Origin of the sequence: Klebsiella sp. CN_Kp091, from assembly GCF_040065095.1 — a bacterium.
GTDB lineage: Bacteria > Pseudomonadota > Gammaproteobacteria > Enterobacterales > Enterobacteriaceae > Klebsiella > Klebsiella aerogenes.
In genome coordinates, this window is sequence record NZ_JBEAIO010000035.1 from 1 (window position 1) to 86,754 (window position 86,754).

91 protein-coding genes, 1 tRNA gene, 1 other RNA gene, 1 pseudogene and 1 other annotated feature are annotated in these 86,754 nt (G+C 54.8%); of the genes and pseudogenes, 46 read left to right on the forward strand and 48 right to left on the reverse strand.

Annotation, left to right across the window (positions count from 1 at the left end; all coding sequences use genetic code 11):
• Positions 1-243 precede the first annotated feature (243 nt).
• The 7 genes from ABLV17_RS13635 (at position 244) to ABLV17_RS13665 (ending at position 5,164) form a co-directional block, all read left to right on the forward strand.
• Positions 244-320 (forward strand) — tRNA-Arg (locus ABLV17_RS13635).
• Between the two features lie 294 nt (positions 321-614).
• Complete coding sequence (locus tag ABLV17_RS13640) at positions 615-929, forward strand: BON domain-containing protein (RefSeq protein ID WP_015370060.1); 315 nt, start codon at positions 615-617, stop codon at positions 927-929.
• A 125-nt stretch (positions 930-1,054) separates the two neighbouring features.
• Positions 1,055-1,621: a fructose-1-phosphate/6-phosphogluconate phosphatase gene (gene yqaB, locus ABLV17_RS13645; RefSeq protein ID WP_045395223.1), complete on the forward strand. Its 567-nt coding sequence runs from the start codon at positions 1,055-1,057 to the stop codon at positions 1,619-1,621.
• Positions 1,618-2,046, forward strand: a complete 429-nt coding sequence (locus tag ABLV17_RS13650; RefSeq protein WP_047044328.1) for a YqaA family protein — start codon at positions 1,618-1,620, stop codon at positions 2,044-2,046. Before yqaB ends, ABLV17_RS13650 begins: the two co-directional genes overlap by 4 nt.
• Before the next feature lie 66 nt (positions 2,047-2,112).
• A complete protein-coding gene (gshA, locus tag ABLV17_RS13655; protein ID WP_308957887.1) occupies positions 2,113-3,669 on the forward strand; it encodes a glutamate--cysteine ligase in 1,557 nt (518 codons plus the stop codon).
• 163 nt (positions 3,670-3,832) lie between these two features.
• Positions 3,833-4,348 (forward strand): S-ribosylhomocysteine lyase, encoded by a 516-nt coding sequence (gene luxS / locus ABLV17_RS13660; RefSeq protein ID WP_015370064.1) that lies wholly within the window; start codon positions 3,833-3,835, stop codon positions 4,346-4,348.
• Positions 4,349-4,396: 48 nt separating this feature from the next.
• Entirely contained in the window at positions 4,397-5,164 is a 768-nt protein-coding gene (locus ABLV17_RS13665) for a helix-turn-helix transcriptional regulator (protein WP_015370065.1), read from the forward strand.
• Here ABLV17_RS13665 and leuA read toward each other — a convergent pair.
• From leuA to ABLV17_RS13725, 12 genes are all read right to left on the reverse strand, one after another.
• Complete coding sequence (gene leuA, locus ABLV17_RS13670; protein WP_308957885.1) at positions 5,161-6,819, reverse strand: 2-isopropylmalate synthase; 1,659 nt, start codon at positions 6,817-6,819, stop codon at positions 5,161-5,163. The two genes, ABLV17_RS13665 and leuA, sit on opposite strands and share 4 nt — an antisense overlap.
• 137 nt (positions 6,820-6,956) lie before the next feature.
• The gene (gene emrB, locus ABLV17_RS13675; RefSeq protein WP_045395214.1) at positions 6,957-8,495 is read right to left on the reverse strand and encodes a multidrug efflux MFS transporter permease subunit EmrB; all 1,539 of its coding nucleotides are present in this window, start codon (positions 8,493-8,495) and stop codon (positions 6,957-6,959) included.
• A gap of 15 nt (positions 8,496-8,510) precedes the next feature.
• On the reverse strand, positions 8,511-9,683 hold the full coding sequence (emrA, locus tag ABLV17_RS13680; protein WP_308957883.1) for a multidrug efflux MFS transporter periplasmic adaptor subunit EmrA: 1,173 nt from the start codon (positions 9,681-9,683) through the stop codon (positions 8,511-8,513).
• 131 nt (positions 9,684-9,814) lie between these two features.
• On the reverse strand, positions 9,815-10,345 hold the full coding sequence (gene mprA / locus ABLV17_RS13685; protein WP_015370069.1) for a transcriptional repressor MprA: 531 nt from the start codon (positions 10,343-10,345) through the stop codon (positions 9,815-9,817).
• A 444-nt stretch (positions 10,346-10,789) separates the two neighbouring features.
• Positions 10,790-11,785, reverse strand: coding sequence for a glycine betaine/L-proline ABC transporter substrate-binding protein ProX (proX, locus tag ABLV17_RS13690; RefSeq protein WP_087858681.1), 996 nt, complete (start codon positions 11,783-11,785; stop codon positions 10,790-10,792).
• A gap of 14 nt (positions 11,786-11,799) precedes the next feature.
• Positions 11,800-12,864: a glycine betaine/L-proline ABC transporter permease ProW gene (proW, locus tag ABLV17_RS13695; RefSeq protein ID WP_087858680.1), complete on the reverse strand. Its 1,065-nt coding sequence runs from the start codon at positions 12,862-12,864 to the stop codon at positions 11,800-11,802.
• Positions 12,857-14,059 (reverse strand): glycine betaine/L-proline ABC transporter ATP-binding protein ProV, encoded by a 1,203-nt coding sequence (gene proV / locus ABLV17_RS13700; protein WP_213793440.1) that lies wholly within the window; start codon positions 14,057-14,059, stop codon positions 12,857-12,859. The genes proW and proV overlap by 8 nt, the downstream gene beginning before the upstream one ends.
• A gap of 345 nt (positions 14,060-14,404) precedes the next feature.
• Positions 14,405-15,367 (reverse strand): class 1b ribonucleoside-diphosphate reductase subunit beta, encoded by a 963-nt coding sequence (gene nrdF / locus ABLV17_RS13705; protein WP_213317211.1) that lies wholly within the window; start codon positions 15,365-15,367, stop codon positions 14,405-14,407.
• 10 nt (positions 15,368-15,377) lie between these two features.
• Positions 15,378-17,522 carry a class 1b ribonucleoside-diphosphate reductase subunit alpha gene (gene nrdE / locus ABLV17_RS13710; protein WP_348854331.1) on the reverse strand — a complete coding sequence of 715 codons (2,145 nt, stop codon included), beginning with the start codon at positions 17,520-17,522 and terminating at the stop codon, positions 15,378-15,380.
• Positions 17,495-17,905: a class Ib ribonucleoside-diphosphate reductase assembly flavoprotein NrdI gene (nrdI, locus tag ABLV17_RS13715; RefSeq protein WP_015370076.1), complete on the reverse strand. Its 411-nt coding sequence runs from the start codon at positions 17,903-17,905 to the stop codon at positions 17,495-17,497. The genes nrdE and nrdI overlap by 28 nt, the downstream gene beginning before the upstream one ends.
• A complete protein-coding gene (gene nrdH / locus ABLV17_RS13720) occupies positions 17,902-18,147 on the reverse strand; it encodes a glutaredoxin-like protein NrdH (RefSeq protein WP_308957880.1) in 246 nt (81 codons plus the stop codon). The genes nrdI and nrdH overlap by 4 nt, the downstream gene beginning before the upstream one ends.
• Before the next feature lie 183 nt (positions 18,148-18,330).
• The gene (locus ABLV17_RS13725) at positions 18,331-18,762 is read right to left on the reverse strand and encodes a carboxymuconolactone decarboxylase family protein (protein ID WP_308957879.1); all 432 of its coding nucleotides are present in this window, start codon (positions 18,760-18,762) and stop codon (positions 18,331-18,333) included.
• Positions 18,763-18,852: 90 nt separating this feature from the next.
• Between ABLV17_RS13725 and ABLV17_RS13730 the strand changes: the two genes are divergently transcribed.
• Entirely contained in the window at positions 18,853-20,211 is a 1,359-nt protein-coding gene (locus ABLV17_RS13730; RefSeq protein WP_308957878.1) for a PLP-dependent aminotransferase family protein, read from the forward strand.
• 76 nt (positions 20,212-20,287) lie between these two features.
• Here ABLV17_RS13730 and ABLV17_RS13735 read toward each other — a convergent pair whose 3' ends face one another.
• Positions 20,288-20,635, reverse strand: coding sequence for a DUF883 family protein (locus ABLV17_RS13735; RefSeq protein WP_015370080.1), 348 nt, complete (start codon positions 20,633-20,635; stop codon positions 20,288-20,290).
• Between the two features lie 149 nt (positions 20,636-20,784).
• On the opposite strand from ABLV17_RS13735, the gene ABLV17_RS13740 reads away from it, so the two are divergent.
• On the forward strand, positions 20,785-21,147 hold the full coding sequence (locus ABLV17_RS13740) for a DUF2002 family protein (RefSeq protein WP_015370081.1): 363 nt from the start codon (positions 20,785-20,787) through the stop codon (positions 21,145-21,147).
• Between the two features lie 64 nt (positions 21,148-21,211).
• On the opposite strand, the gene alaE is transcribed toward ABLV17_RS13740, so the two are convergent.
• Positions 21,212-21,661: an L-alanine exporter AlaE gene (alaE, locus tag ABLV17_RS13745; RefSeq protein ID WP_015370082.1), complete on the reverse strand. Its 450-nt coding sequence runs from the start codon at positions 21,659-21,661 to the stop codon at positions 21,212-21,214.
• Positions 21,662-22,364: 703 nt separating this feature from the next.
• On the opposite strand from alaE, the gene stpA reads away from it, so the two are divergent.
• Entirely contained in the window at positions 22,365-22,766 is a 402-nt protein-coding gene (gene stpA, locus ABLV17_RS13750; protein ID WP_213793435.1) for a DNA-binding protein StpA, read from the forward strand.
• A 40-nt stretch (positions 22,767-22,806) separates the two neighbouring features.
• Here stpA and ABLV17_RS13755 read toward each other — a convergent pair whose 3' ends face one another.
• Positions 22,807-22,986: a hypothetical protein gene (locus tag ABLV17_RS13755; protein WP_087858676.1), complete on the reverse strand. Its 180-nt coding sequence runs from the start codon at positions 22,984-22,986 to the stop codon at positions 22,807-22,809.
• A gap of 208 nt (positions 22,987-23,194) precedes the next feature.
• On the opposite strand from ABLV17_RS13755, the gene lpxO reads away from it, so the two are divergent.
• Entirely contained in the window at positions 23,195-24,097 is a 903-nt protein-coding gene (gene lpxO, locus ABLV17_RS13760) for a lipid A hydroxylase LpxO (protein WP_045395192.1), read from the forward strand.
• Here the strand turns inward: lpxO and ABLV17_RS13765 are convergent.
• The 3 genes from ABLV17_RS13765 to ABLV17_RS13775 form a co-directional block, all read right to left on the reverse strand.
• Entirely contained in the window at positions 24,094-24,615 is a 522-nt protein-coding gene (locus ABLV17_RS13765) for a rhodanese family protein (protein WP_271032909.1), read from the reverse strand. The two genes, lpxO and ABLV17_RS13765, sit on opposite strands and share 4 nt — an antisense overlap.
• A 9-nt stretch (positions 24,616-24,624) precedes the next feature.
• Complete coding sequence (locus tag ABLV17_RS13770) at positions 24,625-24,924, reverse strand: metalloregulator ArsR/SmtB family transcription factor (RefSeq protein ID WP_015370089.1); 300 nt, start codon at positions 24,922-24,924, stop codon at positions 24,625-24,627.
• Positions 24,925-25,002: 78 nt separating this feature from the next.
• On the reverse strand, positions 25,003-25,608 hold the full coding sequence (locus ABLV17_RS13775; protein ID WP_087858673.1) for an NAD(P)H-dependent oxidoreductase: 606 nt from the start codon (positions 25,606-25,608) through the stop codon (positions 25,003-25,005).
• 102 nt (positions 25,609-25,710) lie between these two features.
• On the opposite strand from ABLV17_RS13775, the gene ABLV17_RS13780 reads away from it, so the two are divergent.
• Positions 25,711-26,649, forward strand: a complete 939-nt coding sequence (locus ABLV17_RS13780; protein ID WP_271032910.1) for a LysR family transcriptional regulator — start codon at positions 25,711-25,713, stop codon at positions 26,647-26,649.
• A 59-nt stretch (positions 26,650-26,708) separates the two neighbouring features.
• Positions 26,709-27,305 carry an undecaprenyl-diphosphatase gene (locus ABLV17_RS13785; RefSeq protein WP_271032911.1) on the forward strand — a complete coding sequence of 199 codons (597 nt, stop codon included), beginning with the start codon at positions 26,709-26,711 and terminating at the stop codon, positions 27,303-27,305.
• Here the strand turns inward: ABLV17_RS13785 and ABLV17_RS13790 are convergent, their stop codons facing one another.
• Entirely contained in the window at positions 27,306-29,087 is a 1,782-nt protein-coding gene (locus ABLV17_RS13790) for a sigma-54-dependent Fis family transcriptional regulator (RefSeq protein ID WP_271032912.1), read from the reverse strand.
• 265 nt (positions 29,088-29,352) lie between these two features.
• Between ABLV17_RS13790 and ABLV17_RS13795 the strand changes: the two genes are divergently transcribed.
• Positions 29,353-30,873, forward strand: a complete 1,521-nt coding sequence (locus ABLV17_RS13795; protein WP_015703226.1) for an aldehyde dehydrogenase family protein — start codon at positions 29,353-29,355, stop codon at positions 30,871-30,873.
• 322 nt (positions 30,874-31,195) lie between these two features.
• Here the strand turns inward: ABLV17_RS13795 and ABLV17_RS13800 are convergent, their stop codons facing one another.
• Genes ABLV17_RS13800 through ABLV17_RS13830 form a run of 7 tightly spaced genes read right to left on the reverse strand, consistent with a single transcriptional unit; the run spans position 31,196 to position 38,114 of the window.
• Positions 31,196-32,140 (reverse strand): ABC transporter ATP-binding protein, encoded by a 945-nt coding sequence (locus ABLV17_RS13800; RefSeq protein WP_015370095.1) that lies wholly within the window; start codon positions 32,138-32,140, stop codon positions 31,196-31,198.
• Positions 32,133-33,122: an ABC transporter ATP-binding protein gene (locus ABLV17_RS13805; RefSeq protein WP_213793429.1), complete on the reverse strand. Its 990-nt coding sequence runs from the start codon at positions 33,120-33,122 to the stop codon at positions 32,133-32,135. The genes ABLV17_RS13800 and ABLV17_RS13805 overlap by 8 nt, the downstream gene beginning before the upstream one ends.
• Positions 33,122-34,012 (reverse strand): D,D-dipeptide ABC transporter permease, encoded by an 891-nt coding sequence (gene ddpC / locus ABLV17_RS13810; protein WP_213317242.1) that lies wholly within the window; start codon positions 34,010-34,012, stop codon positions 33,122-33,124. Before ddpC ends, ABLV17_RS13805 begins: the two co-directional genes overlap by 1 nt.
• 3 nt (positions 34,013-34,015) lie before the next feature.
• Positions 34,016-35,035, reverse strand: coding sequence for an ABC transporter permease (locus ABLV17_RS13815; protein ID WP_015370098.1), 1,020 nt, complete (start codon positions 35,033-35,035; stop codon positions 34,016-34,018).
• Positions 35,036-35,095: 60 nt separating this feature from the next.
• Positions 35,096-36,658, reverse strand: coding sequence for an ABC transporter substrate-binding protein (locus ABLV17_RS13820; protein WP_113374610.1), 1,563 nt, complete (start codon positions 36,656-36,658; stop codon positions 35,096-35,098).
• Positions 36,655-37,236 carry a D-alanyl-D-alanine dipeptidase gene (ddpX, locus tag ABLV17_RS13825; RefSeq protein ID WP_308957877.1) on the reverse strand — a complete coding sequence of 194 codons (582 nt, stop codon included), beginning with the start codon at positions 37,234-37,236 and terminating at the stop codon, positions 36,655-36,657. Before ddpX ends, ABLV17_RS13820 begins: the two co-directional genes overlap by 4 nt.
• Positions 37,237-37,247: 11 nt before the next feature.
• Complete coding sequence (locus tag ABLV17_RS13830) at positions 37,248-38,114, reverse strand: MurR/RpiR family transcriptional regulator (RefSeq protein ID WP_015370101.1); 867 nt, start codon at positions 38,112-38,114, stop codon at positions 37,248-37,250.
• Between the two features lie 321 nt (positions 38,115-38,435).
• On the opposite strand from ABLV17_RS13830, the gene ABLV17_RS13835 reads away from it, so the two are divergent.
• On the forward strand, positions 38,436-39,197 hold the full coding sequence (locus ABLV17_RS13835; protein ID WP_308957875.1) for a transporter substrate-binding domain-containing protein: 762 nt from the start codon (positions 38,436-38,438) through the stop codon (positions 39,195-39,197).
• A 50-nt stretch (positions 39,198-39,247) separates the two neighbouring features.
• On the opposite strand, the gene ABLV17_RS13840 is transcribed toward ABLV17_RS13835, so the two are convergent.
• Positions 39,248-39,856: a transporter gene (locus ABLV17_RS13840; RefSeq protein ID WP_308957874.1), complete on the reverse strand. Its 609-nt coding sequence runs from the start codon at positions 39,854-39,856 to the stop codon at positions 39,248-39,250.
• A gap of 331 nt (positions 39,857-40,187) precedes the next feature.
• Positions 40,188-40,982, reverse strand: coding sequence for an SDR family oxidoreductase (locus ABLV17_RS13845; protein WP_113374605.1), 795 nt, complete (start codon positions 40,980-40,982; stop codon positions 40,188-40,190).
• A gap of 343 nt (positions 40,983-41,325) precedes the next feature.
• Between ABLV17_RS13845 and ABLV17_RS13850 the strand changes: the two genes are divergently transcribed.
• A complete protein-coding gene (locus ABLV17_RS13850) occupies positions 41,326-42,138 on the forward strand; it encodes a DUF4225 domain-containing protein (RefSeq protein WP_271032916.1) in 813 nt (270 codons plus the stop codon).
• A 7-nt stretch (positions 42,139-42,145) separates the two neighbouring features.
• Here ABLV17_RS13850 and ABLV17_RS13855 read toward each other — a convergent pair whose 3' ends face one another.
• The gene (locus ABLV17_RS13855; RefSeq protein ID WP_271032917.1) at positions 42,146-42,472 is read right to left on the reverse strand and encodes a hypothetical protein; all 327 of its coding nucleotides are present in this window, start codon (positions 42,470-42,472) and stop codon (positions 42,146-42,148) included.
• 295 nt (positions 42,473-42,767) lie between these two features.
• Here ABLV17_RS13855 and ABLV17_RS13860 point away from each other — a divergent pair, with 295 nt between their 5' ends.
• Positions 42,768-43,658: an MBL fold metallo-hydrolase gene (locus ABLV17_RS13860; RefSeq protein ID WP_271032934.1), complete on the forward strand. Its 891-nt coding sequence runs from the start codon at positions 42,768-42,770 to the stop codon at positions 43,656-43,658.
• Here ABLV17_RS13860 and ABLV17_RS13865 read toward each other — a convergent pair.
• On the reverse strand, positions 43,606-44,493 hold the full coding sequence (locus tag ABLV17_RS13865; RefSeq protein ID WP_271032918.1) for a LysR family transcriptional regulator: 888 nt from the start codon (positions 44,491-44,493) through the stop codon (positions 43,606-43,608). The two genes, ABLV17_RS13860 and ABLV17_RS13865, sit on opposite strands and share 53 nt — an antisense overlap.
• Before the next feature lie 229 nt (positions 44,494-44,722).
• Here ABLV17_RS13865 and ABLV17_RS13870 point away from each other — a divergent pair, with 229 nt between their 5' ends.
• The 12 genes from ABLV17_RS13870 to torA all read left to right on the forward strand — a co-directional run bounded on the left by ABLV17_RS13870 (position 44,723) and on the right by torA (position 56,794).
• A complete protein-coding gene (locus ABLV17_RS13870) occupies positions 44,723-46,105 on the forward strand; it encodes an MFS transporter (protein WP_271032919.1) in 1,383 nt (460 codons plus the stop codon).
• Between the two features lie 184 nt (positions 46,106-46,289).
• Entirely contained in the window at positions 46,290-46,913 is a 624-nt protein-coding gene (gene ccmA, locus ABLV17_RS13875) for a cytochrome c biogenesis heme-transporting ATPase CcmA (RefSeq protein WP_213317226.1), read from the forward strand.
• Positions 46,910-47,569, forward strand: a complete 660-nt coding sequence (ccmB, locus tag ABLV17_RS13880) for a heme exporter protein CcmB (protein ID WP_015370111.1) — start codon at positions 46,910-46,912, stop codon at positions 47,567-47,569. Before ccmA ends, ccmB begins: the two co-directional genes overlap by 4 nt.
• A 33-nt stretch (positions 47,570-47,602) precedes the next feature.
• A complete protein-coding gene (locus ABLV17_RS13885) occupies positions 47,603-48,349 on the forward strand; it encodes a heme ABC transporter permease (RefSeq protein WP_087858648.1) in 747 nt (248 codons plus the stop codon).
• Positions 48,346-48,570 (forward strand): heme exporter protein CcmD, encoded by a 225-nt coding sequence (ccmD, locus tag ABLV17_RS13890; protein WP_087858647.1) that lies wholly within the window; start codon positions 48,346-48,348, stop codon positions 48,568-48,570. Before ABLV17_RS13885 ends, ccmD begins: the two co-directional genes overlap by 4 nt.
• A complete protein-coding gene (ccmE, locus tag ABLV17_RS13895; RefSeq protein WP_015703212.1) occupies positions 48,567-49,043 on the forward strand; it encodes a cytochrome c maturation protein CcmE in 477 nt (158 codons plus the stop codon). Before ccmD ends, ccmE begins: the two co-directional genes overlap by 4 nt.
• Positions 49,040-50,992 (forward strand): heme lyase CcmF/NrfE family subunit, encoded by a 1,953-nt coding sequence (locus tag ABLV17_RS13900; RefSeq protein WP_348854332.1) that lies wholly within the window; start codon positions 49,040-49,042, stop codon positions 50,990-50,992. The genes ccmE and ABLV17_RS13900 overlap by 4 nt, the downstream gene beginning before the upstream one ends.
• The gene (locus ABLV17_RS13905; RefSeq protein ID WP_015370115.1) at positions 50,992-51,549 is read left to right on the forward strand and encodes a DsbE family thiol:disulfide interchange protein; all 558 of its coding nucleotides are present in this window, start codon (positions 50,992-50,994) and stop codon (positions 51,547-51,549) included. The genes ABLV17_RS13900 and ABLV17_RS13905 overlap by 1 nt, the downstream gene beginning before the upstream one ends.
• Entirely contained in the window at positions 51,546-52,013 is a 468-nt protein-coding gene (locus tag ABLV17_RS13910) for a cytochrome c-type biogenesis protein (RefSeq protein ID WP_015370116.1), read from the forward strand. The genes ABLV17_RS13905 and ABLV17_RS13910 overlap by 4 nt, the downstream gene beginning before the upstream one ends.
• Entirely contained in the window at positions 52,010-52,876 is an 867-nt protein-coding gene (ccmI, locus tag ABLV17_RS13915) for a c-type cytochrome biogenesis protein CcmI (RefSeq protein ID WP_316423517.1), read from the forward strand. Before ABLV17_RS13910 ends, ccmI begins: the two co-directional genes overlap by 4 nt.
• Before the next feature lie 225 nt (positions 52,877-53,101).
• Positions 53,102-54,265, forward strand: a complete 1,164-nt coding sequence (locus tag ABLV17_RS13920; RefSeq protein ID WP_006798114.1) for a NapC/NirT family cytochrome c — start codon at positions 53,102-53,104, stop codon at positions 54,263-54,265.
• Positions 54,266-54,271: 6 nt separating this feature from the next.
• On the forward strand, positions 54,272-56,794 hold the full coding sequence (gene torA / locus ABLV17_RS13925; protein WP_348854333.1) for a trimethylamine-N-oxide reductase TorA: 2,523 nt from the start codon (positions 54,272-54,274) through the stop codon (positions 56,792-56,794).
• 180 nt (positions 56,795-56,974) lie between these two features.
• On the opposite strand, the gene ABLV17_RS13930 is transcribed toward torA, so the two are convergent.
• Together ABLV17_RS13930 and ABLV17_RS13935 are read right to left on the reverse strand one after the other, a co-directional pair.
• Positions 56,975-57,361, reverse strand: a complete 387-nt coding sequence (locus ABLV17_RS13930) for a hypothetical protein (protein WP_271032922.1) — start codon at positions 57,359-57,361, stop codon at positions 56,975-56,977.
• Position 57,362: 1 nt separating this feature from the next.
• Positions 57,363-58,121 (reverse strand): hypothetical protein, encoded by a 759-nt coding sequence (locus ABLV17_RS13935; RefSeq protein ID WP_058675793.1) that lies wholly within the window; start codon positions 58,119-58,121, stop codon positions 57,363-57,365.
• Positions 58,122-58,573: 452 nt separating this feature from the next.
• Here ABLV17_RS13935 and ABLV17_RS13940 point away from each other — a divergent pair, with 452 nt between their 5' ends.
• The gene (locus ABLV17_RS13940; protein WP_271032923.1) at positions 58,574-59,374 is read left to right on the forward strand and encodes a nucleotidyltransferase domain-containing protein; all 801 of its coding nucleotides are present in this window, start codon (positions 58,574-58,576) and stop codon (positions 59,372-59,374) included.
• A gap of 157 nt (positions 59,375-59,531) precedes the next feature.
• On the opposite strand, the pseudogene ABLV17_RS13945 reads toward ABLV17_RS13940, so the two are convergent.
• From ABLV17_RS13945 to smpB, 3 genes and pseudogenes are all read right to left on the reverse strand, one after another.
• Positions 59,532-59,633, reverse strand: a pseudogene (locus ABLV17_RS13945) (preprotein translocase); the annotation flags it as partial.
• Positions 59,634-59,825: 192 nt separating this feature from the next.
• Positions 59,826-60,188, reverse strand: a transfer-messenger RNA (tmRNA) gene (gene ssrA / locus ABLV17_RS13950).
• Positions 60,189-60,332: 144 nt separating this feature from the next.
• Positions 60,333-60,815: an SsrA-binding protein SmpB gene (gene smpB / locus ABLV17_RS13955; protein ID WP_015370247.1), complete on the reverse strand. Its 483-nt coding sequence runs from the start codon at positions 60,813-60,815 to the stop codon at positions 60,333-60,335.
• Between the two features lie 153 nt (positions 60,816-60,968).
• Here smpB and ABLV17_RS13960 point away from each other — a divergent pair, with 153 nt between their 5' ends.
• Positions 60,969-61,406: a type II toxin-antitoxin system RatA family toxin gene (locus ABLV17_RS13960; protein ID WP_015370248.1), complete on the forward strand. Its 438-nt coding sequence runs from the start codon at positions 60,969-60,971 to the stop codon at positions 61,404-61,406.
• The gene (locus ABLV17_RS13965; RefSeq protein WP_015370249.1) at positions 61,396-61,686 is read left to right on the forward strand and encodes an RnfH family protein; all 291 of its coding nucleotides are present in this window, start codon (positions 61,396-61,398) and stop codon (positions 61,684-61,686) included. The genes ABLV17_RS13960 and ABLV17_RS13965 overlap by 11 nt, the downstream gene beginning before the upstream one ends.
• Positions 61,687-61,749: 63 nt before the next feature.
• On the opposite strand, the gene bamE is transcribed toward ABLV17_RS13965, so the two are convergent.
• The 3 genes from bamE to nadK form a co-directional block, all read right to left on the reverse strand.
• A complete protein-coding gene (bamE, locus tag ABLV17_RS13970) occupies positions 61,750-62,088 on the reverse strand; it encodes an outer membrane protein assembly factor BamE (RefSeq protein WP_020078157.1) in 339 nt (112 codons plus the stop codon).
• A gap of 147 nt (positions 62,089-62,235) precedes the next feature.
• Entirely contained in the window at positions 62,236-63,897 is a 1,662-nt protein-coding gene (gene recN, locus ABLV17_RS13975) for a DNA repair protein RecN (protein WP_271032924.1), read from the reverse strand.
• A gap of 86 nt (positions 63,898-63,983) precedes the next feature.
• Positions 63,984-64,862, reverse strand: coding sequence for an NAD(+) kinase (gene nadK / locus ABLV17_RS13980; protein WP_015370252.1), 879 nt, complete (start codon positions 64,860-64,862; stop codon positions 63,984-63,986).
• A 123-nt stretch (positions 64,863-64,985) separates the two neighbouring features.
• Here nadK and grpE point away from each other — a divergent pair, with 123 nt between their 5' ends.
• Positions 64,986-65,576, forward strand: coding sequence for a nucleotide exchange factor GrpE (grpE, locus tag ABLV17_RS13985; RefSeq protein WP_015370253.1), 591 nt, complete (start codon positions 64,986-64,988; stop codon positions 65,574-65,576).
• Between the two features lie 103 nt (positions 65,577-65,679).
• Here the strand turns inward: grpE and ABLV17_RS13990 are convergent, their stop codons facing one another.
• Positions 65,680-66,966, reverse strand: a complete 1,287-nt coding sequence (locus ABLV17_RS13990; protein WP_026612238.1) for an HlyC/CorC family transporter — start codon at positions 66,964-66,966, stop codon at positions 65,680-65,682.
• Between the two features lie 17 nt (positions 66,967-66,983).
• A complete protein-coding gene (locus ABLV17_RS13995) occupies positions 66,984-67,775 on the reverse strand; it encodes an inner membrane protein YpjD (protein WP_015703199.1) in 792 nt (263 codons plus the stop codon).
• 166 nt (positions 67,776-67,941) lie between these two features.
• Between ABLV17_RS13995 and ffh the strand changes: the two genes are divergently transcribed.
• The 7 genes from ffh to ABLV17_RS14030 all read left to right on the forward strand — a co-directional run bounded on the left by ffh (position 67,942) and on the right by ABLV17_RS14030 (position 73,543).
• Positions 67,942-69,306, forward strand: a complete 1,365-nt coding sequence (ffh, locus tag ABLV17_RS14000) for a signal recognition particle protein (protein ID WP_020078159.1) — start codon at positions 67,942-67,944, stop codon at positions 69,304-69,306.
• 238 nt (positions 69,307-69,544) lie between these two features.
• Positions 69,545-69,793 carry a 30S ribosomal protein S16 gene (gene rpsP / locus ABLV17_RS14005; protein WP_015370257.1) on the forward strand — a complete coding sequence of 83 codons (249 nt, stop codon included), beginning with the start codon at positions 69,545-69,547 and terminating at the stop codon, positions 69,791-69,793.
• 18 nt (positions 69,794-69,811) lie between these two features.
• Positions 69,812-70,360, forward strand: coding sequence for a ribosome maturation factor RimM (gene rimM, locus ABLV17_RS14010; protein ID WP_015703198.1), 549 nt, complete (start codon positions 69,812-69,814; stop codon positions 70,358-70,360).
• 31 nt (positions 70,361-70,391) lie between these two features.
• The gene (trmD, locus tag ABLV17_RS14015; protein ID WP_008806092.1) at positions 70,392-71,159 is read left to right on the forward strand and encodes a tRNA (guanosine(37)-N1)-methyltransferase TrmD; all 768 of its coding nucleotides are present in this window, start codon (positions 70,392-70,394) and stop codon (positions 71,157-71,159) included.
• 39 nt (positions 71,160-71,198) lie between these two features.
• The gene (gene rplS / locus ABLV17_RS14020) at positions 71,199-71,546 is read left to right on the forward strand and encodes a 50S ribosomal protein L19 (RefSeq protein WP_002914145.1); all 348 of its coding nucleotides are present in this window, start codon (positions 71,199-71,201) and stop codon (positions 71,544-71,546) included.
• Positions 71,547-71,666: 120 nt separating this feature from the next.
• On the forward strand, positions 71,667-72,116 hold the full coding sequence (locus tag ABLV17_RS14025; RefSeq protein ID WP_271032925.1) for a DUF2946 domain-containing protein: 450 nt from the start codon (positions 71,667-71,669) through the stop codon (positions 72,114-72,116).
• A gap of 56 nt (positions 72,117-72,172) precedes the next feature.
• Positions 72,173-73,543 (forward strand): PepSY-associated TM helix domain-containing protein, encoded by a 1,371-nt coding sequence (locus ABLV17_RS14030; RefSeq protein WP_271032926.1) that lies wholly within the window; start codon positions 72,173-72,175, stop codon positions 73,541-73,543.
• Between the two features lie 5 nt (positions 73,544-73,548).
• Here the strand turns inward: ABLV17_RS14030 and ABLV17_RS14035 are convergent, their stop codons facing one another.
• The 3 genes from ABLV17_RS14035 to ABLV17_RS14045 are packed head-to-tail and all read right to left on the reverse strand — an operon-like array spanning position 73,549 to position 75,766.
• Positions 73,549-74,028 (reverse strand): OmpA family protein, encoded by a 480-nt coding sequence (locus tag ABLV17_RS14035; RefSeq protein ID WP_047066771.1) that lies wholly within the window; start codon positions 74,026-74,028, stop codon positions 73,549-73,551.
• 12 nt (positions 74,029-74,040) lie between these two features.
• On the reverse strand, positions 74,041-75,264 hold the full coding sequence (dgcN, locus tag ABLV17_RS14040; protein ID WP_348854334.1) for a diguanylate cyclase DgcN: 1,224 nt from the start codon (positions 75,262-75,264) through the stop codon (positions 74,041-74,043).
• Complete coding sequence (locus tag ABLV17_RS14045; RefSeq protein ID WP_026612240.1) at positions 75,257-75,766, reverse strand: YfiR family protein; 510 nt, start codon at positions 75,764-75,766, stop codon at positions 75,257-75,259. The genes dgcN and ABLV17_RS14045 overlap by 8 nt, the downstream gene beginning before the upstream one ends.
• 343 nt (positions 75,767-76,109) lie before the next feature.
• Between ABLV17_RS14045 and aroF the strand changes: the two genes are divergently transcribed.
• From aroF to ABLV17_RS14060, 3 genes are all read left to right on the forward strand, one after another.
• Positions 76,110-77,180: a 3-deoxy-7-phosphoheptulonate synthase AroF gene (aroF, locus tag ABLV17_RS14050; RefSeq protein WP_271032928.1), complete on the forward strand. Its 1,071-nt coding sequence runs from the start codon at positions 76,110-76,112 to the stop codon at positions 77,178-77,180.
• Positions 77,181-77,189: 9 nt separating this feature from the next.
• A complete protein-coding gene (tyrA, locus tag ABLV17_RS14055; RefSeq protein ID WP_015703194.1) occupies positions 77,190-78,311 on the forward strand; it encodes a bifunctional chorismate mutase/prephenate dehydrogenase in 1,122 nt (373 codons plus the stop codon).
• 68 nt (positions 78,312-78,379) lie between these two features.
• Positions 78,380-79,252: an SMP-30/gluconolactonase/LRE family protein gene (locus ABLV17_RS14060; protein ID WP_308957865.1), complete on the forward strand. Its 873-nt coding sequence runs from the start codon at positions 78,380-78,382 to the stop codon at positions 79,250-79,252.
• On the opposite strand, the gene pheA is transcribed toward ABLV17_RS14060, so the two are convergent.
• From pheA to bamD, 4 genes are all read right to left on the reverse strand, one after another.
• Positions 79,249-80,409 (reverse strand): bifunctional chorismate mutase/prephenate dehydratase, encoded by a 1,161-nt coding sequence (pheA, locus tag ABLV17_RS14065; protein WP_271032931.1) that lies wholly within the window; start codon positions 80,407-80,409, stop codon positions 79,249-79,251. The two genes, ABLV17_RS14060 and pheA, sit on opposite strands and share 4 nt — an antisense overlap.
• A gap of 25 nt (positions 80,410-80,434) precedes the next feature.
• Positions 80,435-80,559, reverse strand: a sequence feature (Phe leader region).
• Complete coding sequence (pheL, locus tag ABLV17_RS14070) at positions 80,511-80,558, reverse strand: pheA operon leader peptide PheL (protein ID WP_100279143.1); 48 nt, start codon at positions 80,556-80,558, stop codon at positions 80,511-80,513. (Overlaps the previous feature by 48 nt.)
• Before the next feature lie 113 nt (positions 80,560-80,672).
• Positions 80,673-81,008, reverse strand: coding sequence for a ribosome-associated translation inhibitor RaiA (gene raiA, locus ABLV17_RS14075; protein WP_002914111.1), 336 nt, complete (start codon positions 81,006-81,008; stop codon positions 80,673-80,675).
• Between the two features lie 271 nt (positions 81,009-81,279).
• Positions 81,280-82,017, reverse strand: a complete 738-nt coding sequence (gene bamD / locus ABLV17_RS14080; RefSeq protein WP_015370268.1) for an outer membrane protein assembly factor BamD — start codon at positions 82,015-82,017, stop codon at positions 81,280-81,282.
• Between the two features lie 131 nt (positions 82,018-82,148).
• On the opposite strand from bamD, the gene rluD reads away from it, so the two are divergent.
• The 3 genes from rluD to clpB all read left to right on the forward strand — a co-directional run bounded on the left by rluD (position 82,149) and on the right by clpB (position 86,560).
• The gene (rluD, locus tag ABLV17_RS14085; RefSeq protein WP_213317995.1) at positions 82,149-83,129 is read left to right on the forward strand and encodes a 23S rRNA pseudouridine(1911/1915/1917) synthase RluD; all 981 of its coding nucleotides are present in this window, start codon (positions 82,149-82,151) and stop codon (positions 83,127-83,129) included.
• Complete coding sequence (yfiH, locus tag ABLV17_RS14090) at positions 83,126-83,857, forward strand: purine nucleoside phosphorylase YfiH (RefSeq protein ID WP_271032932.1); 732 nt, start codon at positions 83,126-83,128, stop codon at positions 83,855-83,857. The genes rluD and yfiH overlap by 4 nt, the downstream gene beginning before the upstream one ends.
• Positions 83,858-83,986: 129 nt before the next feature.
• Positions 83,987-86,560 (forward strand): ATP-dependent chaperone ClpB, encoded by a 2,574-nt coding sequence (gene clpB, locus ABLV17_RS14095; RefSeq protein ID WP_015703191.1) that lies wholly within the window; start codon positions 83,987-83,989, stop codon positions 86,558-86,560.
• Between the two features lies 1 nt (position 86,561).
• Here clpB and ABLV17_RS14100 read toward each other — a convergent pair.
• The coding region (locus ABLV17_RS14100; protein ID WP_348854336.1) for a hypothetical protein at positions 86,562-86,754 on the reverse strand (193 nt) is incomplete at its 5' end.

An 86,754-nucleotide genomic window follows, 5' to 3' on the forward strand; every position in this document is an offset into this window, starting at 1 on the left:
AGTACTCGGCTACGAACCGAGCGGTCGGAGGTTCGAATCCTCCCGGATGCACCATATTCTCCTTAGCAACAGCGACGATGTTGTTTAATGGCCTGCGAAATTATCGCAAGCACCAGGGAGGATAACGTTGCGTAAGCAACGGCCCGAAGGGCGAGGCGCAGCCGAGTAATCCTCCCGGATGCACCATCTTCTCGCCACGAGATTTGCAACAGAATAACCTCGCAGTTAAATAGCTTTCCCGATGCATCCGTAGCTCAGCTGGATAGAGTACTCGGCTACGAACCGAGCGGTCGGAGGTTCGAATCCTCCCGGATGCACCATATTCTCCTCAGTAACAGCAATCTCAATGTTGCATGGTATGCGAAATTATCGCGAGTACCAGGGAGGATAACGTTGCGTTAGCAACGGCCCGTAGGGCGAGGCGCAGCCGAGTCATCCTCCCGGATGCACCATCTTCTCTTCAATAAAACTCTCCAATTTTCATCCCATCAGTACGACGCATTTTATCTCCTCGATAATCAACACATTTCTTATTGGCAAGTCGCTCTTTCCACTATAATTTATCCCTGTAGATCTACCTGAACCGGGTGTGATGAATGCAAGGAGAGAAATCAATGAAATGGTTCAAAGCAATACCTGCCTTTTGCGCAACGCTTCTGGTCGCCGTATCTCTGGCCGGCTGTGCCGGATCGTCCACCAAAGAAAGCACCGGCGGTTATATTGACGATACCGTGGTAACCACCAAGGTAAAAAGCGCGCTGTTTAACGAAAAAGATATCAAATCCTCAGAAATTAGCGTGCAGACCTTTAAAGGCCGCGTACAGCTGAGCGGTTTTGTATCGTCGGCTGAGAGCGCTAAACGCGCGGTAGAGGTCACCCGTCGCGTGCAGGGCGTGCGCGTGGTTGAGAACGACCTGCGAATCAAATAATACGGTTTTCGCTATCCCGAGTTGATTAAGGCGCCTGCAGGCGCCTTTGCTGTCTCTGGCCCCCCGCGACAAAACCCGCCTTTTGCGATACAGTAACGTTTCCTTATCCGGTTTGTGAGAACACGATGTACCAACGTTACGCAGGACTGATTTTCGATATGGATGGCACCATCCTCGATACCGAGCCGACGCATCGTAAGGCATGGCGTGAAGTATTGGGCCGTTACGGTATGCGTTTCGATGAGCAGGCCGTGGTCGCGCTCAACGGTTCTCCAACCTGGCGTATTGCCCAGGCGATCATTGAGCTGAATCAGGCTGATTTAGATCCGCATCGTCTGGCGCAGGAAAAAACCGTCGCCGTCAAAGCGATGCTATTGGATAGCGTACGCCCGTTACCGCTGATAGACGTGGTAAAAGAGTGGCATGGCCGTCGACCTATGTCGGTCGGCACCGGTAGCGAAAGCGCTGTCGCCGAAGCGCTACTGGCGCATCTTGGCCTGCGTCACTATTTCTCCGCGGTGGTGGCTGCCGATCACGTGACGCAGCATAAACCCGCGCCCGATACCTTCCTGCTGTGCGCGGAGCGCATGGGCGTCGCGCCGGAAACCTGCGTAGTCTTTGAAGATGCCGACTTCGGTCTCGAAGCGGCGAAGCGCGCGGGTATGGATGCTGTGGATGTGCGTCTGTTGTGAGCGACGCGCTGTCGCTCCTGTCGCTCTTTGCCAGCAGCTTTTTAAGCGCCACTTTACTGCCCGGCAACTCGGAAGTGGTGCTGGTTGCTATGCTTCTTACGGGGGCAAGTCAACCGTGGCTGCTGGTATTAATAGCAACAATCGGCAATAGCCTTGGAGGGGTAACTAACGTTATTCTGGGGCGCCTGTTCCCGCTGCGCAAGCAATCGCGCTGGCAGGAGAGGGCAACCGGCTGGCTTAAACGCTATGGCGCGGTGACATTATTATTGAGCTGGGCGCCTGTTATAGGCGATTTGCTGTGTTTACTGGCGGGATGGATGCGCATTTCCTGGGGACCAGTGCTCTTTTTTTTATGCCTTGGTAAGGCGTTGCGTTATATCGTCATTGCGGCGGCAACCCTTCAGGGCATGACGTGGTGGCACTAATTGGACTGATTGTTCAACCATTACAATTATGCTAATTCAAACGATTTCGACAGGCGGGAGGTCAAATTGATCCCGGATGTATCACAGGCGCTGGCCTGGCTGGAAAAAAATCCGCAGGCGCTGCAAGGCATTAAACGTGGGCTTGAGCGCGAAACGCTGCGCGTTAACGCCGACGGCACGCTGGCCACGACCGGCCATCCTTTAGCTTTAGGTTCGGCGCTGACCCATAAATGGATTACCACTGATTTTGCCGAAGCCCTGTTGGAGTTTATTACTCCAGTGGATGGCGATGTCGATCATATGCTGACTTTCCTGCGCGATGTGCATCGCTTCACCGCCCGCCAGCTCGGCGACGAGCGGATGTGGCCGCTGAGCATGCCGTGCTATATCGCGCCGGGTCAGGATATTGAACTGGCGCAATACGGCACCTCTAACGTTGGCCGGCTGAAAACGTTGTATCGCGAAGGACTGAAAAATCGCTACGGCGCGCTGATGCAAACCATTTCTGGCGTGCACTATAACTTTTCGCTGCCGATGGCGTTCTGGCAGGCCAAGTGCGGCGTGGAAGACGCGGAAAGCGGCAAAGAGGCGATCTCGGCCGGTTATTTCCGCTCGATTCGTAACTACTACCGTTTCGGTTGGGTGATCCCGTACCTGTTCGGCGCGTCGCCAGCGATTTGCTCCTCGTTCCTGCAGGGTAAACCGACGACTCTGCCGTTTGAGAAGGCCGGAAACGGCATGTATTACCTGCCATACGCCACTTCTCTGCGTCTTAGCGACCTCGGTTATACCAATAAGTCGCAAAGCAATCTCGGAATTACGTTTAACGATCTGCACGAGTATGTGGCAGGATTGAAGCGGGCGATTAAAACGCCATCGGAAGAGTACGCTAAAATCGGGCTTGAGAAAGACGGCAAACATCTGCAGATCAACAGCAATATTCTGCAGATTGAAAACGAGCTGTACGCGCCGATTCGCCCGAAACGCGTGACCCGTAGCGGTGAAACGCCGTCCGATGCGCTGCTGCGCGGCGGCATTGAGTATATCGAAGTGCGTTCGCTGGATATCAACCCATTCTCGCCGATCGGCGTGGATGAGCAGCAGGTGCGCTTCCTCGATCTGTTTATGGTCTGGTGCGTGCTGGCCGATGCGCCGGAAATGAGCAGCAGCGAACTGCTGTGTACCCGTACTAACTGGAACCGGGTGATTCTTGAGGGCCGTAAACCGGGCCTGACGTTGGGGATTGGCTGTGAAAGCGCGCAGTTCCCGCTGGCGCAGGTGGGTAAAGATCTGTTCCGTGATTTACGTCGCGTGGCGCAAACGCTGGACAGCATCCACGGCGGCGAGGCGTATCAACAGGTGTGCGATGAGCTGCAGGCCTGCTTCGACGATCCGGAATTAACGTTCTCAGCGCGCATTCTGCGTTCTATGATTGAAGAAGGGATTGGCGGTACCGGGCGTAAGCTGGCTGATGAGTATCGTACGATGCTGCGCGATGAACCGCTGGAAATTTTAAGCGAAGAAGATTTTATCGCCGAACGTGATGCGTCGGTCGCGCGACAGAAGAAAGTGGAAGCGGAAGATAGCGAGCCGTTCGAGGCACTTTTAGCACGACACGCGTAGTAAAAAGCGCTACAAAAGAAAAAGGCCACATCACTGTGGCCAAACTTTCATCTCTGATTCAGGGATGATGATGATAATAAATGCGCGTCTTTCATATACTCAGACTCGCTGTTGAACGAAGAGTTCATTTTATTTTAAAAAAAATCACTATCGGAGGTGAAGAATGCCGTTGTTAGATAGTTTCACAGTCGACCATACCCGAATGGAAGCGCCTGCGGTGCGCGTCGCGAAGAAAATGAACACGCCGCACGGCGATCAAATCACCGTTTTCGATCTGCGATTCTGCGTACCGAACCAGGAAGTGATGCCGGAGCGCGGTATTCATACACTGGAGCACCTGTTTGCTGGTTTCATGCGCGATCACCTGAACGGTAATGGCGTGGAAATTATCGACATTTCTCCGATGGGCTGCCGTACCGGTTTCTACATGAGCCTGATTGGTACGCCGGAAGAGCAACGCGTGGCCGATGCCTGGAAAGCGGCGATGGCTGACGTGCTGAAAGTCAAAGATCAGAATCAGATCCCTGAGCTGAACGTCTACCAGTGCGGAACCTACACCATGCACTCGCTGGAGGAAGCGCAGGATATCGCCCGCCACATCATTGAGCGTGATGTTCGCATCAACAGCAACGATGAACTGGCGCTGCCGAAAGAAAAACTGCAAGAACTGCACATCTAGTGCGCTTGTGTCGGCCCGGCCATCGCGTCGGGCCGCTCTCCGCTTATCATGTCGACAACGCTCTCCTTTTCCTTCCAGCACCGCGCGCTGGTGCCATTTGCCCATGATTACGCCCACGGCGATAGCGAACCAATGCATTGCCACGACTGCGCTCAGTTATTGCATATTCTCAGCGGCGTGGTTCGGGTGGAAACGCCGGTCGGATTCTGGGTCGTGCCGCCGGGGCGCGGCGTCTGGCTACCGGCACATACGCCGCACGCGTTGCGCATAACCGGCAATGTGGCCGCACGGACGCTATTTATCGATCCGCTGGCCCGTGCCGATCTGCCCTCTACCTGCCAGATCGTACAGATCTCACCGCTGCTGCGTGAGCTTATCGTCGCGTCGCTGGCGCTGGAAGAGCGCTATTTCCCCGGCACCCGCGATGAACGTATCTATGAGCTGATGCTGGATGAGATTCGCGGGATGTCGGTATTACCTTTCGGTTTGCCGGAACCGCATAGCGATAGCCTGCGTCGGTTATGCCAGCGGGTGCGCGAAGCGCCCGGTGAACCGTGGGGCAGCCGTGAGGCGGCGCAAGCAGGCGGAATGAGCGAGCGTACGCTGAACCGCCATTTTCAACAGCAGACCAGCCTGACGTGGAGCGAATGGGTGCGCCGGGCGAAGCTGATGGAGGCGCTGGTTCGCCTGGCGCAGGGGCAGTCGGTACTACGGGTAGCGCTGGATCTGGGTTACGGCAGTCACAGCGCTTTTAGCGCCATGTTCCGCCGGGTCATGGGGACCGCGCCCAGCGACTATTTTCGCCCGTTGGATTAATCCCTGGCGTGAACGGCATTACACAACGCCTGTAACGAGGCGCGGGCAACGTCATTATCAATGCCTACGCCCCATCGACTTTCGCCATTGGCAAAGACGCAGCGAATATAGGCAACGGAGCGGCTGTCGCTGCGCGCCCCAAGGGTATGCTCGTGGTAATCCTTGATAACGAAATGACGTTTTAACAGTGCGCTCAGGCCGTTGGCGGCGGCGGATAACAAACCGTTCCCGCGTCCGTTCAAGCGGCGGGTTTCGCCATTCATCCGCAGCGCAGCCTGTAACGTCAGTTCGCCATCCTGCTGGCCGTCGCTCTGATAGTCGAGTAACGCCAGCGTCGGCTGCGCCAGCAGGCCGTAACGGCTGCGAAACAGCTGCCATAATGCGTTATGGGTCATTTCTTTACCATGGCTATCCGTTTCTTGCTGAACGTACTGGCTGAAGTCCTGCTGCAATGCCCGCGGCAGCTTAAGACCGTGGTTCTGCTCAATCAGCCATGCGCTACCGCTTTTACCTGACTGGCTGTTAACGCGGATCACCGCTTCATAACTGCAGCCGATATCCTGTGGGTCGATAGGTAAATACGGCATTTGCCAGCGATCTCCCGGTTTACGGGCATCAAACCCTTTTTTAATGGCATCCTGATGTGAACCCGAAAAGGCGGTGTAGGCCAGACTGCCTGCCCATGGATGACGCGGATGTACCGGGAGCTGGTTGCAGCTCTCGACGATCTCTACCACCCGATTCATCTGCATAAAGCGCAACTGCGGATCCACGCCCTGGCTATAGAGATTCATCGCCAGCGTGACCAGACAGACGTTGCCGGTGCGCTCGCCATTGCCGAACAGACAGCCTTCCACGCGATCGGCGCCGGCCATCACCGCCAGTTCGGCGCTGGCGACGCCGGTACCGCGATCGTTATGCGGATGCACGCTGATACACACATCCTGGCGGCGCGAGAAGTGGCGGCAAAAATATTCAATCCGATCGGCGTAGACGTTCGGAGTGTTGACTTCGACCGTTGCCGGAAGATTAATAATCATTGGCCGTTCGCCGCAGGGCTGCCAGATTTCCGCCACCGCTTCGCAGATTTCAAGGGCGAATTCCGGCTCGGTAAAACAGAAGGTTTCCGGTGAATATTCATATTGCCAACAGGTGTCTGGCTGCTGCTCGCAATGCTGACGAATAAGCCGGGTGGCGCGGGTGGCGAGCTCGATCACTTCGGCCTTTTCCATACCGAAAACCAGCTCGCGAAACAGCGGCGCGGTGGCATTGTAGAGATGGACGGTCGCCTGTCTGGCGCCGCGCAGTGCTTCAAAGGTTCGTGCTATGAGTTCTTCCCGCGCCTGAGTCAGTACCTGAATGGTGACATCTTCAGGGATGCGCTGCTCGTCAATCAGCTGGCGCACAAAGTTGAAGTCGGTTTGCGAGGCGGAGGGGAAGGCGACCTCTATTTCTTTAAAACCGCACTCCAGCAACAGCTCCCAGAACTGCAGCTTGCGTGCGGCATCCATCGGTTCGGCCAGCGCCTGGTTGCCGTCGCGCAAATCGGTGGAAAGCCAGCGCGGCGTGGTAGTGATTTGCCGCTCGGGCCACTGGCGATCGGGCAGGGCGATAGGCGGATAAGGGCTGTATTTTTCGCAAGGATTGGTCAGCATGATGTTCTCCTGTAGTCGGAGCTTTATCCTGCATGACATAACGAATCGGCGGCTTTAGCGAAATGGACAGAAGCTAGCGCGAAATGGACAAAGTCGGGGCAATAAAAAAGGGACCCGTAGGTCCCTTTTGTTGATACTTAGTGCGCGCCTCCGCCACCGCCGCCGGCGCTGAACGGCGGTCTGGCGAACCAGACCAGGCTTAGCAGCAGGATAAAGATCCCCGCCGAGACCCAGAAGATTTCGTTGGCGGAGATAATCAACCCCTGGTTGGTTATCTGCTGGGCAATCCAGCCGGAAGCCTGCTGCTGGGTCATTCCCATGCCCTGTAGTTGATCGTACATCTGCTGGGCGTTGGGGTTGAACGGCGTCACCGACTCGGTGAGCTGCGCATGGTGCAGCGCCTCGCGGTTGGTCCACATGGTGGTGGTAATTGAGGTACCGATGGAGCCGGCAAGGGTTCGCGTAAAGTTCGACAAGCTCGACGCCGCCGCCAGCCGCTCCGGCGGCAGGCCAGAGAGGGTGATGGTGGTCAGCGGCATGAAGAAACAGGCCACCGCAAAGCCCTGGATAAACTGCGGCCAGGCCGATGCGCCAAAGTCCATTCCCGGTTCAAAGGTCCACGCGCGCCAGTAGAAGCACACCGCATACATAATAAAGCTGAAGGTCACCAGCCGCCGCATATCGAGCTTATGGGCAAAGCGGCCGATAATCGGCGACAGAATGACCGGGATCACCCCGACCGGCGCCGAAGCCAAACCGGCCCAGGTGGCGGTGTAGCCGTATACCTCCTGCAGAAGCTGCGGCAGCAATACAATGGCGCCGAAGTAGAGCATATAGGCCAGGCTGATACACAAACAGCCGATGGTAAAGTTACGCGACTTAAACAGCGACAGGTCGACTATCGGGTTATCGTCGGTCAACTCCCAGACGATAAGGAAACTTATCGCCACCACCGCCACGATGGTCAGGATGATAATCTCGTTGGAAGCGAACCAGTCGAGCTCTTTACCGCGATCGAGCATAACCTGCAGGCTGCCGATCCCGATAATCAGCAGCGCCAGCCCGACGCCGTCGATACGCCGCTGTTCGGTGCGGGTTTCGCGGCCGCGCAGGGTTTGCAGCGTCATGAGAACCACCGCCACGCCAATCGGCACGTTGATGAAGAAGATCCAGCCCCAGTGGTAGTTATCGCTGATATAGCCGCCGAGAATTGGGCCGCAAATCGGCGCGACGATGACCGTCATCGACCACAGCGCCAGCGCGATTGAGCGCTTCGCTGGCGGGTAGTTGCTGAGTAGCAGACTCTGCGATAGCGGGATCAGCGGACCGGCGACGATCCCCTGAATCACGCGGAAGAAAATCAGCATCGTCAGGCTATTCGACACCCCGCAGGCCCAGGAGGCGATGGCGAATGCCACCGTCGACCAGACGAAGAGTTTCACTTCGCCGACGCGCTTCGCCAGCCAGCCGGTAATCGGGATGGAGATAGCATTCGCCACCCCAAACGAGGTGATGACCCAGGTTCCCTGACTCAGCGACGAGCCAAGGTTACCGGCAATGGTAGGAATAGCCACGTTGGCGATAGTGGAGTCCAGCACCTGCATGAAAGTCGCCAGCGACAGCGCAATGGTCATGATGACCAGTTGCGCGCCTTCGAGCGGTTTTTGCTGTTGCATTACGCTCACCCCGAATTATCCGGCGTTGGCCTGGATGATACCGTCGATCAGTTTATTTACCGGCTCAAGGCCGATTTCACGGGCATTACTTTCATAGACCGGCGAGCTACGTACCTGGCTTGCCAGCATCTCGCCTTCGCGATTGCTGGTGTCTACTTCAACCAGCGTCGACAGGCCGATGCGCAGCGGATGTTGCGCCAGCTGTTTAGCATCTATCTCGATACGAACCGGCAGACGCTGGACGACTTTGATCCAGTTACCGGTGGCGTTTTGTGCCGGCAGCAGGGAGAAGGCGCTGCCGGTACCCATATCCAGGCCGACCACTTTACCGGTGTACTTCACGTCATCGCCGTAGATATCGCTGACGATGGTCGCCGGCTGGCCGATACGCATATGGGCAAGCTGGGTCTCTTTAAAGTTGGCGTCAACCCACAGGTTGGTGGCCGGAACCACCGCCATCAGCGGGGTAGTGGTGCCAATCTGCGCGCCAGGCTGCACCGAGCGGCGGGAAACGTAGCCGCTAATCGGGCTGACGATTTGCGTACGCTGCAGCGCCAGCCAGGCGTTGCGGACTTCGGTCGCCGCCTGCAGCACCGCAGGCTGCTGTTCCAGTTTGGAGCCCAGTACGATCGCCTGGTTGGCGTTGTACTGCTGAATAGCGACGTCGAGTTCGGCCTGCGCGCTGGCGACGGTGTCACGAGCGTGCTGCAGCTCTTCGCGACCAATCAGGTTCGCGGCGCCCAGCGGGATGCGGCGATTAAGGTCTGCCTGCGCCTGGGCGAGGGCGGTTTTTTTGACGTCAATATTCGCCTGCAGCTGCTTGCTGTTGATCATCTGCTGGCGAGTCTGACGCACGCTTGCCGCCAGCTGGGTTTTGGCTTTTTCAAACGCCTGTTGGGCGTCGGTCTGGTCGAGGGTGACCAGCGGATCGCCTTGTTGCACAAAGTCGGTGTTGTCGGCCCAGACCTTGGTGACGCTACCAGAAACCTGAGCCATGATCTGTACCTGGTTCCCTGCCACATAAGCGTCATCGGTCTCTTCATAATGACGCAGGACTAAAAACCAATAAATGCCGTAGGCTACGGCCACAATAACAAAGAGCAAGGTCAGGAGCAGAAGGGCGCCTTTGCGTTTCCCTTTCTTGCTGCCTGATTGCTGCGGAGTTTGGCTCGCCGCATTTTCGCTCATCTGATTCTCCACAATTTTACATTCTTATTATTTCACATCGGCTGAGCCGACCTGTTTACCAGAAAGGCCAGCAGAAGATCTGCTGGCCTGACCGTGTTCCTTGCAACTCAAAATATTGTGCGGCTCCGTGCTTAGCGCAGGGATCCCGCCAGCGCGCCGTCTTCTTCCATTTGGTCGAGGCGGCCAAGCAGTTTACGGGTGATGTGCTCCAGCTGGTCTTTTTCCGCGGTGCTTAAAGAAGACCACAGCTGATGTAGACAGTTGTGCTGCGGAGGTAATACCTCGCGCAAGAATTGATGACCTTTGTCGGTCAGTTGCAGGTGCAGGCAGCGACGATCGTTGTCGCTTTCACGACGTTCGATCCAGCCGCGTTTTTCCAGTTCGTCGGCGATGCGGGTGGCATTAGTGCGTGACGAACCCAGCGCGCAGCTCAGCTCGGAAGGTTGAATGCTGTGATTTTCCTGAGACTCAAGCGTTATCAGCGCCATAAATAATGTCTCGTTAATCCCTTGCGCTTTCAGCATTTTGTTACGGTTTTCCAGCAGCTTACCCTGCATGTGCATACAGAGACGGGTGAGGAGAATCTCCTGGAAAGGGAAATCTTCATGGCGGCTGGCGCGGAATTTGAGCATCTGCTCAATGGGAGTAAACGAACTATCCATTTGGGTATAACCTCATTAATTACAGCCGATATAATAACTATTGTGACAAATAAAGCAAATGAATTATTGGTCACTATTAATACTTAAAATCTCCGGCGAGTCGCCGATTTTCCATGCCAAACCATAGGCTAAAGCGCTGAGTTGCGTAGGGATAATAATGCTGTTCGTCGCCTGTAAGCTCAACCTGAACGCGGCGCAACCTACCCGTGTTGGTAGCCAATGGCGCTGACGTCGGGGAGCAGGCGTTTCCATATCGGTGACTTATTGATAACGCTGGTGAAAATTACGCCTGGAAAGATTTGTTCACCTTAGCAGACGGCGTGACGGCTTCACAATCGCTAAAATGGGAAATCAGAAAATCCCTTTTTAGGCATATCTGTTTCGTATTGGTTCTGGGGAAGGGCGGTCCCCACGACGGTAAACGCCGTGGGGAGAGGGGAGAAATTACTTTTGCGCCGCCAGCGCTTCTTTCACCCAGCCGTCGAACAGCTGCTGGTGGGCTTTAATCCAACCATCAACGTGGCCGTTGATGTCGGCTTCTGAGGCATGGCCGGCATGCATCATCGCGTTTTCGGCGTTGATATCGGCAATCGGCAGCTTCATCAGGCTAAATAGCTTCGCCGCCGCCGGGTTCTTCTCAGCCCAGGCTTTGTTGGCGACGATGTGCATGGTGTTCACCGGGAAGCCATAGTTGACGCCGTTCGGCAGCTTGGTGTCGATATCTTTCTGTTCTCCCGGCAGAGAGGAGAACGGCACCTGCAGCCAGACCACATCTTTACCCGGTTTCAGCACGTCGCTGACCCAGTACGGCGTCCAGGTATAATAAAGAACCGGTTTGCCTTCTTTATAACGGGCGATGGTATCGGCCATCATCGCTGCGTAGTTGCCCTGGTTATGGACCACTTTATTGTTCAACCCATAGGCATCAATCTGATGGTTGATGACCGCTTCGCAGCCCCAGCCGGGGGTACAGCCGGTGAGATCGGCTTTGCCATCGCCGTTGGTATCAAACAGTTTGGCGATCTTCGGATCTTTCAACTGGTCGATGGACTTAATGTGGTACTGCTCGGCGGTTTTCTTGTCGATCAGATAGCCCTGCGCCGCGCCGGTGACGAAGGTTCCTTCACGGTAGAATTTTTTATCGCCGCCCGCCGCCGCGTACATATCATCGTGCAGCGGTTGCCAGTTGGTGGCAATAAAAGTGGCATCGCCGGAGGCGATGGAGGTATAGGCGACGTTATAGTCGACTTCGCTCGGCTTTTCGACGGTATAGCCCAGTTTTTCCAGCGCGCGGCTGACCAGCAGCGTCTGGAAAGTTTCTTCTGAAATGGTACTCTGCGCCGGTTTCACGGTGATGCCTTTACCCGGCAGCTCGGCAGCAAACGCGCTGGTTGTGACGAGGGCGGTAAACGCTGTGGCAAGGAGTGTAGTATGTCGCATCGTTATTCCTTCTCTTATTTACAGAAAGGGCGGGTAATCAGCCCCAGAGGTCCGGTGGTGTACCAGCGGCGGTTACCGCGGCTGCGGGAATCGCGGCCGACGGCCTGCGTCAGGCGGTCAAGGATTATCGCGAGGATAACGATCCCGACCCCGCCGACGCTCGCCAGCCCCATATCCAGGCGGCCAATACCGCGCAGCACCATTTGACCGAGGCCGCCGACGGCGATCATCGAGGCAATAACGACCATCGACAGGGCCAGCATCAGCGTCTGGTTGACGCCGGCCATGATGGTCGGCATCGCCAGCGGCAGCTGGACTTTAAACAGCAGCTGGCGCGGGCTGGCGCCGAAGGAGCGTGAGGCCTCAATGAGGTCTGCCGGCACCTGGTTAATCCCGAGGATGGTCAGGCGGACAATTGGCGGCAGGGCGAAGATAATGGTCACCACCACCCCCGGAACGTTGCCGATACCGAACAGCATGACGATCGGCACCAGGTAGACGAACGCCGGCGTGGTCTGCATCGCGTCAAGTAACGGGCGGATGATTTTCGCCGCTCGCGGGCTACGCGCCAGCCAGATCCCCAGCGGCAGGCCGATTATCATGCAGAACAGCAGCGCGGTAAGCACCAGCGCCAGGGTGACCATCGCCTGCGACCATGCGCCGATAGCGCCGATGGCTACCAGCGAGACCAGAGTGGCTATGCCCATGCCGACGCTGGAGATCTGCCAGGCGATCAGCGCGAAGAGAATAATCGCCACCGGCGCCGGCATTCCCAGCAACAACTGCTGGAAGGCGCTGAGAATATAATCCACCGGCACGCGGATCCCCTGGAACAGCGGACGGAAGTGCAGCACGATCCAGTCGATGGCGTGGGTGACCCAGCTATCGAGCGGGATCAGCGTTTTATGGAACGGATCCATAATATTGAAATGTTCTGGCTGCGGCGCAGGCGCGCTGTTAAGCCAGTCGGCGCCGCCGCCGTCAGCGGGCGCGGGTGTTGGGTTTCCCCAGGCGTCGGCGGACTGCGCCGCGTTATCCGCTGGCGCAGCGGTATCCCATGGGTTAGATTGATCAGCCATTGTTTGCCCCCTCGCGATCTAAAGCCTGTAGCAGCATGCGTTTTGAAATAATGCCGAGATACTGGTGCCCTTCATCCACCACCGGGACGGCGCAGGGCGCCTGGCCGACGTGGGAGAGCAGGTCGCTGAGCGGCGTTTGTGCCTCCACCGCCTGCGGGGAGTCAATTAACGCCGCATCGAGCCCCTGATTTTCGCTCAGCGCGCTTTTCAGAGAGTCGATGGAGACAATACCGACAAACTTATTACCGCGTTCAATGACGTAGCCATATTCACGGTCTTCATCCTGCAATAATTTCAGCGCTGAACGCGGGCCGAAACCGGGGGTTTTACGAATCAGGCCAACCGGGCTACGGCGGGCAATATCCTTAGCGCTAAATACCTGGCTAATATCGACGCCGCGGAAGAAAGTACGAACGTAATCATTCGCCGGGTTATTCAGAATTTCGTCAGGGGTGCCAATTTGCACCACTTCGCCATTTTGCATAATGGCAATACGATCGCCAATACGCATAGCTTCATCAAGGTCGTGGGAAATAAAAACGATGGTACGTTGATGCTTCGCCTGTAATTTGGTGAGCTCATCCTGCATTTCGGTACGAATTAACGGATCAAGCGCTGAGAAGGCCTCATCCATTAGCAGAATATCGGGATTGATCGCTAATGCGCGGGCTAAGCCGACGCGCTGGCGCATCCCGCCGGAAAGTTCGTCGGGATAGGCGTGAGCGTAATTTTCCAGCCCCACCTGACGTAGCGCATCCAGTGCTTTCTGCTGGCGCTCTTCGGAGGAGACGCCGGCTAGTTCCATACCGAACGCGGTGTTATCCAACACGTTCATATGCGGCATCAGGGCGAATGACTGGAACACCATCGCAATCTTTTTCCTGCGCACCTCGCGAAGCTCGGCATCTGAGATTTTGGCGATATCGACGCCGTCAATCAGCACCTGTCCGCGGGTGGGTTCAATCAGGCGATTGAGAAGGCGAACCATGGTGGATTTCCCTGAACCGGAAAGTCCCATGATGACGAATATCTCGCCTTCTTCAATGGCCAGACTGGCGTCTTTAACGCCAAGCGATAGCCCCGTTTTTTCCAGTATTTGCTCTTTGCTAAGTCCTTTTTCAATATATTTGAACGCGCGTTGCGGGTGCTCGCCAAATATCTTATAGAGATTCTTGATTTCTAATTTAATTGCCATGCAATAAATGATTTCCTGTCTTTAATTATATCGATATCGTACCTGGTGAAGATTATTACCTGTTTACACCCTAACATACTGAGATTCTGTGACAACCCTCGATGTGAATAGCTAGCCAAAATCTGAATGGGGAACTCTGTCTGAATTGCCCATGATATAAGGGCTGAGCCATCATATACGGCTGGTGATATTTTTTGATTATGCATGAATAATGAATGGGGAAATTGGCTTAAATGAAGGAAATATGACAAGGGAATAGCCAGTGGATTATTTGTGTGATAATAAAGAATAATGTGAAATAGATCACTGGAGAATATGTTGATATATTCCCCAGCGATTGCGAGGTTAAAAGTCCCAATCGTCGTCGGCGGTCGCTTCTGTTTTACCCATGACGTAAGAAGAACCGGAGCCGGAGAAAAAGTCGTGGTTTTCATCGGCGTTTGGCGACAGCGCCGCAAGAATTGCCGGGTTTACGGCGGCCATTTCCGCCGGGAATAACGCCTCATAGCCAAGGTTCATCAATGCCTTATTGGCGTTGTAACAGAGGAAAGCGTTGACGTCGTCAAGCCACGGGCTGTCGGCATACAATTCGCGGGTATAGGCCAGTTCGTTATCGTACAGATCCATCAGCAGATCGAAGGCGAAATTTTTCAACTCTTCGCGCTTAGCGGCGCTGACGATTTCCAGCCCTTTTTGATATTTATAGCCAATATAATAACCGTGTACCGCTTCGTCGCGAATAATCAGGCGGATTAAATCGGCGGTATTGGTCAGCTTGCCGCGGCTGGAAAAGTGCATCGGCAGCCAGAACCCTGAATAGAAAAGAAAAGATTCGAGGAACACGCTGGCGATTTTTTTCTTCAGCGGCTCATCGGCCTGGTAGTAATTGAGCATCAACTGCGCTTTGCGCTGTAGGGGAGCGTTTTCCTCGCTCCAGGCGTAAGCGGCATCGACATCCTTGCTCTGGCACAGGGTCGAGAATATCGAACTATAGGAGCGGGCATGCACCGCCTCCATAAAGCTAATGTTCGACAGCACCGCCTCTTCATGTGGAGTGAGAGCGTCGGTCATCAATGCCGGGGCGCCGACGGTATTCTGGATGGTGTCGAGCAGCGTCAGCCCGGTAAAGACGCGGATGGTCAACTGCTGCTCCTGAGCCGTCAGAATCTGCCAGTGCGGAATGTCGTTGGACAGCGGCACCTTCTCCGGCAACCAGAAATTACTGGTCAGCCGGTTCCACACTTCGAGGTCTTTATCATCCTCGATTTTGTTCCAGTTAATGGCGCTGATGCGCGATAAATGGGTCATCCTGTTCTCCTTACAGCGCGCAGGACACGCAGCCTTCGATTTCGGTACCTTCCAGCGCCAGCTGGCGCAGGCGAATGTAATACAGCGTCTTGATACCTTTCTTCCACGCGTAAATTTGCGCTTTATTGATATCGCGGGTGGTGGCGGTATCAGGGAAGAACAGCGTCAGCGACAGCCCCTGATCGACATGTCGCGTGGCTTCGGCATAGGTATCGATAATTTTCTGCGGGCCAATTTCCCAGGCATCCTGATACAGCGCCAGATTGTCGTTGGTCATAAACGGCGCCGGATAGTACACGCGGCCGGTTTTTCCCTCTTTGCGGATCTCGATTTTCGCCACAATCGGATGAATGCTGGAGGTGGCATGATTGATGTAGGAGATCGAACCGGTCGGCGGTATCGCCTGCAAATTGCGGTTATAAATGCCGTAGCGCATCACGTCGTCACGTAGCTGTCGCCACATCTCACGATCGGGCAGGGTTATCCCCGCACGGGTGAACAGTTCGTGTACTCTGGCGGTTTTCGGCTGCCAGTCACCCTGCAAATACTGCTGGAAATAGTCGCCGCTAGCGTAACGCGACTGCTCAAACCCGGCAAAACGCACGCCGCGCTCGCGCGCCATCGCCATAGAGGTGCGCAAGACGTGCCAGGTGACGGTGTAGAAGTAGAGATTAGTGAAGTCCAGCCCTTCGGGGCTGCCGTAGGCGATCCCCTCACGGGCCAGATAGCCGTGCAGGTTCATCTGTCCAAGGCCGATGGCGTGCGATGCAGCGTTACCCGCCGCCACCGAGGGTACCGAGCGGATATCGCTCATATCGGAGACCGCCGTCAGGCCGCGGACCGCTACTTCGACGGTGCGGGCGAAGTCCGGCGAATCCATAGCGTGGGCGATATTCAGCGAGCCGAGGTTGCAGGAGATGTCCTCGCCAACGGTGGCGTAATCGAGATTTTCGTCAAAGGTGGAGGCGCTGTTGACCTGCAGGATCTCCGAACACAGGTTGCTCATATTAATGCGACCGGCAATCGGGTTGGCGCGGTTCACCGTATCCTCGAACATGATGTACGGATAGCCGGATTCAAACTGAATTTCCGCCAGCCGCTGGAACAGATCGCGGGCGCGGATCCAGCGTTTGCGAACGCGGTCGTCGGCGAGCAGTTGCGCATACATCTCGCTGACGGCGATATCGCCAAAGGCTTTGCCGTACAGTCGCTCAACGTCATAGGGAGAGAACAGCGCCATCTGCGCGTCTTCTTTCGCCAGCTGGAAGGTGATATCCGGAATGACTACCCCCAGCGACAGGGTTTTAATGCGGATCTTTTCATCCGCGTTTTCCCGCTTGGTATCGAGGAAGCGCAAAATATCGGGGTGATGGGCGTGAAGGTAAACCGCGCCGGCTCCCTGACGCGCTCCCAGCTGGTTGGCGTAAGAGAAGGCGTCTTCCAGCATTTTCATCACCGGCACCACCCCGGAGGATTGGTTTTCGATACGTTTAATCGGCGCGCCCGCTTCGCGTAGGTTGGAGAGCAGGAACGCCACGCCGCCGCCGCGTTTCGACAGCTGCAGGGCGGAGTTCACCGCCCGGCCGATAGACTCCATATTATCTTCGATACGCAGCAGAAAGCAGGAGACCAGTTCGCCGCGCTGCTGTTTACCGGCGTTGAGGAAGGTCGGCGTCGCTGGCTGAAAGCGCCCGGAGAGGATCTCGTCGGCCAGCTGTCGCGCCAGGGTTTCATCGCCCTGCGCCAGGGTCAGCGCCACCATGCAGGCGCGGTCGGCGAAATGCTCCAGGTAGCGTTTGCCGTCGAAAGTGCGTAAGGCATAGCTGGTGTAGAACTTCCACGCGCCGAGGAAAGTACGGAAGCGAAAACCGTGTTGATGCGCGTGGGCGAAGAGGGCCAGCACGAAACGACGTTCATAGCGGGCCAGCACTGCCGGATCATAATAACCTTCGTCGCTCAGCCATTGCAGTTTCTCCTCCAGCCCGGCGAACGGTACGCTGTTGGGGCGCACGTGGCTATGGATAAATGCTTCGACCGCCTGTTGGTCCTTTTCCAGGGGAATGCGGCCATTGCTGTCGTATAAGTTCAGCATCGCATTGAGGGCGTGGAAATCAGACGCCCCGGCGGTTACACGTTCTGCGGTTGTCGTTGCCAAAATTCGCTTACTCCTTTACGCACGTTGTCGACATCTTGCTGGGTACCCATCAGCTCAAAACGATACAGATACGGCACGCCGCATTTCTGCGCGATGACCTCTCCCGCCCGGCCATAGGCCTCGCCGAAGTTACGGTTACCGGCGGCGATGACGCCGCGAATCAGCCGGCGATTATGCGGGTCGTTTAAAAAGCGGATCGCCTGGCGCGGCACGGCGCCTGCCGTTCCGCCGCCGCCGTAGCTGGGGACGATGAGAATATAGGGTTCGTCTACCTGAATTCGCTCGCGCTCGTTGAGCGGAATGCGCACGGCAGGCAGCGCCAGACGCTGCACAAAGCGATGCGTATTTTCAGAGCTGCTGGAGAAGTAGACGATGAGGCTCATAGGCTGGCCGTAGCCGCGGCGGGACGCAGGCGATTAATCATATCGGGGCGGAAGCCAGACCAGCGGGTTTCCCCGGCCATCACCACCGGTAATTGCTGGAATCCCTGCTCGCGCAGCATGTCGATGGCTTCCGGGTGTTGGTCGATGTTGACCATATCGAAGGCGAAACCGCGGCTCTCCATCGCGCGTTTGGTGGCATGGCATTGCACGCAGTCACTTCGAGTGTAAATAATAATGCGCATGATTAGTATTTCCATTTAAGATAACAAGACGGCGTAAAACATCGCGCCGAACGTTATGGGCTTACCGTTCAGGAAATACTAGATGTAGTTATTTAAAACTTCAACCACGCAATATATAGAGTTTTTCGATAAGTTATCCCCCACCAACTAGCCTGGCGGGGGAGGGAAGTTGATACGCGAAAATTACATCCGCATCGCGATCGCCAGACGGTTAAAGGCGTTCATCAGGCTGATGGCGAAGGTTAAATCGCTAATCTGGCGGGGCGTAAAATGCTCTTCTAAAGGCAGGTACACCTCATCTTCGGCGTGGCTGGTTGCGATATCGGTTACCGATTCCGCCCATGCGAGGGCCGCGCGTTCCGCGGCGCTGAAATGGGCGCTTACGCGCCAGCCTGCCAGCGCATCCAGTTTGCTCTGGTCAACGCCGGCTTTGCGTAGCGCTTTGCTGTGCATCTCAAGGCAAAAAGCGCAGCCGTTAATTTGCGACACCCGCAAATAGACCAGCTCCACCATCGTGCTGCCCAATTCGCTTTTTTCCAGCGCTATGCTGGCCTGAACCAACCCCTTATAGATTTCCGGGCTAAGTTCGCTATACGGCTGACGTAATGTGGTCATCTTGCAGTTCTCCTCTCTAAGACCCGGGCAAAATAGCACTATAATGGACTGCATTAGATAGCCATATTGTGATGAAAAAAGCAGACCATAATGGAAGCCAAAAAAGTGCCGCACTACCAGCGTATCGCCCGCCAGCTGAAATCAGCGATTGAGAATGGCGAGCTGGCGCCGGGAAGCCGTCTGCCCGCGAGCAGAGTTTATGCGCAGGAGCTTGGCGTATCGCGGGCGACAATTGAAAATGCCTGGGGCGAGCTGGTGGCCCAGGGCTGGCTGGAGCGCCGCGGCCAGGCGGGCACTTTTGTCAGCGAGCGGCTGAGCCCGCGGCAGGTCACGGCTCAGCGACCGGCGACGGGCCGGGGATCCTCCGCGCCGCAGCCTTTTCAAATGGGGTTGCCGGCACTGGATCTTTTCCCGCGCGGGCTGTGGGCGCGGGTGATGGGGCGGCGGCTACGGACGCAATCGCGCTTCGACCTCGCGCCCGGCGATCCCTGCGGCGAACCGGTTCTCCGTCAGGCGATTGTCGACTATTTACGCCTGTCGCGCAGCATTGAGTGCCAGCCGGAGCAGGTTGTGATTAGCGGCAACTATGCGGCCTCGATGGCGTTGATTTTGCGTACCCTTGCGCAGCCGGGGCAGCATATGTGGATGGAGGATCCGGGATATCCGTTCATTCGCCCGGTGGTTAGCGCGGCGGGGGTCAATATCGATCCGGTACCGGTTGACCAACAGGGAATGAATATCGACTGGGCGCAGGCACACTATCCTCAGGCGCGCTTTGCGCTGTTAACTCCAGCGCATCAAAGCCCGCTCGGCGTGGCCCTATCGCTGGAGAGACGTCGACAGATATTACAGTGGGCGGCGCAGCGCGATAGCTGGATTATTGAAGATGACTACGACAGTGAATTTCGCTATCAGGGGAAGCCGCTACCGCCGCTGAAAAGCCTTGATGCGCCGCAGCGGGTACTGTACGCCGGGTCATTTAGTAAATCGATGTTTCCCGCGCTGCGCACTGCCTGGCTGGTGGTTCCGCTGCCGTTGGCGGCGCGGTTTCGCCGTCAGGCCGAATTGAGCCATTGTAATGTACCGACCTTATGGCAGCAGACGTTAGCGGACTTCATCAATGACGGGCATTTCTGGCGTCATCTAAAAAAAATGCGCGCCAGCTACGCGTTGCGCAGGCAGTGGCTGGAGTCGGCGCTGCAGTCGCAGGGTTTTCAGGTGGTACCGCAGTCCGGCGGGATTCAACTGGTGATGGCGGTAAAGGGGGACGATCGCGAGCAGGCCCGTCGCTGCCAACATGCCGGGCTGGCGGTGCAGGCGTTGAGCGACTGGCGCATGCTTAGCCGTGGTGAGGGCGGGCTATTGATGAGTTTTACGAATATCACGTCGGCGGTGATGGCACGTGAAGTCGTAGGCGAACTTAAACAAGCGCTGGCCAGCGTGGAATAATAAAAAACCCTGCGCACCATTGGGACGCAGGGTTAGACGCGTATTTGTTATCTTCACATGTAGTCTATCGATACTATTATCGACGCAAATTAAGCAAAACGCCAATAAACACCCCAACGGCGGCGGCGGCGCCAACGCTCTGCCAGGGTTTATCACGCACGTAGCTGTCGGCGCAGCCGGCGGCATCGCGGGCGCGTTCAACGGTATCATAGGCTGCCTGGCGCAGGCGGGTATTGCCGTTCAGGCGGGCGCGCGTCTCTTTCAGCAGCGACTGCGCTTTTTTACGCGCGTTCTCAGCTTCATCTTTCGCATCGCTACCCCATGATTTCAGCACTTCTTCCAGCGTATCCGCTAATTGGCTGACTTCGTTATGAATATCCTCGGCGCTTTCATCAATGTCGTTGCGGTTCACACGGTTAGCCATTGGTTTCTCCCTTTGTTCCATTCGAGTGATTAAGTGTAGGACATGATTTTGCATTATGCTTTTGCGGGAGTTTATGGAATTTTCTGAAAGCGCTGCTATTCGTGAATAAGGTAAGGTAAATGTGCGGTAAAAGATAACGAGGAATCAGTATGTATTTAAGACCCGATGAGGTGGCGCGTGTTCTTGAAAAAGCCGGCTTCACCATGGATGTTGTGACACAAAAAGCGTATGGATATCGCCGTGGCGATAATTATGTATATGTGAACCGCGAAGCGCGCATGGGGCGTACCGCTTTAGTTATTCATCCGGCGCTTAAAGAGCGCAGTAATTCACTGGCTGAACCTGCCAGCGAGATTAAAACTTGTGACCATTATGAACAGTTCCCGCTCTATTTGGCGGGTGATGCGCAGCAGCATTACGGCATTCCACATGGTTTTAGTTCGCGGATGGCGCTTGAGCGTTTTCTGAATGGGCTGTTTGGCGAAGCGCAGCCGCAGATGTCTCACGGCTGAATAGTCTAATGCGGGCTGCTTTGAAGCAGGCGACTGGCAGCGACCAGTCGCCGAAAGAGGGGGATCAGGCTTTAGCTTGCTGATAAGGGCTGACGCGGAACAGGCGGCGGCAGAAGTCGAGGAAGTAGCCGTACACCGCGCCCATCATCATTGATACCAGAATGTTTGAACTGACCGCGGCGGCAATTTGATGCCAGTCCGCGCCTACCGACAACAGAATCAATACATACACCGGTGACTGGAAAGTCACATACGCGACGACATCAGCAATGTTTTTCATCCATCCCGAGGTGCTGATCCGGCGCGCCTGGCGCATGGCGAAGTCGCGATAGAAACCATAAGGCACTGCAATAATAATGTTGACCGGGATCGCGACCAGTCGTGAAGATAACGACTGCTCAAAGGTCATTCCGGAGAGGAAAATTTCGATCATCATGTTGACAACGGTGCAGTAGACCACCATTGCAAAGGTGTCTGCTACCGCATGACGCAAGCGGGATTGAGCAGAGAACATCGGTATGCTCCTCGAAAATGAAGTCAATAACGCCGAAAAGTGCGCATGGTGTAGCGGTTTTGGGCTGCCTGTTTTGATGTGTGTAGAGTATATCTCTGTGTTGTAAGTGACAACTAGCTATAAATTTTTATTTATCGCCTTTTTGTCGATAAAACACTCTGTGAACTGGCGTTTTTCTCAGCTTGCGCTACTTTTGTTCCTTTAATTGATTATGTCGTTTAATATCAATTAGATATGATTTTGTTTTGTCAGGTGGCGAGTACGCATGGCAGGAGAAGTAGGGTTGATAAAGCGGAGGCCTGATTGCGTTATGTGATAGTGGTCACCATTGGCGTTATTTACCGTATAAATGCCGATTTTCCAGCATTTACTGCTGCATGCGAAGTGTGTGTTTTATTCTGATTATATGAATTTTAATTCATTACCACAAAGCCATTGGCGTTCCCCTGCATGGGCGATGATTTTATAACTCACTGACGTGGCTATAAATATATTATTATGTCGCGCTATGCATTATTCATCTGCGCTAGTCAGAGTTTGTGTTCTATTTCGATATTAACCGCCAATAAACTTTAGCGAGTCTATGGGCGCAAACCTGTTCATATTTATTTGAATAATCAAAGGCTGGAAATATATATACATATATATTAAACTGCCCAGGTAATTCTTGTTTTATTTTTTCGATTTGGGATTTTTGATCTTTATGTCTTTTATGTTACAAAAACTGAATAATATTCGCTCACTGCGTGCTATGGCGCGTGAATTCTCCACTGACGTGCTTGAAGAGATGCTGGAAAAACTCAGGATCGTCACTGAAGAAAAACGTGAAGAGCAGCAGAAGATGCAACAGCAGCAGGCGGAATATCAGGAAAAAATTAATACCTGGTTGGAATTAATGGTTGCTGATGGTATTTCACCTGATGAATTAGCGCTGCATGAAATGGCCCCGGCGAAAAGCAGTAAAAAACGTCAGCCGCGCCCGGCTAAATATCGTTATACCGATCATACCGGCGCAGAAAAAACCTGGACTGGTCAGGGACGTATGCCGAAGCCGATCGCTTTGGCTGTCGCGCAAGGGAAATCGCTTGAGAGCTTCCTGATTTAAACAACGTTTGTTTCAACGGTGGGGAAACCCACCGTTTTACTTAGCAGACGCCGAAATCGCCTTCTTCTGTATAAGGCGTGACATCAACCGCTTTCAGAGTAAACTTCTCACCCTGTTCGTTACTTGCCTGAACAACGATCAGACTATCGCCATTCACTTCCACTACCTTCAATTTTGGCCCGCCGACGCGCGGTTGTACCAGATCGCCTGTTGCAAACATGGTGTTTCTCCTGAGCATGGGTAACAACTAAGAACCTAAACGATAGCTCAACGACGCTGACGGATTCAATGGTCGTGCTGCTTTTTGTTAAAACAATTTATGGGTAGATGTATTATCTTTGTTAATGGTTTTTGTGGCGCTGCGGTGAGGGAAACTTATACTGCTGGCGCGGAATGATTCAAAACAGAACATGGTCAGATAAGCGAATATGAAGTATATCATTTTACTGATTATTATAATTGCTGTGCTCTACGTCCATTATCGCGGAAAAGTTCGCTATCGTTTCTGGCGTCAGCTTTCAGACCATTCAACTTTTACTGCCCCACTTAACGGGTTTATGTACCTCTTTTCACGTGTGCCGAACACCCCGTTTCTGCGTCCTGAAACGTTTCCGGAGCTTGCGATATTACAAAAGAACTGGCTGGTTATTCGTGAAGAGGGGATTAACCTGCAGCGACTGGAGCAAATAAAAGCGGCGGAAAAATATAATGATGCCGGATTTAACTCATTCTTTAAAACCGGTTGGAAACGGTTTTACCTGAAATGGTATGAAGATGCACATCCCTCCGCCAGCCAGCTGTGTCCAAAAACGACCGAGCTGCTGCGCGGTATTCCTTCGGTTAAAGCTGCGATGTTCGCCACGTTACCCGATGGTAGCCGTTTGCCTCGCCACCGCGATCCTTATGCCGGGTCGCTGCGTTTCCATCTTGGGCTGGCGACGCCGAATGATGATCGCTGTTTTATTGAAGTGGACGGCGAACGCTATAGCTGGCGCGATGGCGAAGGTGTGCTCTTTGACGAAACCTATATTCACTATGCGGAAAATACCAGCGGTGAGAACCGGCTGATTCTGTTTTGCGATATCGAACGGCCCATGCGTTACCGTTGGGCGCAGAAGGTGAACCACTGGCTGGGGCGAAATTTAATGAGCGCCGCCGCCGCGCCGAATGATATCGGCGACCGTACTGGCGGGATTAACCGCAGCTTCCGCTACATTTATCAAATCCGCATTGTCGGCAAGCGATTGAAAAAATGGAATAAAACGGTTTACTACATCGTCAAATGGCTACTTTTCGGCGGCATTGCGCTACTCATCTGGCAGGCGTTTTAACGTCGGTTCCACGGCATGACCGCCAGCAGGCGCGCCATGCCGCAGAAACCGGTGAGGCCAGCGAAAGTGAGCCCCGCGCCAACGAAACCACTCAGCAAGAAAAAGCCGCTGTTGACGGCGTATCCCAGCACTACTCCCAGCAAAATCAGCGCGCCGGCGGCGATTTGCACCTGGCGCATTAGCGGCAGCGGCTGGGATTTATCTTCGACTATCGGCAAACCCGCCGCTCGCCATGCCTGAATACCGCCAGCCAGTAGCTTAACCTGCGCGGGCGCGGCGGCGGCGGCCAGAAGGCTGGCGTTATTTTGCGTGCGTGAGCCGGCCTGACAGTGAAAAATGATGATGTCGCCCGGTTGCATATTGAGCGCTGCGCCGTGAGTCAGTTGCTCTAATGGCAGCAGCGTCGCCGCCGGAATATGCTCGCGGGCATATTCGTCGGCAGCGCGGATATCAATTAGCCGCGCCCCCTGGGCGATTAGCGCCTGGGCTTCGCTGGCTGAAACGGTGGCGATACTCATAAGGACTCCTTACGGGCAGTAGATGGTTTTCAGCGTGGCGATGACCTGCTGAACGGCGGGATGGGTAATGAAATAGCGCAGGCGCTGCGCATCGCGTTCGCAGTCGATTAGCCCTTCATCACGCATTCGCGCGAGGTGCTGAGAGGTGGCTGAAGGGCTCAGGCCGGTGATTTGCGCCAGTTCTCCCGCGGTTGTACGCGGGGCTTCGCAAAGCATGCACAGAATCAGTAGCCGGTGGGGATTACTCATCGCTTTCAGCAGGACAGCGGCTTCCCCGGCGCTGGCCTGCAGTTGTTGTGCTGTGGTCATTTTATTTTAGTCTTTTCTAAATTTAGATTATTCTAAAATAAAAGCAGACCCTTTACCAGCCCGCAGAAGCAGCGGATCTCACGCCAGCTGAGCGGCCCTGGCGATATGCTGGCGGGCGTGGGCGATGCCCGCGTCGCGGCCGTGCGGGCGAATATCCATCCCTTCAGCATAGATAAATTCGACGTCGCTAATCCCCATCAATCCCAGCACCGCGCGCAGGTAAGGGGTGACCGCATCGCTGGGTTGCCCGTCATGGACGCCGCCGCGCGAACTAATAACCACCGCACGCACGCCTTCAACCAGCCCCTGCGGCCAGGTCTCGGTATAGCGGAAGGTTTCCCGCGCTCGCGCCACCAGATCGAACCAGTTTTTGAGATCGGTTGGCACGTTGAGGTTATACATCGGCGCGCCGATCACTAGCAGATCGCTAGCCTTTAACTCGGCGATGAGTGAATCAGAGAGGGCAACTCCTTGCTGGATCGCCGGGCGCGTATCTTGCGCGCCGCGCAGCGCGGCAAACAGCGCGCCATCGAGTTTCGGCAAGGCGAGGGTGGTCAGATCGTGTTCGACAACCGAGTCCTGATGGCCGGCTTCGCGGCGAATCTGCATATATTCATCTATTAGCTGGTTAGTTAGCGACGCCGGGCCGTTGATGCTGGATTTTAAAATCAATACGTTACTCATGACGGACTCCTCATAAAGTTGATGGTCCGCAGGGTAACACTGTCTTTTTTTCTCCAGTAGTGACATTATTTTTTATAATTGTATCCACTCAGGAACCAATCAATGCGCAGTGACTTGAACGCGATCCCGGTATTTGTCGCCGTCGTCGAATGCGGTAACTTTGCGCAAGCCGCAGAGAAGCTAAACGTGACGCGATCCGCCGTCGGCAAGACGATTTCCCGGCTGGAGCAGCGGCTCGGCGTCGCGTTGTTCCAGCGCACTACTCGCCGGCAGGCGTTGACCGAAGAAGGCGAGGTTTTTTATCTACAATCCCGCCGGGCGCTGGATAACCTGCGTGATGCGGAAAATGAAATACAGCGTGGAAAAACCCAGGTACAAGGGCGACTGCGAATCAGCCTGCCTGTGCTGTTTGGCCAGCGCTGCGTGGCGCCGATCTTGTTTCCTCTTAGCCAACGTTATCCTGAGCTTAAGCTCGAGCTGTCGTTTAGCGACCGCCAGGTCAATCTGTTTGAAGAAGGATTCGATATGGCGATACGGATCGGCACCTTGAGCGACTCCAGCTTTCTTAAGGCCCGGCGTTTAGGCCAGCATGGCATGATTCTCTGCGCATCGCCGTTATATCTACGACATCGGCCAGCGCCGCAGGCGCCGGAAGAACTACACGGGCATCTTACCATTGGCTATCTCTACGCCGGGCAGATGCAGAAATGGCATCTGCGCGATGCGCAGGGAGCGGCGCTCGCGTTCCGCCCGCAGCCCGGGCTGGCAATGGATGATTTCGCCGCCATCGCCGCGGCGGCGAAAAGCGGACTGGGAATCGCCTGGCTGCCGGATTGGCTGGTGGCAGACGAGATAGCGCGGGGAGAACTTCAGCAAATATTGCCGTCGTCCGTCAGCGGCAGTTTTGCGATTAGCGCCGTTTGGCCGGAAGCGGCATGGGTACCGCAGAAAATTCGCGTAGTGGTAGATGAACTGCTGGCGCGGCTGCCGCAGCAGTTAGCTGGTGGAGAAAACCAGGAGGATTCTTCAGCGCCAGGTTAATCCTGGCTTAAGGTATTCTGGCGATAATGACAGCATGATGACTGTGACGAGAACTCGCCATGAACCTGTTAGAAACGTTTAACCAGAGCGCCTTCCTCGCGCTGAATGCCGGGCCTGGTACGCCGGACAGCCTATTGCTGCTGGCGCGATTCTCCGCCAGCTGGATTATCCTTATAGTGCCGGCGATATTGCTGGGATTATGGTTCCTCGGCGGTCGTCAGGGACATCGACAGGCGCTGTTTTGCGCCATGACGATTTTGATAGCGTTAGGGCTTGGGTTTGCCTGCGGAACGCTGTGGTTCCATCCGCGGCCGTTTATGATCCCGCTGGGCCATACCTGGATAAGCCACCCGGCGGATAACTCTTTCCCAAGCGATCACGGCACCGTGATGTTCAGCGCCGCTTTCGCGCTGCTATCATTACGCCTGCGCGGCATGGGGCTGCTGGTGCTGGCGGCGGCGCTGCCGGTGGCGTGGGCGCGTATTTTTCTCGGCGTCCATTTCCCGCTGGATATGCTGGGCGCGGCGTTGATTTCAGCACTGGGCGTCTGCGTGGCGAAAGTGGTCTGGCAACGGCTGGGGCAGACGCTAGTGGCCTTGTGCGAAGCGCTGAGTCGCCGTCTCTTCTCCTGGCTGCCGGCGCGCTTTACGCCGTAGTCACTTCCTTTGTACGCGCGCGGCCCGCCGATACAGCGTGCTGCGCGCGACGCCTAACGCCTGCGCCGCTTTACTCACGTTGCCGTTAAAGCTGGCCAGCGTATCGGCAATCAGCTTTGCATCATGTTGTTGAAGCCCGCCTGGAGCGCTGGTTTGCGGCGCGCTTTGATACTCCTCCGGCAGCGCCGCGACGCCCAGGCATTCGCCATCGTCCGCCAGCGCCAACAGAACTTTGAGCAGGCTTTGCAACTGACGCACGTTACCCGGCCAACGGCATAATGTCAGTTGATTAATCAGGGCATCGGAGAGAGTGATATGGCGTTCTGCCGCGCCAAGCGAGCGCCACAGCGCTGGAATAAACTGCTTGAGTTCAGGCCATTGGCGTAGCGGCGGGATGGTAAAAGCATACTCGCGCAGGCGATAGAGCAGGTCTTCGCGAAATGCGCCTTCGGCGACGCGCTGTGCGAGATGACGGTGGGTGGCGCAAATCAAGGCGAAGTTTACCGGCGCGCTGCGATTCCCGCCCAGCGGCATGACCTCTTTTTCCTGCAGCACCCGCAGCAGACGGGTTTGCAGAGCCAGCGGCATATCGCCGATTTCATCGAGAAACAGCACCCCGCCATCGGCTTCGCGAATTTTGCCGATATAGCCGTTTTTATTCGCGCCGGTAAAAGCGCCCGCCTGATAACCGAAAAGCTCCGATTCAATCAGCGATTCGGGGATGGCCGCGCAGTTGATGGCGACGAATTTACCGCTGCGCCAGCGGCTATGTGCATGTAGTTCGCGGCTGAGGAACTCTTTACCGCAGCCGGTTTCTCCTTCGATACACAGCGCGATACCGGCATTGAGCAGGCGGACCATTTTCTCGCCTTCGCCGGACGGGCAAAACGGCAGGTTAAGCGCTGGTTGCGCGGGGACAGCGACGCTGGTGCAGGTTGGCGCACGCAGGCGGTAGTAGTAGCCACGTTGCTGGAAGGTCATCGGCAGCGGCACGCTAACCGCCGTTTGCGTCAGGCGGGGGAACAACTGCTGGAAGGTCATTTGCCCTATCTGACCGGACTGCAGGCCCAGTTCGCGAATGGCCAGCCGATTGGCCGCGGTCAGCAGGTTATCGGAGAAGACCAGCAGCAGCTCTTCGGCGCTATCGAGCTTCTGCACCCGCGAGTGCAGGCTCATTAACCACTGCTGCGGATGCAGGCTCTGTTTCACCCACAGATATTCAATCTGTTTGGCCGCCTCTTTAATCCACGCCAGAGAGTGGGGATGCGGGATATGCGCCGGGCCGGAAATATCCAGCGCCCCGGCAATCTGGCCATCGGGGCTTTGTAGGGGAACCGCCGCGCAATACAAATCCTGATTACGGGTTAAATAGTGTTGGCGGCCTTCGACTTCGCAGCTGTCGTCAATCGCCAGCGCGGTACCGATAGCGTTGGTGCCGCGACCGCTTTCGCTCCAGATATTGCCTGGCTCCAGCGCGAAGCTTTGCGCTTTTTTCATCGCTGCGCTATTGCCGAAGGTTTGGAGTACCAGCCCGCTGGCATCGGAAAGAATCACTACCGATTGCAGCCCGGCGGCACGTTGCGCCAGCGGCGTCGCCACCGGTTGCGCCAGCCGTTGTAGGCTGCGGTTGCTTTCCAGCACGTCGGCCAGTTCACCACCGCGCAGGCGCGGAAATTCGTCGCTCGTTGGCTGCAGGCCATAACGCTGGCTGCGTTGCCAGGAGTCGCTCAGCAGCGTGCTGGACTGCGCCTCGGGGGTGATAGTGAACGGATTTCCTTGCACGGCGCACCTCGTGGTCGGCTGGTTTGTGTTGCAATATTGTAGCAATTTGGTTTTCTTGGTGTTGCGATTCGCAACACAGAAGCGGGATCCTGTGCGACAAAGAGGACGCGAATCGGCAGAGGGATATATGTAATTATTTGGAAATTATGAATTTTATGTGAAGTACGCAAACCTGGCATAACTCCTGCTACAGGAAAAAGCGTGCAGCGGACAATAGCAAAAACCACCACGCCGCTGCGCCTTAACCCTACAGAAGGAGATTGCTATGCGTTATGTTCATCCTGGCAAACCGGGCGCTTTGGTTTCATTCAAATCGGCCTACGGCAACTTCATAGACGGTAAATTCGTCGAGCCGTTAAGCGGCGAATATTTCATGAATACTTCTCCCGTCGATGGGAGCAACATTGCGCAGTTTCCCCGTTCCGACGCCAAAGATATCGATTTGGCCCTTGATGCGGCACACCGGGCGGCGGACGCCTGGGGGCGAACCTCGGTACAGCAGCGTTCTCATCTTCTGCTACAGGTCGCCGACCGCATTCAGGAGAATCTGGAGTATCTGGCGGTAGCGGAGAGCTGGGATAACGGCAAACCAATCCGCGAAACCCTGAACGCCGACCTGCCGCTGGCGGTCGATCATTTCCGCTATTTCGCCGGTTGTCTGCGCGCGCAGGAAGGCAGTACCGCCGAAATTGACGACACCACCGTGGCTTATCATTTCCACGAACCGTTAGGCGTGGTGGGGCAAATTATTCCGTGGAACTTCCCGCTGCTGATGGCGGCATGGAAACTGGCGCCCGCGCTGGCGGCAGGCAACTGCGTGGTCTTAAAACCGGCGGAGCAGACGCCGTTGAGTATTACTTTACTGATGGAAATTATCGGCGATCTCTTCCCGGCAGGGGTGTTGAACGTGGTGCAGGGCTTTGGCAAAGAGGCCGGCGAAGCGCTGGCCACCAGCAAGCGGATCGCTAAAATCGCCTTTACCGGCTCGACGCCGGTAGGCCGTCATATTATGGCCTGCGCGGCGGAGAATATTATTCCCTGTACCGTTGAGCTGGGCGGCAAATCGCCGAATATCTATTTTGCCGACGTAATGGATGGCGAGGAGGAGTTTATCGAGAAGGCGGTGGAAGGGCTGGTACTGGGCTTCTTCAATCAGGGAGAAGTCTGTACTTGTCCGTCGCGCGCGTTGATCCATGAATCGATCTACGAGCCGTTTATGGAGCGGGTAATGGCGAAAGTGATGCAGATCCGTCGCGGCGATCCGTTTGATACCGAAACGATGATCGGCGCTCAGGCATCACGTCAGCAGTTCGATAAGATCCTGTCGTATATCAAGATCGCTCGTGATGAAGGCGGGCAGATCCTCACCGGCGGCGATCGGGCGAGCATTACCGCCGAGCTGGATAGCGGCTTCTATATTCAGCCGACGCTGATTAAAGGGCACAACGAGATGCGCAGCTTCCAGGAGGAGATCTTTGGCCCGGTCATCGGCGTGACTACCTTTAAGGACGAGGCGGAGGCGCTGGCTATCGCGAACCAGACGCAGTTTGGTTTAGGGGCTGGGGTGTGGACGCGGGATACTAACCTGGCGTACCGCATGGGGCGTGGCATCAAGGCCGGTCGAGTGTGGACCAACTGCTATCACGTTTATCCGGCGCATGCCGCGTTTGGCGGCTATAAGCAGTCCGGCGTCGGGCGAGAAACCCACAAAATGGCGCTGGAAGCCTATCAACAGACCAAAAACCTGCTGGTAAGCTACGGCACCGCGCCGTTGGGGCTGTTCTGATTAATTTATAACGGCTAACCCGGGGGCGGCGTAACCGCCTTCCCCGGGCTACCTATAGCACTGGGCCACCCATTGCACTGGATCTGTAGGCCCGCGCAAGCGCAGCGCCGCCGGGCAATATCCGCGGATAAGGCGCCGCTTTTGCGCCGGATGGCGGCTTCGCCTTATCCGGCCTACGGTCTGTGCGCTCTCTGCACCATGAGAGCCATAACGCAGAAGAAATATCGGGAGCGCAATGTGCTCTGAATTAACACAAAGCACATGTTTTCCGTACACAAAACCGTTGCAAACCGATAACAGTAGCACCGGGCGGCGCCCGGTCTCATCTTATTGTTTGCGCTTTCCAGCAGCGGACCTGCGCGCCATTCGCTTGTGCCTCCAGCGGCTGCGGCCGTTCGCAGCCCTGGCTGGCGTAAGGACAGCGTTCCCGAAAGTAGCAGCCCGTCGGCAGCCGGCGGTTACCCGGTAGTTCGGTATTGCGCACACCTTCGCCTAATGGCGAACCGATGCGTGGTACCGACTCCATCAATAGCCGGGTATAAGGATGCGCGGGATTATCCAGTACCTGCCGGGCCTCCCCCATCTCAACGATTTGCCCGAGATACATCACCGCCACCCGATCGCTCATATGGCGTATCACCGAGACGTTATGCGAAATCAGCACGTAGGTGAGATTCTGCCGCTGCTGCAGTTCGACCAGCAGATTAAGGATCTGCGCCTGCACCGAGATATCCAGCGCCGAAGTCGGCTCATCGAGCACGATTATCTCCGGCTGTGACGAGAGCGCGCGGGCGATGGCGATACGCTGGCGCTGGCCGCCGGAAAAAGCGTGCGGCAGCCGATCGAGATATTCGCTACGGATCCCCACCTGTAGCGCCAGCTGCTCGGCGAGATCGCGACGCGCCTTTTCAGGCATGCGCGATTGGATCCACACCGGTTCGGTGATGGTGCGCCAGACCGGTAGCCGCGGATCCAGCGATGAGAGCGGATCCTGAAACACCATTTGCATGCGTCCGCTCTGGTTTTCGCCGCGCGCCGGCGCGCGGGTGAAGTGGCCGGAAGAGGGCTTTAACATGCCCATCAGTAGCTTCGCCAGGGTGCTTTTTCCACAGCCGGATTCGCCAACGATCCCTAAGGTTTCGCCGCGCCTGGCTGTCATATCCAGACCATTTAGCGCATAGACGCGTTCGATGACTTTCCCGCGCCAGTTTTTCTGCGCGGCAAAGGTCAGGTGCACATCATTGAGGGTTAATAGCGTCTCAGACATGGGCGTTCTCCCGTTGCGGGTACCAGCAGGCAGCCTGTCTATCGGCGGCGCTACCATGAGCCTGCAGCGTGGGGGTGATACCGCAGGCTTCACCCGCGGCGAAGCAGCGTTCGCGGAAGGCGCAGCCGGCAGGAAGACGCGCCAGATTCGGCACGGTGCCGGGAATAGAACGTAGCGGCGCGCGCGGTTCGCCATTATCGGGGGCGCTGTTTAACAGGCCGATAGAGTAGGGATGCTGCGGCTGCTGCAGCACTTCCCCGGTGTTGCCGCTTTCAATGACCGCGCCGGCGTACATGACGTACAGCCGATCGCACACCTGAGAGACCACCGCCATATCGTGGCTGATAAACAGCACGGCGGCACCGGTCGCCTGGGCCTTTTGCTTTAACAGGCGCAGCACCTGACGCTGCACGGTGACGTCCAGCGCGGTGGTTGGTTCGTCGGCAATCAGCAGGTCGGGCTCGCAAGAAAAGGCGATAGCGATCATCACCCGCTGGCGCATGCCGCCGGAGAGTTCGAAGGGATAGCGCTTGAGCACGCTTTGCGGATCGGCAATTTGCATATCCGCCAGCAGTTCGACGGCGCGTGCGCGCGCCTCACGCATCGACATGGGACGGTGCTGGCGAATGACGTCTACCATCTGCTTACCGATGCGTCGGGTAGGGTTTAGCGCGGTCATCGGCTCCTGAAAAATCATCGCGACCTTACTGCCGCGAATATCGCGTAGCGTTTTTTCCGTCAGGTTGAGCATATCGTGACCCATCAGGGTGATAGCGCCGCTATGAATGTGGTAGCTGCCGGCAGGCAGCAGGCGCATCGCCAGCATCGCGGTCACCGATTTACCAGAACCCGACTCGCCCACCACGCCGACGATTTCGCCGCGATCGATGTGCAGCGAGATATTATTCAGCACGTTGACCTGGCCCTGATAGACCGGGAAACTCAGGCGAACGTTATCGATAGTTAAGACCCGATTTTCCATTAGTTACGCCCTCCGGCTTTGGGATCCAGCAGATCCTGAATGCCATCGCCAAACAGGTTAAAGCCGACGGCGGTGATCAGGATCGCCGCGCCGGGGAAGGCGCAGTACCACCACTGATCGAGTACGTAGTTGCGGCCGTTAGCGACCATCGCGCCCCACTCCGCAGTGGGCTGCTGGGCGCCGAGGCCAATAAAACCGAGCGTGGCGGCCATCAGGATCGCGCTGCCGATATCCAGCGAGGCCTGCACCACCAGCGGCGGCAGGGCGTTACGCAGAATATGCCAGCTGATCAGATGCCAGCGCGAGGCGCCAAACGTCACCGAGGCCTCGACGAAAGTATGCTGACGCACGACCAGCGTCTGGCCGCGGGCCAGCCGCACGTAAAATGGAATACGCACGATGGCGATCGCCAGCATCGCGTTGAAAAGGCTCGGACCTAACGCCGCCGCCAGCGCCATGGTCAGCACCAGAGACGGAATCGACAGCATAATGTCCATCAGACGCATAATCAGCGCGTCGCTGCGCCCGCCAAGCACCCCGGAGAGACAGCCCAGCAGCGAGCCGCTGATCCCGGCGATCAATACCACCACCAGCCCGGCGGCTACCGACTGCTGGCTGCCGATCAGCACGCGGCTGAACAGATCGCGGCCGACCTCGTCGGTACCAAACCAGTGAGCGAACGACGGCGCCTGCAGACGCGCGGCAAGGTTGATAGCGTTAGGATCGTGCGGCGTCAGCCACGGCGAGAAGATCATTAAAAACAGCATGATCAGCATGATCGCCGCGCCAATTAGCGTTAGAGGACTTTGGCGGATCAACCACCAACGACGCTTCCAGTGGCCGCTTTTTTCAGCCTTTGGCCGTGGAAGCGGTTGTTCCTGAGTCATCATCACTTAGCTTTCTCCCCGACCCATGCGCGGGTCGATCCATAAATAGAGCAGGTCGACTACCAGATTGACCAGTACGTAAGCAAAGGAGACCACGATGGCGAAGCCCATCACGGCGGGGAAATCGAGCGCCTGAATCGAAGACACCACGTAGGCGCCCATCCCCGGCCAGGCGAACACTGTTTCCGTGAGCACCGCGCCGTACAGCAGATCGCCCAGCGCCAGCCCGAGCACGGTGATGGAGGGGATCAGCGCGTTGGGTAGCGCATAGCGCACCACAATGGTGAATTTCGGCAGGCCGCTGGCCAACGCGGTCCGAATGTAATCCTCATTGAGCTGTTCGAGCATCGCCGAGCGGATCTGCCGGGCGACGATGCCAAGATGAACGAAGGCAAGGGTGGCCGCCGGCAAAATGAGGTGCTGCAGGGCATTGAAGAAGACCTCGATATTGCCTTCCAGTAGTGAATCCAGCAGATAAAAGCCGCTGACGCGGGTGGGCGGATCGAACCAGTCATCGAGCCTGCCGCTGCCGGGCAGCCAATCGAGCTTGCCGTAAAACAGCACGATCACTCCGAGACCGAGCCAGAACGCCGGGGTTGAAATGCCGGTCAGCGCCATCAGGCGCACCAGGTGATCGGTCCAGCGATTGCGGTATACCGCCGACAGCACGCCGAGCGGGATACCGACCAGCAGGGCAATCAGCAGCGCGCAAAAGGCCAGCTCCAGCGTCGCCGGGAAGAAGGTTTTCAAATCTTCCAGGACCGGGCGGCCGGTGCGAATCGAGGTGCCGAGATCGCCGTGGAGCAGGGCGTCAACGTAGCGGGCAAACTGCTGCCATAGCGGTAAATCCAGCCCCAGCTGCTGGCGAATATGGCGGACGATTTCATCGCTGGCGCGATCGCCCGCCAGCAGCCGCGCCGGGTCGCCGGGAATCAGGTGCGAAATAATAAACGTAATCACGCAGACGCCGGCGACGACTAAAATCAGCCCCCAACAGCGCTGTCGTATTAAACCCCAGAAACTCATGATGGCGCTCCTCGGCCGGGCCTACGACGGCCCGACCAGACAAGATGGAGAGACGGCCCGCTACTTGTGCATGTCGGCGATATTGTAAATCTGCTCAAGCATCGGGTTGAAAACGAAGCCTTTCACCTCTTTGTTCATGGCGACCTGATAGTTTTTCTGGAACAGGTAGACGTAGGCGGCGTCATCAATGACGGTCTTTTGCGCCTGCTGATAATCTTTGGTTCGCGCCGCCTGATCGGTGGTGGCGACCGCCTGTTTCAATAACGCATCAACCTGCGGGTTGTCGTAGAATGCGCGGTTTCCCGGCAGCCCTTTTTTGTCCGACTCGAACCAGTAGTTCATAAACATATAGGGGTCGGCGAAATCCGGGCTCCAGTTACCGATAGCGATGTCGTAATCACCTTTACCCACACGCTCGCGCATGGTGGCGTTGGCCAGTTTCTCCAGCTTGACCTGGATACCCAGCGCCTGCAGGTTGGCCTGAGTGGAGAGCGCAATAGGCTCCCAGTTCGGATCGTTATCGGAGTAGAGGAACGTCAGCGTTTTCGGCTTATCCGCCACCTTATCCAGCGCCGCTTTGGCTTTGTCGGGATCTAATGAATACTGCATGGCGCTGGCGTCGTAGCCCCACATGCCATCGGGGATCGGCCCGCGCATCTGCTTACCGTTACCGCCAAGAATGCCGTCGACCATGCCTTTATAGTCCGTTGCCCACGACACCGCGCGGCGCAGATCCGCCTGGTTCATCGGCGCTTTACTGTTGTTGAGATACAGGTAGGTGACGCGTAGCGCCGGGTAGTCGTAGACCGCGACCTTGTCCTCTTTCTTCAACGCCGCGAACTGATCGACCGGCAGGGCATCGGCGATATCCAAATCGCCCTTGGTCAACTGCAGACGACGGGCGGCGCTTTCGCCGATGATTTTCACCGTGACGCGCTTAAAGGCCGGCTTGTTGCCGCTGAAGTGCGGGTTGGGCACCAGCACCAACTGTTGCCCTTTCTGCCAGCGCTGCAGGCTATACGCGCCGGAGCCCGCGGTGTGCTCGGCCAGATAGGCGCGGGCGTCATCGGCGGCGTTGGCTTTCAGCACCGCCGGGTTAATGATGGAGGCGCCGTCATTGGCGAGCGTATGCAGGAACGGCGCGAAAGATTCCGGCAGCGTGAAGCGAACGGTGGCCGGATCGACGGCATCCACCTTCAGCCCGCTGGGAAACGCCTCCGATGGCCCCTGTTTAATGCGCATCAGCCGTTCGAAAGAGAGTTTGACCGCCTCTGCCGTCACCGGCGAGCCGTCGTCAAACTGCGCGCCTTTGCGCAGAGTGAAGGTCCAGGTTTTGCCGTCGTCGGAGGCCTGCCAGTTTTCGGCGAGATCGCCTTCGACATCGGTTGAACCTTTGCCATTATCGGTTTTGTATTTGACCAGCCGCTGATAGGCCGGGTAGGTCACCGTCCAGTCGTTGTTATCGATGGTGACGGCCGGGTCGAGCGTTTGCGGGTCGGCGGCTTTGCCTATCACCAGCATATCTTTCGGCACCGCGGCAAAGGCGGAGGGGACAGCGGCGCAGAGCGCGGCGGCTAACAGTAACGGGCGAAAACCTACGGATGCTGGGCGAGTCATGTTCATGGTGAAACTCCGTCAATCTGAGCGGGGGAGAAACAGGCGAAAACATCATCGAGTAGCGGATAACCGGCCGTGTCCGGTAGTTCGAAGTGCCACCATTCCGTGGTAATACCTTTAAATCCGCCGCCGAACATAATGGCGTTCAGCAACAGGCGATTGCGCTGGGCCTCCTGCGCTACCGCCGGGTGGTAGGGATGCGAGCGATCGTCCATTTCGTCAAAGGCGGTGCCCATGTCGAGTAGGTTGTTGTGTTCATCGAGTAGCGTTACGTCGATGGCGGTGCCGCGGCTGTGGTTGGAGCCGATATTGGCCGGTACGACATAATCCTGGTTCGGGCAGGCATTCCACAGCAGTTGCTGGGCGCGCTGTGGACGATAGGCGTCAAGCACCAGCAGGCGATAGCCCGCCAGCGCGGCGATGGCGATAGATTTCTCCAGCGCGGCGGCCGCGTCGGGGTGCAGCAGGCAGCGGGCTTCGCGATAAATCGGTTGGCCGGTAATGTTATCTGCGGTGGCGTATTTCAGGTCGACAGGCAGCGTGGGAAAACGCGCGGCGATATCCACCAGGGAAAGATGGCTCATCGAAAATTTCCTTAACGTTCAAACTGACCAAATTCCTGCTGCAGCGCGCGGTTCGCGGCAAGGCGGCTGGAGAGGCTCGGTCCCAGCCGTTCCACCACCGCGGAGAGCAGCAGATTAAAAAGACAACCGATCGGCGCCAGTGAATCCCAGAAGTGGCCGGTATCGGTTTTCACCTGTAATAAATCAACCGGATAGTCGCGTGCCCATGGGCACCAGATATCGGTGACCAGCGCGGTGGCAACCCCGCGCTCGCAGGCGACCCGGCAAAACTGGCGCGCGGCGACGGAGTAAGCGCGGGTATCGGTCAGCACCACATAGGGGCGCTGGTATTCAGAATTTAATGATTCCAGCCAGCTACCGGAGCTGCCGTCGGCGTAGGTCACGCGCGGGCGCAGGTATTCCAGATGGCTGAAGAATGTGTTGGCGATGCCGCGGGTCGACTGAATGCCAATGATGATAACCGCGTCGGCCTCGGCGATGCGTTGACTGACGCGGGCGAAGGTCGGTTCCTGCGCCAGTTGATAGACATAGCGAATGGCATCCAGCTCCATCTGCAACGACAGGCTGGCGCGATCCGGCTGCGCCTGCTGCTGTGACCAGGAGTCAAGCCGGTCAATCACTCCCCATTGGCGGTAGGGCGTTGAAGCGGGCTCCTTCAGGCTGTGCTTCACGTCATCGAGATTGCGATAGCCCAGCTTGCGCAGATAGCGGCCTACGGTTATCCCGCTGGTGCCGGTGGCCTGCGCAATGCTGTCGGCTGTCTCAAACGGGATATGCTCCCGATGGCTTAACAACCAACTGCCAATACGCTTTTCGCTCGGCGTGAGCTGGCTGAAAGTGGATTCAATAATGTGAAACAAGCCGTTGCTATCGTTCATCTCTGCCCTTAATGATAGTTCGCTCTCATTTAACAGAATTATGATACTCAATTAACAAAGCACGATGCGTGCCAGCTGTGCCAGAAAGCGCTGTTTCCAGCAATATCGCGAATGTAATGGGGAAGTGTCGGATCTTGAGCGTAGATTTTGGCGATTCATTGCACAAAGAAGGTGCAATGAATCCTGGTTGTGCATCACAAAAATAAAACATATGGTTAACAAAGTGGTTATAAGCCGGAGCGGTAGAGAGATAATTTTGCTTGCCGTCAGAGACAGACAGAGTGATAACCAAAAACCTGATGATTAAAAAAGGATCATGAAATGAAAGTGAAGGTGGTGCTTGCCCTGACGCTATCACTGGCCGCACTGGCGGGCCATGCGCGTGATATGCAGTCGATTCAACAAAGCGGCGAGTTAAAGGTTGGCGTGCCGGGGGATTATGCACCGTTGGCGTTTCATAACGGCGCCGGCGAACTTATCGGCTACGACGTCGATATGGCGCACGATCTGGGGAAAACGCTGGGGGTGAAGGTGACGTTTATTATCACCAGCTGGCCAACGTTATCGACTGATTTAAAAGCCGATAAGTTTGATATCGCTATGGGAGGCGTAACGGAGACGGCGGCGCGGGCGAAAGATTTCTCCCTGAGCCATCCGGTGGTGGCCAATGGTAAAATCGCCCTGGCGAACTGCAGCGCCGCGCCAGCGCTCGGCAGCCTTGAAAAAATCGACCAGCCGAATGTGAAGGTGATTGTGAACCCCGGCGGCACTAATCAAAGTTTCGTTGATGAGCACATCAAGCATGCGCAGATCATCCGCGTGCAGAACAATGTCGATAATCTGCAGGCGCTGCGGCAAAAAACGGCCGATATGATGGTGACCGACCTGATAGAAGGGGATTACTACCAGAGTAAGGAGCCCGGCGTGTTCTGCGTGGCGAATGAGAAGCCGTTCCCCGGCACCGCCAGCTATAAGGTCTATATGATGAATAAGGATAATCCGGCGCTGCTTGAGAAAGTGAACCAGTGGCTGGATAGCCAGGATAAAAATGTGCTCAAGCGGAAGTGGAAAATTCAGGGGTAATTCATGATTCGCGCAGCCGCCAGAATGCGACATTCTGGCGGCGCAGTGGATTAGCTTTTCTGCCGCGCCTGATAGCGGAAGTAGCAGTAGTAGCCAATCGAGGCGGTCAGACAAAGCATGTAGCCGAACGATTCGCTACCCTCTTCAACGGTGTTTTTCACCACCCGCGCGTAATTTTCATCGAGTACGGCATACCATAAGCCATGCATGCCGAACAGCCGTGAGAAGACCAGAATCGCCAGCAGGCCGCTTATCATCATGCCGTAGTAGGGCGTGCGGGTGTATTGCGCCAGTTGCGACAGCGTTTGACGAGCGCGGCGCAGCGGAGCGATCAGCGCGGCTATCGTCGCTGCCAGCGCGAACCACACCCAGCTACCGTGAGTAATAAGATCAAACAGCGCGTCCAGTTCGCGGATCAGCATCGCCAGGAAGAAGCCGCCAACGAGGATATTACAGTAGCGCAGGAGCTCATATTTTTTCGCCAGCAGGAAGTGAATCAGCACGATTATCGTCAGCACGACCTCCTGCACCACCTCGGTAAGCGAAATCTCCGGAATATCGTTGCCAAACACCCGGATATCCACCCATAGACACAGTACCGCAATGGCGGAAGCCGCCGCCGCGCCGAGAAAGAAAAGTAAGCTTCTGATGACAGACATTAACACCACTATTTATATTCAAAACAGTAATGATAAATATCGTGAATGTGACTTCCTGTTCACTTTGTGCGACATCGCGGCGTGTTTTAAACCTTTTGAGCTATTTAGCGCTAAATAGCGCAACTGCAGGTGAGAAAGGGGAGCTTTGCTCCCCCCAGACTGCTGACAAAGAAGGAAAAAGCGTGGTTTTTCCTTCTTTGTGGTTATCAGCCGAAAACCAATAAATTGATTTTCCTTGTTATTTGTCTCTTGCAATCTGTAAGTCCAACGGTTGCATGAGGTTTGTCATCAATCTCAGGGGAGCTTTGCTCCCCCTGCTTAGCGGGATAATTCAGACAATATCATCGACCACGCCGCCATCGACCCGCAGCGCGGCGCCGGAGGTGGCAGAAGCCTGCTGCGAACAGACGTAGACCACCATATTAGCCACCTCGTCCACCGAGGCTGCACGCTGAATAACGGAAGCGGGGCGCTGCGCCATAACAAACTCTTTCGCCAGTTGTTCCAGCGGCTTACCGGTGCGGGCGACTTCCTCTTTCATCATTTCGGCAAAACCGTCTGAGAGGGTCGGGCCGGGTAGCACGCTGTTTACGGTGACGCCGCTGCCGGCGACGTATTTCGCCAGCCCGCGGGCCAGCGACAGCTGCGCGGTTTTGGTCACGCCGTAGTGGATCATGTCGGCGGGAATATTGCGTGCCGATTCGGAGGAGATAAAGACCACCCGTCCCCAGCCTTTACGCACCATGGCGGGCAGCAGCGCGCGTGACAGGCGAACGCCGGACATCACGTTGGTTTGCCAGTAGTTTTCCCAGGTGGCGTCATCGGTGGCGTAAAAATCCTGCGGGCCGTAAATACCGGCGTTATTCACCAGGATATCGACTTCATTCACCGCCTGCAGCAGTTGACTAACCCCGGCGGCGTCACTGAGATCGGCCACTGCGGGATAGGGCCTGAATCCCGGCACCTCCTGTTGCAGCCGCGCCATCGCCGCATTAACGCTATGTTCGCTGCGGCCGTTGATAATCACTTCCGCACCGCTGGCCGCCAGCCCCTTCGCAATGGCGTAACCAATACCGGCCGTGGACGCCGTCACCAGCGCGACTTTCCCCGATAAATCAATATTCATGGTTGAGCCTTTTTTATGGAATGGAGTAGTAAGCGTAGCAGGTGGGGGAAGGAAGTTTGAGGGTTGTTGTGTGGTAATATAGAGAATTAACATTATGTTCTAAAAATGAAATGTTTTTAAATATTACTAATGCGGCGACGCGTATTAATTTATATTGATTTTTTCTGAATGTGCTGCTTTTACGCTATTAATATATATCTCGGGATGATTATAAACGCCATTAATCATTCACTTGATGATTTAAATAGGTGAGGGAGTCCTGTCTGGCTTTACAAATTTGTTCTACAAGACAGCTGAATCATGTTAGGTTAAATAAAATAGCCACATGCATTAAGGGTTGGTAATGGATATTTATATTGGCAATTATCGTTTCTCAACTTATTTTTCTACTCTGGCCGCAATGGAAGTTAATAGCTTGATGAATACAGCTGTGGCCGTGTCTGCTTTTCATTTAAACGATGCACTTACACGTATAAGATTTCAGGAGGAAGTAAAAAACTTTGCGCACCAACAATTACTTTTTATTAAAAGCAGCGCTAGTAATGAAGAATGTCAACATTACATTCGTAATCTTATTGAAGAAAGAAATAATCTTAAAATACAGGACCGCATGTTAAGAACAGGGGAGTCTGTAGTCGCTGCTTCAGTTAAAATATATCAAGAGAATAGAAAGGTGGCCGGCTATATCATCGATGGAATAGGTGTGGTGGTGGCTGGGCTGCAAATGGTTGCTGGAACTGGCGTGTTTGCCACATCGTTGCCAACCGGTAACGTTATAGGAATGCTTGCGGGAGCAACTTTATTTCTCAATGGCGTTTCGTCTGTCGCAGAGGGTGTCCAGAAGCTCTCCGGTTCAGATAATCCTTCGAATCTTATGCGAGATGCTTATGAAAATTCAGCACAATTTCTAGGGTTTGATCGCAAGCTCGGTCTTTTAGCATACCAGTTCGTTGATCTAGCAACATCATACTATGGACTTTTCAAGCTCACGTTAAAACCGGACGTCTGGCGGTTATATCGATATACCGCACCTGATTTCTATCGGAAAGTCTCGGCCATGAGTCGTGCAGCCCTTGTAATTAAAGGTACAGGTGCTGGTTGGAAAGGACTACAGATAGGGAATAACATTTATGAAATACAAAATGGTCGAAATTGAATAATTTTCATTTCGAACCCTTAACAAATTTCCAGGCCTTCCATGAGAGGTCTAACGGGATAACGTAATAAATGATAGCTATCCCTATAATCATCGCAGGTATATAGCTTAAACTTACTGCTATGGGATAGAAGATTAGTGCGAAAATAGCTAACGAAAATAGTAAAGCTAAACAGAGGACTCCCGCGTAAAAACGTTTTCTTAGGTCAGTAATTAATGTTGTTAACGATTCACCAGAGTTTTCCTGTCGGGACAGGATTTCTTTCAGACGGGATATGTTCTTATCACTAAAACCGTTATCAACCAAATCTTTTTCAGTAATGTTTGTTTTCATCAATTGGCATCCATTGAAAGCATTAGCAGGGATAGTCTACATTTATATGAACAGGTTTTGAACTCATATTTTGTTGCCGTCACCAGCGCGACTTTCCCCGATAAATCAATATTCATGGTTGAGCCTTTTTTATGGAATGGAGTAGTAAGCGTAGCAGGTAGGGGAAGGGGGCTTCGGTCAGCGGCAATCAACAATATCGATGGCGATATCGAAATTATCCGTTAGAGCATAGCGGTGAATTCCTCTACAAATGGGGGATGTCTCTGGCGATTTCTCCGACAATGATGAGTAAATGATGAATACTACCTTTCCCAGTAAAATCCTCGGTGATATGCGTGTTACTGCCGTAAGCGATGGTTATTTGCAGGTAGATTTTGGCCTGTTAACCAAAATTGATGAAGACGAGTGCAGAAATATTCAGGCTAACGCCCGTATCGTGCAACCGAATGCGGTTAACATTAATACCTTTCTGGTGCAGCAGGCGGGGAGGAATATCCTGATCGATAGTGGCGCTGGCGGCGTTAAGGGGTGGGGAGGACAACTGATCAATAATCTGGCTAAACTTGGCGTCAAACCAGAGAATATTGACGCCGTACTGTTGACCCATGCGCATCCCGATCACATCGGTGGCTTAATTAATTCGCAGCAAGTTGCGGTATTTCCTCGTGCTGAATTGATAATACCTCAAGATGAATTCAGTTATCTCGAAGATGACCGTAATTTGGCCGCGACCAGTGAACGCGTTAAAGATAATGTTATGTTCGCGCGCAGCGTGTTTAAACAATATCAGCATCGTTTACGGCTGATTGATGAAGGCGAGGTGTTTGCTGGTATCAGTGCCCTGGCATTGAAAGGACATACGCCAGGTCATACGGGGTATCTCCTCTCTGGAAGCATAGAACGCGTATTAGTGTGGGGGGATATTGTGCATTTTCCCCATATTCAGTTATTAGACCCCGAGGTCACGATAGCCTTCGACTTCGACCCGCTTTTGGCGCAGGAGACGCGCATTCGCCTTCTTGAAAAGGTCTGCGCTGAACAGATACTGGTTGCCGGGATGCATTTTGATACAGCAGGTTTCGCCAGGATTAAAAAATGCTCGTCCGGCTATCAAATTATCCCGGCGGACGGAATTAATAGCCAGTCTCACGCAGCCGTGGATCCTGAAATACGGATGCCACCATGAGGTTCAACTGCTGCAAATCGAAATGGGCTCCCTCAGGGCGGCAGAGCAGCTCAATTCCGAAATCATTAAACTCACCTGTTAATGGATGGATTTTTATTTTGCGCTGGATCTCATCGCTGATTGAGCAACGCAGCACCAGCGAGACCCCTTTGCCATCGGCGATATTTGAGAACAGCACCGGGTAAGAGCCGCACTCCACGACGCGCCTGGGAGTAATGTTGCCTTCACGGAATAACATATCCAGATTGCGCGTTGAAGTTGCGCATTTTTTACTACTCAATAAAAAGACATTGTCATCCAGAGCGGAGATCGCGGTGATGGCAGGGTGCTCTTTCGCGGTGATAATCACTAACTCGCTGGTGAGCAACAAAGCGCGCGTATGCTGCGGGGAAGAGAAGCCCGCGCCAATAATGACCGCATCATATTCGTGTCTATCGAAAGCATTAAGCAAACTGCTGGTATTGCCGATTGATACATCAATATCCCAGCCTAAGTCATGGCCTGAATCAATCAATGCGCTGATAACATAGGGCGGCAAACATTCAATGATGCCGATTTTAATCGTTAATCGGCGTCTTTTTGAAAGGGTAATGTTATGTTTGCAATCATCCGCCAGGTTAAGCATTTTGAGGGCATATTCATACAATATCTTTCCCTGCTCGGTTGGGATGCACCCCTCGTTCTTCCTGTCTAATAGCGTGGCATCCAGGCTACTTTCCAGGCTGCGTATCCGATGGGAAATACTGGATTGCACTCGATTCAGACGTTCTGCCGCCAGGGTGATATTCCCCGTTTCCACAACAGTAACGAACGCCAGAAGTTCATTAAGCTTCATCTTAAACCTTATATGAGCGTTATTTTCTAACCGCCAGCATATTTATAAATTTTGGTGACTACTTTGTCATCAGATTTTTAATTATTGACGAATATAGCGATGATTATCGCGGTGACGAACGGCCATCGATTTTTTCGCTAATAATCTCGATTTTATTCTCTGGTTTTTCCCTCTGGCGACGCTCATAACAATAAAACCATTTGATCTGTTTTGATAAGGACCTGCGGATATGTCGCTGGTAAGTAGTTGTTCACTTGATCAAGGTTTTGAGGCGCCGAGGCGCTATTTAGCCGCCGCGGCCATATTAATTGGCGTGCTAATGGCGGCGCTGGATAGTTCCATTGTCAATGTCGCCTTGCCTTCGATTGCCAGTGCGTTACGGGTCGATTCGGCGTCCGGTATCTGGATCACCAACGGCTATCAGGTAGCCAGCGCGGCGGCGATGCTGATTTGCGCGTCGCTGGGCAGCAGAATCGGTGAGAAGCGTTTTTATGCGGCGGGAATGGTGTTATTTACGCTCTCTTCGCTGGGCTGTAGCCTTGCGCCGACCTTTGGCGTGCTGGTTACCATGCGGATACTGCAAGGGGTAAGCTATGCGGTCATGATAAGCGTGGGGCTGGGCTTGTACCGAGTTATTTTCCCACCTCGCGCGCTAGGAACGATATTCGGGCTGAATGCGCTGGCCTTTGCGATTGGCACGGCAATCGGTCCGGCGTTGGGCGGACTTATCATCTCGTATCTTTCCTGGCCGTGGCTTTTCTATATCAATATCCCACTTGGCGGCGCTGCGATAATTTTCTCCCTGATTTCATTAGGGGCGGATAACGAAAAGGAGCAGGGCTTTGATTGGGCAGGGGCTCTGAGTTCGGCAGCGGCATTGGGCTTGATGGTGGTGGCAGTCGATCAAATTGGCCGCTGGGCGAGCCTGACGCTTATCTATTGCGCGGCGGCGTCAGTGGCGTTATTTGCCTTCTTTATTATCGTCCAGACGCGAGCAAAGCACCCCTTATTGCCGCTTGATATATTTCGTTCACGCCAATATAGCTTTGCGGTGCTTTCATCCGTCTCTATGTTCATCGCTCAGGGAATGGCATTGGTCGGTTTACCGTTTGTATTGCAACATACCTACCATTACTCGGTACTGGAATCGGCGTTTATCTTTACGCCGTGGCCGGTGGCGGTCGCAATCTGCGCCCCGCTAGCGGGAAGATTGTCAAATCGTTTCAATGCAACACAGATTTCGACCGTTGGGGTGGTGATCTTTTGTCTTGGCTTAGGCTCGCTGGCGCTGTTGCCGGGCGCAGCGACGGTGAATGATTTTCTGTGGCGGGCCGCCGTTTGCGGGGTGGGGTATGGCTTATTCCTGCCGCCAAACAATAAGGAGATGTTTGCTAATGTGGCAGCTAATCGCACGGTAACCGCCTCCGGGGTATTATCCACCGCCAGGACGACTGGGCTGTCCATCGGTGCGGCGCTGGTGGCGATGGTCATTGTGCTGTTGAACGGCTTAACCGGCCCAGGCGGCGCACAGTTTGCCGTTTATGTGTTTGGCCTCGCCTGCGCTATTGCGGCGATATCCTCTATTGCCAGTACGTTACGCTTGCATCGCTAAAGAAAGGAATGCCGGTAGTGGCGAAAATTCAACCGCTACTGGCACGTTCGATTATAAGTTTTTAGCATTTTTACCCGCTTAGTTCCGGTATAAAAATTTTAATACATTCAGCAAAACAGATTGTTTTCTTTCGTTATAATAAGGCACTTGAATGCGCTGACGCCCGGACTGGACCTGCTTTCTGATGCTGGAAATAAAAAATATCGCCTGCCTGCGGGATGAACGAACCCTTTTTACCCACTTATCGTTTGCGGTACAGCCCGGCGAGATTATTCAAATTTCAGGCCCCAACGGCGCGGGAAAAACCTCGTTATTACATCTCTTAACCGGGTTATCGACGCCAGAAGAAGGGGAAATTCTCTGGCAGGGCAAACCGCTGCGGCGCATTCGCGATGGCTGGCATGCGCAGCTCTTGTGGCTCGGTCATCAGGTAGGGGTTAAAGGGGCGCTAACGGCGGACGAAAATCTGCGCTTTTACCATCCTGAGGCGACCATTGAGGCGCGCTGGCAGGCGCTGGCGCAGGTTGAGCTGGTGGGCTTTGAGGATGTTCCGGTAGCGCAACTCTCTGCCGGGCAACAGCGGCGCGTCGCGCTCGCGAGGCTTTGGCTCAGCCGCGCGACGTTCTGGATTTTAGATGAACCTTTCACCGCGCTCGATGTGGCTGGCGTGCAAACGCTGACCACCCGGCTGGAGCAGCACGTCGGCCAGGGCGGTGCGGTCATCCTGACCACCCATCAACCCCTGCGCCCGCTCTGCGTTCCCTTACGCACGATTATGTTGAGCGACGATGAGGCGGTCGCGGCATGATCAAGCAGATATTCTGGCGCGACCTGCGCCTCGCCTTTCGCAATTACGCCGAAATTATCAACCCGCTGTGGTTTTTCCTGATTATTATCACCCTGTTTCCCCTCAGTATCGGCCCCGAACCGCAGCTGCTCCGGCAGATTGCGCCGGGCATTGTCTGGGTGGCCGCGTTACTCTCTTCGCTGCTGGCAATGGACCGGCTGTTTCGCGATGACTGGCTGGATGGCTCGCTGCAGCAACTGATGCTGATGCCGGTGCCGCTGTCGCTGGTGGTGCTGGCAAAAATCGCGGCGCATTGGGTGGTCTCCGGACTGCCGCTGCTGATAATCTCTCCGCTGATCGCTATGTTATTCGGACTTTCGACGGCGGAGTGGCAGGTGCTGGCCTTGACGCTGTTAATGGGCACGCCAACGCTGAGCTTTATTGGCGCCATCGGCGTGGGGCTGACCGTCGGCCTGCGGCGCGGCGGCGTATTGCTGAGCCTGCTGGTGCTGCCGCTGATGATTCCGTTACTGATTTTCGCCACCGCCGCCGTGGGCGCGGCGCAGATGCAGTTGCCGGTTGACGGCTATATGGCCATTCTTGGCGCCTTTCTGGCGGGAAGCGCCACCTTAAGTCCGTTTGCTACCGCGGCGGCACTCAGAATTAGCGTGCAATAATTCCCGTTCCCTCGGGGCAATGAGGCAAAGAAAATGTGGAAAGTGTTACATCAACTCGCCATTCCAGAGCGCCTGTATAGCGTATGCGGACGATTCATTCCGCTAATGGCTATCCTCAGCGCGCTGTTTCTGGTGGTGGGCTGCGTCTGGGGATTTGTTTTCGCCCCGGCAGATTATCAACAGGGCGAAAGCTATCGCATCATGTATCTGCACGTCCCGGCGGCGATGTGGTCGATGGGGATTTACGGCTCAATGGCCGTGACCGCTTTTGTCGGCCTGGTCTGGCAGATGAAAATGGCGGATAAAGCGGTGATGGCGATGGCGCTGCCAGGCGCGGTTTACACCTTTATTGCGCTGGTGACCGGTTCCGCGTGGGGAAAACCGATGTGGGGAACCTGGTGGGTCTGGGATGCGCGTCTGACATCTGAACTGGTCCTGCTGTTTTTATACGTCGGGGTGATTGGCCTGTATCACGCTTTTGACGATCGCCGGCTGGCCGGGCGCGCCGCCGGGATATTGGTGCTGGTCGGGGTGGTCAACCTGCCGATTATTCATTATTCCGTGGAGTGGTGGAACACCCTGCATCAGGGCTCGACCAATATGCAGAAAACCATCGACCCGTCGATGCGCATGCCGTTGCGTTTAACCATTTTCGGTTTCTTATTCCTCTTTATTACTCTGACATTAATGCGTATGCGTAATTTAATTCTGTTGCAGGAGCGCCGCCGCCCGTGGGTCGTGGCGCTGGCTGGCGCAAGTAAGCGTGAGGAGAACTCATGACCCGCGCTTTTCACTCCTGGAGCGATTTCTGGCAGATGGGCGGCTACGCCTTTTATGTCTGGCTGGCGGTTGCAGTGACGGTCATCGCGCTGCTGATTTTGTTCATCCACACCCGCTGGCAGCGCCGGGCGCTACTGGCGGATATACGCCGGCAGATGGCGCGCGAGCGCCGGGTATCGGCGGCGCGTAAGCAAAGCTCAATGAAGGGAGATGCGTTGTGAATCCTCGGCGTAAAGTACGTCTCTGGCTCGCCTGCGGAGTGATTGGGGGGCTGGCGCTGACCGTTGGTCTGGTGATGTATGCATTAAGCTCCAATATCGATCTCTTCTATACACCGGGCGAAGTGATATACGGCAAACGGGAAAATGGCCAGAAGCCAGAGCCGGGGCAGCGTCTACGTATCGGCGGCATGGTGATGCCCGGCAGCGTGAAGCGTGACGATAAAACCCTCGATGTGACCTTCAAACTCTATGATGCCCGCGGCGTCGTCGAGGTGAGCTATACCGGGATCCTGCCGGCGTTGTTCCGCGAAGGGCAAGGGGTCGTAGCACAGGGGACGCTGCAGGACGGGACGCATATCCGCGCGAAGGAAGTGCTGGCGAAACACGATGAAAATTACACCCCTCCGGAAGTGAAAGAAGCGATGGAAGAGAATCATCATCCCGCTGAGAAGCCGCAGGGAGCCGCGCAATGATTCCTGAAATCGGCCTCTTCCTGCTGTGCCTGGCGCTGGGCATTTCCTGCCTGCTGGCGCTATTTCCCTCCTGGGGCGCGATGCGGCAGGATGCGCGGATGATGGCGCTGGCGAAGCCGCTGTCGGTAGCGATGTTTGCCGCCATCCTCGGGGCGTTTCTCATTCTGGTGTACGCCTTTGTGGTGAATGACTTCACCGTTCTGTATGTCGTCAGTAACTCGAATACGCTGCTGCCGGTGTGGTATCGCGTAGCGGCGACCTGGGGGGCCCACGAGGGATCGTTGCTGCTGTGGGTATTGCTGATGAGCGGCTGGACCTGCGCGGTCGCGGCCCTGAGCCGTAATATTCCGCTGGAAGCCTCTTCGCGGGTGCTGGCTGTGATGGGGATGATCTCTTTCTGCTTTCTGGCGTTTATCCTGCTGACCTCAAATCCCTTCGTGCGCACGCTACCTGATTTCCCCATCGAGGGGCGCGATCTGAACCCGATGCTGCAGGATATCGGGCTGATCTTCCACCCGCCGATGCTGTACATGGGCTATGTGGGTTTCTCCGTGGCCTTCGCTTTCGCCATTGCGTCGCTGATGACCGGGCGTCTTGATAGCGCGTGGGCGCGCTGGTCGCGCCCGTGGACGCTGGCGGCGTGGAGCTTTCTGACGGTCGGTATCGTGCTGGGGTCGGCGTGGGCCTATTATGAGCTCGGCTGGGGCGGCTGGTGGTTCTGGGATCCGGTAGAAAACGCCTCCCTGATGCCGTGGCTGGCGGGAACCGCGCTGATTCACTCGCTGTCGGTCACCGAAAAGCGCGGCAGCTTTAAATCCTGGACCGTGCTGCTGGCGATTCTGGCGTTCTCGCTGTGCCTGCTGGGCACCTTCCTGGTGCGTTCCGGGGTACTGATTTCCGTACACTCCTTCGCTTCCGATCCCACGCGCGGCATGTTTATTCTGGCGCTGTTGGTGATCACTATCGGCGGTTCGCTGCTGTTATTCGCCATCAAAGGCGGCAAGGTACGTTCCCGGGTGCGTCACGAACTGTGGTCGCGCGAGTCGCTGCTGCTGGGCAACAATGTGCTGCTGATTGCCGCCATGCTGGTGGTACTGCTGGGGACGCTGTTACCGCTGATACACAAGCTACTGGGGCTAGGCAGCATTTCTATTGGCGAGCCGTTCTTTAATTCCCTCTTTATTGCGCTGATGATCCCGTTCTCGCTGCTGCTTGGCATCGGGCCGCTGGTGCGCTGGCGTCGCGATGAATTCCACAAGCTGCGTAAGCGGCTGCTGATTGCCGCGTTGGTCTCTATCGTGCTGGCTGTCGTACTGCCATGGCTGATGCAGGATCGTGTTAAAGCCATGACCGTGGTTGGCCTGCTGATGTCGCTGTGGGCATTCGTGCTTACCGTGATGGAAGTGGTGGAGCGCGCCACCGACCGCCACCCCTTCTGGCGCGGGCTGACCCGCCTCGGACGCAGCCACTGGGGAATGGTCGCCGGCCACGTAGGGCTGGTGGTCACCGTCATTGGCATCGCCTTCAGTCAGAATTACAGCATCGAACGTGACGTGCGGATGAAGCCGGGCGATAGCGTCGATATCCACCAGTATCACTTTGTGTTCCGTGACGTGCGGGATATCACCGGGCCGAACTACTTCGGCGGTGAAGGGGTGATCGAAGTTTCTCAAAATGGCCGTCACGTGAGTACGCTGCGGGCGGAAAAACGCATTTACAGCAGCAGCCGGATGGAGATGACCGAAGCCGCCATCGACGGCGGGCTGGTACGCGACCTGTACGCCGCGCTGGGTGAAGAGCTGGCCGACGGTAGCTGGGCGGTGCGCTTGTACTATAAACCTTTTGTTCGCTGGATCTGGTTCGGCGGGATGTTAATGGCGTTTGGCGGCGTGCTGTGCATTCTGGACCCACGTTACCGCTTACGTAAATCACTGCCGGAGAACGCGTGATGAACCGCAAAGTCTTATATTTACCGCTGGCTATCTTCCTGATTCTGGCGGCGGCGCTGATGTGGCAACTGATGCGCAATAGCGACGGGGACGATCCTACCGTGCTTGAATCAGCGCTGGTGGGTAAACCTCTGCCGGATTTCCGCCTGGCGTCGCTGGAAAAACCGGATGTCATGCTGGATCCCTCTAACATTATCAATGGTAAACCGGTGCTGATTAACGTCTGGGCCACCTGGTGCCCCACCTGTCGGGCGGAGCATCAGTATTTGCGCTCCCTGGCGGCGCAGGGCATTCGCATCGTTGGCATCAACTATAAAGACGATCGCCAGAAAGCGGTGAACTGGCTGCACGAATTGGGCAACCCGTATGCGCTGGGGGTGTTTGACGGCGACGGTATGCTGGGGCTGGATCTTGGCGTGTATGGCGCGCCGGAAACTTTCCTCATCGACGGCAAAGGCATTATCCGCTACCGCCATGCCGGCGATGTGAACGAGCGAGTCTGGCAGCAGGAGATTCTGCCGCTGTGGAATAAATACAGCCAGCAGGGGGGCGCGTGAAATATCTGCTCATCACTTTACTGACGGCGCTGCTCTCGTTTCAGGCGCTGGCGGCGATTGATACCTATCCATTTAAAGATGAAGCCCAGGAGCAGCAGTTCCGCCAGTTGACCGAACAGCTGCGCTGCCCGAAATGCCAGAACAACAGTATTGCCGATTCGAACTCGATGATTGCCGCCGACATGCGCAAAAAGGTCTGGCAATTGATGGAACAGGGGCAAAGCAATCAGCAAATCACCGATTACATGGTGGCGCGCTACGGCAACTTCGTGACCTACGAACCGCCGGTGACCCCCGCGACGATTATCCTCTGGCTGCTGCCGGCTTGTTTTGTTGTGGGCGGCGCGCTGGTGATTTTTCGTTTAAGCCGTCGCTCACGGGCTGAACGCATCAGCGAGCTGAGCGCGCAGGAACAGGAACGCCTAAAGGCGCTGCTTGATGACAATAAAAGGACCCTGAAATGATTGTCGCTTTGCTCATCATGTTGGTTTTACTGCTGGGAACCGCGGCGCTGCTGTTTATCCCGTGGAGCGGCAGACAGCGCGTTGACCGCAATACCATGAACCATATGATTTATCGAGCGCGCCTGCAGGAGCTTGATGAGGACATTTCAGCGGTGAACGCGGCGCAGCAACAGCAGCTGGTTGACGATTTACGCTTGAATTTATTGGAAGATTTGCCCGAATCTGCCGAAACGAATCACAAAAATAGTAGTTATTGGGTGTATATTCTTGGGGTTATTATACTAACCTCTTTATGCGTAGGGGTTTTTATCCGAACGAGTTACATGACTCGCGTGGTTGAGTGGCAGCAAGTCGTCCAGCAAACGCCGCAGCTGATGCAGCGGGTGATGGATCCGCAGGGCAAACCGTTGTCGGAAGAAGAGCTGTTTCGACTGGCGCTGGGGTTACGTACCCGCCTGCAGCAATACCCGGCCGACCAGCTAAGCTGGACGATGCTCGGCAGGCTGCAACTGGTGCTCAATAATCCAGGCGCCGCGTTACAGGCGTTTGATAAGGCGCGACAGCTGGCGCCAGGCAACGCCGATGCGCAACTGGGATATACCGAAGCGTTACTTCACTCTACGGACCCCAACGATAGCCGTGAAGCCCAGCAACTGCTCGATACGTTGCTGAAGAATAACCATAACGATGTACGGGTGCTTAGCCTGGCGGCGTTTAACGCCTTTGAGCACCAGCAGTATGACAAAGCGATCGCGGCGTGGCAGCTGATGCTGCAACTGTTACCGGCGGATGATACTCAGCGAGAAATTATCATTCGTAGTATTGACCGCGCGAAAAAAGAACAAGCCGCTACACTGAAATAATTAAAATAACGTGAGTATTGCTCGAAGGCATATTGGATTTGCAATGGGTTATCGCTCTGAAATCACAGGATAATCACCCCCGGCTGATTATCCTGGCTCCGAAAATCTCCATAAATACAGTTGGATTAGAAGGTGAGTGCAATCGTTATAGATTTATTTATATAACGATTGCCATCTGGCAGGGACTTTTGCGTCTTTCATTTAGGAAAAGGGTTAAATAATAAGATGAGTAAACTTTCACTGGAACGCTCTGGTAGGCGAAAAATTATATTTATCGCCTTGCTGGTTGGGATCATTATTGGCGTGGTATTGCTGGCTGGTACCGCGACTATTATGCATAAAACCAGCGATACCGAATTTTGTGTGTCGTGTCATACCATGCAGCAGCCTCTGGCGGAATATCAGGGCAGCGTGCATTTCCAGAACGATAAAGGTATTCGCGCCGAGTGCGCCGATTGCCACGTTCCTCATCAGCCGATCGATTATATGCTGACCAAAATTGGCGCCCTGAAAGATGTCTGGGGTGAAATGACCGGCAAAATCGACACCCCGGAAAAATACGAGGCGCATAAACTGGCGATGGCCCAGAGCGTCTGGGATGGGTTGAAGAAGAGCGATTCGGCGACCTGCCGTTCCTGCCACGACTATAAAGCGATGGATATTCTGGCGCAAACCCCTGAAGCCCGTAAGCAGCACCCGGTGGCGATCAAAGAGGGCGAAACCTGCATCGACTGCCATAAAGGCGTGGCGCATATTCTGCCGAACATGAGCGGCCTGGCGGCGGCAGGGGCCAGCGAGCTTGCTAACGCGGCGGCGAAAACCCCGGCGACCGCGACCACCCTTTACACCATTCAGACCCAGCCGTTCTGGCTGAGCGAGAAAGCAGGCGACCATAACGACGGTAACCTGATGGCCTCCACTGAAGTGAAAGTGGTGAAGCGTGAAGGCGACATGGTGCTGGCGGATGTTCATGGCTGGCAACAGGATGGCGTCACCGAAGCCTTCTACGCCGCGCGCGGCAAACGCATTATGAGCGCGCTGCTGGGCGAAGAGGCCCGCAAAGCGTTAAAAGTGTCTGGCTCCGTTACCGATGAAGAGACCAAACAGGTCTGGCATGAAGTCGATCTGCAGGTCTGGCTGCCGGCGAAAAATCTGATTGGCGATCAGCAAAAAATCTGGAGTTACGCTTCTGAATTAATGGCTAACAACTGTACCGGCTGTCATGGCCTGACCGAGTTGAATCGCTTTAACGCCAACCAGTGGATTGGGGTGGTTAAAGGTATGTCCGGCCGTACTTCACTGACTCAGGAACAGGTTCGTCTCCTGACCCAGTATGTACAAAAACATGCGAGCGACATGCCAGCAGCGGCCAATCAGGACAAACAATAAGGAGCCATGATGAAAAAGAATAACGATTATGACATGGCGGATCAGAGCCAGGAACCCGGTATGAATCTGACGCGTCGCCGTTTTCTGGCTGGCGCCAGCGCCCTGATGGCGGCGCCGCTGCTGGCGGGGCTGTGGCCGCGTTCGGCGCTGGCGGAGGCCATCAGCCAGGCGATGCCGCAGTTTATCGCATTGCGCCAGGCGGAAAGCGGGATTCTCACCGGCGCCCACTGGGGCGCGTTTGAAGCCATCGTTCGCGACGGCAAAATGGTTGACGTTCGCCCAATAAAAGACGATCCGTATCCCAACGAACTGATTACTATGGCGCCGTATCAGGTTCACGCCGAAAACCGGATTAAATATCCGATGGTGCGTAAAAGCTGGTTAGAAGGCGGGGCGAAAAACAGTAAGCCAGAGCTGCGCGGCCGCGATGAGTGGGTCCGCGTCAGCTGGGATAAAGCCCTGCATCTGGTGGCGGGTGAAATCAGCCGTCTGCAAAAAGAGCATGGCCCATCATCTATTTATGCCGGTTCTTACGGCTGGAAAAGCGTCGGGATGTTCCATAACCCAAGAACGCTGCTGCAGCGCATGATGAACCTGGCGGGCGGCTTTGTCGGCTATTCCGGTGACTACTCCACCGGCGCGGCGCAGGTGATTATGCCGCACGTGGTCGGCTCTGTTGAAGTTTACGAACAGCAGACCGCGTGGCCAAACGTGATTGATAACAGCGAGCTGGTGGTGATGATCGGTTGTAACCCCATGATCACGCTGAAAAACAGCTGGAACCTGCCGGATCACGTCGGCCAGACGGGCTTTGAAGCGCTGAAGAAAAAGGGCACCCGGATGATCTGTATCGACCCGGTGCGCAGCGACAGCGCGCGTGAGTTAGGCGCCGAGTGGATCGCCCCGCGCAGCTACACCGACTGCGCGCTGATGGCGGGGGTGGCCCATACGCTGCTGGCTGAAAATCTGCATAACCCTGATTTCCTGAAAACCTACACCGTAGGGTTCGATAAATTTGAAGCTTACCTGAACGGTAAAAAAGATGGCGTCGTTAAGGATGCCAACTGGGCTGCGGATATCAGCGGCGTTGATGCTGAGACTATCAAGCAGCTGGCGCGAGATATGGCGAAGCATCGCACCATGATCATGGGCGGCTGGGGCATTCAGCGTCAGCATCATGGCGAACAAGCTCACTGGATGATGGTGACGCTGGCGGCGATGCTGGGGCAGATTGGCCTGCCCGGCGGCGGTTTCGGCTTTAGCTATCACTACTCTTCCGGCGGTAGCCCAACCGCGCGCGGCGGTATTCTGGCGGGGATCTCCGCCGGTAGCCCAACGTCGCCGGCGGCGAAAGATATTACGCCGTTCCCTGTGGCGCGCATCGCCGATGCGCTGGCGAACCCAGGCAAGACCATCGACTATAACGGCACGAAAGTCACCTATCCGGATATTAAAATGGTGTACGTGGCGGGCGGTAACACCTTCCACCAGCATCAGGATACCAACAACCTGGTGAAAGCCTGGCAGCATCCGGAAACCGTGGTGGTGAACGAACCGTACTGGACGGCGACGGCGAAACACGCGGACATCGTACTGCCGGTGACCACCACCTACGAGCGTAACGATATGGACATGGGCGGCGACTATTCGCAGCTTTATGTCTTCCCGCTGCGCCAGTGCGTACCGCCGCAGAACGAAGCGAAAAACGACTTTGATGTCTTTGCGGGGATTTCCGAGATCCTTGGGGTGCATGAAGCCTTTACCGAAGGCAAAGATGAGATGCTGTGGTTGAAGGGCATGTATGACGAGATGAAAGCCCAGGCGCGCAACGCCCGCGTGGCGCTGCCGCCGTTTGATATGTTCTGGGCTTCCAATAACTACATTCGCTTCCCGATCCCGCAAGAGAACACCCAGTGGGTGCGTTTCGCCGATTTCCGCGAGAACCCGCTGCTCAACCCGCTGGGGACGCCGTCAGGGAAAATCGAGATCTACTCTGACGCCATCGCCAAAATGGGCTACGAGGACTGTAAAGCGATTCCAACCTGGATGCCGCCGCACGAGTGGTATCGCGGGCCGGAAGCCGAGAAATATCCGCTGTCGCTCAATACCGGTCACCCGATTAACCGTCTGCACTCTCAGCTCGATAATACGCCGCTGCGCAAGAAATACGCGGTAGCCGATCGCGAAGCCATCTGGATCCATCCGAAAGATGCGAGCGCGCGCGGCATCAGCGAAGGCGATCTGGTTCGCGCCTTTAACGATCGCGGGCAGATCCTGGTCGGAGCGGTGATTACCGATAACGTTCGCGAAGGCGTGGTGCGCATCAGCGAAGGGGCATGGTTTGATCCGGCCGATCCGTCACAGCCGGGATCGCTGTGTAAAAACGGTAACGTCAACTGTCTGACCTTTGACGTGGGCTCCTCCAGCCTGGCGCAGGGGAACTGTGGCCAGATGTCGCAGCTGCAGATCGAGAAGTACACCGGACCGGCGCTGAAAAACACCGCGCATGATGTGCCGGTAGGCGCGTAACCCGCAGCTGACGTTTGAAAGACAAAACGGACACTTCCGTGAGGGAGTGTCCGTTTATCTGGTGAAAGTGAATATATTCGCGGCATCGCTAATTCCACAACGTCTTATTTCCTGTACTGCATGAGCCTGGCTTTTGGGTGTATACCTAAATGTATGCCAATCGCTTCGCTTAAAACCCTTTCAGTAGGATTTACCCAGCTCATCGGAAAGCTTGTTGAGTTCATCCTGAATGTGTTTACGTCGCTGTTTCAGCAGTAAGCGGGTTGGAATAATGCGCTCGATAATTGTCGGCTTCTTATATATATACTCTGTAACGAGCTTTTTAATATCTTCCTCTGACCAACCGTCCATCACCGGCGTTGGGTTGTAGAGAAGATTTGACTGGAGGGCAGGGGCAACTTCCTCATCCAGAATCACAAAGATCTCTTCCCGGCTTAAACCAGACTCCTTTAACTTCTGCGCCATCCATCGGTAATCGTAGTCCTGGAGTTCGCGCCCGGTAAACAGCTCCGATAATGCGTGCCAGACAGGAACGCGGGTCATCAGTTGAGCTTCTGTTAGTTGCATATTAGTTTCTCCCCTGTGGTGAAACATATAAGGTTCCAAACAGAAGGTCTGTTCCGACCGATGCGAGAATTCCGCCCACTAATGCTGCAACACCAATACAAACAGGCGCAGTTGCCGCACAAACACCTGTTGCGACCACTGCAGCTCCGGCTCCCCATCCTCCGGCAACACCAGCAGCGGCTATCGCACCTTGATGCATCGTTTCGGTGGTTTTATCTTCCGCTTGATAGATTTCGTAAGCGGCGACAGCTAAAGAGACAAAGAGGACACGCTTACCGGCCATACCCAAGGTTTTAGCGATTCCCGATACTGCGCCCCTGTCACGTCCAGCCGAGTGGATCATTTCTTTAAAGATTGTGGCCTGCTGTCTTTCCGATAGAGACTCGAAAGGTTGCTGAAACATCTTCGTAGCATAATGTTCGGTTAGGTCAGCCATCGTACGCCCCGATGGTTTTAACTTTTTCGCGTAGGCTCTACCGACAGGGCTGTTTCTTAGCCGTGAAAGATCCAGAATTTCGTTACGCATCTGAGAGGCTAATGTGGCGGCTTCTCTGGGAGACATTTTCCCGCTTCCAACTGATTGAACAAACTCGGCGGACATGTTTTGAATATCACGTAGATATTGCACTCTAACACGGGAGTCCTGAATACAATGCGCGGCAAAGTTTGATGCCGTTCCTTGCAGCGAGGCCAGAGCAGCAGAAAAGGCTCTCTGATCATTCTGCAGTGCTCCAGCGACAGCAGGGTATGTGAATCCCACTCAGCACCTCATCATTACTAATAGATAGGTTCCTAATGATACTTATGGTCTGTTTTTTTGCTAAGTGAACTCTATATGATTTCTGAAACGAAACCGGCAATTCGGAGTTCCCTTAGTTACTGCAACTAAGCTCCCGCTGTGTTTTGAATAGAGCTTAAAATTCTATTTTGTTTTACGGGCCATACTGTTCAATAAGTTATTTTTATTAAAATATTAAGTACATAGCAAGTGAAGTGCGAAGAGTTATCACTTCACAATGCGTATCTGACACTACAGTGTATGTCAGATACCGGAATAAACGATTGCCAGAAGTAGCGCCAGACTCACAGGACAATATTTCTCGTCGGGATAACCTGCTGCGGACATCACTGTTCCTGCAAAAAATATCTGGCCCGAATATAAACAACTCGATATTCTGAAATGCTTTGTATTTTTTGTGAACAGGAAAAAGTATGCTGAGTACATTACCCGATTTACATAGAAGTTTTGCAGAGCAACTCAAACTTAAATTTCAGTCTGATTCGCGAATTCACTCCCTTCTCGCTGGCGGCTCGATTGTTCATGGTGGGTTTGATAAATACTCCGATCTCGATTTTGTCGTTGTCGTAGACACTCTCCACTATGACGAAATCATGACGCAGCGTAGGGAGCTTGCCGGAACATTAGGCCATCTGCTCCATGCTTTTACCGGGGAACATGTCGGAGAGCCTCGCCTGCTAATATGCCTGTATGGCCCAGAACTACTTCATGTCGATCTAAAATTCGTCACTCTGGAAATGCTCACTCAACGCGTTGAGGAGCCAGCAGTGTTATTTACCCGTGATAACACTGCTCTGCAGCGACAACTGGCAAAATTTAGTGCTCACTGGCCTGATATGACGCCGGAGTGGTTTGAGTCCCGAGCCTGGATCTGGCTGCATTATGCAGTGGTTAAGTTGGGAAGGGGCGAACTCTTTGAAGCGATTGGTATGCTGTCATTCTTCCGTGAGCAGGTGCTGGGGCCAATGTTGTACCGTCGTGCCAATCTTCCGCAACGTGGGGTTCGCCGCATTGAATTCCACGGCATTGACCCTGATGGCCTGCTGACTTCCACGCTGGCAACGCACGATCATGACTCCGTCAGCATGGCCATCAGAATGGCTGTTGACGCTTATATCAATCTGCGAGCTGATGCTCTGCCTGAGAATATCGCAGATGATGCGGCTCGTTGGGCGGTTCTTGCGATGCTGAAAGCGTATTCTGAGAGGGGTTAAATCTGTACTCCGGTCGCTTATACGGCCGGAGTAAAAGTACCAGCGATCTAAATCCCAAGATTGGCTGTCGCAGTTAGTTACTACAATCCCATGCTAAAGCCAGGTTCAGGTGTCAAGAGTAAGGTCCGCTATCTAAAAACGTGACCTGCCTGTATGAGATATTTACACCATCACCACCATCATAGAGAACGTAGCCCGCTTCTTTGGATTTGGCAGATTCGATTTCTTTAACTGAGAGAGGTTTGGTTTGTCTTGGTATTGCCGGGTTTCCATAGTTTTAGGCACCTCAAAAACAATAAAGCTTTATGAGGTGCCTAAAAGGTTCGGATTTAATGAGTTCTCTTCGGACTTCGCGGGACAAATTCAAGGCACAAAAAAGCCCGCAGGGCTTGCGCCGTGCGGGCTCTTAGGACTTCATCGGATGACTCTGGTAATCACCGATGGAGAATTTTGGTGGAGCTGGCGGGAGTTGAACCCGCGTCCGAAATTCCTACATCCTCGGTACTACATGCTTAGTTTGTCTTTACATTCGCACGCCAGCTGCGGACAGACACGCCACTAACGAACTAGCCTGATTAGTTTTAGCACTTCAACCCCAGGCAGGGCATCCGCGCGATCTCTTTTGGGTTTGACCTCTCTTGATCCCCGTCCTAAGAGCGGAGGCTAGGGAGAGAGGGCTCTAAGCAGGTTATTAAGCTGCTAAAGCGTAGTTTTCGTCGTTTGCGACTATTTTTTTGCGGCTTTTTACGAGGCCAACCGCCCCTCGGCATGCACCTTGGGTTTCGCGAATCCCGTCGAATCCAGAATCAGCCCCAATGTGTACTTGAAGTATAACAGATTTGTGAAGGTGGTTACCAGCCCCCGAAGCGAGGATTCTGGCGGCATATCGAATGAAAAAGCAGCGACAACAGCAATATAGCGTGGGGCCAGGGGGAGCTGGCCCGCAGAGAGGGGGGTATTACCGCCCGGCATTCTTCATGATGCGCGCCTTATCGACCGCCCATTCACGATCTTTCACGTCGGTGCGCTTATCGTGTTGTTTCTTACCTTTCGCCACGCCGATTTTCACTTTGCACCAGGCGTTCTTCCAGTACAACGACAGGGCGACGACGGTATAACCTTCGCGGTTGATGCGGCCGTATAGCGCATCGAGCTCGCGCTGATTGAGCAGCAGCTTGCGGGTACGGGTCGGATCGCAAACGTAATGCGTGGAGGCGACCGCCATTGGCGTAAAGTTGGCGCCGAAAAGATAGGCTTCGCCATCTCTCAGAATGACATAGCTATCGCCGATGTTGGCTTTGCCGGCACGCAGAGATTTCACTTCCCAACCCTGCAGCGCGAGGCCTGCCTCGTATTCATCTTCGATAAAGTATTCGTGACGGGCGCGTTTATTCAGCGCAATGGTGGCTGATCCAGGTTTGTGGGCTTTTTTCTTAGTCATAATGTCCTGAAGTCATCGCTAGTTCTAAACATTGTTACCTCAATCCTTCCTGCGAGGCGTAATGGGCTATCTTAGCACGAGTTATGGTACAGCGTTTTTTTTAGCAGCAGATAAATGATATTATTTGTCCCGTGTTTAAATGTGGAACCTGCTATGCCTCAGATTAGCCGTACTGCGCTGGTGCCTTTCAGCGTGGAACAGATGTATCAACTCGTAAATGATGTGAAGTCCTATCCCGATTTCCTGCCTGGCTGCACCGGTAGCCGAGTGCTGGAGGCCGGGCCGACGCAAATGACGGCGGCGGTTGATGTGTCCAAGGCCGGCATCAGCAAGACTTTCACGACGCGTAATACGCTGACCGATAACCAGAGTATCCTGATGAGCCTGGTCGATGGGCCGTTCAAAAAGCTGATTGGCGGCTGGAAGTTTATTCCGCTCAGCCCGGATGCGTGCAAAATTGAGTTTCATCTCGATTTTGAGTTCACCAACAAGCTGATTGAAATGGCTTTTGGTCGCATCTTTAAAGAGCTGGCCGCCAATATGGTGCAGGCGTTCACCACGCGCGCCAAAGAGGTGTATCGTGTCGGCTAATATTGTGGTTGAAGTCGCCTATGCGTTGCCGGAAAAACAGTACCTGCAACGCGTGAAGCTGCAGGCTGGGGCAACGGTCGAGCAGGCGATTATCTCCAGCGGTATTCTGGCGCTGCGCGAAGATATCGATCTGGCGAAGAATAAAGTCGGCATCTACAGCCGTCCGGTCAAGCTGCATGACGAAGTCCATGATGGCGACCGCGTAGAGATTTATCGCCCGCTGATTGCTGACCCGAAAGAGCTGCGTCGGCAGCGAGCTGAAAAGCACGCTGAGAAATAAGCGGGAAGGCACAATTAAAAAAAGCGCTCATTGAGCGCTTTTTGCATTTCAACTGGCCTGAGATTACTTGGTCAGCGCCGGTTTGTTATCAATGTTGGTTAACACACCGCTGCTGTCGAAGGTCAGCGTCAGTGTCTGCTGGCTCACTTTCTCATGGCCCGGCTGCTGGCGGAAAACGTAGAACCAGGTGTTGCTACCAAATGGATCTGACATCATCGGCGTACCCAGCGCATAAGCAACCTGCTGTTGCGTCATGCCGACACGGATTTTTGCTACATCATTAGGTGCCAGATAGTTACCCTGGTTGATATCAGGACGGTAAACCACTCGTTCCAGAGTGGAACAGCCTGCGGTCAACATAAGGAGAACCGCTGCGGCAGCAGTCAGCGTTTTACAGCGCATAGTGATTTGATTCCTTTTTGGGCCCGAGCAATACGTGGCTCATCTGTAATATGCCGATAATAATAGACCTTTGCCCGGTTGGGAACCTTCGACTGCAGGTCTATTGGCAATTTGCTGTTCACTATGACTCTGTGAAAATCAAAAAGTTTACGCCGCAAGCAACTCTTTCGCGTTCGCCAGGGTGTTGCGGGTCACCTCGCTACCGCCCAGCAGACGGGCCAGTTCCTGCAGTCTGGCGCGTTTATCCAGCGCATGCATGTGCGTCTCGGTCATCTCGCCATCGGTCTCTTTGCAGACGAAGAAATGATGGTGACCACAGCCAGCAACCTGCGGCAGGTGAGTCACGCACATGACCTGCGTGGATTCTCCCAACTGGCGGAGCAGTTTGCCGACCACCGCCGCCGTCGGGCCGCTGATGCCGACATCGACCTCATCGAAAATCAGCGCCGGGGTCTCCATTTTACGAGCGGTAATAACCTGAATAGCCAGTGCGATACGCGACAGCTCGCCGCCGGAGGCCACTTTAGCGATCGGCTGCAGCGGTTGCCCCGGGTTGGTGGTAACGCGGAACTCAATATGGTCGGCGCCTTCGGCGGTCAGATGGCGTTCATCAAAGGCGACATCAATGGCAAACACCCCGTGAGGCATAGAAAGTGAGTGCATACTTTCAGTAATCAACTGGGTGAGTTCGTCGGCGCTGCGCTGACGCAGGGCGTGCAGTTCTTGCGCCGTTTCCAGCGCCTGGCGGTGATGCTCAACGACCAGCTGGCTCAGCGACTCCAGCGAACCGGCGCTGTCGTCCAGCAGGCGCTGCTCATCCAGCATGGCCTGATAGAACGCCGGCAGCTCTTCCGGGGCAATCTGATGCTTACGCGCCAGCGCAATCTGCCGGGAAATGCGCTGTTCCAGCTCGAATAGACGGTTAGGGTCGAGATCGAGACGGTCATTGTAGTGGCGCAGCTCATCGGTCGCCTCGCTGAGCTGAATAGAGGCTTCATCCAGCATATCGAGCACGCTGGAGAGTTTGCTATCCATACCGACCAGCTCGCTAACCAGCTGTTTAGCGGTATAAAGCTGGCTTTGCAAATTGGCCTCTTCACCGTCGGCCAGTACCGTTAACGCATGCTGACAGGTACTGAGCAGCTGGCCGCTGTTGGCCAGACGTTTGTACTCTTCGTCAATCTGTTCGAACTCGCCCGGCAGAGGATTAAATTCGTTCAGCTCTTTGAGCTGGTATTGCAGCAGGTCTGCGCGGGCGGCGCGCTCCTGGCTCTGCTGCTGATGCTGCGCCAGCTCCCGGCAGCTCTGGTGCCACTGGCGGTAGCGCTCCGCCATGCGTTGAGTAAGCGCATACTCACCGGTATAACCATCAAGCAGGGTTTTCTGATGTTCGGCTTTGGTGAGTAACTGATGGGCATGCTGGCCGTGGATCTGGATAAGCAACTGGCCCAGCTCGCGAAGCTGAGAAAGAGGCACGGCGGTGCCGTTGATGAAACCGCGGGAGCGGCCGTCAGCGCTGATCACGCGGCGAAGTAAACACTCACGCCCGCTCTCCAGTTGGTTTTCTTCCAGCCAGCGCTGGGCGGCAGGGGTATCTTTCAGCGCGAAGCGCGCGCACAGGTCGGCACGGCTGGCGCCGCGGCGCACCATGTCAGCTTCGGCTCGGCCGCCGAGGCACAGCCCCAGCGCGTCGATGGCAATGGATTTCCCGGCGCCGGTTTCCCCGGTGATGGCGGTCATGCCGCTGTGAAAATCAATTTCCAGTTCACGAACGATAGCGAAATTGCTGATGGTGAGTTGCGCCAACATAGCTGCCTTCCTGTATGAAAAACCATTACTGTGTTTTCGTACAGTATAAACTGGTTTTTTATCCAGTAAAGAGGCAGCTTGTAAAATCAGAACAATTTTTTCGACCAGCCCAACTTAGTGCTTAATGTATTGAAATAGCTGTAGTCTTTCGGGTGAATCAGATTAAGGTGATAATCACAGCGGCGGATGAGCACATCTTCGCCGTCCTGGATGGGTAGCGCAATCTGGCTGTCGCAGCTGATTTCCAGATCGTTGCAGCGCTGCGAGAAGCGCAGGCGAATGGTGCTATCGCCGTTAATCACCAGCGGCCGCGCTGATAGCGTATGCGGGAACATCGGCACCAGGGTGATGGCGTCCAGAGAAGGGGTGAGAATAGGGCCGCCGGCAGAGAGCGAATAGGCCGTCGAACCGGTAGGCGTGGAGATGATCAGGCCGTCGGAGCGCTGGGAGAAGGCGAACACTTCATCGATATAGACCTCGAACTCAATCATGTGCGCGACTTTACCCGGATGCAGCACTACTTCATTGATAGCCGTGCTGATGCGCTTCTGGCAGTCATGCTGGCACACCTGGGCTTCCAGCAGAAAACGTTTTTCGGCGATATAGTGGCCTTCAAGTACGTCGGCCAACTGCTGGAGCGCGTTATCCGGGTCAAGGTCGGTAAGAAAACCAAGATTGCCGCGGTTAATGCCGATGACGTTGATGTCATAGCGCGCCAGGGTACGCGCCGCGCCGAGCATATTGCCGTCACCGCCGACTACCACCGCCAGATCCGCCTGCTGGCCGATTTCCGCCAGCGTGCCGGTTTTAACATTGCTAAGCTGGAGTTCATGGGCGATTTGCTGCTCGACCAGCACCTCATAGCCTTTGCCGCATAGCCAGCGCCAGAGCATTTCATGTGTGGTCAGGGCGGTTGGGTGACGAGGGTGTCCCACAATGCCGATACACTTGAAATGGTTCTTCATGATCTGGATGTCCTTGGGTTAAATGAATGATGACAATCTGTCTGCTTCCCTTGAATCCCGGAAACTGATCCCCATAATAAGCGAAGTTAGCGAGATGAATGCGAAAAAAACGCGGAGAAATTCATGAGTAGTAAAGAACAGAAAACGCCTGAGGGGCAAGCCCCGGAAGAAATTATCACGGAGCAGCACGACAACGTAGAGGCGGTAGAGCCTGAGGTTTCTGCTGAGCAGGTGGATCCGCGCGATGAAAAAATTGCGAATCTGGAAGCACAGCTGGCCGAAGCGCAAAAGCGTGAACGTGATGTGATGCTGCGCGCAAAAGCGGAAGAAGACAACCTGCGTCGTCGCACCGAACAGGATATCGAGAAAGCGCATAAATTCGCCCTGGAGAAGTTCGTCAACGAACTGCTGCCGGTTATCGATAGCCTGGATCGCGCGCTGGAAGTGGCTGATAAAGCTAACCCGGATATGGCGCCGATGGTTGAAGGGATCGAACTGACTCTGAAATCGATGCTGGACGTCGTGCGTAAGTTTGGCGTGGAAGTGGTAGCCGATACCAACGTACCGCTGGATCCTAACGTGCATCAGGCTATCGCCATGGTCGAGTCTGACGATGTGGCTGCCGGTAACGTACTGGGTGTTATGCAGAAGGGATATACCCTGAACGGTCGTACTATTCGCGCCGCAATGGTAACCGTCGCGAAAGCGAAGTAATTCGCTAGTTCGCCAGTAACGGCTGCCTGCGGGTGGCCGTTTTTATTGGCTTTAAATAAAAAAACGGCGAACCGAAGTTCGCCGTTGTTCTTTGCTGGCTGCGCTATTCGGCCACGCTTTCGCGTAATGATTTCACCGGCATCACCTTCACCTGCTTAATCATATTGTCCTGTACGTCGAGAATATCGATATCATACTGTTCGATACGTACGCGGGTTCCAGGGACCGGGATCTCCTCCAGCGCTTCCAGAATGATGCCGTTAACGGTACGCGCGTCGTCTTCCGGCAGGTGCCAGTTGAACGCTTTGTTGATTTCCCGCACGTTGGCGCCGCCGTCAATAATCACCGAGCCGTCATTAAGCGGCGTCACTTCTTCGGCAAGGGTCGGCGACATCGAGGTGGTGAAGTCTCCCACAATCTCTTCAAGAATATCCTCAACGGTGACCAGTCCCTGAATATCACCATATTCATCAACCACCAGGCCGACTTTCTTTTTATTACGCTGGAATTTCACCAATTGCGTGCTGAGCGGCGTACCTTCCGGCACAAAGTAAATCTCATCTGCCGCTCGTAACATGATCTCTTTTGTGAACTCTTTCTTTTCCGTCATCAGACGATAGGCTTCACGGACGCGCAGCATGCTGATGGCATCGTCCAGCGAATCACGATACAGCACGATACGGCCATGCGGCGAGTGGGTTAGCTGGCGGACGATAGATTTCCAGTCATCGTTGATATCGATACCGACGATCTCATTGCGCGGCACCATGATGTCATTAACGCTGACCTTTTCCAGATCCAGGACCGACAGCAGCATGTCCTGATTCCGCCGTGAGATTTGTGAACGGGATTCATTCACAATCGTTCGCAGTTCATCTTTACTCAATGCGCCGCTAATAACGTGATCGGTCTTAATGCCCATCATGCGCATCAGTACGCGGGTAATGGTGTTCAACAGCCACACCAGCGGCATCATCAATACCTGTAGCGGCGCCAACAGGAAACTGCTGGGGTAGGCAACCTTTTCCGGGTACAGGGCGGCAATGGTTTTAGGTAAGACTTCGGCAAACACCAGCACGACAAAGGTGAGCACGCCGGTGGCGATAGCCACGCCGGCGTCGCCGTACAGACGCATGCCGACGATGGTTCCCAGCGCCGAGGCCAGGATATTGACGAGGTTGTTGCCGATGAGCACCAGGCTAATGAGGCGATCCGGCTTACGCAGCAGCTTTTCCACCCGCTTAGCCGGGCGGTTGCCTTGTTTCGCCATATGGCGCAGCCGATAGCGGTTCAGCGTCATCATGCCGGTTTCGGAACCGGAGAAATAGGCGGAGATAATCACCATGATGATCAGCGTGACGATCAGCGTGGTGGTAGAAATGTGTTCCAGGAGAGACTCCTTAGTCTTTAACTAACAAACTGCTGCAGGACGCGGCTGCCAAAATAAGCCAGGGTCAGCAGCCCGGCTCCGGCGACGTTAAACCAGACCACCCGGCGGCCGCGCCAGCCTTCGTGGTAGTGCCCCCACAGCAGTACGATATAGACAAACCAGGCCACGATAGACAGCACCGCTTTATCAATATTTTCGGTATTAAACAGGTTGTGCATATAGAACAACCCGGTGCACAGCGTCAGGGTCAGCAGCACGACGCCAACCTGGGTGATATGAAACATTTTACGCTCAATACTCATCAGCGGCGGCATTTCGCTGCTGAAAGCCAGCTTTTTATTTTTAAGCTGATAGTCAATCCACGCCAGCTGCAGCGCGTACAGCGCGGCGATGATAAGCGTGGCGTAGGCAAAGAGCGACAGGCCGATATGCACCAACATCCCCGGGGTGGTTTCGAGGTGGGTGATGTACTCGTTAGGCACGAAGGTGGCGAAGGCGAGGTTGATCAGCGCGAAAGCGTATACGATCGGTAGCAATAGCCAGCCGCGATTACGCGAGGCGACGATGGTCATCACCGTACAGATCATCAGGCTGACCAGCGAGCCGACGTTAAGTAAGCTGAGATTTTGCCCACCTTCGCCGCCGGGGAAAATACGTGACTCCAGCGCGAAGGCGTGGCAAATCAGCGCTATCGTCGCGGAGAGAATCGCCATCCGCCGCCAGCTGCTGTTTTTTTGCAGCAGGCCAGGGATGATCAGCGCAAGGCTGATGGAGTAGGCGACAAGGGCAAGTAGAGCAAACACAGGCATAGGAGCGTCGACTGTTGACTAAATAAGAAAGAGAAGCAGTATAGCGTCACGCGACGTCTGCTCCAACCGTTGCAGCACATTCAGGTTTATGTCGTGTTATACTGCGCCAAATTCGTATTTTTGTGTCGCTGCGGCGACCGACCGTTTCCACCTCAGGCGAGAGACAATGTTTGATAATTTAACCGATCGTTTGTCGCGTACGCTGCGCAACATTAGCGGCCGCGGACGCCTTACCGAAGACAATATTAAAGACACCCTGCGCGAAGTGCGCATGGCGCTGCTGGAGGCCGACGTCGCGCTTCCGGTGGTGCGTGATTTCATCAGCCGCGTCAAAGAGAGCGCGGTAGGCCATGAAGTCAATAAAAGCCTGACGCCAGGTCAGGAGTTCGTCAAGATTGTCCGCAACGAGCTGGTTGCGGCGATGGGCGAAGAAAACCAGACGCTGGATTTAGCCGCGCAGCCGCCGGCCGTCGTCCTGATGGCGGGCCTGCAGGGTGCGGGTAAAACGACCAGCGTCGGTAAGCTGGGTAAATTCCTGCGCGAGAAGCACAAGAAAAAAGTGCTGGTCGTTTCCGCAGACGTATACCGCCCGGCGGCGATTAAACAGCTGGAAACGCTGGCAGAGCAGGTCGGCGTGGATTTCTTCCCGTCCGACGTTGGCCAGAAGCCGGTTGATATCGTCAACGCGGCGCTGAAAGAAGCGAAGCTTAAATTCTACGACGTGCTGCTGGTGGATACCGCCGGCCGTCTGCACGTCGATGAAGCGATGATGGACGAAATCAAACAGGTCCACGCCGCGATTAATCCGGTTGAGACGCTGTTTGTCGTCGATGCGATGACCGGTCAGGACGCGGCGAATACCGCGAAGGCCTTTAACGAAGCGCTGCCTTTGACCGGCGTGGTGCTGACCAAAGTAGACGGCGACGCCCGCGGCGGTGCGGCGCTGTCGATTCGTCATATCACCGGCAAGCCGATTAAATTCCTCGGCGTCGGCGAGAAAACCGAAGCGCTGGAGCCGTTCCACCCGGACCGTATCGCTTCCCGTATTCTCGGCATGGGCGACGTGCTGTCGCTTATCGAAGATATCGAGAGCAAAGTTGACCGCGCGCAGGCCGAGAAGCTGGCATCCAAGCTGAAGAAAGGCGACGGTTTCGATCTGACCGACTTCCTTGAGCAACTGCGCCAGATGAAAAACATGGGCGGCATGGCCAGCCTGATGGGCAAACTGCCGGGCATGGGGCAAATTCCCGATAACGTGAAAGCGCAGATGGACGACAAAGTGCTGGTGCGTATGGAAGCGATCATCAACTCGATGACGATGAAAGAGCGCGCCAAGCCGGAAATCATCAAAGGTTCGCGTAAACGCCGTATCGCCGCCGGTTGCGGGATGCAGGTGCAGGACGTGAACCGCTTGCTGAAGCAGTTCGACGACATGCAGCGCATGATGAAGAAGATGAAGTCGAAAGGCGGCATGATGAAGATGATGCGCGGGATGAAAGGGATGATGCCGCCAGGTTTTCCTGGCCGCTAATACGCGTCATAATTCAAGCCGCAGATGCGTTGGCTGCGTTCGTTCACCCCGGTCACGTACTTGTGTACGCTCCCGGGGATTTACTCACTTGCCGCCTTCCTGCAACTCGAATTATTTAGCGTATGTAGTTTTGAATTGATTTTTGCACAGAAATCAGTAAAATTTTCGGGCTTTTAATATGACACCGGGCTCCGTTCCTCGATGGGGCCCGGTTGTTTTATTCACACAAGAGGATGTTATGGTAACTATTCGTTTAGCACGTCACGGCGCTAAAAAGCGTCCGTTCTACCAGGTTGTTGTCACCGACAGCCGTAATGCACGCAACGGTCGCTTCATCGAGCGCGTTGGCTTCTTCAACCCGATCGCTACCGAGAAAGAAGAAGGCACCCGCCTGGATCTGGATCGTATCGCTCACTGGGTTGGCCAGGGCGCTACTGTTTCCGATCGCGTTGCCGCGCTGATCAAAGCCGCTAACAAAGCAGCTTAATCTGTCACGGTGGTCATGATGAGCAAGCAACACACCGCACAAGCACCTGTTGATCCGATTGTATTGGGCAAAATGGGTTCTTCCTACGGTATCCGTGGTTGGCTCAGAGTGTTTTCCTCCACCGAAGACGCTGAAAGCATTTTTGACTATCAGCCCTGGTTAATCCAGAAGGCGGGTCAGTGGCAGGTTGTTGAGCTGGAAAGCTGGCGCCACCACAATCAGGACATCATCATCAAGCTGAAAGGCATTGACGATCGTGATGCGGCGAATCTCCTGACTAATTGCGAAATTATCGTGGATTCATCGCAGCTGCCGGCGCTGGAAGAGGGCGACTATTACTGGAAAGACCTGATGGGCTGCCAGGTAGTTACCACCGAAGGCTATAGCCTGGGTAAAGTCATTGATATGATGGAAACCGGGTCGAATGACGTTCTCGTCATCAAGGCAAACCTGAAAGATGCATTTGGCATCAAGGAGCGGTTGGTTCCGTTCCTCGATGGGCAGGTTATCAAGAAAGTCGATCTCGCTACTCGTACTATCGAAGTAGATTGGGATCCTGGTTTTTAAATTCTCCGGATAAACGGTAAAAGACGGCGCTATGTGGATTGGCATAATTAGCCTGTTTCCTGAAATGTTCCGCGCAATTACCGATTACGGGGTAACTGGCCGGGCAGTAAAAAATGGCCTGCTGAGCATCGAAAGCTGGAGTCCTCGCGACTTCGCTCATGACCGGCACCGTACCGTGGACGATCGTCCTTACGGCGGCGGACCGGGGATGCTAATGATGGTTCAACCCTTACGGGATGCCATTCATGCAGCAAAAGCCGCGGCAGGTGAAGGCGCAAAGGTGATTTATCTGTCACCTCAGGGACGCAAGCTTGATCAAGCGGGCGTCAGCGAACTGGCAACGAATCAGAAACTGATTCTGGTGTGTGGTCGCTACGAAGGGATAGACGAGCGCGTAATCCAAACCGAAATTGACGAAGAATGGTCAATCGGCGATTACGTTCTCAGCGGTGGTGAGTTACCGGCAATGACGCTGATTGACTCCGTTTCCCGGTTCATTCCGGGAGTACTGGGACATGAAGCATCAGCAACGGAAGATTCCTTTGCTGATGGGTTGCTGGATTGCCCGCACTATACCCGTCCTGAAGTGTTAGAAGAGATGGAAGTACCGCCAGTATTGCTGTCGGGAAACCATGCTGAGATACGTCGCTGGCGTCTGAAGCAGTCGCTGGGCCGCACCTGGCTTAGAAGACCTGAACTTCTGGAAAACCTGGCTCTGACTGAAGAGCAAGCAAAGTTGCTGGCGCAGTTCAAAAGCGAACACGCGCAACAGCAGCATAAACATGATGGGCAGGCGTGAGCCCCCAATATCAGTTTACCCAGGATAAGAGATTAAATTATGAGCAACATTATTAAGCAACTTGAACAAGAACAGATGAAGCAGGACGTACCTTCCTTCCGTCCGGGTGATACCGTGGAAGTGAAAGTATGGGTTGTTGAAGGTTCCAAAAAACGTCTGCAGGCATTCGAGGGCGTGGTTATCGCTATTCGTAACCGCGGTCTGCACTCTGCATTCACTGTTCGTAAAATTTCCAACGGCGAAGGCGTTGAGCGTGTCTTCCAGACTCACTCTCCGGTAGTTGACAGCATTGCTGTTAAACGTCGTGGTGCTGTACGTAAAGCTAAACTGTACTACCTGCGTGAGCGTACCGGTAAGTCTGCTCGTATCAAAGAGCGTCTTAACTAAGATTCGCTTTCGCGACATCCTGATAGAAAGGGCTGGCCAGATGGCTGGCCCTTTTTTTATCTAAATTTTAACTATTTTGATGTAAATCAATTACAATATCGCCCGGATTTCGGAGGGGCGGTGAACGGCACTATTTTCTCACAACCAGCATTTCAACGGCGGGCCGGCTGGCTGGCGCTGTTTGCGATCCTGCTGATCGTGGTGGCGCCGCTGATCTCCGTTTCGCTGCAGAAAGATCCCATGAGCGCAATGCCGGGAATGCATCATGTTATGCCGATGGGCGAGTCTCATGATGGGATGTCCGGGCATGAGATGGCCATGATGCACGGCGCTGACAGCGCGTCACAGCCGGCGCATAGCATGCCGGTTGATCACGCCGAAGCCTGCGGCTATTGCGTGCTATTAGCGCACGTACCGGGGCTGCTGTTCGCGCTGGCGCTGTTCTTCGCCATGATCCTGCGGCGCATTCGCCTGCCGGTTTCTCGCCCGGTATTAAAACACTGGCACTACTTCCCCTGGCTCTACCCTGAAACCCGCGCGCCGCCGCGGCTGTCTGCTTTTTCCCTTTAATAAAAATGAATCTGCGTACTGCGCAACGACCTCTTTTGCTTTAAAAAAGGAAGAGTATGACAACCTGCACCTCGCGCGCGGCATGGTTAAACCTGCTGCGGCGCCTCCATTTCTATATTGGTCTGTTTATCGGACCATTTATCTTTGTCGCGGCCTTTACCGGCACGCTGTATGTCGCCACGCCGCAGCTGGAAAACTGGCTGTACCATGACGCCTTACAGGGCTCGCTCAAGGGCGAAAAACAGCCGCTTAGCGCGCAAATTGCCGTCGCCAAAGAGGCTACGCAAAACAATCTCCGCCTGCAGGCCGTGCGCCCGGGTATTACCGCCGGCGAAACGACGCGGGTGATGTTTGCCGACCCGCGGCTGGGGGAATCAGAAAACCGGGCTATTTTTGTTGACCCGGTGACGCTACGGGTCAAAGGCGATCTGACGGTTTACGGTACCAGCGGTATTTTACCGCTGCGCCAGTGGATTGATTACGCGCATAAATCATTGCTGCTGGGCGACGGCGGCAGACTGTACAGCGAACTGGCGGCCTCCTGGATGTGGGTCGCGGCGTTGGGCGGTATTGCGCTATGGGCGATGACCCGTCCGAAACGGCGGATAAATAATCGGCTGCAAAATACCCGCCGTCTGCACGTGATGCTGGGCTGGATGTTACTGGTTGGGATGTTACTGTTTTCCGCCACCGGCTTAACCTGGTCGCAGTGGGCGGGCGGTAACGTCGATAAGATGCGCGCCGCGTTTGGCTGGCTAACGCCGCAGGTCAATACGCAACTTCATGGCGGGGAGGCGATGCCGCCCGATCCGCACGCCGGGCACCACATGGCGCATATGGCAATGGATGAGCCACAGGTGAAAGTGACTGCGGATCGGTTCGATAGCGTATTACAGGTAGCGCAGGCCGCAGGGCTGACGGCCAGCAAGCTGGAGATCCGGCCGCCAAAAGGCGCGGGAATGGCGTGGACGGTGAATGAAATTGACCGTAGCTGGCCGACGCGGGTCGATGCGGTGGCCATCGATGGCGAGACGTTACAAGTCGTGGATCGTACCCGCTTTAGCGATTTCCCGTTGATGGCTAAGCTGACCCGTTGGGGCGTCGATTTTCATATGGGTTTACTGTTCGGGGTGGCGAACCAGTTGCTGTTGGTGGCATTCGGATTGGCCCTGTGCGTCATGATCGTCGTCGGCTATCGCCTGTGGTGGATCCGCCGTCCGGCGCAGAGTGCGTTTAATCCTGCACAAACGTTGGTGCAAGCGTGGCTGGGGTTAAGTGTCGCCGCCCGGGCGCTTGCGCTGTTAATAGCGCTCCTGCTCGGGCTGGCGGTGCCGCTGATGGGCGTCAGCCTCGCGGCGTGCCTCGTGGTTGATTACCTGCGCTGGCGCGCGGCTTCAGCGATGAGGCTGGCAAAGTCGGTAGACTAACGTACTTAAGGCGTGCTGATCACCACGGTAACGCGGCGGTTTTCAGCACGGCCTGCCGCGGTATCGTTGCTGGCGATGGGGTACTTTTTACCTAACCCGCGGGTGGTTAAATTACTGCGCGGGATCTTCGCGCCTTCAGCCCAGGCATCCGCCACGCTGTTGGCGCGCTTTAATGACAGCGCTTCGTTGTAGCTGTCTTCGCCGTAGTTATCGGTATGACCTTCAAGACGGCTATGGGTAATACCGGTTTCAGCTAACCGTGCGGCCATACTGTGGATTTGCTGCTGGCTGTCGGGACGCAGGCGATAGTCGTTTTTGTCAAACAGAATGCTGTCAGACAAACCTAAAGACCAATCACCGGCGGCTTCGGTAAAGCCGTAAGACTTCATTGCCGCGACCTGTTCTTTCGAGAACTTACCTGGCGCCTGGCACCCAGTGAGGAGAAATGCAGCCAGAAGAGTGGGCGCAATAAATTGCCTGAGCATAGTAATTCCTTCTTATTTTTGTGTGTGATGAAAACGCTGGTTTTTCATCCGATACATATTCTGATCGGCCAGTTCCTGCAGCTCCTCCACCGAGGTGTGTTCCCAGGTCAAAGCATAGCCAATACTTAGAGAGAGCGTTGCCGTGTGGCCATTGTGGAGGTTAAATGGCTGAAGAAACTGTTCGGACAGCGTTGCGCAAAGCGCCTGGACTTCGGTTTCGGTATGCACATCGTGCAATAAAATGGCGAATTCATCGCCGCCCAGGCGCCATGCCTGGTGTTGGTCGCCAACGAATGCCATCAGGCGGCTGGCGACCTCAATAAGGACTTTATCGCCGGCGGCGTGTCCCCAGTTATCGTTAATGAGTTTGAAATTATCGCCGTCAAGAAACAGCAGCGCCGAACTATGACGTGCCGCGTCATCGTCCATCAGCTTCCCGATGACGTTGCGAAACGCCGCGCGATTCGCCAATCCCGTTAGTGGATCATGCAACGAGCTGCGCAGCAGTTGCGCATTTTTCGCCTGTAGTTGACGCTGCCAATCCTCCATTTCTCCGAGCAGGCTATTGAAGTCCTGGGCGAAGAGATGGAATTCCTCAATACGCTCTTCCGGTACACGGCGCGAGAAATGGCGGTTTTCGCGGATATCATGTACCACTTCGGTAATACTTTGCAGCGCGGCGACAATACCGCGGTGGAGAGAATGGGTGAGCATCAGGGCGATAACGGACGCCAGCAGAATACTACCGGTCAACACGATCAGCGAAGTACCAAGAAAATGACTGATTAACCGATCGAGCGCCTTCAGACGAAGCTCACCGATTATTTTCCCCTGATGCCAGATTGGCTGGACGGTCGGTTCAGGAAACAGCCATTTACTAATATAACCACTGAATTTTTCGTTTTTAACTAAGGCGTCATTACACCATTCGGCGAAATGGCGCTGACGGCTGTCCAGCAGCATAGCTTCGGAAAATTGTCCCTGTCTTCCAAGCGTCGCCAGCGTATCTTCTGCGGCGGTAGCATCGCCAAAAACCAGCGCCGCTTCGAGACTGCGGCCCATGGTTGCCGCGGTGAGCTCAAGATTTTTTTGCGCGTACTGTTTTAAAGTGATGACAGAGGCGGCACTGAGCAAAAGCCAGACCAGCGTCATCGAAATCACTACGCTTATCATACTGATTCGGCGTAACGCGTTTTTGAAAGTGGGGCGCGGGGCCTGAGAAAAATCCTTATTCATGTGATTTCTTCCGGGCAAGCATCAGTACGTCCGGATTGACCCGTACACCGCTATGCGTCAGGACATCCAGATTAACGGAAAACCTCACCCTATCGTCATTTATGAGCAAGCAAAAAGCGCTGCCAAAAGAGCAATCGGTATTTTGTTCCGCTATGAGTAATAGAGGACGGGAGCCATATTTTTTTGTTAATGCAGACTGCTGATCCGGGGTTTCGCTGCCGAAATACAAACCGTCGCAGCTGGCCTTTAGGGCTTCCTGTGAATTTCGAACTATCACCGGTTGATAAGGTAAATTTTCCGGCGCTTCCTGAGCCAAACTGCGGATATATCGGGAGGTGGAAAAAACGCATAACTTCGGCGGGCCGGATAAATTTGGCCAGCGCGTATAAGTCACAATCCCCGAAACTATGGCGCGAACGTTCTCAGATGTCTCAGCGGCAAAAGCGGGAACTCCCGCGATGAGCAAAAAGAAAAGCAAAAATAGACGGTAAAACTCTTTCATTAACGGGTCCGTCAAATCGTTATTGCACGGGAAACGCAGTTCGCAGTTGCCTGAGCGGAGAATAGCATTATTGGCAAAAAGCGTCATTAGCTGCCCCGGCCGCTTTGAGATAATCCTTACCAGGAATTTTAGTAAAGGAATGCATAAAGCGCGGCGGCAAAAAGAGTCTTTCGTTATGTGTACATTTATGTGAACACTTTTCTGCTAATCCAATGTCAATTATTTTGCTGGTGTAAATTAATGTTTACGTAATATGGATTGATATCTTTACTTTATATGGTATGGTTACGTCATGCCCGCTGAGGCAACAACTATCGCAAACGAGCTATACAGGATCGCCATCATGCAAAAAGACGCGCTGAATAACGTACATATTACCGATGAACAAGTTCTGATTACCCCGGATCAGCTGAAAGCCGAATTCCCGTTAACCGTGGAGCAGGAAGCGCAGATCGCGCATTCCCGCCTGACTATTTCCAACATTATTGCCGGCCGCGATCCGCGTCTGTTGGTGGTCTGCGGTCCTTGCTCAATCCACGATCCGGAAGCTGCTATCGAATATGCTCGTCGATTTAAAGCCCTTGCCGCAGAGGTCAGCGATAGCCTCTACCTGGTGATGCGCGTCTATTTTGAAAAGCCACGTACCACCGTTGGCTGGAAAGGGCTGATTAACGATCCGCACATGGATGGCTCGTTTGATGTTGAAGGCGGTCTCAAGATAGCGCGTCGCCTGCTGGTTGATTTGGTCAATATGGGCCTGCCGCTGGCGACAGAAGCGCTCGATCCTAATAGCCCGCAGTACCTTGGCGATCTGTTCAGCTGGTCCGCCATCGGCGCGCGTACCACCGAATCGCAGACTCACCGTGAAATGGCATCCGGTCTGTCGATGCCGGTTGGTTTTAAAAACGGTACCGATGGCAGCCTGGCGACGGCGATCAACGCCATGCGCGCCGCCGCGATGCCGCACCGCTTCGTCGGTATCAACCAGGCCGGCCAGGTTTGTCTGCTGCAGACCCAGGGGAATCCGGATGGTCACGTCATTCTGCGCGGCGGCAAAGCGCCTAACTACGGCCCGGAAGACGTTGAGAAGTGCGAAAAAGAGATGGCGCAGGCGGGACTGAAACCGTCGCTGATGATAGATTGCAGTCATGGTAATTCCAATAAAGACTACCGTCGTCAGCCGGCGGTTGCGGAATCCGTCGTCGCGCAGATCAAAGATGGCAACCGTTCCATCATTGGCCTGATGATTGAGAGCAATATCCACGAAGGCAATCAGTCTTCTGAGCAGCCCCGTTGCGATATGAAGTACGGCGTATCCGTCACCGATGCCTGCATCAGCTGGGAAACTACCGATGCACTGCTGCGCGAGCTCGATAGCGATCTGCGCGGACATCTGGCGGCACGTCTGGGTTAAGAGGATTGTATGGTTGCTGAACTGACCGCATTGCGCGATCAAATTGATGAAGTTGATAAGGCGCTGCTTGATTTGCTGGCAAAGCGCCTGGAGTTGGTGGCGGAAGTTGGCGAGGTTAAGAGTAAATATGGCCTGCCGATTTACGTACCGGAACGCGAAGCCGCGATGCTGGCTTCCCGCCGGGAAGAGGCGGCGGCGCTCGGCGTGCCGCCGGATCTTATCGAGGATGTCCTGCGCCGGGTGATGCGCGAATCGTATTCAAGTGAAAACGACAAAGGCTTCAAAACGCTGCATCCGAATCTGCGCCCGGTGGTTATTGTTGGCGGCGGCGGGCAGATGGGGCGTCTGTTTGAGAAGATGCTGACGCTGTCAGGTTATCAGGTGCGGGTGCTGGAAAAAGAAGACTGGCCGCGGGCGACAGAGATTGTCGCCGATGCCGGGATGGTTATCGTCAGCGTTCCGATCCATACCACAGCAGAGACGATTTCGCGTCTGCCGCCGCTGCCGGCGGATTGCATTCTGGTCGATCTGGCTTCCATCAAAGCCGAGCCGCTGCAGGCGATGCTGGCGGCGCATAACGGCCCGGTATTGGGATTACACCCGATGTTCGGTCCGGATAGCGGCAGCCTGGCGAAACAGGTGGTGGTGTACTGCGACGGGCGTCAGCCGGAAGCGTATCAGTGGTTCCTTGAACAGATTCAGGTCTGGGGCGCGCGACTGCACCGCATCAGCGCCGTTGAGCACGATCAGAACATGGCGTTTATTCAGGCGTTGCGTCACTTTGCCACTTTCGCCTATGGCCTGCATCTGGCCGAAGAGAACGTTCGTCTTGAGCAACTATTGGCGCTCTCTTCGCCGATTTATCGGCTGGAGCTGGCGATGGTGGGGCGTCTGTTTGCCCAGGATCCGCAGCTGTATGCCGACATCATTATGTCGTCAGAAAATAATCTGGCGTTGATTAAGCGCTACTACCAGCGTTTCGGCGAAGCGATTGGCCTGCTGGAGCAGGGCGATAAACAGGCGTTTATCGACAGCTTCCGTAAAGTCGAACACTGGTTTGGCGATTACGCCCAGCGCTTCCAGAGCGAAAGCCGCACGCTGCTGCGTCAGGCGAATGATAATCGACAGTAAGTCCGCTAAACGTGTATACAATAAAGCCAGAGGGGTAACCCGCTGGCTTTTTTTATAGGGATGAAAAGATGGCTCAACCGCAACCGCTGTTTGATTACGTCGGGCACCTGCCGGAATGCCCAACCTGGAGCGATGCCGAACAGGCACTGTACTGGGCGGATATTCTTGAGTGCGAAATTCACCGCTACGATACACGCAGTAAAGAACACCAGGTTCTGCAATTTCCCGAAGAAGTGGGCTGCTTTGCTCTGCGCGAGAAGGGCGGTTTTATCGTCGCATTACGTAGCGGTATCTGGCTTTGTGATGCCCGTGGTCTGCTGCAACGCAAAATCTGTGATAACCCAAGTAACCCGGATCTGGCGCGTTTTAACGACGGCGGCACCGACCGGGATGGCCGTTTTTACGCAGGCACCTTCTGGGGGCCGGGGGATTACAACGGCGCGCTTCTGGTACGGATTGATAATGACCTGACGCCAAAGGTGGTGCAGTGCGATATTCATGGTGCTAATGGTCTGGCGTTTAGCGACGATAAGCGCTGGATGTATACCTCCGATACGCCGAACGCGGTCATTTACCGCACGCCGCTGGATGAGCAGGGCGAGCCGGGCAAACGGGAAGTATTTCGTCGTTTCCATCCGGGAGAGGGGATCCCTGACGGTGCGGCGGTTGATGAAGAAGGCTGTTACTGGAGCGCGATGTTTGACGGCTGGCGGATTGCCCGTTTTTCGCCGAACGGAGAACAACTGGAAGAGTATTGCGTGCCGGTGCGTTGCCCCACGATGGTGTGTTTCGGCGGCGCGGATATGAAAACGCTCTACATCACTACCACCCGGGAAAATATGGACGCCGACGAAGTGGCGCAATATCCGCTTTCCGGCGCCATCTTCACCCTGCCGGTTGCGGTGGCAGGGATGAAGAAACGGCAATTTATTGAACGTTAAGCCGGGTCGACCGGCACGACGTTTTCGCTTGGGTAACAGCCCAGTACTTTCATCGAACGGGTAATTTCGGCCAGCTCTTTTAAGGCTTTACGTAGCGGAAGGGATTCCAGGTTGGCCTGAATATCCAGATAAAACATCTCTTCCCACGGGTTACCGTGGATTGGCCGCGATTCCAGCTTGCTCATGATCAGGTTGTGGTTACGCAGCACCAGTAGCGCTTCAACCAGCGCGCCTGCCTGTTGGCCGGTGGCGATTAACAGCGTCGTTTTCGCCGGCACCTGATCGGATACGTTCACCGCTTTACGCGCCAGTACCAGGAAACGAGTGATGTTTTGCGTCTGGTTAGCCTGGCAGTGCTCCAGCACCTGCAGCCCGTACAGCGCGCCGCCGGCCTCGCTACCCAGCGCGGCAACGGTGGGGGATTTTGCCTGCGCGACCTTTTCCATCGCCGCCGAGGTACTCTCGGTGTACTCGATTTTCCAGTGCGGATAGCGGCTTAAATACTGGCTGCACTGCTGGAACGGCTGCGGATGGCTATAGACGGTCTTGATCTTATCGGCGTCCGTTGAGGAGGAAACGAGCACACAGTGATCGATTGGCAGCGTCAGTTCGCCGACGATCGACAGACAGGTATGCTGCAGCAGATCGTACACATCGTTGATCCCGCCGGAGCTGGTGTTTTCAATCGGCACGACGGCGTAATCGGCCTGACCGGTTTCGACCTGCTCAAAGATATCGGCGAATTTCGCGCAGCCGCTTTCGATAAATTGCTCAAAATGACGCGCGGCGTACTGGCGCGCGGCAAGATGTGAGTACGAGCCTTTAGGCCCCAGGAAGGCGATACGCGCGGAGTGGGGGTTAATCTTATTAAGATGCTGCTGCAGAAGCGCCTGCTGGGTAAGAACGGAGTCTTCAATAATCAGCTGGAACAGGCGGGTAATGTAGTGGGCGTCCAGATGGTGCTTTTTGCCAAGCGTCATTAAACGCTCCAGCAGGTCGCGTTCGCGGTCGATATCGCGTACCGGACGGTGCGATTCCAGCTTCGCTTTCCCGACTTCCACCGCCAGGCCGCGGCGTTCAGCCAGCAGCGCGAGCAGTTTTTCATCCAGGGCGCTTATTTTGTCGCGCAGGGCCAGTAATGGGTTTTCCTCGGTCATGATTGTGTTGCCTTTCTTGTTATCAATAAAAAAGGCCTCCCGCGTGGGAGGCCTTGTTATTCGTCTTCGCATTCTTTCTTATACGACGAACCGCCTCCCAGTCAGGGGAAGGTAAAAAAGAATGCGAAGAAGAACGGGAGTCGTTTCACGATGAATTCCTTAGGTTAGTGTGGATTACAGTACCTGTACTGTTTTCATCCTGTCAATTAAAAAACGAAAAACGCGCCCGAAGGCGCGTGGCATGACACAACTTAAGTTAAGGATTACTCTTCTTCTTCCACAAAGCCTGCCTCTTTCACCGATGTGGCGGCGCGGCGGGCTTCCCCTTTGTGTTGCACTTTATTCAGCTGCCGTTCCAGCTTGTTGATCAATTCGTTAATGGCGGCGTACATGTCTTCATGACGCGCGCTGGCAACCAGATGACCGTTCGGCGTATTGATGGTTGCGTCAGCAATAAAACCCTGCGGCTCCTTAGAGAGAATGATGTGCGGGTTGATTAAATGAGTTTGCCACTTATCCAGTTTGGCGAGACGGTCTGCGACATGCTGGCGGATTGCCGGAGTAATTTCCATTTGTTTACTGGTAATGTTCATTGTCATAAATTTTACCTCTTGTCTTTCCCGTCTTGGTGAACCCAGCATACCTCGCCCAATGTCAAAATATGTGATCTAAATCACATTTAAATGTCACTTTTTGTCAACGAATTCATTTTGTGAGACAGGACAGGAACGGATGAGATTTTACTTGTCGAAATGAAGAAAGGGGGCCATATTTGATGAGTTAACTCGGCGCTAAACCGCTTCAGCGCTGGTGTTCATTGAATAAAAAAACGGCAGCCAGGGGCTGCCGTTTTGCTTTCTGCTATCACCCTCAGGTGTTTTTGCCGTTGGCGGCGATGATTTTGGCGACTTTGTCAGCCTGCGCGTTCATTTGCATCTGACGATAGGCGTTTTCCATCTTCGGCAGCGCATCGCGAGTGGCCTGCGTATCCGGGTAGTTACGCAGCATACCGTCAACGCGGTTCACGACGGCAACCCAGGCGCCGCGGTCGGTGTAATAATCCACCACCGATAGCTCATACTTCGCCAGACGGTCTTTCAGGAACACCAGACGCTTGTAGGCGTCAGTGGCGTACTGACTGTTCGGATAACCGCGAACCAGCTTCGAGAAATCATTGAATGCGTCGCGAGCGTGCTGCGGGTCGCGGTCGGAACGATCGACGCCGAAGAAGCCCTGCAGGGCGCTGTCATCAAGGGCCATGTTAGTCAGGCCGCGCATATAGATGACGTAATCAATGTTTGGATGCGTAGGATTCAGACGAGCGAAACGATCGATTGCGGCTTGAGCCAGCGGCAAATCGGCGTTTTTGTAATACGCATAAATCAGGTCCAGCTGTACCTGTTGGGAGTAAGGACCAAATGGATAGCGATTATCCAACGCTTCCAGTTGCGTTATTGCCTGTTTCCAGTTACCGTCCTGCAACTTTTGCTGGGCGGTCGCGTAAATTTCATTCGGCGGATTATCAGGCACCTCCTCCTTTGAGCCAGAGCAACCCACCAAAGCCAGGCTCAGTGTGGCTGCTGCCACCAGGTATTTCATGCGCGTCATGACGTTTTGACTTCCTCAAAATGTTTATGCGGGAGAATCTCTGTTCCTGCTCCCGATTAAGACCAGCTACAATAGCACACTATATTAAACGGCAAAGCCGTAAAACCCAACGTTAAACGAAGAAGCTGTATATGGCACAACGAGTACAACTCACCGCAACGGTGTCCGAAAATCAACTCGGTCAACGCTTAGATCAGGCTTTGGCCGAATTGTTCCCGGATTATTCACGTTCGCGGATAAAAGAATGGATCCTTGACCAGCGCGTGCTGGTAAACGGCAACGTCATCGACAAGCCGAAAGAAAAAGTTTTTGGCGGCGAGGCCGTCTCTATCGATGTTGAGATCGAGGAAGACGTGCGTTTTGAACCGCAGGATATTCCGCTCAATATCGTCTATGAAGATGACGACATCCTGGTCATCAACAAACCACGTGATTTGGTTGTGCACCCCGGTGCGGGCAACCCTGACGGTACTGTGCTGAATGCGCTGCTGCATTACTATCCGCCCATTGCCGATGTCCCTCGCGCGGGAATTGTTCACCGTCTGGATAAAGACACCACCGGCCTGATGGTCGTGGCGAAGACTATTCCGGCGCAAACGCGTCTGGTCGAGTCGCTGCAGCTGCGCGAAATTACCCGCGAGTATGAAGCGGTGGCCATCGGCCATATGACCGCTGGCGGTACGGTTGAAGAACCGATCAGCCGTCACCCAACCAAGCGTACGCATATGGCGGTTCACCCGATGGGTAAACCGGCGGTGACCCATTACCGCATTATGGAGCATTTCCGTATCCACACCCGTTTGCGCCTGCGTCTGGAAACCGGCCGTACCCACCAGATTCGCGTCCATATGGCGCATATCACCCATCCTCTGGTGGGCGATCAGGTTTACGGCGGCCGTCCGCGTCCGCCGAAAGGGGCATCGGACGAGTTCATCAACGCGCTGCGCAAATTCGATCGCCAGGCATTGCACGCGACCATGCTGCGTTTGTATCACCCAATAACCGGCATTGAGATGGAATGGCACGCGCCGATCCCGCAGGATATGGTGGAACTGATCGACGCCATGCGCGCCGATTTTGAAACCCATAAGGACGATATTGACTGGCTATGACAAAGCTGATTGTTCCGCAGTGGCCTATGCCGAAAGGCGTAGCGGCCTGTAGTTCTACTCGTTTGGGCGGCGTGAGCCTGCCTCCGTATGACTCGTTGAACCTTGGCGCCCATTGCGGCGACGATCTCCTGCATGTCGAAGAAAACCGCCGGCGGATGTTTGCCGCTGGGGGTTTACCCTCTTATCCGGTGTGGCTGGAGCAGGTGCACGGCACCATGGTACTAAAATTGGATGGCGGGCCGTACGTGTCAAAACGCGCCGATGCGTCATACTGTAATAGGCCGGGTACCGTTTGTGCGGTGATGACCGCGGACTGCCTGCCGGTGCTGTTCTGTAACCGCGCCGGAACCGAGGTGGCGGCGGCGCACGCCGGATGGCGCGGCTTATGTGAAGGCGTACTGGAAGAAACGGTCGCCTGCTTTAAAGATAAACCGGAAAATATTCTGGCCTGGCTTGGTCCGGCAATTGGCCCAGAGGCGTTTGAAGTCGGTGCGGAAGTACGCGAGGCTTTCATCGCCAAAGATGCCCAGGCGGAGAGCGCCTTCCGTCCTGCCGGTGAAAAATATTTTGCTAATATCTATCAATTGGCTCGTCAGCGTCTGGCTAACGTCGGCGTTGAGCAGATTTTCGGCGGCGATCGTTGCACTCTAAGTGAAAAGGATGATTTTTTCTCTTATCGTCGCGACAAGACCACAGGTCGTATGGCAAGTTTCATTTGGCTGATATAACCTAGAGAATCAAGACGATCCAGAAGGCAAACTTATTTTTCACATAGTTCAGGTCTTTAACCTTGAATAATTGAGGGATGACCTCATTTAATCTCCAGTAGCAAATTTGACCTGTTTATGGGAGGAGTTATGCGTCTGGATCGTCTTACTAATAAATTCCAGCTTGCTCTTGCCGATGCCCAGTCGCTAGCACTCGGGCACGACAACCAATTCATCGAACCACTTCATCTAATGAGCGCCTTGCTGAATCAGGAAGGGGGATCGGTACATCCTTTATTAACCTCGGCGGGTGTTAACGCCGTGGCGTTACGTAGCCAAATCGAACAGGCGCTGAGCCGTTTACCGCAGGTAGAAGGTACCGGCGGCGACGTGCAGCCGTCTCAGGATCTGGTGCGTATTCTCAATCTTTGCGACAAGCTGGCGCAAAAGAGAAAGGATAACTTTATTTCGTCAGAACTGTTCGTTCTGGCGGCGCTTGAATCACGCGGTACGCTGACCGACCTGCTGAAATCTGCCGGAGCAACAACCGCCAATGTGACTCAGGCGATTGAACAAATGCGCGGAGGTGAAAGCGTGAACGATCAGGGTGCCGAAGACCAACGTCAGGCATTGAAAAAATTTACCGTCGATCTGACCGAACGGGCCGAACAAGGCAAGCTGGACCCGGTGATCGGCCGTGATGAAGAGATCCGTCGTACCATCCAGGTACTTCAGCGCCGTACTAAAAACAACCCGGTGCTGATTGGTGAGCCTGGGGTGGGTAAAACAGCAATCGTCGAAGGACTGGCGCAGCGTATCGTCAACGGCGAAGTACCAGAAGGGCTGAAAGGCCGTCGGGTATTGGCGCTGGATATGGGCGCGCTGGTGGCCGGGGCGAAATATCGCGGTGAATTCGAAGAGCGTCTGAAAGGCGTGCTGAACGATCTGGCGAAACAGGAAGGCAACGTTATCCTGTTTATCGATGAGCTGCACACCATGGTCGGCGCGGGTAAAGCCGACGGCGCGATGGATGCCGGCAACATGCTGAAGCCGGCCCTGGCGCGCGGTGAACTGCACTGCGTCGGCGCCACCACCCTTGATGAATACCGCCAGTACATTGAAAAAGACGCCGCGCTGGAACGTCGTTTCCAGAAAGTGTTCGTTGCCGAGCCGACGGTAGAAGATACCATCGCGATTCTGCGCGGTCTGAAAGAACGTTATGAACTGCACCACCACGTGCAGATCACTGACCCGGCCATCGTGGCGGCGGCGACCCTGTCGCATCGCTATATTGCTGACCGTCAGTTGCCGGATAAAGCCATCGACCTTATCGATGAAGCGGCCTCCAGCATCCGTATGCAGATAGACTCGAAGCCGGAAGAGCTAGACCGTCTCGATCGCCGTATCATCCAGTTGAAGCTGGAACAGCAGGCGCTGAAGAAAGAGGCGGATGAAGCGAGCCTGAAGCGTCTCGATATGCTTAATGAAGAGCTGGCGGACAAAGAAAGTCAGTATTCGGTGCTGGAAGAAGAGTGGAAAGCGGAAAAAGCATCGCTCTCCGGTACGCAGACTATTAAAGCTGAGCTGGAACAAGCCAAAATTGCTATCGAACAAGCACGTCGTCTTGGCGACCTCGCGCGGATGTCCGAACTGCAATACGGTAAAATTCCGGAGCTGGAAAAACAGCTGGCGGCAGCCACCCAGTCTGAAGGCAAAACGATGCGCCTGTTACGTAACAAAGTAACCGATGCCGAGATTGCCGAAGTGCTGGCGCGCTGGACCGGGATTCCGGTGGCGCGCATGATGGAAAGCGAGCGTGAGAAACTGCTGCGTATGGAGCAGGATCTACATCATCGCGTCATTGGCCAGGATGAGGCGGTTGAAGCGGTATCCAACGCCATTCGCCGTAGCCGCGCCGGGTTGTCTGACCCGAACCGGCCAATTGGTTCGTTCCTGTTCCTCGGCCCGACCGGGGTGGGTAAAACCGAGCTTTGCAAAACGCTGGCTAACTTCATGTTCGACAGCGACGACGCGATGGTGCGTATCGATATGTCCGAGTTTATGGAGAAACACTCCGTCTCGCGTCTGGTCGGTGCGCCTCCGGGATACGTGGGTTACGAAGAGGGCGGGTATCTGACCGAAGCGGTCCGTCGTCGTCCTTATTCCGTCATCCTGCTGGATGAAGTGGAAAAAGCGCATCCGGATGTATTTAACATTCTGCTGCAGGTGCTTGACGATGGTCGCCTGACCGACGGGCAAGGGAGAACGGTCGACTTCCGTAATACGGTTGTCATCATGACCTCTAACCTCGGTTCCGATCTGATCCAGGAACGTTTCGGCGAGCTGGACTACGGTCATATGAAGGATCTGGTGCTTGGCGTGGTTAGCCAGCGCTTCCGTCCGGAGTTTATCAACCGTATTGATGAAGTGGTGGTCTTCCATCCGTTGGGTGAAAAACACATTGCTTCTATTGCGCAGATCCAACTGCAGCGTTTGTATAAACGTCTGGAAGAACGCGGCTATGAAGTGCATATGTCCGATGAGGCGCTGAAGCTGCTCAGCGAAAATGGCTATGACCCGGTATACGGCGCGCGTCCATTGAAACGTGCCATCCAGCAACAGATAGAGAACCCGTTAGCTCAGCAAATCCTCTCTGGCGAGCTGGTTCCGGGGAAAACCGTCGAGCTGGTGGTGAAAGACGACCGTATCGTGGCAGTGCAGTAAGTCACAAAACGACAAAAACGGGCCCTCTGGGCTCGTTTTTGTTTAAAAACCAGGCAAGAATTAAAGTCCAAACGATGGTTTGGTTGAAAAGTGAGCGCTTGAATTGTTTTTTTGAATTTATGCTTGTCACTTCAGAATTACTCCCTATAATGCGCCTCCACTGACACGGAACAACGGCAAACAAGCCGCCGGGT

Coding starts and splice junctions, on each gene's coding strand:
- clpB (WP_015703191.1), top strand. CDS start 83,987: ATGCGTCTGGATCGTCTTACTAATAAATTCCAGCTTGCTCTTGCCGAT.
- ABLV17_RS13840 (WP_308957874.1), bottom strand. CDS start 39,856: ATGTCTGTCATCAGAAGCTTACTTTTCTTTCTCGGCGCGGCGGCGGCT.
- ABLV17_RS13845 (WP_113374605.1), bottom strand. CDS start 40,982: ATGAATATTGATTTATCGGGGAAAGTCGCGCTGGTGACGGCGTCCACG.
- pheA (WP_271032931.1), bottom strand. CDS start 80,409: ATGACCGAGGAAAACCCATTACTGGCCCTGCGCGACAAAATAAGCGCC.
- aroF (WP_271032928.1), top strand. CDS start 76,110: ATGCAAAAAGACGCGCTGAATAACGTACATATTACCGATGAACAAGTT.
- ABLV17_RS13805 (WP_213793429.1), bottom strand. CDS start 33,122: ATGGAAAATCGGGTCTTAACTATCGATAACGTTCGCCTGAGTTTCCCG.
- ABLV17_RS13780 (WP_271032910.1), top strand. CDS start 25,711: ATGCGCAGTGACTTGAACGCGATCCCGGTATTTGTCGCCGTCGTCGAA.
- ABLV17_RS13740 (WP_015370081.1), top strand. CDS start 20,785: ATGTATTTAAGACCCGATGAGGTGGCGCGTGTTCTTGAAAAAGCCGGC.
- raiA (WP_002914111.1), bottom strand. CDS start 81,008: ATGACAATGAACATTACCAGTAAACAAATGGAAATTACTCCGGCAATC.
- ABLV17_RS13860 (WP_271032934.1), top strand. CDS start 42,768: ATGAATACTACCTTTCCCAGTAAAATCCTCGGTGATATGCGTGTTACT.
- ABLV17_RS13725 (WP_308957879.1), bottom strand. CDS start 18,762: ATGACCACATTACGTCAGCCGTATAGCGAACTTAGCCCGGAAATCTAT.
- ABLV17_RS13870 (WP_271032919.1), top strand. CDS start 44,723: ATGTCGCTGGTAAGTAGTTGTTCACTTGATCAAGGTTTTGAGGCGCCG.
- mprA (WP_015370069.1), bottom strand. CDS start 10,345: ATGGATAGTTCGTTTACTCCCATTGAGCAGATGCTCAAATTCCGCGCC.
- alaE (WP_015370082.1), bottom strand. CDS start 21,661: ATGTTCTCTGCTCAATCCCGCTTGCGTCATGCGGTAGCAGACACCTTT.
- proX (WP_087858681.1), bottom strand. CDS start 11,785: ATGCGACATACTACACTCCTTGCCACAGCGTTTACCGCCCTCGTCACA.
- ABLV17_RS13865 (WP_271032918.1), bottom strand. CDS start 44,493: ATGAAGCTTAATGAACTTCTGGCGTTCGTTACTGTTGTGGAAACGGGG.
- rpsP (WP_015370257.1), top strand. CDS start 69,545: ATGGTAACTATTCGTTTAGCACGTCACGGCGCTAAAAAGCGTCCGTTC.
- rimM (WP_015703198.1), top strand. CDS start 69,812: ATGAGCAAGCAACACACCGCACAAGCACCTGTTGATCCGATTGTATTG.
- nrdF (WP_213317211.1), bottom strand. CDS start 15,367: ATGACCCATTTATCGCGCATCAGCGCCATTAACTGGAACAAAATCGAG.
- nrdH (WP_308957880.1), bottom strand. CDS start 18,147: ATGCGCATTATTATTTACACTCGAAGTGACTGCGTGCAATGCCATGCC.
- ABLV17_RS13920 (WP_006798114.1), top strand. CDS start 53,102: ATGAGTAAACTTTCACTGGAACGCTCTGGTAGGCGAAAAATTATATTT.
- dgcN (WP_348854334.1), bottom strand. CDS start 75,264: ATGAATAAGGATTTTTCTCAGGCCCCGCGCCCCACTTTCAAAAACGCG.
- ABLV17_RS13770 (WP_015370089.1), bottom strand. CDS start 24,924: ATGACCACAGCACAACAACTGCAGGCCAGCGCCGGGGAAGCCGCTGTC.
- ccmI (WP_316423517.1), top strand. CDS start 52,010: ATGATTGTCGCTTTGCTCATCATGTTGGTTTTACTGCTGGGAACCGCG.
- ABLV17_RS13835 (WP_308957875.1), top strand. CDS start 38,436: ATGAAAGTGAAGGTGGTGCTTGCCCTGACGCTATCACTGGCCGCACTG.
- ABLV17_RS13785 (WP_271032911.1), top strand. CDS start 26,709: ATGAACCTGTTAGAAACGTTTAACCAGAGCGCCTTCCTCGCGCTGAAT.
- ABLV17_RS13800 (WP_015370095.1), bottom strand. CDS start 32,140: ATGTCTGAGACGCTATTAACCCTCAATGATGTGCACCTGACCTTTGCC.
- ABLV17_RS14045 (WP_026612240.1), bottom strand. CDS start 75,766: ATGAAAGAGTTTTACCGTCTATTTTTGCTTTTCTTTTTGCTCATCGCG.
- ABLV17_RS13885 (WP_087858648.1), top strand. CDS start 47,603: ATGTGGAAAGTGTTACATCAACTCGCCATTCCAGAGCGCCTGTATAGC.
- ABLV17_RS13820 (WP_113374610.1), bottom strand. CDS start 36,658: ATGAACATGACTCGCCCAGCATCCGTAGGTTTTCGCCCGTTACTGTTA.
- ABLV17_RS13765 (WP_271032909.1), bottom strand. CDS start 24,615: ATGAGTATCGCCACCGTTTCAGCCAGCGAAGCCCAGGCGCTAATCGCC.
- ffh (WP_020078159.1), top strand. CDS start 67,942: ATGTTTGATAATTTAACCGATCGTTTGTCGCGTACGCTGCGCAACATT.
- ddpC (WP_213317242.1), bottom strand. CDS start 34,012: ATGATGACTCAGGAACAACCGCTTCCACGGCCAAAGGCTGAAAAAAGC.
- ABLV17_RS13665 (WP_015370065.1), top strand. CDS start 4,397: ATGTCGACAACGCTCTCCTTTTCCTTCCAGCACCGCGCGCTGGTGCCA.
- yfiH (WP_271032932.1), top strand. CDS start 83,126: ATGACAAAGCTGATTGTTCCGCAGTGGCCTATGCCGAAAGGCGTAGCG.
- smpB (WP_015370247.1), bottom strand. CDS start 60,815: ATGACTAAGAAAAAAGCCCACAAACCTGGATCAGCCACCATTGCGCTG.
- ABLV17_RS13730 (WP_308957878.1), top strand. CDS start 18,853: ATGGAAGCCAAAAAAGTGCCGCACTACCAGCGTATCGCCCGCCAGCTG.
- proV (WP_213793440.1), bottom strand. CDS start 14,059: ATGGCAATTAAATTAGAAATCAAGAATCTCTATAAGATATTTGGCGAG.
- ccmA (WP_213317226.1), top strand. CDS start 46,290: ATGCTGGAAATAAAAAATATCGCCTGCCTGCGGGATGAACGAACCCTT.
- tyrA (WP_015703194.1), top strand. CDS start 77,190: ATGGTTGCTGAACTGACCGCATTGCGCGATCAAATTGATGAAGTTGAT.
- ABLV17_RS13640 (WP_015370060.1), top strand. CDS start 615: ATGAAATGGTTCAAAGCAATACCTGCCTTTTGCGCAACGCTTCTGGTC.
- ABLV17_RS14030 (WP_271032926.1), top strand. CDS start 72,173: ATGACAACCTGCACCTCGCGCGCGGCATGGTTAAACCTGCTGCGGCGC.
- nadK (WP_015370252.1), bottom strand. CDS start 64,862: ATGAAGAACCATTTCAAGTGTATCGGCATTGTGGGACACCCTCGTCAC.
- ABLV17_RS13755 (WP_087858676.1), bottom strand. CDS start 22,986: ATGTTTGCAACAGGCGATCTGGTACAACCGCGCGTCGGCGGGCCAAAA.
- nrdI (WP_015370076.1), bottom strand. CDS start 17,905: ATGAGCCTCATCGTCTACTTCTCCAGCAGCTCTGAAAATACGCATCGC.
- ABLV17_RS13795 (WP_015703226.1), top strand. CDS start 29,353: ATGCGTTATGTTCATCCTGGCAAACCGGGCGCTTTGGTTTCATTCAAA.
- torA (WP_348854333.1), top strand. CDS start 54,272: ATGATGAAAAAGAATAACGATTATGACATGGCGGATCAGAGCCAGGAA.
- bamD (WP_015370268.1), bottom strand. CDS start 82,017: ATGACGCGCATGAAATACCTGGTGGCAGCAGCCACACTGAGCCTGGCT.
- luxS (WP_015370064.1), top strand. CDS start 3,833: ATGCCGTTGTTAGATAGTTTCACAGTCGACCATACCCGAATGGAAGCG.
- rplS (WP_002914145.1), top strand. CDS start 71,199: ATGAGCAACATTATTAAGCAACTTGAACAAGAACAGATGAAGCAGGAC.
- ABLV17_RS13830 (WP_015370101.1), bottom strand. CDS start 38,114: ATGAACGATAGCAACGGCTTGTTTCACATTATTGAATCCACTTTCAGC.
- ccmD (WP_087858647.1), top strand. CDS start 48,346: ATGACCCGCGCTTTTCACTCCTGGAGCGATTTCTGGCAGATGGGCGGC.
- trmD (WP_008806092.1), top strand. CDS start 70,392: ATGTGGATTGGCATAATTAGCCTGTTTCCTGAAATGTTCCGCGCAATT.
- ABLV17_RS14060 (WP_308957865.1), top strand. CDS start 78,380: ATGGCTCAACCGCAACCGCTGTTTGATTACGTCGGGCACCTGCCGGAA.
- ddpX (WP_308957877.1), bottom strand. CDS start 37,236: ATGAGCCATCTTTCCCTGGTGGATATCGCCGCGCGTTTTCCCACGCTG.
- recN (WP_271032924.1), bottom strand. CDS start 63,897: ATGTTGGCGCAACTCACCATCAGCAATTTCGCTATCGTTCGTGAACTG.
- leuA (WP_308957885.1), bottom strand. CDS start 6,819: ATGCTGACCAATCCTTGCGAAAAATACAGCCCTTATCCGCCTATCGCC.
- ABLV17_RS13905 (WP_015370115.1), top strand. CDS start 50,992: ATGAACCGCAAAGTCTTATATTTACCGCTGGCTATCTTCCTGATTCTG.
- yqaB (WP_045395223.1), top strand. CDS start 1,055: ATGTACCAACGTTACGCAGGACTGATTTTCGATATGGATGGCACCATC.
- ABLV17_RS13900 (WP_348854332.1), top strand. CDS start 49,040: ATGATTCCTGAAATCGGCCTCTTCCTGCTGTGCCTGGCGCTGGGCATT.
- emrA (WP_308957883.1), bottom strand. CDS start 9,683: ATGAGCGAAAATGCGGCGAGCCAAACTCCGCAGCAATCAGGCAGCAAG.
- stpA (WP_213793435.1), top strand. CDS start 22,365: ATGTCTTTTATGTTACAAAAACTGAATAATATTCGCTCACTGCGTGCT.
- ABLV17_RS13930 (WP_271032922.1), bottom strand. CDS start 57,361: ATGCAACTAACAGAAGCTCAACTGATGACCCGCGTTCCTGTCTGGCAC.
- ccmB (WP_015370111.1), top strand. CDS start 46,910: ATGATCAAGCAGATATTCTGGCGCGACCTGCGCCTCGCCTTTCGCAAT.
- lpxO (WP_045395192.1), top strand. CDS start 23,195: ATGAAGTATATCATTTTACTGATTATTATAATTGCTGTGCTCTACGTC.
- ABLV17_RS13855 (WP_271032917.1), bottom strand. CDS start 42,472: ATGAAAACAAACATTACTGAAAAAGATTTGGTTGATAACGGTTTTAGT.
- proW (WP_087858680.1), bottom strand. CDS start 12,864: ATGGCTGATCAATCTAACCCATGGGATACCGCTGCGCCAGCGGATAAC.
- emrB (WP_045395214.1), bottom strand. CDS start 8,495: ATGCAACAGCAAAAACCGCTCGAAGGCGCGCAACTGGTCATCATGACC.
- ABLV17_RS13735 (WP_015370080.1), bottom strand. CDS start 20,635: ATGGCTAACCGTGTGAACCGCAACGACATTGATGAAAGCGCCGAGGAT.
- ABLV17_RS13995 (WP_015703199.1), bottom strand. CDS start 67,775: ATGCCTGTGTTTGCTCTACTTGCCCTTGTCGCCTACTCCATCAGCCTT.
- bamE (WP_020078157.1), bottom strand. CDS start 62,088: ATGCGCTGTAAAACGCTGACTGCTGCCGCAGCGGTTCTCCTTATGTTG.
- ABLV17_RS13775 (WP_087858673.1), bottom strand. CDS start 25,608: ATGAGTAACGTATTGATTTTAAAATCCAGCATCAACGGCCCGGCGTCG.
- ABLV17_RS13940 (WP_271032923.1), top strand. CDS start 58,574: ATGCTGAGTACATTACCCGATTTACATAGAAGTTTTGCAGAGCAACTC.
- ABLV17_RS13850 (WP_271032916.1), top strand. CDS start 41,326: ATGGATATTTATATTGGCAATTATCGTTTCTCAACTTATTTTTCTACT.
- ABLV17_RS13960 (WP_015370248.1), top strand. CDS start 60,969: ATGCCTCAGATTAGCCGTACTGCGCTGGTGCCTTTCAGCGTGGAACAG.
- rluD (WP_213317995.1), top strand. CDS start 82,149: ATGGCACAACGAGTACAACTCACCGCAACGGTGTCCGAAAATCAACTC.
- grpE (WP_015370253.1), top strand. CDS start 64,986: ATGAGTAGTAAAGAACAGAAAACGCCTGAGGGGCAAGCCCCGGAAGAA.
- ABLV17_RS13815 (WP_015370098.1), bottom strand. CDS start 35,035: ATGAGTTTCTGGGGTTTAATACGACAGCGCTGTTGGGGGCTGATTTTA.
- ABLV17_RS14035 (WP_047066771.1), bottom strand. CDS start 74,028: ATGCTCAGGCAATTTATTGCGCCCACTCTTCTGGCTGCATTTCTCCTC.